Here is a 115,343-nt window from a genome sequence, read left to right as displayed (position 1 = left end):
TACTTTATAGATTTCCGGATTGGTTGCCAATATAGCGGTGGAAACATAGATTTCTGTAATGATCCTTGACGAAGTTTCAATGGATTTTGATTCTTCCAGCAGAGATAAAAAGGCCTGGTTCAAGTCAGCTTCAGCCTTGTGTGTCCAGATTATTTTTCTGCCCATTTTTTGATGTGCTCTCCCATTTCCTCATGAGAGTATAGCTCCCCCTTCTCTATTTGGGCAATGGATTCGTCCAATTCTTTGTTATATTGCTCCAAACTGATGCGTTCGTCGTCATCGTCATTGTAGTTGTCGGCCATGGCTTTCACGAGTCTCAAGAACCTATGGTCGGCCTTCTTGACGTATTCCAGTACACTTTGTCTTAAATCCAGGGTTGCCATACTGTTTTTGTATTTGTTATAGTAAAGGTACGATTTTCATTCCACAGCTATCGTGTTCATTGCATAGTGGCAGATTCCTAAGAAGTAAACAGCGCCTTGAGTTCCGTGGCGTTTTCGGGCTTCATTTTTCCCGCAAGCACCAAACTCAACTGTTTTCTGCGAAGAGCAGCGGCATAACGCTCCTTTTCTAAATTGGTTTCAGGCTCCAGCGGCGGTACTTCCGTGGGTTTTCCGGTATCATCTACAGCAACAAAGGTATAAATGGCCTCATTGGCCTTGGTACGCTCCCCGGTAAAGCGGTCCTCTATCCAAACATCGATAAATATTTCCATCGAAGTATTAAAAGCCCTAGAAACCGCTGCTTCCACGGTTACAACACTACCAAGCGGTACGGCACTATTAAAAGCTACGTGGTTTACCGAAGCGGTCACCGTAATTCTTCGGCTGTGTCTACGTGCAGCAATGCTGGCGGCTCGGTCCATACGAGCCAATAGTTCCCCACCAAAAAGATTGTTGAGGGGGTTGGTTTCACTGGGCAACACCAAATCGGTCATTACCGTGCGGGATTCACTAGGAGTTTTAGCGCGCATACCTTAAATTTTGCGCAAAGATATTGAAGTGTGGAATGCTTTTAAAGGAAAGCGGAACTATTATTTCTCGGAAAGCATCCACGCATCCCTTGAATCTTCGACTTTTACCTTTCTCAAAAAGGCAAGTGCTTCCTTGGGGTCGTCAAAACTATCGTAGGCCACTTGGTGCAGCCCATATTTGTTTACACCCAGGTAAAATGCATTATACCCCTTGTCTTGGAGTTGGGTCACTTTCTTGTCGGCGTTTTCCTCTTCACGGAAAGCACCTGCGATCACGTGGTGCTTGCCCAATTGTTTTTTGGTCACCTTAATGTTGATGGCAGGCAATTCCAATGGAGCGCTTTCAAAAAAAGTAGCTTCTTGGATTAAGCGCGAAACCTCTTGCTGGGCATCTTGCCGGGCTGCCACCTCCTTTTGTTGAAGGTCACCATAGGTACGATAAGAAGTTACTCCTAAAGAAACGGCCAATAAAAAAACAGCGGCATACTTTAACCAAGGTCTAAACGAAGATTGCTCTCTTTTTTCAGGGGTGATGATAAACGGAATGCGTTCTTCCAGTTCTTCCACCTCTTCTTTGATTATCTCGCGCTGAATGGGCGTTGCAGCAAAGGAGGAAAGACCGAAGGATGATGTCAGAAAGTTGATTTTTTCTTCAGGTTGGAACTGTATACGTTGCTCGCTATTGTGCCAAAGTTTACCAATCCCATAAAGTTCGATACTTTCACCTTGAGCCAGTCTATCTTTCCAATTTTGGGCAATATTTTCAACTTCCTGAAGTATATCTTCATACCCCAAATTCTTTTCTTTGGAAATATGGGAAACCAATAAGCCGTCATTCTTGGAAAGCTGGGCATTAAAAGAAATTGCCTTGCTCGGTGGCAATAAAGTATTGGTGGCCCTATCAATTTCTGCGGATTTCCCATGTGCTAAAAAAGCACCAAAACCAGGCACTACGACACAGTTATAATCGAACAAGAGTTTTTCTATGTATGAATCAATCCGCATAAGCACAAATATTGCAAAAAAAGGGACAGTACAAAATATGCCGGATAACTTTTTATTAACATTTGAAAAGCTGTATTTTGTGGACAACTTTGACGCCCAAATCAAATGACTGAACCTGAAATTATTGCGGCTTTACGGCTGCAAAATATTCCCAATATCGGGGATGTGACGGCAAAAAATTAATTGCCCATTGCGGATGTCCAACAGCTGTTTTTGAGGACAAACTGCACCATCTTTTAAAAATTGACGGTATTGGTAAGATGACGTTGAAGGGCTTGTTCGACCCCGTTCATCTTGCCGAGGCCCAAAAAGAGTTTGAGTTTTTGTCCAAAGAGGACATTACCATCTCCTATTTTATGGATGATGACTATCCCTCCCGTTTAAAGCATTGCTTGGATGGCCCTATTTTATTGTTCCAGCGGGGCAACATCGACCTAGAACATCAAAAAATCATCAGTGTCGTCGGTACAAGGAACGTAACCAACTACGGAACTTCGTTTTGTAATCAATTTATAAAAGAATTGGCCCCATTAAACCCTGTTATAGTAAGTGGATTGGCCTACGGGGTAGATATTGCCATTCAAAAGGCCGCGATGGACCACGGATTGCAGACCATTGCCTGTATGGCACACGGGCTTAATCAAATTTATCCGAAGGTACACGAAAAATACCGACACAAAATAGAAGAGAACGGCGGTTTTATGACCGAGTTTTGGAGCACTAGCCAACCCAACCGCGAGAATTTCCTCAAACGCAACCGTATTATTGCTGGAATCAGTGAAGCGACCATCGTAATCGAGTCGGCAGAAAAAGGCGGCAGTCTGGTCACTGCAGATTTGGCCCACGGATATCATCGTGAAGTGTTTGCTGTTCCAGGTAGGGCTACTGATAAATGGAGCAAGGGCTGTAACGACCTCATCAAGTTTCAAAAGGCACATTTATTGATCTCCGCAGCAGAGCTGATTTACTTGTTGGGATGGGAGATTGAGGAGAAAAAGCGGGAAAAAACGGTACAAAAACAGCTGTTCGTCGAGTTGGATGAAACAGAACAGTCAATCTACTCGTACCTGCGGTTGAACGGCAAACAATTACTGGATACCGTGGCTTTAGAGTGTAATTTGCCAATTTTTAAGGCTTCTTCCACTTTGCTGAACATGGAAATGAAGGGCGTTATCCGTCCACTGCCCGGTAAAATGTTCGAGGCGGTGTAGGTTCAGTTGGCAGTGGTTCAATAGGCAGTAGGCAGTAAAGGCTTGTTGCGGCGTCATTTCGAACTGTCAGCCTGAGTGTCGCCCTGAGCTTGTCCAAGGGCAAGTCGAAGGCGATTTGGATTATTGGATTGTTCGATTCTTGGATGGTAAGGATAATGGGTAAAGGATATCTGGTCCCTGAGCGTAGCGAAGTATCTCAACAACACAATTAATCTAGGGATTCTTCATCTTCGTGTTACTCAGATTCAGAATGACACCCGTTGCACTGCATATGTTAAATGTCATACTGAGCGTAGCGAAGTATCTGGAATTAAATTAAATAAATGATGGATAAGTATTTTGTCTACATTTTGACGAATAAAAACAAAACCGTTTTATATACTGGTGTAACGAATAATTTGACCAAAAGATTAGTTGAGCATAATGACAACATTGAGCAAGGAAAGAAGACCTTTGCAGCAAAATATCGGTGCAAGCACTTGCTTTACAATGAAGAATATGACTGGATACAAGAAGCTATTGCACGTGAAATGGAAATTAAAGGCTGGGTTAGGGCTAAAAAACTAAACTTGACAAAGTCCGTTAACCCAAACTTGGATTTTTTAGAAGATGGATTTCTTTTTACATGAATTGTCATACTGAACGAAGTGAAGTATGTAAAGAAAATGGTCAAGGAAGATTCTTCGGTTCCGTAAACTCCACCTCAGAATGACAGCAGCGGTACTGTATAAGCGAAACGTCATACTGAGTATAGCGAAGTGTCCTGAATGTTGTCGTTAGTCCAGAGATTCTTCATTTTCGCTTTGCTCTGATTCAGAGTGACAAGATGTTACTTATCCATTAAATTGTACAACTAAACGAATTGAAGCATCTGAAAACCACCTTTCATCGAGACGGATGATAACAGAACAGTCACTCTGTTTTTGGGTGTAGTTTAACGGGAACTTGCCACAACAAATCGGGAGTTGGATAGTGTTTAACACAAAATCCAGCGTTTTTATTCACTGAGCTAATCTTAAGATAACAGGTTATTGCCCCCGATTTCCGATAAAAAGCTAGTAACCCAACTTTTCACGAACGCGCCCCAATACATTATCGGCCACTTTACGCGCTTTTTCTGCACCAAATGCCAAAGCTTCGTCCACTTCGTTTTTATGGTTCATATAGTATTCGAATTTTTCCCGAGGCTCTTCAAATTTTTTCAAAATGAGATCGTACAATGCTTGCTTGGCGTGCCCGTAACCGTAATTTCCTGCCAAGTAGTTGGCACTCATTTCTTCAATCTGTTCAGGAGAAGCCAAAAGTTTGTACAAGGCAAATACATTATCCTTGCTTGGGTCTTTCGGCTCTTCCATCGGTGTGCTGTCCGTAACAATACCCATGATCTGTTTGCGCAGTTTTTTATCCGTTTGGAACAAATTGATGAGGTTGCCACGGCTTTTGCTCATTTTTTCACCATCGGTTCCTGGTACGTACATGGTTTGCTCGTGCACTTTGGCTTCGGGCATCACAAAAGTTTCGCCCATTTGGTTGTGAAAGCGGGAGGCTACATCACGCGTCATTTCCAAATGCTGTAGCTGATCTTTTCCCACGGGAACAATATCCGCATCATACAACAATATATCGGCGGCCATAAGCATAGGATAGCTGAACAAGCCTGCGTTAACATCTTCCAGCCTATCGGCCTTATCCTTAAAGGAGTGGGCCAATGTAAGTCGTTGGTAAGGAAAAAAGCAGCTCAGGTACCAGGCCAATTCTGCGGTCTGTGGAATGTCGCTCTGTCTATAAAAAACGGTTTTTTCAATATCAAGGCCAAAGGCGAGCCAAGCGGCTGCAATGGCGTAAGTATTGTTCCGTAGCAGCTCCCCATTTTTGATTTGGGTAAGCGAGTGCATATCGGCAATAAAGAGAAAGGAATCGTTCTTTGGGTCCTCTGCCATTTCTATGGCAGGTGCAATTGCTCCCAATATATTTCCCAAGTGTGGGGTTCCTGTACTTTGTATTCCGGTCAGAATTCGGGCCATGCTAAATTTTTGCTCGTAAAAGTAAGCATCCCGCACTTATAAAAAAAGAGACTTGTTTTCTTAAAGAAAAGATGTCTTCAAAGTGTAAAATATGGAAATACTTTACTTTTGACACATGCTCGGACTAATCAAAAATGTGGGACATGTATTATATAGGGTTTGGTTCTATATTTTGGTTACCGTTCCCATTCTTTTGTTTTTTCCGTTTTTGCTCATTCTCACTATTTCTGAAAAAACCTATCCCCAATTTTTCTGGCTCGCTCGAAATTTTTGGGCTCGCCCCATTTTGTATGGAATGGGCTGCTTCCCTAAAGTTATTCGTGAACAGCCTATGCAGAAAGAAAAGAGTTACATGCTGGTGGCCAACCATACCAGTATGCTGGATATTATGTTGATGCTTCATATAAGTAGAAACCCTTTTGTATTTGTGGGGAAAATGGAGTTGACCAGTATCCCCATTTTTGGTTTTTTTTACAAAAGAGTGTGCATTTTGGTGGACCGGGACAGTGTTAAAAGCAGAACGGGTGTTTATCGAAGGGCCAAAAGAAGGTTGGATCAAGGCTTGAGTATTTGTATTTTTCCCGAAGGGGGCGTTCCCGAAGAGGACATTGTTTTGGACAAGTTCAAGGATGGGGCCTTTAAAATGGCCATTGCCCATAAGATTCCTGTGGTTCCGATGACTTTTTTAGACAATAAAAAACGCTTTTCCTTTACTTTTTTCAGTGGCGGGCCTGGACGAATCAGGGCCAAGGTGCACGAGTTTTTTGAGACGGGTATTTTAAGCGCATCGGACACTTCTACTTTAAGGGAAGAAGTCAGGGAAGTTATTCTGAAGGATTTGGTTTGAATTGTTGAAAACACCTTTCTAGGCAAGATTTGGAAGCTCTAGAAGTATACTTTTAGTATGCATCCCGTTGTTAGAGCTACCGATGGTATTATGCACAATGTTGTATCCTTTTACGGTATTGAGCAATTCCACTTGGTCTTCCCATTTCATAATTTCATTGCGATAATCATTTTTAGGATGATCGGTGTGGTCTCCACTTTTAGATTGATATTGGATTTCTAGAACCACATTCTTTTCAGTTGTTTTGATGTCAACATTGAAGTGTTGGTCAACCACTTTGTTGATGCTGGATTGCTCCACGATGTTTTCGAAAACAAGAAGTATCACAAACGAGGGGATTACAATTTCTTTGAGGCTACCGTCTTTCTTTTCTATGGAAATGGAATATTCAAAAGAATCATCGTACCTCAACTTTTGAAGTTTAAGATACCAATGCAACATATCTATTTCGTTGTATAGCGAAACAGTGTCTTTTCCCAGCAGCTTTAAGTAGAAGCGTACAAGCCTGCTGAAGGTGGAAAAATAATCCAAGGCGAACTTGGTGTTCTGAGTGGTTATAAAATATTGTATCGCATTTAAAGAATTGAACACAAAATGGGGATTGAGCTGAGAGTTCAGGGTTTTTAATTTTAGCTCCAACATCTCCTCTTTTAGTTGAAATAGCTTGTGCTGTTTTTCAAGAAGTGCAGTATTGGCCCTGACACTTTTAACTTTTATAGCGCAAATGGACGCTATGGCCAAGAGCATTTTAAGATGACGTTCTGTAAAAAAACCCTTTTTCGGGTGTTCGCAATCAATTACCCCATAAAGTTGCTCTTCATAAGCAATGGGCACACAGATTTCCGAAAGTCTGGTGTCATCATCAATTATATAACGGGAATCTTGCGAGGTGTCCATTACCAACTCCGGCTTCCCTGTTTTTGCTACGGTTCCGGTTATACCTTCGCCAATAGTTATTTCCACAGGATTATAGATGGTTCGGTCTTTTGGGCTTTTTGGTCCGTATGCGGCTTTTTGCACCAGTATGCTTTGATTGTCGTCCACCAAATAGATTACACAATCCACAAAACCCAATTTGGAGATGCAATTTTTCGCTACATCCCAAAGGATATCCTCTTCGTTTTCCTTTCCCATAAGTGATTTGGAAAAGTAGACAAGGATGTCTTCGAACTTCTCAGTTTTCACAGAATCAATAAGTTGGTTAGCGTTAAGTCCTAAAGTAAGAAAAATTTTAGAATACTTTTTAATGTAAAAAAGCGCTCCATTTTAATAGAGCGCTCAATTGATTGCTTAAAGGAGCAATCTTCCTAACCAACTTCTTTATACTAGAACCTAAAGCTAAATCCACTATAAACGCCAATGGAATAAGGCTGAAAACTACCGGAAACATTTGAGAAAGTGTTCAGCTGGTATTTGAAAACAGGTTCTATATTGACTCTTATCTTGGGACTGAACCGATAATTTAGCCCCATGCCCAAATTGGCACTAAAGTTTAATGAATTAATGTTGTTTGCCTCGCCCATTTCAGTAATCAGTTCGTTGGACTCCAATAGTACAGCATTGTCCACCAGGAACAATGAACTTACACCTCCAATAAGTTCAACACCGAACTTTTTATCCAAAACAGCATAATTTAACTCCAAGGGAATTTCAATATAGCCCAATTGCTGAACCATTCTTCCATCTAAAGAAGGTGCATCGGCTAAGGCGATTTCCTTGGAGTTGAAAGCAGCAGTATTTTTTGGGCTGTCTTTACTTTCCACTACAATGGTCGAGGCGTTTGAGTTGTAATCAATATTGGCCAGCTTATCCGTGGAAGCGGCGCGCAGAACTGAAGAAAAAACAACATTATCGGTATTGTACCCATAATTCACGCGGTGCACTCCAGAACGGATTTTCAGCTTTTTACCAACGTCATAAGCTACTGTAAGCCCATAGCTTAAATTCACCGTTCCTGACTTTGAGTTGGAAGCAAAATCCGAACTAACAGGAGAACCATCGCCGGCGGCATTAAAATACACAGGGGCCAAGGATGGGCCTATCGACCATTTTTCGCTACCGCTTGTTGCAACAGCTTCCTCTAGTTCATCTTGTTCGATAATTGCATCATAAATGGATTTTTTCTCAACTTCCCCATCTTGCTCCTCGGCATTTTGAGCAATCTGATCGTTTTCCACTGATTTTTTTGCAACGGACTGCTTCTGATCGGATTTGTTTTCACCATCATTCATCGCAATGGCACTGCTTTTTTCTGCGCCAACTTTTTCCGAAGGATGCATTTCGGAATCCCTCAAAGCGCTATTATTTGCTTGCCGATTTTCAACAGAGCCATTCCTCTGCGAAGTAGAAGTAGTGTTTTCGGCAACTGCTGACATAACAACGTCTTCTGAGGTGTTTTTCGATTTTTGATTGTTGTTCTGTACAGCGTTCTTATTCTTTTTGGAACTGTTCACCAAACTTTCTTCCTTATCCAAAGTGATTGAAGGGTCGGTAAAATCCTCGCTCTTCTCTTCTTTTGAATTGTAAGGTTCTTCGGGAACGTCAATGCTCTCCCTATCGGTGATGATTTGTTCTTCTGGTTCTGCGGCAAATGGATTGATGATCATCATCAAAATGACCAATGCGGCAGCAACACTGCCCAAGCTCCACCAAATAGGTAAGGCGCGTTTTTTCTGTTTCTTTTTGTCCAAAGAAGCTTCAATGGAGTTCCAGACGCTTTCATCCGGAACTTCCTGAAAGTCTCGAAAGCTTTCCTTGAACAATTGCTCTAAATTCTTTTTCCCCATCGTTGATCTAATTAAGCAATGTTTATTTTGGCTTTTTCTATTCTATCCCTCAAAATGGCCTTGGCCCTTGCCAAATTGGATTTTGAGGTTCCAGTGGATGTCCCCAACATCTCACTGATTTCCTTATGACTATAACCATCCAATACATACAAGTTGAACGTCAACCTGTATTTATGCGGCAGCTCTTGAATATACCTCAGCAGCGTGGACAGACTAATGTCCGAATCATCTGTTTCCACCTCAATTTCATCTTCGTGGTTTTCCGAAATCACGTTGAGGTATTGGTCCTTCCTATATTTCTGAAGTACTGTATTTACGGTTATGCGTTTGATCCAACCTTCAAAAGAACCCTTGAAGCCAAACTGATCGATTTTATCGAAAATGGTCATAAAACTGTCGTGCAGATTATCTTCCGCCTCCGTTTTATTTTGGGAATACTTGAGGCACATACCGAAAAGAATACCGGAATATCTCCGGTACAGTTCGGCTTGGGCCTGTCGGTTTCCCTTTTTACATTTATGTATCAGTTCATCAAGATCCAAATGTTGGTCAATTCTGGATTGTTGCTATCTAATTTGTGGATGCCTCCTCCGCTATCGGAACAGAATATTCCAGATAAGTGGCATTCCCTTCATCATCATCACCTGCATAAAATCGAAAGACATAGTCTTTTGTGTAAATCACATTAAATTTGAGTGTGGCCACAACTTCTTCCACCGCTTCTGTGCAGGCACGGTCTTCGTCGGTTAGGACAGAACCCACTACTACCACATCGCGGTCGGTCTCCGCAGTTTGCGATACATCAAAACCTTCAAAAAAGGTACAACCATTAGGTCTTTGGTAAGTTACTTCAATATCGTAAGTTTTTCCAACTTCGAACGATTCTGGCATCTTGGCCTCAACAGTATTTAAGGCAGTAAAGTAAAAATTTGGGGAATCATCGTCCACTTCACAAGAAACGAACAACGAGCATGCCATAATCAAAATAAATGGCATCAGCACTTTTTTCATAATAATCCTTTTTATTCCCTAGATGTGCAGCACAGACAAGGGTTGCGTAGGATTTTCACAACTAAAAGTTAATCTCCCTAAAAAATCGATGAAAGGGTTATTCGCTTAAGGCCGAAATGGCTTCCCTGATTTTCCCTTCCAATTCATCGGATAGTTCTGGATTATCCATCAGCAGTGATTTTACCGCATCTCTTCCTTGGCCCAATTTGGTGTCACCATAACTGAACCAAGATCCACTTTTCTTGACAATTTCGTAGGCAACCCCCAAATCTAGAATCTCTCCGATTTTGGATATTCCTTCGCCATACATAATGTCGAACTCCGCTGTTTTGAAAGGAGGGGCTACTTTGTTCTTCACCACTTTCACCCTTGTTTTGTTACCCTGCACATCCCCCTCGGTACTTTTGATCTGAGTGGAACGCCTAATATCCAATCGCACGGATGCATAGAACTTAAGGGCGTTACCACCGGTGGTTGTCTCTGGATTTCCGAACATTACCCCGATCTTTTCCCTTAATTGGTTGATGAAGATTACGGTACATTTTGTTTTACTGATGGTTGAAGTCAGTTTTCTTAGCGCTTGAGACATCAATCGAGCGTGCAAACCCATTTTGGAGTCGCCCATTTCTCCTTCAATCTCACTTTTGGGTGTAAGGGCCGCAACAGAATCCACGATCACAATATCAATGGCACCTGAACGAATCAGGTTTTCCGTAATTTCCAAGGCCTGTTCCCCGTGATCGGGCTGGGATATGATCAAGTTGTCGATATCAACCCCAAGCTTTTTGGCATAAAAACGATCAAAGGCGTGTTCCGCGTCAATAAAAGCTGCAATGCCGCCTGCCTTTTGCGCTTCGGCAATGGCGTGCAGGGTCAATGTGGTTTTACCTGAAGACTCCGGACCGTAGATTTCGATCACCCGTCCTCTTGGGTAACCTCCTACGCCGAGTGCAATATCCAATCCCAATGAGCCAGAAGGAATTGCCTCCACATCTTCAACAACACTGTCGCCCATTTTCATAACAGCACCTTTGCCGTAGGTTTTGTCCAGTTTGTCCAGTGTTAGTTTTAGGGCTTTTAATTTTGCTTCTTTCTCTTTGCTCATGGTAAAATTATTAGGAAAGCTAAAATACCATTTCTTTCAACATGCCACAAAGCCCACGCAACCTTTTTAATAACAATGCATCTTAAGTGTACTAACTCATCTATATAGAGCTAATTATAGCTCGCAGTTGCTAGGAGAAAGAAAATCAGCTATGAAAAAGCAGTAATGGATCAAGGGGCCTTTTCAAACAGGCCCTTTTGATTTTCTTTCCTTATTATTTCTATCTTTGCATTTAATTTTTTTAAGAACCATTCTTTAACTTAATAAAGGTATAGCATGCAACTGTACAACACATTAAGTGCAAAAGAAAGGGAAGCCCTTATTGAGGAGGCCGGTAAAGAACGGCTTACCATCTCTTTCTATAAATACGCACACATCGGGAACCCTCAAATTCTGAGGAACCATCTTTTCTTAGCTTGGAACGATATGGAAGTTCTGGGACGTATATACGTGGCCCACGAAGGAATAAATGCACAACTTTCGGTACCTGCGGAAAACTTCGATATTTTTAAGGAGCATTTGGACAGCATCACGTTTTTGGAAAATGTTCGATTGAACATTGCCATTGAGCAGGACAATAAATCCTTTTTAAAATTAAAAGTGAAGGTGCGCAAGAAGATTGTAGCCGATGGCTTGAACGACAACACTTTTGATGTTACCAATAAAGGAATCCATGTTGGTGCCCAACAGTTCAATGAACTCATTGAAGACGAGAATACCATTTTGGTAGATATGCGCAACCATTACGAAAGCGAGATAGGGCATTTTAAAAACGCCATCACACCCGATGTAGATACTTTTCGTGATTCTTTGGACATTATTGAACAAGACCTTGCCGAGCATAAAGAAGACAAAAAATTGGTCATGTACTGCACCGGAGGTATCCGCTGCGAAAAAGCCAGTGCCTATTACAAACACAAGGGCTTTAAAAATGTGTACCAGCTGGAAGGCGGGATTATTGAGTACACCCGACAAGTGAACGATAGAAACTTGGAAAATAAATTTATGGGCAAAAACTTTGTTTTTGACCACAGAAGGGGGGAACGCATTTCCGATGAGGTGATAGCGCATTGCCATCAATGTGGCAAAGCTTGCGACACCCATGTAAATTGTGCCAACGAAGCCTGTCACCTGCTTTTTATCCAATGCGATGAATGTGCCGAGGCAATGAACAATTGCTGTTCTGCGGATTGCAAGGAAATACACGCATTGCCTTACGAGGAACAAAAACGTTTGCGCAAAGGCAAGGGAGCCAGCAACAAAATATTCAAAAAAGGACGTTCTCCCGTGTTGAAATACAAGAAGTAGCATTTCACTACTGCCACAAATTGTACTATATTTACAACAAGTAATTTTTATGAACCCTATTGAGGTAGTTTAAACGGGTAGGAAGAAATTTCATGTCACATCGAGCGCAGTCGAGATGAGTTTTTTATTTCTCAATGCATGAAGGAGTTTGTGACTGTAATCCAACTGACAACGTTTTGTTGACACCTCAATCAAGATATTAAATATGGCGTGTAGCAGTTGTTCAACCGGCAAGGATGGACAACCGCGTGGTTGCAAGAACAATGGAACTTGCGGCACTGATGGTTGTAACAAGCTAACAGTCTTTGACTGGCTTTCCAATATGTCGTTGCCCAACGGTCAAAAACCTTTTGATTGTGTTGAGGTACGTTTTAAAAACAGTAGAAAGGAATTTTTCAGGAATACGGAGAATCTCACATTGTCCATTGGAGATGTGGTGGCCACCCAAGCCAAATCCGGTCACGATGTCGGTATGGTAACCTTGACAGGGGAACTGGTGCGGATTCAAATGAAACGCAAAAAAGTTTCTCCAGACGATAAAACCATTCCCAAAATCTATAGAAAAGCTTCCCAAAGAGATATTGATATTTGGCAGAAATGCAGGGACAGGGAAGAAGAAATAAAGAAACGTTCCCGAGAAATAGCCATCTCGTTAAGGCTAGAAATGAAATTGAGCGACGTGGAATTCCAAGGAGACGGTTCCAAAGCTACATTTTACTACACCGCGGAAGACCGGGTGGATTTTAGGCAATTGATCAAGGATATGGCCAAAGCCTTCGGTATTCGTATTGAAATGCGACAAATCGGCTACCGACAAGAAGCCCAGCGTTTGGGAGGCATTGGTTCATGCGGACGTGAACTTTGCTGTTCCACGTGGTTGACAGATTTTAGGTCCGTCAGCACCGCATCCGCCCGTTACCAGCAATTGGCCTTGAACCCTCAAAAATTGGCGGGTCAATGCGGTAAATTGAAGTGTTGCCTCAATTACGAGCTTGATATGTATTTGGAAGCACTCAAGAATTTCCCACCCTCCGATTGTAAGCTCAAAACCCAAAAAGGGATAGCTTTTTGCCAAAAAGCGGATATTTTTAAAGAGACCCTATGGTTCTCTTACAAAGATGAACCTGCTACATGGCATACGCTTTCCAAAGATCAAGTACTGGAGATTTTGGAGCGGAACAAGAAAAATGAAAAAGTGGCCAGTTTAGAGGAATATGCCGCAGATAATGTGGAGGAGGATAAAACGACTTTTGAAAATGTTGTGGGCCAGGACAGCCTTACCCGTTTTGATAGACCGAACAAGAAAAAGCGAAGAAAGAAAAAGCGAAGAAAACCAAAATCCAAAGCACCCAATGCAAAGTAAATTTTTGTTTCTACTGATTGCAGTTCTTTCCCTATCATCCTGCAATGAGTTGTTGGTGTACTCCGACTATGAGCCCATCAAAGAAGGAAAATGGGAAATAGATCAAAAACTTGAATTCCAGTTTTCCGAACTCGATTCCACAGCAACCTACAACATGTTCATCAACATCAGAAATGAAGATACTTATGCCTTTAGCAATTTATTTTTGATTACCGAGTTAGAATATCCGAGCGGCAATACCGTTAAGGATACGTTGGAATATAAAATGGCCGAACCCAGTGGTGAATGGCTCGGAAAAGGAATGGGAAGCGTCAAGGAAAACAAGCTTTGGTACAAGGAAAAGATCGATTTTCCGAATTCTGGCGTATATAAAGTAAATATCTCCCACGCCATGCGAAAAAATGGCGATGTGGAAGGCCTTCATATTTTAGAAGGAGTAACAGATGTTGGTTTGGAAATAGAAAAAGCACCCAAATTATAATGGCAAAGAAGCGTCAAAAAAAACAACAGCAGAATTTTTTTCCTTTCATTAAATGGTTTTGGATTTTATTCGGGGCAGGAGTACTTTCCATTGTCCTGATTTTTCAATTGGCCTCTTGGGGAGTCTTCGGGGAAATGCCCACCTTTGAACGTTTGGAGAATCCCGAAACCAATTTGGCAACAGAATTTATCTCATCAGACGGCGAAACCCTTGGTAAACTCTATTTGGATGACAACAGAACATGGGTAGATTACGAGACCCTGCCACAAAACCTAGTAAATGCCTTGGTGGCCACCGAAGATGCAAGGTACTATGACCACTCCGGAATTGATGCCAGGGGATTTGCAAGGGCTTTGGCCTATTTGGGGACCAAAGGCGGTGCAAGTACCATTTCCCAACAATTGGCACGGCAACTTTTTGTAGGGGTAAGATCTAGAAACTTATTTGAGGCCGTAACACAAAAAATCAAGGAATGGGTCATTGCTACGCGATTGGAGCGTAACTACACCAAGCAAGAAATTATAGCCATGTACCTTAACATTTATGATTTTGGGTACAATGCAGATGGTATTCGTTCCGCATCCAGAATTTATTTCGGAAAGGAACCCGCAGATTTAAAAACGGAAGAATCTGCCGTTTTGGTGGGGATGCTCAAAAATTCATCGCTTTACAATCCCATGCGACGTGAAGAATTGGTCTTCAACAGGCGTAATACCGTTCTCGGACAAATGGCGAAATACGGATACATCTCCGAAGAGATGAAGGATTCGTTGCAAGGAAGGAAAATGAAAATCAATTTTAACCCAGAATCCCACAGAGAAGGATTGGCCACTTATTTTAGAATGTACATGCAGCGCTATTTGAACAATTGGGTGCGTGAAAACCCAAAACCAGATGGCGAAAAATATAATATTTATCTAGATGGGTTAAAGGTCTACACCACAATAGATTCCAGAATGCAGCAAAATGCAGAAGAAGCGGTTCAGGAACACATGATGAATTTGCAGGCCGAATTCTTTCATCAAAATACGCCCGACCGGAACCCGACCGCACCCTTTTTGGATTTGAGCAAAGGAGCCATAGATACCATTATGGAGCGAGCAATGAAACGATCGCCCAGATGGCGTCATCTTAAACGTGAAGGGTTATCGGAAAAAGACATCGAAGCTACTTTTCATGAAAAGGCGGAAATGACTGTTTTTGATTGGAACAGCGATTCCTACGAAAAAGACACCATCATGACACCGATGGACTCCATAAAGTATTACAAAACCTTCCTCCGTACCGCTATGATGTCCATGGAGCCGCAAACTGGCCACGTAAAAGCTTGGGTGGGCGGTGTAGATTACAAGCACTTTCAATATGACAATGTAATCCAAGGGTCCAGACAGGCCGGTTCCTTGTTCAAGCCATTTGTGTATGCAGCAGCTATTGACCAATTGCGTTACTCGCCGTGTTACACTTTGCCAGATAACCAATACTGCATTGAGCCGGGCAAGCATGGAAATATGGCCGCATGGTGCCCAAAGAATTCAGATGGAACTTACTCTGGAGATGATATGTCTTTAAAAAGCGCCTTGGCCAATTCCGTAAATACCATTACCGCACAGCTAATTGATAGGGTGGGCCCTGGTTCGGTAGCCTCCATAGCCAAAAGTATGGGAATCACAAAAGAAATCCCGGAAGTGCCATCCATTGCATTGGGTACACCAGATGTAAGTGTATATGAAATGGTGGGAGCCTTTGGAACCTTTGCCAACCAAGGAGTATACGTAAAACCTGTAATGGTTACCCGTATAGAGGATAAAAACGGCACCGTACTTTATGAATACGCACCAGAAACAAAGGATGTACTCAGTAAAGATGTGGCTTATGCCATGGTCAATCTACTCGAAGGTGTTACACAATACGGATCAGGGGGAAGGCTTAGACATACCTATGGCAAGAACCAAACCGTTTATAAAGAAATAATAACGGGATATCCTTATGAATTGACCAACCCAATTGCTGGTAAAACAGGAACTACACAAAACCAAAGTGACGGTTGGTTTATGGGTATGGTACCCAACTTGGTTACAGGCGTATGGGTAGGAGGTGAAGATAGGTCAATCCATTTTAACCGTTTGTTATATGGACAAGGTGCGGCGATGGCATTGCCCATCTGGGCCCTGTACATGAAAAAGAATTATGCCAATGAGGAAATAGGTGTTTCCAAGGAAGCCTTTGAAGTGCCCGAGGAAATATCCATTAATATTGATTGCTCTAAAACGGAAGAAGAACAAGAAGAACAAAGGATTGATACCGAAGACGACTTGGACGACTTGGATTTCTAGAACAAATCTATTTTATAGAATAAAGCCCCAAGCATATCTTAATTTGCTTGGGGCTTTTTTATTTAAATCGTAATTTCAGGGCATATAAATACGAATCATATGATCAAGAAAACAGTTGCCAATGTTACAGAGGCTTTAAAGGGTGTGGAAGACGGTATGACCTTTATGCTGGGTGGATTTGGACTATGTGGAATACCTGAGAAGGCCATTGACGAATTGGTGCGCTTGGGCATCAAGGACATTACCTGCATATCCAATAATGCAGGGGTAGATGATTTTGGCTTAGGACTCCTTTTACAGAAGCATCAGATCAAAAAAATGATATCATCCTACGTGGGAGAAAATGATGAGTTTGAACGTCAAATGTTGAGTGGTGAACTCGAAGTGGAGTTGACCCCACAAGGTACTTTGGCAGAGAAATGCAGGGCGGCCCAGGCTGGTTTCCCTGCCTTTTATACCCCTGCAGGTTATGGAACCGAAGTGGCAGAAGGCAAAGAGACGCGAGAATTTGATGGGAAAATGTATGTGTTGGAACCTGCATTTAAGGCCGATTTTGCTTTTGTGAAGGCATGGAAAGGAGACGAAGCAGGCAACCTAATTTTTAGGGGGACAGCACGGAATTTCAACCCTGCTATGTGCGGAGCAGCGACCATTACCGTAGCTGAGGTGGAAGAATTATTGCCAGCCGGAAGTTTGGACCCCAACGAAATCCATATTCCGGGCATATTTGTACAGCGTATTTTTCAAGGGGAAAAGTATGAGAAAAGAATTGAGCAGCGAACGGTGAGAATGAGACAATAAGCCGATGTGCCAATGTATCAATTCGTTTGAATTAACCCGTTGTGCATTTTGATTGAAACTTGTCAGTTCGAGTGATTTTTCTTTTGAAAAGTCGTATCGAGAACCAGAATTTCAAGCCCAAAAACGATTCTCGATACAAAATTCCTCTGGAATTTCACTCGAATTGACGTTTTTGGTACAAGAAACCTTCAAAATGCACAACAAGTTTGAATTAATTGTAGTCTATACGAAAAACAACATGATAATTTTTAGTGAAAAGTATAGTGACAACACTATTTTGGTAAAATCCTTTGAATTTGCCAAAAACATTGTTGAGTATGGTGAAAAACTTGAAAGTATTCGAAAGTTCGTAGTAGCAAACCAAGTTTTAAAGTCAGGCACATCCATAGGGGCAAATATTAAGGATGCCCAAAATGCGGAGAGTAAGGCTGATTTGTGCATAAGATGAAAATTGCTAAGAAGGAAGCTGAAGAAACTGAGTTTTGGCTTTTCTTGTGCAACGAACTGAAAAATTATCCAAATGCTGAAAAGTTATTGACGGAATTGTTTAACATCATCAAAATTTTGAACAAAATAATTTCGACCTCAATAAGAAATATATAACTAGAAGTAATTGGCATATTGTCCAATTACTCAATTGACACATTAATATATGTTAGATAAAAACGGAATAGCAAAACGCATCGCAAAAGAGGTCAAGGACGGATATTATGTTAATCTGGGTATTGGGATACCTACCTTGGTGGCCAATTTTGTACGGGACGATATCAGTGTGGAGTTCCAGAGCGAGAACGGAGTATTGGGCATGGGGCCTTTTCCTTTTGAAGGGGAGGAGGATGCCGACATTATAAATGCAGGAAAGCAGACCATTACCACATTGCCAGGGGCCTCATTTTTTGATTCTGCAATGAGTTTTGGAATGATTAGGGGTCAACACGTGGACCTGACCATATTGGGGGCAATGGAGGTTGCCGAAAATGGGGATATCGCCAATTGGAAGATACCTGGAAAGATGGTAAAAGGCATGGGAGGCGCCATGGACTTGGTAGCCTCCGCAGAAAATATTATTGTGGCGATGATGCATACCAACCGGGCTGGAAAATCAAAATTGTTAAAGCGATGTACTTTGCCTTTGACAGGCGTGGGTTGCGTAACCAAAATAGTGACCAACCTTGCTGTATTGGAGGTTACGGAAGAGGGCTTTAAATTGTTGGAAAGAGCACCAGGTGTTTCCGTAGAAGAGATAAAGAGCGCTACGGAAGGAAGGCTGGTTGTGGAAGGCGAGATTCCCGAAATGAATATTTAATAAATATCCTTGGCATTTTTACAACATATTAAGGCTATTACACAACAATAGTTTTAAATTACCGTTCATCGAGTATATATTTGGTTATATCGAAATTTTTACCCAAATTAACACCACAAACCGAATAAACCATGGCACTAAAATCAAACACCACGATGGAAGAAAATGTTCAAGTTTACAGAAACGATTTTTTCACAGGTTTTATGCTTTTGATCAAGAAGCTTTTTATGCTATAGATCAATAGTTTCCCCCTGAAAAATATGGAGCCAACATTTTGTTAGGCTCTTTTTTTTGCGATAATTTTAAGCAAAACCTATTTTGATGCCCCTTTACCTTCGGGAATGTGATAATGCTGATTTGGAAACCTTGGTCAAAATATCCAAGAGTACCTTTGCCGCTGCTTTTGAAAAGGACAATGACCCAGAGGATTTTCAATCGTATATCGAGGAAGCTTTCCATCCAAATAAATTGTCAGAAGAACTTGCCAATGAAAATTGTCTTTTCCATTTTGTCTATGATGATGAAGCTCTGATAGGATATTTCAAGCTAAATATTGAAGCCGCCCAAACCGATGTACACGACCCAAATGCTTTGGAAATTGAGCGTATTTATGTACTGGGAGATCATCAAGGCAAAAAGGTCGGCACGTGGATGCTACAGCAAATTATAGCAAAGGCCAGAGACTTAGGGAAGGAATATATTTGGTTGGGGGTATGGGAACACAACCCCAAAGCCATCAGTTTTTATCAAAGGCATGGCTTCATCAAGTTCGGCGAACATCCTTACTATATTGGGACGGATAAACAAACCGATTGGCTATTGCGGCTAGAGCTTAAGTAGATTATCCAAATACATAATATCACCTTCAGCTTGCAGCTTGTAGGCAAAGGAGTTTTCAAAAGCGGCATGGATCAATAAAGAGATGGCCTTGGCGTTTAATTTGGTCAAACTATTGGTGCGGTAGACTACATCTCTGATCGTGGAAAAACTTACATTGCTCTGTATGGCGATATTGGCAAAATCGTTTTTGGAGGTGTTTCTTCGCAGTACTTCGGATAGCGTTTCATTGATCGGCTTTCCATAATCTTCCTCTTTAAAGATTATTTCTTTTTTTATGATTGGCCCGAGGCCTTTAATAGAACCCATATATAACTTTGGTTTAAATAATTATATGCCGGGGTCAAATCCTATTTTCTATATTTGACTTGTAACCCAATTACAGAAAACTAGATAAATTGCTGCGCTGAGCATGTGTTGCGTAAAAATATTACACAATATAGAAATAAATGTATATAATAAAGCAGTTAAGAAGAAAAAATAATCTCAGCCAATCACAATTGGGCGAAGAAATTGGGGTTAGTCTGCGTACCATTCAGCTCTACGAACGCAAGGATGCCAATATTCCCATTAAAAACCTCACCAAGATTGCCGAGTATTTTGGACTCACCATTGCCGAACTCTATATGCACGAGGTCAACGATATGGGAGAGGCCTACACCAAACGGCAACCGTTTACCAAGCACGGCAGTGTTTTTTACCCCTTGGAACACGGGAAGTACTTGGTAATGGCGCCATTGGTATGGGTGGAGTGGCATCAAAAATACATTGAGGGCATACAACAGGAAAATCTTAGCAATCCGTTTCAAGGAGGTTTTATTATTGATTTCTTGACCGATGAACCCCATCGCATATTTGAGGTTTCGGGGGATTCCATGGATGATGGTACGTCCGACGCCATTCCGAACAAGGCTTACGTGCTTGGATTGGAAATCAAAAAAGAATCATTGACGCGCAATAACGATACCTATTGGAATCAACCTTATGTATTGGTTTGTGCGGATAGAATAATCTGTAAACAGCTTACAGGGTACAATAGGGAAAACAAGGCGTTTTTATGCCATAATTTGAATACCTCGCCGGAATTTCAGGATTTTGAATTGCCTTTGGATGATGTGTTGCAAGTTTTCAAGATTGTGAAAAAGCAACTTTGACTTTGTCCAGATGGTCTAGTACTTCTTCCAGACATTCATCTAAGTTTTTCTTAACCTCCGTTTCCCAAAAGCGGAATACTTTGTATCCTTTTTCTTTTAAAGCTTTATTCACCTCTTCGTCCCGTTGCATGTTGCGTTCAATCTTTGGAATCCAGAAATCACGATTGGTCTTTATTTTTTCTTTGCGTTCTTCCCAATTGTAGCCGTGCCAGTACTCGCCATCAATAAATATGACGGTCTTGTACTTTTTTAGGGCGATATCAGGCTTTCCTATGAGCTTTTTGTAGTCGATACGGTAGCGGTAACCATATTGCCACAACGCCTTTCTGAAGGCAAGTTCTGGCTTGGTGTTCTTGCCCCGGATTTTTCCCATAATCTTGGAACGCTGTGGTGTAGTGTAAAAACCCGATTCTTCATTGAATCGCGGTACTTTAATGCGTTCTTTTGGGTATTGTTCGGACATAACTGGGGAAAAGTATGGAAGAAAAATACCAATCCATACAATTTTGAAATTTAAACTTTTGGAATTGATTACCTTTTAAAGGTATTAATTAAAAACTGGAAACCAATTTTCCTGCAAGACCTGTGATCATATCCAATTAAGCAATAAACTATTCTCAAAGACCAACACCATTCTGAGGTAATGAAAAATCTAATGTGAATTAAAGCCGCTCTAGTTTTTATAAAACTTTGTGCTTTTTATGCCAGCGTAATCCTGAACTACCAAAACGTACAATCCGTCTGATAGGGAGGACACGTTGATGGAGCCTTGGGTCTTCCCTTTTTTAATCACGTTTCCAGCGGTAGTCACGATAGAGAACTCGGCATCCTTTGACAACTCCGCATTCACGTTTAAATAATCAACAGTAGGGTTTGGATAAACAGATATATTCAACTCTTCGGGAATAAACATCGGAGCGTTTTCAATCAACGCTGTTTCTTCTCCGTTGAATTCAAACTGAATGGTTTCCGAAAACTCGGACAACACGCTCTCCGTACAAATGGAGCGAACACGGGCTTCGTACACTTTCCCGACTTCCAAATTGGCAATCTCAAAACTGTTTTCCCAAATCAATTCAGTGCTCCAGTTGTTCAGGTCAACACTTTTATACTGGACTTCGAACAAAGTTTCTTCAGCCTCTTTCCAGGAAATTGTAGCGTTTTTGTTGGATGAACTTTGCAAATCAATATGTGATGGGGTCTCAATGGAACAATTCGAAACCTGCGCTCCCGTAACGATCAAAGAAAAATCTTGGAGACCATTCTTCAATCCCCCTTTGTGTAAAACGGTTATGGTATAGCTACCCTTTGCATTTTCCACCTCAACGCGCTCAAAAGGATCTACTTTATTGTCCCCTTTGGTGGCGGGGTCGTTCGCCTTGGCAGGGTTCAATTTCCAAGGCAAATAAGTTTCATCACCTTTGGTGATTCTAATATCCAAATCGTTCACCAAAGCAGCTGACGTACTGTTAAGGTCTCCTCTGTTTATATTTTCTGATTCAGGGTCGGTCCAAGAAATGGAAGCCATCAAAGGTTCGTTTTCCATCGCCAATACAGTAATGGAGTAGGTTTCTCCTTCTGGCAAGGTTTCTTCATTAACCAAAGTGGTGTATTCTTTATTCTGAAGTACTTCTGCCGCAGATTTGGCATTTATTATTCCCCAGCCCATTTTATAATCCGGTCCTTTGGCATCCACATCGTCGGCAGTATGAAGCGCAAGTCCCTTTAAGGTTGATGCTTTCATGTAGCTGCCAAAAAGCTCTTCGTGATATTGCTGCAACAACAAAAGTGAACCTGTAACTCCTGGTGCTGCCATTGAAGTTCCTGCAGAAACCTGATAACTGCTATTGGTAACAGAACTTGTGGAAAGAATGTTTCCACCGTCACCGGCAAGGTCCGGTTTTACACGGCCATCATCAACAGGGCCAAAACTGCTATAACCGGTAACCGAAGCCTTTTTTAAATCTCCATTGACATCGATTTCCGTATTGGCTCCTGCTACCGTCAATCCATTTTTTGTTGTGGTAAAGCCTAACAAAAGGTCAAAACCATCAGCGGTTTTACCAAAGTTTGGTGCTTCGTTATCGTAAGATTTCTGTGCATTGCCAGCGGCAGTAACCATTAAATAGTAAGGTGCATTGTACATAATCTTGTCCCAGTCTTGGGTAACCTTTATGTAGGCTCCAAAATACCAATCGGGCACCCGGTCGGACAAAATTCCGTAGGAATGGTTGCTCAATAAAAGTCCATTGGCAGCGGCTTCTGCCACTTCAATTTTGTCGCGGCTCCAATCGTGGGACAAGGCTTGGGCTCCATAAGCAACGCCTTTCGCATTGGGCTCTACTCCCGCAGAGATAAGGTTTCCGGTCACCAAAGTGGCATGTAGACTTACCTCATCGGCATTGTCGGCGTTTTTGGCACGGCTATCGAATTCTTGGTGAGAAGATAGGGCCACACCCGAATCCCAAACACCAACTTGCATATTTGTTCCTGTAAGTCCTAAATTTAGCAGCCCCTTGTCGTATAGTGTGTGTGCTCTGGAAGTCTGTGTAGTTGGGTCATTAAGTGTAGTATAATAAAGTGGTGTGCCATCTGTACCTATATCTTTAAGGGAAATATCGGTTCCATCCGCTCTTTTCTCTGTAGTTGTAATACTTTTGGACTTAATCAACTCATCTATTCGCTTGAGCTTGGCCTGATAGTCCATTTCCATTTCTGAAATAAAAGAGGACATATTTCCTTGGCCGTAGGAAAAATTCTCTTGTTCTTTGGTATCCCTGGATTGCCCAACTATGGAACCCACGCCCAAAAGCGAAAATAAAATGGAGAAGATCGCTCCCTTAGCCGAAAAAGGAAATCTGTAGTCCATAGGAGTTTAAGTTTAGGTAAGATTTGGACTACGAATATATAAGTATATGTAGGATTCATCGATAAAATTCCTACTTTATTCGACGAAATGCACAGTATTTTACCTCTATATGTTGTGAAAATTAACTTTTTAGTTGTGTAATTATAATCCTACATATTCTATTCTTTAAAAATGCATATACTGGAAAATGATTGCTATAGCCTACCAAATATTTTTGTCTAGCAAAGGTTCTAAAAGGTTTTCCTTATATCTGCCCTTCCATTCCCTTAAGAACCATGGCGAAAATATTCCCGCTTTCAAAAAGCTTAGCGTAACCCTTTCATGATTGTTTTTATACTTTCCGAGCTGGGTCGTCATAAAGTCGCCCATAATAATCATAATCCTTGTCCTTAAGGGGTTTAGCCTTCAAAAGCAATTTGATGACCCCTTTGTTTTCCAATTTCGTCAACACGACCAAAATAGCTGGGTCGCAACTTTCCTTCAATCCAATGCTGGAAATAGCCCTCGAAATCCTATTGGCCTTATCCAAAATTTTGATTTGCTCCACCGTTTACACCCATTTAGAGTAAAATCATCATCCAACAGATAGGGGCCGTCAATGGTATCTAAAAAATTTTCGGGCTATTGTAAATCTGTTATCGTGTTTCTGCAATGGAAAATATACAATGATTGATGAATACAAAGACAAATTAAAAATAGCTTCCAAAACATTGTGTAGATTTGTATTCTAAATCCTTTGAATGCTAGAAAAGAAGTCAATAGAATATGAAAAGGCGGTACTCATTGGTGTAATGAATCAACACCAAGACGAAGAAAAAGTCAAGGAGTACTTGGATGAGCTTGAATTTTTGACCTATACGGCCGGTGGTGAAGTTGAAAGCCGTTTTGTTCAACGAATTGATGTGCCCAATCCTAAAACCTACATCGGTAGTGGGAAAATGGAAGAGGTACGCCAATTTGTAAAGGAAAATGAAATTGGTTCTGTTATTTTTGATGATGAACTGTCGCCTGCCCAACAAAACAATATTGAAAAAATACTGCGCTGTAAAGTACTCGATAGAACGAGTCTGATTTTGGACATTTTTGCCCAAAGGGCGAAGACCAGTTATGCCAGAACACAGGTGGAGTTGGCGCAATACGAATATTTGTTGCCCAGATTGACGGGTTTATGGACACACTTGGAACGGCAGCGTGGAGGTATTGGAATGCGCGGTCCCGGTGAAACGGAAATTGAGACGGATAGACGTATTGTTCGTGATCGTATTGCATTGCTCAAAAAGAAGCTTGCAAAGATAGACCGCCAAATGGAGACTCAAAGAGGTAACCGGGGTTCGTTGGTGCGGGTTGCTTTGGTAGGGTACACCAATGTGGGCAAGTCCACTTTAATGAACGTAATCAGCAAAAGTGATGTGTTTGCCGAAAACAAACTCTTTGCCACATTGGACACTACAGTTCGTAAAGTGGTACTGGGGAACCTTCCTTTTTTGTTGAGTGATACGGTAGGATTCATCAGAAAGCTGCCCACCCAATTAGTGGAGAGTTTTAAAAGTACCTTGGACGAGGTTCGCGAAGCCGACCTTTTGCTCCACGTCGTAGATATTTCCCATCCCAATTTTGAAGAGCACATTGATTCGGTGAATCAAATTTTGGATGAAATAGACAGTTCGGATAAGACCTGTATTATGGTATTCAATAAAATAGACCAATACACTCCCGAAACCATTGATGAAGATGATTTGGTTACCGAACGTACCACAGCCCATTTTACATTGGAGGAATGGAAAAAAACCTATTTCAACAAGCTTGGTGACAAGGCGTTGTTTATCTCTGCCTTGAACAAGGAAAATATGGATGAATTCCGAAAAAGAGTCTATGATGCGGTTCGGGATATCCATGTAACCCGTTTCCCGTACAACAATTTTTTGTATCCGGAACATTTGGATGAGTACTAGGTCCAATTATTTAAGGGCAAACTTTCTCGATGAACGGTAAACCACCGATCGGTTCACAACAATTTTTGACCTGTTCACAACAAAAGTTTAGGTAGTGACCACGTAAAACATACTTTCACATTGTTTTTAAGTCATTTTAGTGTCACGCACAGATCTTACGGATCTTAACCTACTTAGACCATGGTCTTAAAAACTTGAAAAACATTTTTCACCCCACAAAAAAGCCTCCAATTGGAGGCTTTTTTTGATTGTATAACTACCCGTATTAAAACTTATAGCTCAGTCCCAAGGTCCAATAGGTCTGTAGTTCATTATCTATGGAATCAAATGTAGCGCCAGGATTTGGAGTGGGAGCGTTGTTTACAATATAATTAAGCGTTTCCTGCTTATTGTTTCTCAAACCAAAATCAAATCCAACCCCGATCATTTTCCATAACGTGTAACTAAAGGAGTTGGTCCAAGTCCAGTTGCTCAGATTGCTGCTCTTATAACTTTGGAATATGGATAGATTGCTTTTAAAGTTAATAGCCCCGATTTCCTTTGTATAATCTGCTACTATTTTAGCACCTGTCGAAGATTCAAAAATAGTATCATCGCTACTGAAAACAAAGTTATAGTTGAGCGGATGCATCACAACGATCAAGTCTGGGATGGGCGTCCAGGTGGCACCGATACCAAGGTCAAGATAACCGGGATCATTAAAGTTGCTCATTATAGTGGTTCTGTATTCTGCCAAAGCAGAAATAGCAAATTTTTCACTCAATTTTCTTCCATAAAGCGATGAAATATTAAATACGTCCGTTGCCTCTCTAAAGCCATCATCATCCGTCGGGTCATCCTTATCGTCCAACTTTACCCAGGAAAGGTTGAGGTTAGCAGAGTTTCGCCAAAAAAACTTTTCTTGCTGTAGGTTGGCAAAAGCGTTTAAAACAAATCCAATATTGCCCGAGGAGTTGTTCGGGATTCCCTGAGCAAACCAATTGTTGAATTCTGAAATGCTGCCGCCAATAGTTCCGAAAGCACCAATTTTCCAACCGGGCAGGGCATCAATTTTCGCCTGTAGATCGTCCACTCTTTTTTGAATGGCTTTGATGGAATCTTTTTTAGGGGTAATCTGGGCTTTGAGTTCTTCCTTGGTCTGAGCATTGGCTGAAACCATGAAAAGGAAGCCCATGGCTACTAAAAGTAGTTTTTTCATAGTATGGAGTTTAATGTTTAGATGGCTAAAATAAGAAATATAGTGCCTTTTTCATTTAACGGAACACAATAAACAATGTACAATGAACAGTTGGCAGTGAGCAGTTGACAATTTACAATAACTGCGTATTTTCACCCTTAACCGATAATGGATTTTTTGCTCCACTCAGAGTAACAGGGAACGGGCATCAAACATCAGAGGAGTAAAAACTACTTTTTCCTTTTAAACAAGGGCACTGAAGAACAGGCTTCGCCGTACATGACGCTTTTGGCCACTTCTTGAATTTTGGTGACAGCCATAAGGTAGGCGTTTTCTGGAACAGGTTTATTGGAACACCCTTTTATGATTACGGGTTTATCTGTAAATTCAGTAACATCCAATTGGTCCAATACAGTTTGATAGAGTGCGGTTTCCAGGTTTTCCAAGCTTCCTTGAATCACCTTTTTGGCATAAGGCTGGAGTTTGGACGCAATCAGCATAAAGGCCCAACCCGGTACAATGGCATCCGAGGAACATTGCAAAGCTACATAAGCATCTTGGTAGTTAGACCAATCGTGTTCTTCCACATGTGCACGAAACTCCTTTTCACGTAAAATAAAGCCTTCATACAACCAATCTTTAATGTCCAATACCTTTCGCTCTCCTTTGGGATAATAATCCTCCAGGTTGAAGGTAATCAACTTGCTTTGGGCTACTCTATTTATGATTTCCTTTTCCATAATATTCAGAAGTCTGAGGTCATATATATTTTTGTTCCAAGTGCTTGACCAAGTCAAGATTGCTACTACCAAAATAAGAATATTCATTTATGGATTCCTGCTTTCGCAGGAATGACAAAATTCTTGATAAAATACGTTTAGAGTGTCATTCCGCAAGGATGCTGAGCGTAGTCGAAGCACAATGCGGAATCCATATTTAACTACAGAGATTCAGAAACCTGCCTTTGCCGGAAGCCAGGCAAGTTCAGAACGACCGATTTTTACAAGAGGCCTAGTTCCAATTTCGCCTCTTCGCTCATCAGTTCTTGGGTCCAAGGGGGATCAAAAGTGATTTCCACCTCCACATCCTTCAACACATCAATGGATTTTACCTTTTCTTCAACCTCAACGGGCAGGGTTTCGGCCACGGGACAGTTGGGCGAGGTAAGGGTCATCAAGATCTTTACTTCGTATTCCTCGTTCACGAACACATCGTAGATCAAGCCCAGTTCATATATATCCACAGGAATCTCCGGATCGTATATGGTTTTAAGAACCTTTACGATTTTTTCGCCCAGTTCTTGTGTATCTATTGTGGTTTCTTCGCTCATCTTATGCTATTTTAAAATGGGTTCCGTAAAATTTAATCAACAAAAAAGCCGATTATTAAACAGAGGGTTGTTAATGTCAGGTCGAGTCTTTCGACTCCGCTCAAGATAAACTTAAGTCGATACCTTATTGAAATTCTGAATTTTAACTACCTCTCGACTGCGCTCGAGGTGACAGGTTCCGTTTTTGTGGAACCAAAATTATTTTAACTGTGTTTGATAGGCAACTGCATATAATTTCAATTGCTTGATCATACTTACCAATCCGTTTGCACGAGTTGGTGATAAATGCTCCTTAAGTCCAATTTCATCAATAAACTCAACATCGGCATCAATGATATCCTGTGGTTTTTGGTTGCTGAACGCCCTAACCAATATGGCAATGATACCTTTGGTGATAATGGCGTCACTATCCGCAGTAAAAACCAATTTGTCTTCATCCAATTCGGCATGTACCCAAACCTTGCTTTGACAACCTTTGATCAAGTTATCATCCGTCTTGTACTGTTCCTCTATCAATGGAAGGGCCTTTCCGAGTTCAATCATATATTCGTAACGCTGCATCCAGTCGTCGAACATGGAGAACTCGTCTATTATCTCTTCCTGTATCTCTTTTATGGTCATGCTGTGGTTTTGTTCAAAAATACAACTCGGTGGGCTGCAATTCAAGTCTTTAAGATAAAGATAACTGTTGGGCTACAGCAACATATTTCTGGCCCGTTTTACGCCTTCGACCAACTTGTCCACTTCTTCCTTGGTATTGTAAAAGCTAAAACTGGCCCTAACTGTGCCCGGAATCTTATAAAAATCCATAATAGGTTGTGCGCAATGGTGCCCTGTACGGACGGCGATGCCCAATTTATCCACAATGGAACCAATATCGTAGGGGTGGACTCCTTCTATATTAAAGGATATCACCGAAGTTTTGTTTACTGCAGTTCCATAGATTTTCAATCCATCGATGGTGAGCAATTGTTCGGTGGCATATTCGACCAACTCCTCTTCGTATTGGGTGATGGCATCAAAACCTATGCTGTTCATATAATCCAAAGCAGCACCAAAGGCTATTCCTCCGCAGATGTTCGGAGTCCCGGCTTCAAACTTATGGGGCAGGTCGGCGTAGGTGGTCTTTTCAAACGTAACCTCGGCAATCATTTCGCCTCCTCCTTGGTAGGGGGGTAATTTTTTGAGCCACTCCTCTTTGCCATACAACATCCCAACTCCAGTTGGCCCACACATTTTATGAGCGGAAACGGTATAAAAATCTACGCCCAAAGCTTGCAGGTCGGCTTTGATATGTGCCGCTGCCTGTGCGCCATCCACCAGAACGGCCGCTCCCACATGGTGTGCGGCATCGATAATTTCTTTTATTGGATTGATGGTTCCCAAGGCATTGGAAACGTGGTTGCAGAATACCAATTTGGTCTTGTTGGACAGCAAATTGTGATACTCATCCATCATCAACTCGCCTTCCAGATTCATTGGAATTACTTTGAGGACTGCACCTGTTCGTTCGCACAGCATTTGCCAAGGCACAATATTGGAATGATGCTCCATAGCTGAAACCAAAATCTCATCGCCCTCTTTCAAAAATGAAGTGAATCCGTTGGCAACCAAATTGATACTGTCCGTGGTTCCCGAAGTCATAATCACCTCGTAAGGGTGGGCAATATTAAAGTGTTTTTGAATTTTTTGGCGCGCTGCTTCGTAAGCATCAGTGGCCTCTTGTGATAAGGTATGTACCCCACGGTGGATATTGGCATTATAGCCTTGGTAATAATCGACAATGGCATCAATGACCTGCTGTGGTGTCTGCGAGGTAGCGGCATTGTCCAAATATACCAAGGGCTTCCCATTGACCTCTCTTTGGAGGATGGGAAAATCCTTTCTAATGGCCTGTATGTCCAAAGTGGTCTCTATCATTATAAAGTCGAGGTAAAATAATTTAGCTTACAGGTCAAAACCCATACGAACTCCCAATTTATCGGCGATAATCTTGTTGATTCGTGCCTTAAGTTCCGGAATACGAACACTTTCCAATACGTTGTTGGCAAAGGCGTACATCAACAAAGCTTTGGCTTCTTTTTTGGGGATTCCTCTTGATCTTAGGTAAAAGAGTGCTTCTTCATCCAACTGACCAATGGTACATCCGTGCGAACATTTTACATCATCTGCAAAAATCTCCAACTGGGGTTTTGAGTTGATGGTCGATTTATCGCTCAACAAAATATTGTTGTTCTGCTGAAAGGCATCCGTTTTTTGGGCAATCTTGTCCACAACAATCTTACCGTTAAAAACCCCTGTGGAACTGTCACCAAATATTCCTTTGTAATCTTGATGGCTCTCACAATTGGGTTGTGCGTGGTGCACCAAAGTATGATGGTCCACGTGTTGTTTATCTCCCAAAATGGTAACTCCTTTCAAGGTAGAATCGATGCGCTCCCCATTTTGATAAAAATTCAGGTTGTTTCGAATCAGTTTTCCGCCTAAAGAGAAGGTATGTACCCTAACCACACTGCTATCCTTTTGAGATATATACGTATTGTCCACCAAAGAAGCGGTAGGCTCATCGTTCTGAACTTTGTAATAGTCCACAATGGCGTCCTTGCCTGCAAAAATCTCCGTTACGGAATTGGTAAAGACTTCGTTGCTGGTCAAACTTTGGTGGCGTTCTATAATTTGCACCTCAGCATTGTCCTCCGCAACGATCAGGTTACGGGGCTGTAGCATCAAAGCTGCCTCGTTGCCCGTGGCCAAATGCAGGATTTGGATAGGCTTCTTGGGCATTTTGTTCTTTGGAATGTAGATGTATGCCCCTTCTTTACAAAATGCAGTATTCAACGAGGTCAAAGACTCATCCTTGGACGCCGCTTTGTTGAAATATACTTCTATCACCTGCTGAAACATTGGCTTGCTGAACGCAGAGCTCATCAAACAGACATCCACACCATCGTGCGTTGTTTCGGATAGGTACGAGCTATAAACGCCATCCACAAAAACGATTTTGTAGGTGTCGATTTCGTGCAGGAAGTACTTTTTGACATCTTTATATTCCAATGTGGTCTCGTGCTTTGGAAAGATGCTAAAATCTACCTTTTGTAACCCTCTCAACGAGGTATATTTCCAAGCTTCGTCCTTTTTGGTGGGAAAGCCCTTTGTCTCAAAGTTCTTAATGGCATTATTGCGTTCTTCATGTACTGGATGATCTAAATCCAAGCCATCTTCAAAAGCCAAAAAAGAGGAGACTAATTTTTCCTTTAAATCCATTCGTTTTTAATTGTCATTCCTGCACTTCGTTTAACTCAGCATAAACTCCGACAGGAATCTAATTAATGATTCTTTTTCATTTGGATTCCCATTTTCATGGGAATGACAAAAACTGTTTATACCGCGGCTTCTTCTTTTAGCCAATCGTACCCCTTCTCTTCGAGTTCCAAAGCCAATTCCTTGGTTCCAGATTTTACGATTTTACCATCGTGCAATACGTGAACAAAATCGGGAACGATGTATTCCAACAATCGTTGGTAGTGGGTAATCACGATAATGGCGTTGTCCTTGCTGCGCAATTTGTTGACACCATTGGCCACGATGCGAAGTGCATCGATATCCAAACCTGAATCGGTTTCGTCCAAAATGGCCAATTTGGGTTCCATCATCGCCATTTGAAAGATTTCGTTACGCTTCTTTTCACCTCCGGAGAAACCTTCGTTCAAGGAGCGGGATAGAAATTTCCTATCGATTTCCAACATTTCGGACTTCTCACGAATCTTTTTTAGCATTTCATTGGCTGGCATATCTTCCAAACCTTGTGCTTTTCTGGATTCGTTGATGGCGGTCCTCATAAAGTTGGTTACCGAAACCCCTGGAATTTCAACAGGATATTGAAATGAAAGGAAAACACCGTTCTGCGCTCTTTCTTCCGGGGATTGCTCTTGGAGATCTTCCCCTTCCAAAAAAATACTTCCTTCACCAACTTCGAATTCTTCCTTTCCGGCAATTACTTCGGCCAAGGTACTTTTACCTGAACCGTTTGGCCCCATGATAGCGTGTACCTCCCCTGCATTCACCTTTAGGTCGATTCCCTTAAGGATTTCTTTATCGTCTACGCTTGCGTGTAAATTTTTGATTTCTAGCATTTTGTAAAATTGTATTCTTACTTAATAATTGTGATTTCTACTTCGCTCAATCACCAACTTAAATGAGGTAGCTGAGTGTAGTCGAAGCTATCCTACGGAACCTTCCAAACTGATTTCCAATAGTTTTTGTGCCTCAACAGCAAACTCCATAGGCAGCTTGTTCAATACTTCCTTGCTAAATCCATTTACAATCAATGCAATGGCCTTTTCCGTATCGATACCTCTTTGGTTACAGTAGAAAATTTGGTCCTCCCCAATTTTACTGGTGGTGGCTTCGTGTTCTATCTGTGCTGTTTTGTTCTTAACCTCAATGTAGGGAAATGTATGCGCTCCGCAATCGTTGCCCATCAACAGGGAATCACATTGTGAGAAGTTCCTGGCGTTTTCCGCCCTGCTGTTCACCTGTACCAATCCTCGGTAGCTGTTTTGCGACTTACCTGCAGATATACCTTTGGAAATAATGGTACTCTTGGTGTTTTTCCCCAAGTGAACCATTTTGGTCCCGGTATCCGCTTGCTGATAATTGTTGGTTACCGCAATGGAATAGAATTCGCCGATGGAGTAATCTCCCTTCAAGATACATGATGGATATTTCCAGGTTATCGCCGAGCCTGTTTCCACTTGCGTCCAAGAAATTTTAGCATGGTTCTCACAAAGTCCACGTTTGGTCACAAAGTTGTAAACCCCGCCTTTTCCTTCGTTGTTACCAGGGTACCAGTTCTGAACTGTAGAGTATTTTATTTCTGCATTGTCCAAAGCAATCAACTCCACAACTGCTGCGTGCAATTGGTTTTCATCACGCATTGGTGCAGTACATCCTTCCAAATAACTCACATAACTGCCTTCTTCGGCAACTACCAAGGTTCTTTCGAACTGTCCGGTTCCTGCTTGATTGATTCGGAAGTAGGTAGAAAGTTCCATCGGACATCTCACTCCTTTGGGAATGTAGCAGAAAGAACCATCAGAAAAAACTGCGGAGTTCAATGCTGCATAAAAATTGTCTTTTTTGGGCACTACGGTCCCCAGATACTTCTTCACCAATTCCGGATGTTCCTTAATGGCTTCTGAAATGGAACAGAAAATAATTCCTTTTTCAGCCAATGTCTTTTTGAAGGTTGTGGCCACCGAAACGGAGTCCATAACAATATCCACCGCGACACCTGCTAATTTTTTTTGCTCATCTACGGAGATGCCCAACTTTTTGAAGGTTTCCAATAATTCTGGATCTACTTCATCCAAGCTATCGTACTTTGGCTTTTTGTTGGGTGCAGAATAATAGGAAATATCCTGAAAGTCTGGTTTCTTGTAAGTTACGTTTGCCCACTCGGGTTCTTCCATTTCCTTCCAAGCACGAAAAGCTTCCAATCGCCACTCTGTCATCCAATCCGGTTCTTCCTTCTTTTTGGAAATGGCAATAACAATATCCTCGTTCAACCCTTTGGGAAGTGTGTCCGATTCAATATCCGTGTAGAAACCGTACTCGTACTCTTTGGTTTCCAGTTCTTTTTTTAATTCTTCCTCTGTATAAGCCATATATCTTTAAATTAGCCAATTACAGGCTTTTATTCAACTTTATAACGAAAAACTTTCTCCACATCCGCAGGTTCTCTGGGCGTTGGGATTGTTGAACACAAAACCTTTACCGTTCAAGCCTCCAGAATATTCCAATGTGGTGCCAACCAAATACAAAAAGCTTTTTTTGTCCACGATGATTCTCACATCATTATCTTCAAAAACCTTATCTGTATCTGCTGCGGAATTATCAAATGTCAACTCATAAGACAATCCGCTGCACCCACCGCTCTTTACACCAACACGCACATAAGCCGTGGTCGCATCAAAACCTTCTTCGGTCATGAGCGAAACTACTTTGTGCCTTGCTGTTTCTGAAACCTTAATCATCTTACTTGAATTTATTCTAAATAGCTTACAAATATACTGTATATGTAGGGTTTTACCATAGCAACTAACATTATTATAACGAATGATTCCATAGACATCCCTTATGGAAAAGCTGTCAATTCTGCTACAAGTCCTTTCTAGCAAGTAACGGCCTCGGTTTTATTCTCTTTTTGCCTTCTTTTGATGTGAAAAATTTTAAGTTCCGTACAACACAGGATTTTACGATTATCCTCATTATTTTTGCAAAATGCTAGAAGACAAGAATCAGGAACGTACATCTTTGGAAGAGTTAGGCGAATTTGGCCTTATCGACCATCTCACCAAAAACTTTGAACTCAATCAACCATCCTCGCTCGTTGGGGTCGGGGACGATGCTGCCGTATTGGACTACAAAGGCAAAAAAACCATTGTTTCCACCGATATGTTGGTAGAGGGTGTTCATTTTGATTTGAGCTATATGCCCCTAAAGCATTTGGGCTACAAATCGGTGATGGTAAACCTTTCCGATATCTACGCAATGAATGCCGTGGCTACCCAAGTTACAGTTTCTTTGGCCATTTCCAATAGGTTTCCTTTGGAAGCGCTCGAAGAATTTTATGAAGGTGTGGCCTTGGCCTGCAAATTGTACAATGTTGATTTGGTAGGTGGAGACACAACCTCCTCCACCAGGGGAATGATTGTTAGCGTTACTGCTCTTGGGGCAGCTGATGAAAACGAAGTTGTTTACCGAAAAGGCAGCAAGCCTAATGATTTGTTAGTAGTTACCGGTGATTTGGGCGGCGCTTATTTGGGGCTACAAGTACTGGAACGCGAAAAAGAAGTCTTTAAAGTTAACCCCAACAGTCAACCCGACCTAGAGCCTTACTCTTACATCGTGGAGCGTCAATTAAAGCCGGAGGCCCGGAAAGATATTGTGGATTTGCTCAAAAAACTGGAAGTAAAACCAACTTCTATGATAGATATCAGTGATGGGCTTTCTTCCGAAGTGATGCACCTGTGCAAGCACAGTGACATTGGCTGTAATGTTTTTGAGGAAAAAATTCCGTTGGATCCCACTGTGATTTCCGCGTCCGAAGAGTTTAAAATGGATAGCACCATGATTGCCTTGAGCGGTGGTGAGGATTATGAATTGTTGTTCACCGTCGACCAGGCAGATTTTCCAAAAATAAAAGGGAACCCGAACCTAACGGTAATTGGGCATATGACGGAGAAAAGCGAAGGTATTCATTTAATAACTCGTGCAGAGACCAAAATTCCGATTACGGCGCAGGGTTGGAATTCCTTCCATGAACCAAAATAAAGCACATTACTAGAAAATTGTTGGTTTTCAATAAACGGATTGTCATTCCTGCGAAAGCAGGAATCCATCAGACGCAGATAAATTTTTATGGTTTCCGCATCGTACTTCGACTACCCTCAGCATACGTACGGAATGACAATACGGTCTCAAAAATTTCGGAAACTGGATAAAAAAAATCCCGAAAATCAAGGGCATCCCTACATCATGGCATTGGGGCACGCAACCATTAGCAGTAGGCAATTACTTAAGTTTCCGGGATAAGATTTGGGCCTTTCCTAAAATAAAAAAGGGCTATGCTACTTGGTGCACTACCCTACTTTTTCGTTTTCTGTACATATCTTCCAATGTACTGTTGATCTCTTGCATTTGCGGAGTCAATGCGGAAAGTTTGCCGCTGACATCCGTGGTGACTTCTTTTTGGCAATGAATACATTTGTACTCTTTAATGTGTTGCGTTACTTTTTTGGAAACCGTGTAATGGTGCCCGAACAGACTGCAAAAGAAAGAAGAGAATTTGTTGCCATGTTGTGTAGTAGTTGTTTTCATAAGCTGGTGTTGTTTGGAGAAAAGCAATGATTTTACGAAATGGGGCTTCGAAAAATGCTTACATTGTTGAATAGTAATTTTTTGTTATACAAATATTTTTTAGAGGTTCATCTTTTAATAGGAACGGATGTTGATAACTTTTTATTTCATGCTTGCTCGCATAAAATATTTTTTTCGATGAAATACCATAAAATCGACAAAAAGATATCTTTTTCCGCTCAAAAGCGCTTTTGTAATATACCATATTGAAAACAAATTATCAACAAGCTATCAGAAAAAAATCATTAACGGTAACTGCATTTGCACTATTTTCTCTTTTTTTTGGTGCCGGAAACCTTGTTTTACCCCCCTTGTTAGGGTTTAAATCAGGAGATTTATGGTGGTTGGTCACTTTGGGGTTTTGTATTTCAGGCGTCCTTATTCCAATTTTGGGAATTATGGCCCATGCCAAACTGCAGGGAACTCTCTTCGATTTTGCAAAAAAAGTCTCTCCTTTATTTAGCGTGGTCTATTGCTATCTAATCTATGTAATTGCCATTGCATTGCCATCACCCCGAACGGCATCCGTTACTCATGAAATGGCCATACAACCTTTTTGGGATTCTTCATCGTTGCTAACCAGCCTCATCTATTTTATATTGGTGTTTGTGTTTGCCATCAACCGCTCCAAGGTTTTGGACCTTTTAGGAAAGCTTTTGACTCCTGGTATCCTTATTATCCTATTAATAATGATAGCAACAGCGGTTTTTACCTTGGACTTTGATTTTGCAACATCAGCAATGAGCAAACCTTTTAGTTCGGGAATTTTGGAAGGTTACCAAACTTTTGATGCCATCGGTGCGGTGGTGGTCGGTGCAGTGATCATTATATCCATCAACATTAAAGAAAAGTCCGCTTCGTTTGAAGAGAAGAAGAAGCTCATCGCGAGAGCTGGACTTTGGGCGGGAATCGGGTTATTTTTGGTGTACGGAGGGTTGATTCTTACCGGAGCTTTGTATGCCGACAGTTTTGATGGTGAAGTCTCTAGAACAGCACTTTTGCGGGGAATCAGCACAAAAACCATGGGGCCAACAGCCAACTTATTGCTCAGTGTTTTGGTGAGCTTAGCCTGTTTTACTACTGCAGTTGGAATTGTAACGGGAACATCGGATTTTATTAAAGGACGTTTCAACAATTCTATGTTTGCGTATGGAATTACTGCTTTTTTAGGTTGTTTATTAGGAGTTTTGGTCGGCCAGTTTGATGTTGGTTACATCATCACCGTCGCTGTTCCGTCACTTATGTTTATTTACCCCATCACCATTATTTTGATTTTACTCAACGTAGTCCCTGAAAAATGGGGTTCGCCGAAAGTGTTTAAAAGTGTTGTTGGAACTACAATTTTATTCAGTATCCCCGATTTTTTGGGAAGCATTGGGCTTAACGAACAAATTTCTCCCTATGTTGATTGGATTCCACTGAGTCAACACCAAATGGGATGGGTGCTGCCCGCTATGGTTGCCTTTGTCATTACGAATATCATCAACAGTAAAGAAACAGTTGCTTCCAGCTAATATTGTTTTCTTTTAAAACTGCAAAAAATAAAATGCTGTGTAGTACCAAATGGAGTGGTATGGTCTTCTGTTTTGCATTCGATTTTATCGAAACCATTGAATGTAGCTTCCATTTGCGTTTCATTGTACTGTTTGATATCGAGACCACTGCATTTTTTTGGCCCATTTTCCGAGAAAGTTCCCAATACCATATATCCTTTAACAGCTTTTATGGTTAAGGCTTTGTATTTTTCAATCTGGTTCGATGATGTCAGGAAGTGAAACGCTGCCCTATCGTGCCATATATCATAAGTTTCTTTGGGTTCAAATTCGGTAATGTCACATTCAATCCATTTGATTTTTTTAGCGCTTCCGCCCAACCTTTTTTTGGCTCGTTCAATAGCTTTGCCCGATATATCGAGCACGGTAATGTTTTCAAAACCCGCTTCCAGAAGAAAATCCACCAGTTTGCTATCACCGCCACCCACATCAATAATCTTGGCACTTTTATCCAATTTAAAAGAATGAATAAAATCCAACGAGGTCTGCGGAATAGATTGCGTCCAACTTACCTCATTTGGATTTTTAGTTTCGTAAACGGTTTCCCAATGATTTTTACTGTCCAATGCTAAGGTTTGCTTATGGTTTTCTAAAGTAAGTACATTTTCTTAATCACAACAACAATGTTTATTGCTCCTTGCCTTTTCAAAGCATTCCCTGCCTTCGGAAAAAGCAAAATAGGCCAACCCCAATGTTCCGATACTATCAATATAGGGTATTTTGAAAAGCTCGTAGATTCCACTGCTCACCAACAGGATGATGGACATGTACACACAGACCATTGTACAATTGGCATCTGCTAAAATAGGAGCGGAATTGAGCTCGTGCCCGACTTTTCGTTTCCACCGGACCAAAATCCACATAATGAGAATGGATATTCCCGAAATGATCACGCCCCAAAAGGTGGTCAATGGTTTATGGCCTGTGTAAATATTATAAACGCTTGAAACTACCAACCCAAGGACCAACAGATAAAATGCCACACCGGTAATCCTAAGGGCCGTACGTTCAAAATTGTCACGGTTGCTATCGGGGTTTCTTTGGATGCGAAGAATCATGTGGGCAATGCCCAAACCTGAGATCACTTCTATAAAACTGTCCGTCCCAAAACCAAAAAGGGCAAGACTTTCATCCTCAAATCCAAGATAGGTGGAGATGATTCCTTCGGCCACGTTATAAATAATCGTAAACAGGGCAAGCGAGAACGCGGTTCTGTAAAGTCTGTCTTGTTTTTCCAAAATTGTGGCGGTTGTCCTAGTAAAGATCGTTGATTTACAAATGAAAATCAAACTAGGCGATGTAAAATGGTTTACTCTGAATTCCGCTTCTTTTTATTGTAGTAATAAATGGCATAAGCGATGCAGGCCAACGCTACAAAGGGGAGATAGCTCCCGATCACAACGCCTATTTCGTAGGCGCTATCGGGAGCTTCTTCCATCTTTTTTTCAATGTTTGATTGTTGAATCAACCAAATTAAGTTCATATGCGTTCTGTTTTTATTCTTAGCGCCCCAATAAACATAAAAATTAGCATGCTTATCTCGATGGTGCCCTATATGACAATTTACTTATTCATCAACTCCTCAATCTCCTCGATTTCAATAGGGATATTGCGCATCAAATTAAAGGGTTCCCCTTTTTCTTGGATGACCACATCATCTTCCAAACGGATTCCCATTCCTTCGGCTGGAATATAAATTCCAGGTTCCACAGTAAATACCATATTGGCCTTCATCGCCTTTTTCAATTCTCCATAGTCATGGGTGTTTAACCCAATATGGTGGCTGGTTCCGTGCATAAAGTATTTCTTGTATGCGGGCCAATCTGGTTTTTCATTTTGTACATCGGCTTTATCCAGCAAGCCCAAACCGATCAGCTCAGAAGTCATCAATTTACCCACTTCTTTATGGTATTCCGCCCAAATGGTTCCAGGAACCAACATTTTAGTGGCTTCATCCTTCACTCGAAGCACTGCACTATAAACTTCTTTTTGTCTGGCCGTAAATTTTCCGTTTGCAGGAATGGTGCGGGTCATATCGCTGGAATAGTTGGCGTACTCGGCGGCAAGATCCATCAAGATCATATCACCATCTTTCACTTGTTGGTTGTTTTCCACATAGTGCAGCACATTGGCATTGCTCCCAGAGGCAATAATTGGACTATAAGCAAAACCCTTGGAACGGTTACGGATAAATTCGTGCAAAAACTCCGCTTCCATCTCGTGCTCCCAAACACCAGGCTTTACAAACTTCAAAATTCTCCTAAAACCTTTTTCGGTGATGTCGCAAGCGGTTTGCATCAACTCGATTTCCTCAGGTTCTTTTACCCCACGAATATTTTGCAAAATGGGGTTGCTCTTGGCCCATTGGTGCGCCGGATATTCTTTTTTGCATTTTTCGATAAACCGGTCTTCCCTTGTTTGGGTTTCCACAGCTTGGCGGTAGTGCTCATTGGTGTTGAAGTAAATCGTGTCCGCCTCGGTCATCAAATCAAAGAAGATTTTATCAAAATCGGTCAACCAATAAACGGTTTCGATGCCCGATACTTTCGTCGCTTTTTCTTTGGTCAGTTTGGCCCCTTCCCAAACGGCAATATGGTCGTTGGTTTCCCTCACAAAAAGGATTTCCCGGTGCTTTGGATCTATGGCATCGGGGAACAACAATAAAATGGTTTCCTCTTGATCCGCCCCGCTCAAGTAAAAAAGATCACGATCCTGCTCAAATGGCAAGGTACTGTCCGCTCCTATCGGGTACACATCATTGGAATTGAAAACTGCAATGCTTTTAGGTCTCATTTGAGCCATAAATTTCTTGCGGTTTTTCACAAAAAGATTACTGTCTATCTGGAAGTATTTCATATCTGTATTTTGATTTCTTCAAATTTAGGTAATTGCGTTACCGAAGACAAATTCTTACCTTCCCTATCAAATTGATGACATGCAACTCAACCTAAGCATTCCAGCCCTACTTTTTCCCGCTATTTCTTTGACGATGTTGGCCTACAATGCAAGGTATTTGGCCATTGCGGCATTGATTCGGCAATTGCACAAACAATTCGAGGAAACTTCTGCCCCGCCCTTAAAACAACAGATCAACCAATTGCGCACCCGCTTGGGCATCATTAAAAACATGCAGGCCTCTGCGATCATCAGTTTTTTGTTGGCCGCTGTGACCATGTTTTTGATTTATGTGGAAATGAGCGTTTGGGCCAATGTTATTTTTGGCATCAGTTTAGTGTTTTTGATGATTTCGCTGATTCTCTCTCTTTTGGAAGTGCAACTCTCCACCAAAGCACTTGGTATCCAATTAAAGAATATGGAGAAATAATCAGGTATTAAAACATTCTCTGTAAGAATACTTCTTTGTTGCTGGGATTGACAAAAATCGCCGTCAATTGAAAAGGCCTTTGCACCAATTCTAAAGGGCCATTGGTAAAGTCAACCCAAATAGAACAGTCCCTTGCTGCTACTTTTGATGAACACAAATCATTCATCATATAGGAAATAGAGATATGCAGCGCGTTCAGGATTTAGAGTTTTTTAAAAATATTCGTGAGATACGGGAGTACGAATTTGGTATTTTCTATTTTTTTGAAGGATTGATCATATCCGAAATGAATGAAGGTGAGATTTTTGATTGGTCCGTCGCCGAAAAAATAATCAAGGTGGCCTACGAAGTTTTGGGAAAGGATAAGCCCATAGCCTACATTAGCCATCGCATTCATAACTATTCCGTAGTGCCCACGGATTGGTTAAAATTTTACAAGCATCGTCATCAATTGGAATTTTATTCCATTGTGGCCTACAACAACAGTGGTTTGGCCAGTGTGGTTTTGGAACGAATGTTCTTTAGGAACAAAATAAGGCAGTTCTCTTGTATGGAGAATGCTATAAAGTGGAGTATGGCCAAGGTCACCGAAAAAAAACTCGGCCTCTCCGCCTAAATCAATCACATCTGTTTTCTATTTCTTCGGGCATTCTTTTCCACATAGTGGACAATGCATTGGGCTACATTGACACCAGTTGCCGCCTCAATACCCTTTAATCCTGGTGATGCATTTACCTCAATCAACAGAGGGCCGTTTTTGGACCGGATCAAATCCACTCCGGCCACACCAAGACCCAAACGTTTGGTTGCATTAATGGCCATGAATTTTTCCCGTGGTGTTAGTTTCACCATTTGGGTTTCCGCTCCTCGATGCACATTGGACCTAAAATCGTCCAATGCACTGCTCCGCTTCATACTGGCCACGATTTTGTTGCCCACCACTACAATCCTAAGGTCTTCACCATTGGCCTCTTCTATATATTCTTGTAGTAAAATACTGGTGTTCATATTGTATAAAGTGTCTATCACAGACTTTGCGGACTTTTTGCTTTCTGCCAAAATAACCCCTTTCCCTTGGGTTCCTTCTTGCAGTTTGATGATAACCGGAGCTCCGCCCAAAAGTTCTATCTGATCTTCCACATTATTCGGGTTGATGGAGAATACTGTTTTTGGTACCGAAATGCCCTTTTTGGACATCATTTGCAAGGTGGCCACTTTATTCCTTGCCCTAATTATTCCCATCGATTTCGCGGTGCTGAAAATATGGTTCATTTCAAACTGCTTTACAATGGCCGCCCCATGTCTGGTGACCGTATTGCCAATTCTTGGGACAACCGCATCAAACTCATTGGTTATGTCCTCCGTTCCATAAAAAATTTGCGGTTTGTCCCCGCCCAATTGCACCGAGCATTTGGTATGGTCTATATGCTCCACATAATGCCCTGCCTTCTCAAATTCCTCCGCAATCCTAGCTGTGGAATACACATTGAGGCTCACGGAAAGTAGGGCAACATCCATATTTAATGCATTGGTTTTAAAATCAACCGTAATATCGGGTAAAATTCGCAAAATAGAATCCTGAAGGATTAAATCCCAGTAGCTTAAAATGAGTCTAAATAACCTGCTTTACAATGTTGAAAGCTTGTTAAAAACTCATCCGTAACGTAAATTTGTGTAAAAACTAACTTCTAATGAGTTTGATAAAATCTTCGTTGGCCCGAAAATATGTTATGGCCCTATCGGGTCTTTTTTTGGTCACATTTTTGATTCTTCACGTGACCATCAATTTGGCCTCGGTATTTTCTCCCGATTTTTTTAATGAAGCATCCCATTTTATGGGCTACAATCCGATAGTCCAATTTTTGATGCAGCCCATTTTGATCATTGGTGTAATCGTACACTTTGTTATGGGCTTTGTTTTGGAAATCCAGAACAAGAAAGCTAGGGATGTAAGCTATGTTAAGTACAAGGGCAGCGCAAATGCACCTTGGGTATCCAGAAATATGATCTACTCAGGTCTGGTCATCCTTGCTTTCTTGGCTTTGCACTTCTACGACTTTTGGGTACACGAGATGACCTACAAGTACATCGAGTCGAACCCAGAGGACCCAACACGTTACTACGCGGAAACCGTTGAAAAGTTCGCTCCGTTTTGGAGAACCATTCTTTACGTAGTTTCCTTTGTGTTGTTGAGCTTACACTTGTGGCATGGCTTTGCTTCATCGTTCCAATCCATGGGTGCTAACAACAAATACACCGCTGGATTCACAAAATTTGCTAAAATATTCGCGGTAGTGGTACCCTTGGCATTTGCATTTATCGCCATATACCACCACCTTAACCCAATAACACATTAAGTATGGGCATATTGGATTCTAAAATTCCATCTGGGCCATTGGCCGACAAATGGACCAAACATAAAAACGACATCAACCTGGTCAATCCTGCCAACAAAAGGAACATCGATATCATTGTAGTGGGTACAGGGCTTGCTGGTGGTTCCGCTGCAGCTACCCTTGCCGAACTGGGTTACAATGTAAAAACATTCTGCTATCAAGATTCACCTCGTAGGGCGCACTCCATTGCTGCCCAAGGTGGAATCAACGCTGCAAAAAACTATCAAGGGGATGGCGACAGTAACTACCGTCTTTTTTACGACACCGTAAAAGGGGGAGACTACCGTTCCCGTGAAGCCAATGTTTACCGATTGGCCGAGGTTTCTGGAAACATTATCGACCAATGCGTGGCCCAGGGAGTTCCCTTTGCCCGTGAATATGGTGGTATGTTGGACAACCGTTCTTTTGGAGGGGTATTGGTTTCGAGAACCTTTTATGCCAAAGGACAAACTGGACAGCAATTGTTACTGGGTGCCTATGCCGCGATGAACCGCCAGATCAACCGAGGAAAGATTCAAGCCTTTAACCGTCACGAAATGATGGACTTGGTTTTAGTGGATGGCAAAGCAAGGGGCATCATTGCCAGAAACTTGGTGACCGGAGAAATTGAAAGACACAGTGCACACGCCGTTGTGTTGGCCACTGGAGGGTATGGAAACGTATTTTTCCTTTCAACCAATGCCATGGGAAGCAACGTAATGGCCGCTTGGAGAGCCCACCGTAAAGGAGCTTACTTTGCCAATCCTTGCTTTACACAGATTCATCCAACTTGTATTCCTGTTTCCGGTGACCATCAATCCAAATTGACATTGATGTCCGAGTCGCTTAGAAACGATGGGCGTATTTGGGTACCCGCAAAAAAAGAAGATGCCGCCGCCGTTCGTGAAGGTAGATTAAAGCCCACGGAGATAGCTGAAGAGGATAGGGATTACTATTTGGAAAGAAGGTATCCTGCCTTCGGTAATCTAGTGCCCCGTGATGTGGCATCTAGAGCTGCCAAGGAACGTTGCGATGCTGGTTTTGGAGTAAACAAAACCGGTGAAGCCGTATTCTTGGATTTCGCTGCTGCCATTGAGCGTTATGGGAAAGAAAAGGCGTTGACCTCTGGAATTAAAAATCCTGATAAAGCTACTATAACCAAACTAGGTGAAGAGGTTGTGGAGGCCAAGTACGGTAACCTGTTCCAGATGTACGAAAAAATCGTAGATCAAAATCCTTATAAAACCCCAATGATGATTTATCCTGCGGTACACTATACCATGGGAGGACTTTGGGTAGATTATAACTTGCAGACCACCATCCCGGGTTGCTATGCGGCAGGAGAGGCTAATTTTAGCGACCACGGTGCCAACCGTTTGGGAGCTTCCGCCTTAATGCAAGGTTTGGCCGATGGATATTTTGTGCTTCCTTACACTATAGGGGATTATCTGTCCGACGATATCAGAACGGGTGCCATTTCGACCGATACCAAAGAATTCGAGGAAGCCGAACAACAGGTGCGTGAAAGAATGGAGAAATTGACCAGCGGTTCGGGAATCCATTCTGTGGATTACTACCATAAGAAGCTTGGCAAGATCATGTGGAACAAATGTGGTATGGCCAGGAACGAAAAAGAACTCAAAGAAGCCATCAAGGAAATTTCCGAACTTAGAAAAGATTTCTGGGAGAACGTAAAAGTTCCCGGAAGTATCGATTCTAAAAACCAAGAGTTGGAAAAAGCAGGTCGCGTTGCCGATTTTTTGGAGTTAGGAGAGTTATTCGCGAAGGATGCATTGCACAGAAACGAATCGTGCGGCGGACACTTCCGCGAAGAGTACCAAACCCCGGAAGGCGAAGCTCTGCGAGATGACGAAAACTTTAAATATGTGGCCGCTTGGGAATATAAGGGTGAGCCCAAAGATGCCGAATTGCACAAAGAAGATTTGGTATACGAAAATATTGAACTGAAGACACGATCCTACAAATAAGAAGCTATGAAATTATATTTAAAAATATGGCGTCAAAAAGATGCATCCTCACCTGGAAAAATAGTTGATTATACCCTTGACGGTGTAGAAGGTGATATGTCTTTCTTGGAGATGTTGGATATCTTGAATGAAGATTTGATATCTAAAGGAGAAGAACCTGTGGAGTTCGATCACGATTGTAGGGAAGGTATCTGTGGTATGTGTTCCTTGCAAATCAATGGAGAGCCGCACGGACCGGATAGACTGGTGACGACTTGCCAATTGCACATGCGTAAATTTAACGATGGCGATACCATTGTAATTGAACCCTTCCGTGCCAAAGCATTTCCTGTAATCAAGGATTTGATTGTGGACAGGAGCTCATTTGACCGCATACAGCAAGCCGGTGGATACATCTCTGTAAACACATCCGGGAACACCATTGATGCCAATTCGATTCCAATCAACAAATACGATGCTGACGAATCCATGGACGCTGCCACCTGTATTGGTTGTGGTGCTTGTGTGGCCGCTTGTAAAAATGCAAGTGCCATGTTGTTCACCTCTGCCAAAGTTTCTCAATTTGCCTTGTTGCCTCAAGGTCAGATAGAAGCTACGGAGCGTGTGCAGAACATGGTTCGCCAAATGGATTTGGAAGGATTTGGTAACTGTACCAACACCGGAGCATGTGAAGTGGAATGTCCCAAAGGTATTTCCTTGACCAATATTGCCCGTATGAACCGCGAGTACTTATCCGCTACGTTAAAGGGATAAACAACGAAACAATGCAATATACAAAACCCAAATTCCAATAGGAGTTTGGGTTTTTTAACGGCTCATCATTTTTATAATGGTAACACTAGTGGGCGCTGAAATATAAATTAAGTACTTTGAAGTTCTTTGTGTATTGTGGTTACGGTGTTTTTTGACAAGTTGACGATTTGAATTGGAATGAGGAATCTTGCTTTTACAAAAGCTTCATCCAATGGCTCAGGGTAAATAACATTTTTGCTCAGCTAACTGAGTTTTGCCCTGCCACGTGTTTGATTGTATTGTCAAGAAGCCCAACGGGGACCAAATGTGTCAGAACCTTTCGAAAAACCAACAAACACTAAGTTCTTAATCCGAGAGCACCTGATAGTCATCGGGACGGGATGTCCAGAATAACACTGCTTATAGCTTGGGTGTGACTGTCAGTTCGAGCGCAACCGAGAATTTTTTCGTCACTTTTACCTTTGACCAGTACCCTTTACCCAATAAAAATCAAACCCTTTTAATCTCATCATCATTCAATAATTCTTCATTCCGCAATCGCAAAAAAACTTGGGCTGTGGTCACCACATCCAATTCGCAATAGGTTACGATTCGATCAATATCGTTTTCCTTGTAAAAAACATCTTTTACCATACTACCGTCCATATCTTCCTTTGGAGAGGGAATTCCGAGCACATACGACAATAGTTTTAAAGAAGAGTAATGTTTGTAATCGCCAAACTTCCAAAGTTCCATAGTGTCCAGATGAGGCACTTCCCAAGGCTTTTTACCAAATAGGTCTAGCTTATAAGGTAAGTTGATGCCGTTTATCACCATTCTGCGGGCGATATAGGGGAAATCGAACTCTTTGCCATTATGGGCGCACAAAAGATGCTTAACTTGACTAAAATGATCTTGTAGCAGTTGTTTGAACTGTTTTAGGATTTGGGTTTCATCGCCGTGAAAAGAAGTGACCCTAAAATTTCGATGCTCTCCTTTGTGGGCAAAATACCCAACGGATATACAGACAATTTTACCGAATTCGGCCCAAATACCGGCTCGGTCATAAAATTCTTCGGGGGTGAATTCATCTTTGCGCTGGTATTGTGTTTTCTGCTCCCATAAAAGTTGGGCGGTTCCATCCAATTCGGAGAACTCTTGATGTTGGGGTACGGTCTCAATATCCAAAAAAAGGATATGTTCCAGGTTAAGTTTATAAAGCATTGTAGCCAATTAAAATAGAGTCGTCTGTTTTGCAGGACTCTCGTGTTCCAATAACCATTTTTTTCTATGCAGTCCACCTGCATATCCTGTGAGGTCTCCGTTGGTTCCGATTACACGATGACAGGGAACCACAATCCAAAGTGGATTTTTGCCATTGGCCGAGGCTACTGCACGAATGGCCTTTACGTCACCGAGTTGTTTGGAAAGTTCCAAATAAGAAATGGTTTTTCCAAAAGGTATTTTTAAAAGAGCATTCCAAACTTTCTTTTGAAAGTCCGTGCCCGAAGGGTTCAATTCAAGGTTGAATACCGTTCGGTCTCCGTTAAAATATTCTTGAAACTGCTTTGCAGCATCTACTAAAACATCAGGTAATGTACCATTTGGTTTTTTATTGTCCAAAACAGTGATGGAAGCAAGACCATTTTCATCACCTTTTAATTCTGCTGTTCCAATAGGAGTCTGTATATAAGCAACTTCCATTATTCTATGTCATCTTCACCTTCAATAATTCCCAATCGCTTTGCTCGGGCATGCCAGTTCTTTCTGGCAAGCTTTTGAAGGTCTTCTACATTATCACTTTCATCCATAATCTCGAATCCGAGCAAGGTTTCGATTACATCTTCCATAGTGACCAATCCACTTACGGAACCATACTCATCCACCACCAAAGAAATGTGCTCCCTTTGCTGAACAAATTTTTTGAACAGGTCGTTAATGGATTTACTGCGGTTCGTCACCAATAGTTCCCTCCTAATGGTGGCCAAGGTTTCATTTCCCTTTTTGTTGACAATTGCTTCCAACAATTCATCTTTTAAAAAAAAGCCCGTAATGTTATCCATACGATCTTTGTACAATGGAATCCTTGAAAAGCGTAAGGGTCTGTTTTTTTCAAAAAACTCTTTTATCGGGGTATCTTCAGATGCCACCTTCATTACCGTTCGAGGCGTCATTACATCTCTAGCCAGGATTTCATCAAAATAAAGTAGGTTTTTGATCATTTTCGATTCCGATTTTTTGAACACCCCTTCTTCTTCGGCGATTTCCGTCATTGCACTAAAATCCTCCCGGCTCAACACACTTCCGTGCTCTCCCTTGGCACCGACAAGTTTGGTAAAAAGTTGAAGCAGCCATAACAGTCCTGTCCATTTTAGAATGAATACCATTATGTTTAGCGCTTTACTGGTAAAGTTGGCCAGTTGTTTCCAAAAAGTGGCCCCAATGGTCTTAGGAATGATCTCAGACGCAACCAAGATCAATATCGTCATAAGGGTGGACACGATTCCTACCATAAGATCTTCGGTAAGCGAAAACCCAAAAATGGTGCGCTCTGTGCTTCCATACATTTCTGCATAGGCAACTTTTGCTTGTACCCCCACCAAAATGGCACCAACCGTATGTGCAATGGTATTTAGCGTCAAAATGGCGATGAGCGGTTTGTCCACATCTTTTTTAAGGGCTTCCAACGTGGCCGCATACTCTTTTCCCTCCTGTTTTTTTAAATTGATGAAGGTGGGTGTTATGCTCAACAATACCGCCTCCAAAATGGAGCATAGGAATGAAAAGAAGATGGAAATAAGGGCATAAAATAGTAGTAGTCCCATATAGTGGTAGAATCTTTAGTACCAAGATAGGGAATAGGAATTAATTTTGAATGTTTAATCCCTCCGCTTTATAAAAAACATCCTGAAGGGCGGTCCGAATATTCAAATTATACAATTCTCGATGGTCCCTGGACGGGTAAACTCGGTTGGATAGAAAAATAAAAGTCAACTTGTTTTCGGGATCGGACCAGACAAAGGTTCCCGTAAAACCGGAGTGGCCAAAACTTTTGGGGCTTGCCGAAGGGGAGGGGTAGGCCTCTTCCAAAGGAAGTTCTGCGTTATTGAGCAAAGGTTTGTCGAAACCCAATCCCCGGCGGTTTTCGTTTTCTGGGTACTGCACTTCGGTAAACTCTTTTACGGTTTTGGTTGAAATGAGCTGCTTGCCGCCCACCTTACCATAATTTTGATAAAAGAGCATCAATTTGGCCAAGTCATCTGCTGTGCCGAACAATCCCGCATTGCCCGAAACGCCACCTTTGAGCGACGCATTTTCGTCGTGCACCCAACCTGTTACCAAGGTTTTTCGGAAAATCGAATCCACTTCGGTGGGCACAATGGTGTTCACGTAGTTATTTTCTTTGGGCAGATATCCCAAGGTATGACACCCCAAAGGTTGATAGAAATTTTCATCCAAATAGGTTTGATAGTCGGTTCCTGTGAGTTGCGCTATCAAACTTGGAAAAATAAGAAAGGTAAGCCCGGAATACACGTATTTCTTCTCATCAGTAACTTTAGACCGATTGATGATACGATTCATTTTTCGCTCGAACCGATTATTGATGTAGAGCCCATCATACACTTGTCCTTGAAATCTTTTATGGGATGAATTCCGAACAAAGCGCCTTTTGACCTTTCCATTTTTTCGAAGCACCTTTTGCAAAAACACGATATAGGGCACCAAACCAGCCTGATGTGCCAAAATCTCCCGAAGCGTAAGGTCTTTCTTGTCTTTTCGGTGTCTCCAAGGCTTCCAATAGTTGCTAAAAGGCTTGTCCAAATCGAGTTTGCCCTCGTCCACTAACTTCATTAAGGCGGGCAAGGGCCCAAAAATCTTGGTAACCGAGGCCAAATCGTATAGATCATTCAAAGCTACGGGTTGAATGCTATCGTAGGTATGGAAGCCGTAGGCTTTGTGAAAAATAACGGTATCGTTCTTGGCGACCAAAAGTTGGGCGCCCGGGAAAGCCAAGCTATCGATGCCCATTTCCATAATGGAATCCACCTTTTGATTGATGAAAGCTTCATCGAACCCCAATTTGGAGGGAAAGGCGTGGATGAGTTCGCGTTGGGCAAACCCAAGAGGCATCACTAAAGTGATGAAGAGCAACGAAGCCGCAAATTTTTTCATTTTGGTCGGGGTTTAGCCCAAAGTTCGGATAAAATCCTTTGCAACCCTTCGACTGCGCTCAGGGCGACGAAAAAGGATTAACATATCAATTTTACTACATCTTTAGCAAAATACGAAGCGATGATATCTGCCCCGGCACGTTTTATAGCCGTCAATTGCTCCAATACCACAGCATCATGGTCCAACCAGCCTTTCTCGGCGGCGGCTTTTACCATGGCATATTCCCCTGAAACTTGATATACGGCAACGGGAACTTCTACTTCATTTTTGATTTCCCGAACAATATCTAAATAGCACAAACCGGGTTTAACCATGACGATATCTGCCCCTTCGTCAATGTCCATTTGGGTTTCCTTGACAGCTTCATACCGATTGGCATAATCCATCTGATAGGTTTTTTTGTCCTTGGGCACATTGGCGATATCCACAGGTGCAGAGTCCAGGGCATCGCGGAAGGGGCCATAAAAGGCGCTTGCATATTTAGCGGAATAGGCCATGATTCCCGTATTTATGTAACCTTCGTCCTCCAACGCTTCGCGGATAGTCAAAATTCTGCCGTCCATCATGTCGCTGGGCGCTACAAAATCGGTCCCAGCTTTGGCGTGGGATACGCTCATTTCGGCCAGAACCTCAGCGGTTTCATCATTCAGGATTTGCCCTTCGGCAACAATACCATCGTGCCCGTAAGATGAAAAGGGATCCAGCGCAACGTCCGTCATCACCAACATTTGTGGACAGGCATTTTTTACGGTTTTTATGGCACGTTGCATCAGACCGTTCGGGTTTAGGGCTTCGGTTCCTTTGTTATCTTTGAGTTTATCATCAACCTTCACAAAAAGAAGGACAGAGCAAAGTCCCATTTTCCTGAGTTCCTTTACTTCTTTTTCAAGATTGTCCAAACTCAACCTAAAATAGTTGGGCATTGAAGCAATCTCTTCTTTCACTCCTTTGCCTTCCACTATGAAAAGAGGCACCAGAAAGTCATCTGGGGTCAAGGTGGTTTCCCGAACCAATCTTCTAACGGATTCGGATGCGCGGAGTCTTCGGTTTCTTATGAGTGGGTACATATTTTTCTAGTTTTAGCTGATATTAAATATCAATTTCTCCTGTTAAATAAAGCGCGGCCTTTCCTGAAATCTTCACTCGTTTGCCCAAATATTCGCATACCAAATCACCACCTCTTTTGGAAAGTTGTTTGGCGGTCATTTTGGATTTGCCCAAAACGTCTGACCAATAGGGGCTAGGTGAAGTGTGCGCCGAACCTGTAACGGGGTCTTCGGGAATGCCACAAGCGGGAGCAAAAAAGCGGGATACAAAATCCACCTCGTCCCCCGGAGCGGTTACGATAACCCCCCGAACATCCAATTGCGCCAACAGATGGTGGTTGGGTTCAAGGGCTTCAATTTCCTTTTGGGATTGGTAGACCATCATGTAATCCGTTTTGCCCTTCAGGGTTTTAATCGGGCTTTGTCCAATGGCATTGTCCAACGCTTCCATATTTTGAATGGCTACCAGGTTGTCTGTCGGGAAGTCCATAGTCAACCAGCCATTATCTGCCTTGCTGACAATAAGCTCTCCGCTTCGGGGCGAATAAAACTGAATGGTATCTTTTTTAAGGTCATAAAAATGGAACAATACATAGGCCGTGGCCAAAGTCGCATGTCCACAGAGGTCGACCTCCACTTCTGGCGTGAACCATCGCAATTCGTAATGATCATCTTTTTTGACGGCAAAAGCGGTCTCTGCCAAATTGTTCTCTTGGGCAATTTTTTGCATCAATTCTGGGCTCAACCATGAATCCAAAATGCAGACCGCAGCCGGATTTCCGCCAAAGGTCTGGCTGGTAAATGCGTCTATTTGGTAAATTTTCTGTCTCATAGGCTTGGTTTCAAGGCAAAACTACGCATTAAACCCAATCTTTCGGGTTTTGCAGTACTTCTATCAATTGCTCTTCCTTACTTTCTTTTTGGGGATGATGGTCGTATCGCCATTGAACGTGTGGCGGTAAGCTCATCAATATACTTTCAATACGTCCATTCGTTTTTAATCCAAAAAGGGTGCCTTTGTCGTGTACCAAATTGAACTCCACATAACGTCCACGTCTAATTTCTTGCCAATCGCGATGTTCTTGAGAGTAGGGTAGGTCTTTCCTTTTTTTAACGATGGGAGCGTAAGCCTCCAAAAAACTATCCCCGACCTCGGTTACAAAATTGTACCAATCTTCCATACTGGTTTCTTCGGTTGCTTTGCAATAATCGAAGAACAATCCACCAACTCCACGGGCTTCGTTTCGATGTGAGTTCCAAAAATAGTTGTCGCATTTCTTTTTGTAGTTCCGATAAAATTCTGGGTTGTGGGCATCGCAGGCTTTTTTGCAAACCGCGTGAAAATGGGTTGCATCTTCATCGAACAAATAATACGGGGTAAGGTCCTGTCCGCCACCAAACCATTGGTCCACGATGTTACCCTCCTTGTCGTACATCTCAAAATAGCGCCAGTTGGCATGCACGGTGGGCACCATCGGACTTTTGGGGTGAATCACCAAACTGAGGCCACAGGCAAAGAAATCTACATCGTCAACTCCAAAATAGTTTTGCATACTTTTTGGCAATGGACCGTGCACTTTGGAAATATTTACGCCCCCTTTTTCAAAAACAGCTCCGTTTTCAATGACACGGGTTCTACCGCCACCGCCTTCTTCACGTTCCCAAAGGTCTTGCTGAAACGTAGCGATGCCATCCAGTACTTCCAGTTTGGAGGTAATAGCGTCCTGTAATTGTTGAATGTATGTGTAAAATTTATCCTTCATTGTTCTAAAATATGTACCATTCGGTTTTTATGGTCAGAAAGGGTTGAATTTTCATCAATTTTGGTGGATTCCAAAGTCATTTGCTTTAATAACGCGATGACCTCTTGTTCTGATTTCTCTCTGTTTTGCTGAAAAAAGAAACGTCCCACTTCGTTGTTGTGCAAATCCATGGCCTTGGGCAATTTTTTATTGGGAAATGAAGCCTCATGCCAATCCGTTACTTTTTTGGTCCAAGCTAATACGACTTCCTCATTTTCTTGCCATTTAAAACACCGTTTTGCAATCAGATAATTCCAAAAAGCGTGTCTAAACGCATTGGCAGGGCCATTTTTATGATGGAGCTTGCCGTAGTTTTTGGTCGATATGGATATGCAATCCTTGGTAGCTTTTAGGGTTGGCCAAATAAAATGGGGACGGCTTAGTCCAATACCTATAACTTTCAGTATATTTTTAAAATTTACCCGTTTTAGTACTGCAAAAAGGTTCACTCCTTGTATTCTTTTACGGCATCAATAAATGCTTTTGCATTCTCCACAGGAATATGCGGCAAAATTCCGTGACCCAAGTTTACGATGTACTTGTCCTTGCCAAAATCTCGGATCATTTGTGTTACCATTTCCTTGATTTTTTCTGGTGGTGAAAGCAAGCGCGCTGGATCAAAATTACCTTGCAGCGTGACCTTTCCTCCGGTTAAATATCTTGCATTTTGAGGGGAACATGTCCAATCAACTCCAACGGCCGAAGCCCCTGAATTTGCCATTTCTTTTAAAGCGAACCAGCATCCTTTCCCAAATACGATTACGGGCGCTTCTTCCTTTAGGGCATCCACAATCTGCTGCATATATTTCCAAGAAAATTCTTGATAATCCTGCGGTGAAAGCATTCCGCCCCAAGAATCAAAAACCTGAACAGTATTTACACCAGCTTTGACCTTTGCTTTAAGGTAGGCGATGGTGGTGTCCGTTATTTTTTGAAGCAATTCATGCGCAGCTTCGGGCTGGGTAAAACAAAATCCCCTGGCTTTGTCAAAACTTTTGCTACCCTGACCTTCCACGCAATAGCAAAGAATGGTCCACGGTGAACCCGCAAATCCAATCAAGGGAACTTCATCATCTAACTTTTCCTTGGTCATGGCTATCGCATCCATCACATAACCCAGCGTGTCCTGAATATCGGGAACAATCACCTTGTCCAAATCGGCTTGGGAGCGGATAGGGTTAGGTAAATAAGGCCCAAAATTGGGCTTCATCTGCACCTCGATGTCCATGGCCTGCGGAATCACCAAAATGTCACTGAACAAAATGGCGGCATCCATGCCGTATCGGCGAATGGGCTGTACTGTGATTTCGGAAGCCAGTTCTGGAGTCTGACAACGGGTAAAGAAATCGTATTTTTTACGGAGTTCCATAAACTCGGGCAAATAGCGTCCTGCCTGTCGCATCATCCACACGGGTGGACGTTCAACGGTTTCACCTTTTAAAGCTTTTAGGAACAAGTCGTTTTTTATCATAAGTGTCTGAAATGATTTATCGCCTGCACCAACACATTTTCCACGGTTGGTTTGTTGGCTATAATGATATGGTTTGAGTGTTTTTGGGCTTCAGCAGCTGTGGTCTCTCCGATACAGAACAAGGTGCTATTTCCTATGGTGTTTTCCAAAAGATAGCTTCGAATCCCACTGGGACTAAAGAACAAAATGCCATCAAAATCCCTTTGAAATGCCTTTGGATTTAGATGGTTATGATACACCTCCACCTCTTTATACTGAACGTTATGTTTTGTGAGCACATCGGGAAGTTCATCTCTCCTCTTGTTTCCACAAAGGAATACAAATGTCTCGTTTTGATTTCGTTTTACAATGTTTTTGGCCAATTCTGATGCATATTCGGCCATTGCTACAACTTTTAGCCCATTTTCTACCAAGATAGACTTTGTCTTTTCACCAACACAAAAAGCGTTTAATTTAGTTTTATTTAAGTCTTTTGTTTGATTTAAAAAGGCCTTTACCGCATTTTTGCTCGTGAAAATGTAGTTGACGCAGTCCAAAGGAATTTTTACGTTCAGAAATTCAATTTTCAGGGCATCGTACTCCACCAATCCCAAACCGGAATTTAGAAAAAGCTCCTTTTGTGAAGGGGTCAGTATTTTAGTGGAGAGCACTGTTTTCATTTCTGATTTCCTGCATCAATTTATCGCCTCCTTTTTGTAAAACCTCTTCGGCAGAAGTTTTCCCAATGCCTTTGGCATCGGACAATTTCACTTCTTTTTTGATGTCGATTTTCTGTTTTCCATCCAACGAGAAAACAACCCCTTCAAAATAAACGGTTTCGTCTTTTATGTGAGCCAAAGCACCTATCGGGGCAGTGCACCCGCCTTCCAAGGTGCGTAAAAATTCACGCTCAATCGCTGTGGCCATTTCAGTTTCGGCATGATTCAATTTGCCCAATGCTTCTCTGGTAAAATCATCTTCTTCTTTGGCAACGACCAACATAGCTCCTTGGGCTGGTGCTGGAATCATCCAGTCCAATTGAATGGCATCCTTGGGCAAAAGTTTGATGCGTTCCAATCCGGCCTGTGCAAAAATGGCACCCTGCCAATCGTTTTCAATGAGTTTTAGGAGCCTGGTGTTGACATTTCCCCTGAGATCAACGACTTTGTGGTTGGGATATTTGTTCAACCATTGAGCTTTTCGCCGCAAACTTCCGGTCGCGATGGTTGCGGGCTGGTCATTTTCCAAAAAGGCTGATCCTTTGTGCACCAAAATATCGTAGGTCATCGCGCGCTCCAAAACAGCCACTTGTACTATTCCTTTCGGCAGTTGTGTGGGTACATCCTTCATAGAGTGTACCGCAATGTCAATGTCTCCTTTGAGCAGAGCAACATCCAAAGTTTTGGTGAAAATCCCTGTAACGCCGAGCTCATACAAAGGCTTGTCCAATACTTGGTCTCCCAAAGATTTGGTTGGCACCAAAATGGTGTCGTACCCAAGTGCTTCCAGCTTTTGTTGCACGGTGGTTGCTTGCCACAGCGCGAGTTCGCTGTCGCGGGTGCCAATGCGGATGATTTTGCTCATTTGGAGTGAAGTTCTAGCTGAAATACTTTCTGGATCAGTTCCAGACTATCATCCGTGTCCACCTCGTTGCTCTTTAAGTGGTTGGCAAACTGCTTGGTGATTTTTTGGATGATCCGGTCTGAGATGATTTCTGCCTGAAGTTGGTCAAAACCTTCAATTTTTTTGGTCTGAAAATCGATTTCCTCGGTTTTCATCGTGTTCAGTTTGTCCTTGAGTGCATTGATTACTGGAGCAAACTTGCGGGTTTCCAACCATTTCAGGAAATCCTTTTTTACTTTTTCTATGATAGCTTCCGCTTTAGGAACATATTCCTTTCTTTTGGCCAAGTTCTCATCCGTAATCTGTGATAGTTGGTCTAAATGCACCAAAGTTACATTGTCCAATTCCTTCACATCATCGGATACATTTTTGGGGACGGATAAATCCAAGACCAATAATGGTTTTTTGGGATAGATCAAGGCTTTGGAAACAGTGGGCAATTGTGCTCCCGTAGCCACGACAAGAATATCGGTTTTGCGGATTTCGGTTTGTAGATCGCCATAATCCTTCACGGTCAATTGAAATTTGCCTGCAATGTCTTCCGCTTTTTCACGAGTTCGGTTAATCAAGGTAATGTGGGAGTTGTTGGAATGCTTCACTAAATTCTCGCAGGTGTTTCTTCCAATTTTTCCTGTTCCGAACAAGAGTATGTTCTTGCTGGAAATGTTGTCCACATTGTCCAAAATATATTTTACCGATGCAAATGCTACCGAAGTAGCTCCCGATGAAAGTTCCGTTTCGTTTTTGATGCGCTTGCTGGCCTGAATCACAGCATTGCACAAGCGCTCTAGGAACGGATTGGCCATTTCTTGTTTTTTGGAGCGATAAAAACCTTGTTTGATTTGGCTAATGATTTCAAAATCGCCTAAAATTTGACTGTCTAAACCAGTTCCCACTTTGAACATGTGCGAAATGGCATCGTGATTTTTGTACACATAGGCCACCTCTTGGAATTCTTCAACGGTACCATTGGTTTCGTCGCAAAGAAGTTTGATGAGCTGGTAAGGGTGTTGTGCAAAACCGTAAAGTTCGGTCCTGTTACAGGTGGAAATGGCCAAAAGACCATCAATTCCGATTTCCTTGGCCTTGCCCAAAATATGGTCAATGGCAGGAACATCCAGACTGAACTTTCCTCTAACCTCTGCATCTGCCTTCTTGTAACTCAACCCAATGGCATAGAAGGAATTATGTTTTGAAATATGGTAGTTCCTCATAAAGGATATAAATCGCAAGACAAAAGTAATAGGGTTATAGGTCAAAAAATAACGCTAGCGGAACTATAAATTACTGCTGGTATTATTTTATGTTTTATTTTCGATGATCATGGTTGTAAGCATTGTTATTATTGATATATTTGATAATACAAAACACAATTTAGAGCGATTCTAAATTAATTAAAAGCAAAAATATATTGAAAACTAACATTAAAAATATCGCTAGAGGTTCATATGATGAAATTTTGGTCGAAGATGGGATTTATATCCTTAAAATTCAAAATGATGCCAAGGAACCAAAACTCATTGAACGTGATATCGACAGCTCTTACATTCAATTCCACTTTTGTTTAAAAGGAAAATCCAAGTTCAATTTTAACGAAGGGAACTATTATTTGGAGGTAAACGAGGAAAACTCCTTACTCTTATACAATACCCAAAAGGATTTGCCCCTTGATCTTGTGGTTTCACCAGGTTCTTGGTTGGTGTCCGTAGTGATGACTATCAGGAAGTTTCATTCCCTGTTTTCGGATGAAGCGGATTATATACCTTTTTTAAGTGAAGAGAACAAGGAAAAGAAATATTACTCACAGGAAATAGTATCACCGGCAACTGCCGTGGTATTGAGTCAGTTAATGAATTTTAACCTGCACCCATCCATTAAAAAACTATATTTAAAGGGCAAGGTCTACGAACTGATTTCTCTTTATTTCAACAAAACCGAAGATGCCGATTTGGAACAATGTCCATATTTAGCCGATGAGGACAACGTGCGCCGTATTCGAATGGCAAAGGAAATTATGATATCCCGAATGTCCGAGCCACCAACATTGGCAGAACTATCGCAAGAAGTAGGGTTGAGCCTTAAAAAGCTGAAAGAAGGGTTTAAACAGATTTATGGTGACTCCGTCTTTGGGTTTTTGTTCGATTATAAAATGGAATATGCCCGTAAAATGTTGGAAACTGGGAAGTATAACGTAAATGAAGTTGGGTTAAAAGTGGGATACAGCACCGCTAGTCATTTTATTGCTTCCTTTAAAAAGAAGTTCGGCACCACACCCAAAAAATACTTAACTTCAAACGTGTAAAATTATACCTATGAAATTTACTGTTCTGTTATTGACTTTTTGCTGTGTAATTGGTGCATGTGCACAAGAAGAACCTGCAAAGGAAACTGAAAACCCAAAAATGCCCGAATTGATTTTGATATTTACCAAAACCGAGGGTTGGAGGCATAAATCCATCGAGAAAGGAGTGCAAACCTTGAGGGAATTGGGACGTCAAAACGGGTTCATTGCCTTGCAGACAGAGTCGGGGGGAGACTTTACTTCCCAAAACCTTCAAAACTATAAATTGGTGGTGTTTTTGAACACCACATTGGATGTGTTAAACGATGCACAGCAAAGGGCATTTGAATCCTACATTAAAGAAGGTGGCGCATTCTTGGGCGTCCACGCTGCCGCTGACACAGAATATGACTGGCCTTGGTACGGAAAATTAGTTGGAGGCTATTTTGATTCTCATCCCAGCGACCCGAATGTTCGTGATGCAACAATAGATGTAGTAAGCAAAGCCCACCCATCAACCGAACACCTCTCAGATTCGTGGCCAAGGACCGATGAATGGTACAACTACAAAAACCTAAGTTCCAATACTACTATTTTGCTTAATTTGGATGAGAGCAGCTATGAAGGAGGTACCAATGGTTCCAACCACCCTATTGCTTGGTATCACGAGTTTGATGGTGGAAGGGCTTTTTATACCGGGGGAGGCCATACCGAAGATTCTTATGACGAACCTATGTTCCGTCAACACCTTTTGGGAGCGATTGAATGGTGTTTAAAACGAAATTAAGTTTGGTCTCGCCACAATAATCCCAATATTACTTTTGATGTTTTTGAGATAATCTGCCAAAGGTAATTCAGAGATTTCCACTTCACCATTTTTGCTCGATGCGTGCAATAAATGCAGTCTTCCATCAGGTTGATGGATGGCAATTCCCGTATGGGTAACATCCAATCCTTTTATGGAGGTGGCCAAAGCAAGAATGTCTCCCGACTTAATCAGGTGTTCCTTGCTTTCAATTTGGTCCTGTGGCAAATAACAAAGTTCTTCCTTGGCAAGTTCCTTTTCTACCGTCAACATCGCTTCAAAATTCTCGTCGCTGGCCAAAAATGGGTACAGATTGCGGTGCGTTCCCATAAAATTGATGGGTTTTTCCAGCTCCACACCACCCAGTTCAGCAGTGATATCTTTTACCAATCCCTTTTTCTCGTTGTTGCGAATCCATTCGGTAAAGTAGTGGAGACGAGAAGGATACCCATCCAACTTCCCATTTCTATACCGAACGGTCTCTAAATTTTCAGTAAAACTTTCAAAAGTTGTCTGTTGGTTTTGAAGCATCAAGCTGAAGGCCAGCACATTTTCTACAAAGGTGGTACAATCCAGCCCGCCAAAATTCACCACCAAGGTTTCCGTATCGCCAACCTCAAGGGTTTTCTCCACATAAGGTGTTCCCAGAAAGGATTGCCCTACCAAAGCTATGGTATCGCCTAAGTTTGATGCTTTTGTTTGCTCCAAATCGGAGATTTTGGTTTCAAAAAGGGACTTGTCCTCAGAGGAACATGTGATTTTTTGTGCATTGACAAAAACTCCTAAAATAAAAAAAAGAGTAACTAATTTATGTTTCATCATTGTTTCCATTCTTTTGTTCAACCGTCAATCGCGTAGTTCTCGCAATGCTCTCGGGATAATTTTCTTGTAAATATTCAATAAGTTTCTCGCGGACATGAACCCGTAAATCCCAACCCGTCGGGGAATCTTTGGAGCTTACCAAGGTTCGTATCTCCACATAATTGGGCTTGGTGTCGGTGACTTGAACCACATTCACCTTGCCGTCCCAGAGATCGGTATTGTTCAAAATTTCGGTTTGCGCTTCCCTGATTTTATCGAACGGAACATTGTAGTCCACATATAAAAATATCGTACCCAGTAGTTCAGAGGAGGTCTTGGTCCAGTTTTGGAACGGTTGGTTGATAAAATAGGGCGTGGGCACGATCAAACGTCTTTTGTCCCAAATACTCACCACAACATAAGTAAGCGTAATTTCCTCGATGCGGCCCCATTCGCCTTCCACGATTACCACATCATCCAGTTTTATGGGTTGGGCAATGGCAATTTGGATACCCGCCAAAATAGTCCCAATAAACTGCTGTGCCGAAAATCCGATGATGATTCCGGCTACACCCGCAGAGGCAAAAATACTGATGCCCACTTCGCGGATTTCTTCAAAGCTCATCAGCATAAAGCCCGTGGCCAACAGAATTATGATGAAAATAAAAATACGTTCTAGAATAGTGAACTGCGTGTATACCTTTCGTGCCTTCAGGTTGTCCACCTCTCCAATGTCATAATTTTGAATAACTGCCTTTTTAATGATTTTTAGCAAAGCGATCATCACCCAGGCCATAGCAAAAATGAAGAGAATTGTACTGGCTTTTTTAAACCAATAGGCTGCGTCTTCCAGGTTGAGAATGTCCCGTAGCGCTTTCATTCGAAGCAGAACGGAGACAAAAATCAAAATTAATGGAAATGCCAATCGTTTAAAGGCACTTTTGGGCAGCAAGTATTTGGGATTCTTTCCCAAACGTTTCATTATGATTGAAGTGACCCAATAAAGGATAACGAGCACAAGCAGGGCCATGCCCAAATAAATGAGAGATTCTTTGGAAACATTATCGTAAAAGGACTCCATATCTCAAAAATAAGGCAGAAATGCACAAGGGCAACAGAAAGCTTAAACAAAATCGAGAATCATTATTTCATCATAAGAAAGTATTTTGATGAGGAAAAGGTGATGTCCACTTCGTGTTGTATTTTAGCGCTCTAAACTAAAAAGCCGTGAAAAAAGGAGTTTTATTGGTCAATTTGGGGTCGCCAGATAGCCCAACCGCCAAAGATGTTAAGCCGTATTTGGATGAATTTTTGATGGACGAACGCGTTATCGATGTAAACCCTGTGCTCAGAAACATTATAGTTCGAGGCATTATCTTGAACACCCGTCCCAAGAAATCCGCAGAGGCCTATTCCAAAATTTGGTGGGATGAAGGTTCTCCGTTGATTATAATTTCCAAAAGATTCGCGGAAAAAGTACAAAAGCATATCGACCTCCCAATTGCATTGGGTATGCGCTACGGCTCTATGTCCATCAAGGAAGGATTGCAGGAATTGAAGGGCAAAGGTGTAGATGAGGTTTTTTTGGTGCCCTTGTACCCGCATTATGCCATGTCATCCTACGAAACGGTTGTGGTAAAAGCACTGGAAGTGCAACAGCAAGATTTTCCTGAAATGCACTTGACCACGTTGCCCGCTTTTTACAGCAATCCGGATTACATCAAAATTTTATCAAAAAGTATTGCTCAAGGATTAAAGGGATTTGATTACGATCATATCCTTTTTTCCTATCACGGAATCCCTGAAAGACATATCAGAAAATCGGACCCTACGAAATTCCATTGCCAATTGAATGGCGAGTGCTGCAAAACAAACTCTGTGGCGCACCACACCTGCTACCGTCATCAGTGCTACGATACCACCGAATTGGTCAAAAAAGAATTGGGCTTGCCAGAGGATAAGGTAAGCACTTCGTTCCAATCAAGGTTAGGAAGCGATCCATGGTTGCAACCCTTCACCGATAAAGAATTCGAACGATTGGGGTACGAAGGCATCAAAAAATTGGCCGTTATTACCCCGGCCTTTGTAAGTGATTGTTTGGAGACCTTGGAGGAAATCGCCATGGAAGGAAAAGAGCAGTTCGAAGAAGCAGGTGGCGGCGATTACATCCACGTACCTTGTTTGAACGATCGTGATGACTGGGCCGAATTGATGGCCAAATGGATCAAGGAATGGGAAGAAAAAGATGCTTTGCCCGAAACTCATATTCGATAAATTTCATTAAAAAAAAGAACAGTAGAAAGATAGTTTGGTCAATGCATTGTAGCTTTGAAATAGATTTACCTTTCACCTTAACCTAAAACCGAAGAATACCGCTGGTATGGCCAAAATAACCTCCGAAGAACTTGGGCAGGAACCCATTGGGAAATTACTGGTCAAACAGGCCGTACCCGCTTCCATTGGTATTTTGGTGATGTCGCTAAACGTATTGGTGGACTCCATTTTTGTGGGAAACTGGATTGGTTCCATTGCCATTGCTGCGATTAACGTAGTGCTACCGGTATCCTTTTTTATTGCGGCCTTGGGAATGGCCATTGGTATCGGTGGTTCCAGTATAATTTCGAGGGCACTGGGTGCCAATAATCGGGAAAAGGCCCTTAAAACCTTTGGGAATCAGATTACATTGACTTTGGTGGTCACCATATCCATGGTAGCCCTTGGACTTTACTTTGTAGACAGCCTGATTCCTGCTTTTGGCGGTAAAGGCTCCATTTTTGAACCCGCCAAAATCTATTACACCATCATTTTGTACGGAGTTCCCTTTTTGGCGCTCTGTATGATGGGAAACTCAGTAATCCGCGCTGAGGGCAAACCTCGATTTGCTATGATTGCCATGATCATTCCATCTGTGGGAAACCTATTGATGGATTATATTTTTATTTATGTATTCGATTGGGGTATGCACGGAGCCGCATGGGCCACTACGGTAGGCTATCTGCTCTGTTTTTTCTATGTGTTTTATTTCTTTTTATCAGACAACTCCGAACTAAAGATCGATGTTTCCCATTTTGGGCTGGACCGTCCTATTCTTCGAGAGATCGGTTCCTTGGGATTTGTTACCTTGGCCCGACAAGCGGTAACCAGCATTACGTATTTATTGATGAACAATATATTGTTCAATTTGGGCGGAGAGGCCATGGTAGCTGTGTATGCTATTATCGGCCGAATGCTGATGTTTGCCCTATTCCCCGTTTTTGGGGTCACACAAGGCTTTTTGCCGATTGCCGGCTATAATTATGGTGCGCTAAAATACGACCGGGTAAAGCAATCCATCTACACGGCCATTAAATATGCCGCCTTGATGGCAACCATTGTTTTTGTGGTGCTTATGGTTTTTCCTTCGGAAATTGCCTCCTTGTTTTTAAGTGATCGACCAGAATTATCCGCAGAAGAACTCGAAGCCAATAATTTTGTGTTGCAGCACATACCCTTGGCTATGCGACTGGTTTTTGCCGCAACACCGATCATTGCCATACAATTGATCGGGGCAGCCTATTTTCAGGCCATTGGAAAAGCGATTCCAGCACTATTGCTAACATTGACCCGTCAAGGGTTCTTTTTTATCCCTTTGATTTTAATCTTACCCAATTTTATGGGCGAAATAGGCGTGTGGCTCTCATTTTGTATTGCTGATGTGCTTTCTACCATTGTCACGGGAATTTTTCTTCAAAAAGAAATCAGGAGCGAACTGTCCTAAACAGCTCGATTTTGATTTAGAATGTTTAATTTGGGCGACCTAACTAAACAACCATGAAAAAAATTATTCTAGCGGGCGTGGCTGCTGCTTTAGCAATCGCTTGCGCTGAAAAACCTGAAGAAAAATCTATGCACACCCTATTTGTTGGAACTTATACCGATGGCGATAGCGAGGGCATTTACACCTATACTTTTGATGCAAACACAGGTGAATTATCCAATCAAAAACTTGCAGCCAAATTGACAAACCCATCTTATTTGGCCATTTCTGATGATAAAAAGAATCTCTACGCTGTTCAAGAAACGGCTGATTTTGATAGCTTGGGAGGTGGTGTTACTGCCTTTAGTTTAAAGAAGGACGTTTTGAAGCTTCAAAATAGTATGGGAACCCAAGGAGCACACCCTTGTCATGTTTCCCTTTCAGGGGATGGATATTTGGCCGTTGCAAATTACACAGGGGGCAATGTGGCCTTATTTTCATTAAATACTGATGGTTCGTTGGCAGATGAACCACAAATCATTGATCATAAAAAATTGGACTCCGTGAAAACTTCGCATGCGCATATGGCACAGTTCAATGTTGATGGACTTATGGTAACGGATTTGGGATTGGATGCCATAAAGCGGTATACTCAACAAGGGGATAGCTTTGTGCCCACGGAACAAGCATCAATACCGTTTGAAGATGGAGCAGGCCCCCGCCATTTTACCTTTGGTAAAGGTGGACAATTGTTATATGTCATCAACGAGTTGAACAGTACTATTTCTGTTTTGGAAAAAGATGTTGACGGCAAATACGACGAAATTCAGGTAGTTTCAACTTTGGCTGCGGATTTTGACGGGGAAAGCTTTTGTGCCGACATTCATCTCTCACCTGACGGCAAATTTTTGTATGGATCCAACCGTGGGGAAAACACCATCGTAATTTTTGAAGTTGACGGGAATTCAGGTCAATTGGAATTGGTGGGAAGAGAATCAGTTCACGGTGATTGGCCCCGGAATTTTTCCATGGACCCAACGGGTGAATTTTTACTGGTGGCCAACAAAAAAACGAGCAACATTGCCATCTTCAAAAGAGATGGGCAACAAGGAAAATTGACATTTTTAAATGAAGTAGAACACCCTAATCCGGTTTGTTTGGTGTTCTTGGATTGAGGTAAAGATTACCTGCCGTGGGGCTCCATATCAGGAAGTGGGTGCTCATCCTTAAGGTAAAGGTCAAAATGTCGCTTCATTTCATAGAATACATCGTCACGAAATTCTCGAATACCGTGATCTGCACCCTCAAATAGTATAAATCTTGTTGGGTGCTTGTACTTATACAATTTACTCACTAGATTTAGAGATTCTTCAGAAGAAACCCGCCAATCAGCACTACCGTGCATAATTAGAAGCGGTGTTGTCTTGCACATTTCATCAGCCCATAGTACGGCGGACCTCTGATTTAACTGGTTTTCTTTATCCGTTAAATAATTGGGAACCAATTCAGAAAATACATGTTCTTCCATTTCGGGTCTGTTTTTAATATTGAGATGGGCATCGGCCAATCCTGCAACAACGACGGCAGCTTTAAATTCACATGACTTTTTTATGGCCAAATAGGTCATCATTCCACCTCGACTACCACCTTCAATACCCACTCGAGTTGTATCTGCCTTTGGCAGTTGATTCAAAACAGGAACTAAATTCAATACATCGTTTACATCATCGCCACCAAACTGTTCCAATCCTTCACCACCATCATTGCCCCGATATTGACTGGCAATCACTACATATCCCCAGCCGGCCATTTTACCCATAAAAAAACCAATACTCAAAGGTGTCCACTTCCCAAAATCTCTATTGCCGCCACGATTTGAGATGATACAGGGATAAACACCTTCTTTTTTTGGCTCGGCAATGTATCCGGTAACCTTTAAACCATCCGATAGATAGGTTATTTCGGAGAATTGAATGGAATCTAGATGAGGTACTCCTTTGGCTAACCGTATTTTTATGGAATCGGAAAGGACAAGAGGTTCCTTCGAAATAATTTTTCCGTTTTGTGCACAAGAAGAAATGGATATTAGAAGTAAAAGTAATAGAAGCTTTTTCATTATTGATTTTTATTTTTTTGAAAGAAAAACAATAACCCCAATAACCACAAGTGCTACTAGAACAGTAAAGAAGATTTTCCAAAAACTATAAGGTCGTGTGCCCGAAATTTGGCCATTCTCTCCATTAATAAAAAAATTGTATTCCTTCCCATTGTAGCGATAGGCACTTACGTAAACAGGCAACAAAATATGTTTAAAGGTTTCTTCGGACAATTTCATATCCATAGAAAGTACACGCTGGGTGTCGCCGCCAATATCGCGTCTGCACCAAGAATCTGCAATGCCCTTTGCCACCTCTTTGGAGTGTAAATGACCATCTTTTAAAGGGATGGTATATTTTTCGGTAACAAATCCAGATAAAAATCCACTGTTGAACGGTTGAAGCTTTTTCAAATCCCAAAATGCAATTTTACTTGGAATTCTTCCAGTTTTTTGGTGCGAAGCTTTGATCAATGTATCGTCCACAAATCCCGAAACCTGTCCCGATGCGGGATACCACCTGGTTTTCCTGACCCTTTGGGTCACCATTTTTCCGTTGGCATTTCGAACTCTTTTGGTTTCATAATAATATTCGCCACGCTGACCGGTGTAGGAGGCGTAGAGCTGCGCATCAAAAGTCCAATAGGGCAGATAAAGACCTTTGGTAAATTGAGGGTCTAAAGAGGCTTTTTTTAAGTTGTTCGGTGCAAACCATAAACCCTTTACCCACTTCTTAAAAATGATAAAGGATTGTTTTTTATCAATTTGAAAAGGGAGTACTGCACCGGGCAAGATCCAATTTTCTTTGTAGGCGTCTTCTATTACCAAAGGCTGACCGCAATACACGCAGTGGAGGGATTTGTAGTTTTCTTCCACATGTTGGTCGGCACCGCAATTTTTGCAATGCAACATTGAGATTTCCTCACTGTGCTTTTGTGCGCCCATTTCCTGTAAAAAAGGGTGTAGCTCTAATTCTTCAAACCCACTTTCGTCCACGGCAATGGTCTCTTGGTGGCCACAATACTCACAACTGATACTTGTGGTGCCAGGCTTGTACTTGAGTTCTGCCCCACAATTGGTGCAGGCCTTTTTCAGTTCGGTCTTTTGGATTTTTTGTTCTTCCAATTGCTTATTTGTCATTCTGAGTGAAACGAAGAATCTCACTCATATACGATTAAAAAGTGAAATTAACAGATATACTTCACTGGTTTCTCGACTATGCTCGAAACAACAGTTCAGTATGACAGTTTAAAACTATTCTGTTGGCAGTGGAGGCGGAGTATTGCCCCCCAAGAATGATTTTAATTCTCCCACTTCTTTCAATGCCATCCATGTGGACATTCCCTGCTTCCATACCAAACTATCGCGGTTAATGGTTCGTGAAGCAAACAGGGATTGCATTTGCTCAAAGCTCACAGGGCCGTGTTGTGTCCCGTTGGAAGCGTAAAAATACATCGTTTGTGCAGGCATTGGTGGAGGTACTGCTCCACCCGAAGGTTGCCCAGCTTGTTGTGGGGCTGCTTGAGCGTTTCCGCCCATCATGCCGCCCATTTGTTGGGCCAGTACAAAGCCCATTCCCATTCCCATTCCGGCACCAGCGGTTCCTCCTTCGTTTTGTGCGGCAGCCTCGATGGCCTTGGCCGTTTTGAATTTGGTCAATTTCTCCAAATCAAGCTTATCGATGCGGCTGTACTCAAAGATTTCTTTTTTGAGATCTTCCGGCATGGAGACATTCTCGATATAGAATTTTTCCAAGGAAATACCCACGCTTTCGAACTCGGGTGACATTACCTCGCGGCAGGTATCCGAAAGCTCGGTTGTATTGGCAGCGTATAGTTCAATAGGCAAATTGGCTTGCCCAACGGTATTCGTGAATCGCGTGGCAATCAAACTTTTTAAGTGCTCGTTGATTTCAAAATTGGTAAAGTTGCTATCAGTCCCAACAATATCTTTTATAAACTTTCCAGCATCGGAAATTTTAAAAGCATAGGTTCCGAAAGCTCGGATTTCCACTAGACCAAAACGGTCATCACTTAAAGTAATAGGACTTTTTGTTCCCCATTTTTCATCGGTAAAGAGATGGGTGTTCACAAAATACACCTCGGCTTTGAAAGGAGAGTTGAAACCATATTTCCAACCTTTTAAGGTTGAAAGTATAGGTAAGTTTTGTGTGGTGAGGTCGTAAGTTCCGGGCCCAAACACATCGGCCAGTTGCCCTTCGTTGATGAAAACGGCGGTCTGCCCCTCGCGAACAATTAGTTTGGCACCGTTCTTTATTTCATTTTGATAGCGCTCAAAACGATACGCAATGGTATCGTCCGTATAATCCAGCCACTCAACAATATCGATAAACTCATTGCTGAGTTTTTCCTTTATTTTTCCAAAAATATCCATGGGTATAGTGTTTAATTGTTATCTGCTTAAAGCTATAAAAAATGATGAATGCTTGTATTTCATTTGTAGAAAAAGTGATAATAATGTTACAAACTGCTCAGCTTAAATTATTTTTAAGGTACTATGGATAAAAATGTACTTGGATCACCACTTCAGTCCTGCTGTCTAACGCCAAAAACGGGCTATTATAGAGATGGTTTCTGTAAGACCGGTACTGATGACACGGGAAAACATGTGGTATGTGCTATAATGACGGAAGAGTTTTTGCAATTCTCCAAAAGTAAAGGGAACGACCTGATAACCCCTATACCGTACTTTCAATTTCCCGGGTTGAAGGCTGGGGATAAATGGTGTCTTTGTGTTTCGCGTTGGAGAGAAGCCTATTTGGAGGGTGTGGCCCCACCTGTGATATTGGAAGCTACACACGAGAAAGCGTTGCAATATGTCTCGTTTGAGTCTTTGTTGGAGCTTAAAGTGTAAGTCAAAGAATGGCGCTTAAGCAATCTGTAACAAGAGGCTAATTTGAATTGACCCTGTAGGTTATTTTCCTGTTAGTGATTATTGTGGCAAGAACACTGAGGGTTACATCTGCTTCGTCACAAAGTATGCTGTTGTCCACAAACTCCATACTACAGATTGAAGGCGATGAAGAGCCCGAACCATCCATACGCTCACCAATTACGATATCTGTGGCCGAACTACTGTCCAAAGGAGAATTTGGGGGAGCTACAGCATAAACCGTTGAACTTCCGTTTGCCGTGTAAGTGACTTCCCCGGTAGTTTCATCATATGCCACGGTGTAAGGATTGTTTCCACTCAAAAAATTTCCAAAATCTTGGGTAAAGGTCTCGGTAAGACCGGTCACGGAGTTAATTACGTCAATTTCCAATCCCATCTCATTGGGTCTAAAATGATAGATTCTGAAATTGCCCGCGGTAACAATATCGGCTTGACTTTCTTGGTCCTGGTATTCGAAAGAAACTGCAAAGCTGGTAAAATCAAAAATACCTGAAGAATTGGGCACTACGATATCAAAACCTGTGGAGCCGCCCGATCCTGTGGGAAAATGAATCCCACAACCTGTTTGTGCTGCATTTGGATTGACCGATGTGGCATCTGGACCAATTGTTGCCGTTGTAATTGTTGGGGTGTCAAAATCAAAACGGGAAACTACCTCACTAGGGGAGCCGTTGTCGCATACGCGATAGGTAAAGCTGTCACTTCCAACGAATCCTGGATTTGGGGTGTAGTCAAAACTACCATCGCTGTTTAGATTCAGAACTCCTGAAGAGACATCTACTATAGGGGTGGTTTGCACACTCATGGTGCCATTTCCATTGGCATCGGAATCATTATTGAGCAAACCGGTTGAAGCCAGAATGTTTAGTGTACTGTTCAAACCTGCGTTATAGGTGTCATCCATAGCTACAGGGGGCTGCTTTTTGGGCATTTATACCTACAGGAGTTATTAACATCCCCCCAAATAGGCTTAGAACAATTGACAAATGACTGATTTCTATCTTTTTCATGATCTTTCGAAACTAATCCATGGAAAAGAAGTTGTGAAATTAATGTTGTGACTGTTAAAAAATTGGGGGTGATAGCACACTTTTATAACATTAATCAGCTGGAAGCCCGCTATTTTCGTGGGTAAACGCTGTAAGAGAAGACTGTCAAAACCTCATTGCTTTTGAAGTTAAAGCATCGCTTTTCATCTCACTTTGAAGGTTTTGTTGGGGCTTCCAACAAGTCCGGTTCCCATCTACTTCGTGACCAAATTTACCAGGATAGCTGCGACAACCCAATTATTGACCTTTTAAAACGCTAACCGTCACTAACAACTGTCCCACATGGCGTTGACTGTGTTCGGCCGCATGAAAAAGTAATCCAATCACTGTGGTGGGCAGCTTTTTTCTTCCTACAAAACGTTCATCCGTAAGTGTAGTTTCGGGGATGTTTTTAAAATATGCCAATGCTTCATCCACTTTGTGCTCAAAATCCAAAATCAACTTTTGGGATGATGGTACATCTTCCCCATTAGCCTCGTTTTTTAGGTATTGGAATTGTTCATCCATTAGGCTTTCTTCCTTGGCATAGGTCAGTAACCTGTCTAACACGCCCGTCAAATGTTTTAGGTGGAACCCAACCGAAGCCCTGTCATATGGTTTTTCCCAAAGTTTATCCTCGGGAAAATCCAACGCATACTGTTTTACCTCCCGCACGGATTGCAACAGTGCATGTGCGGCAGGTTGTAACAGGGCGGGTACATCTGGTATGGGACCACTAAGCCAATATTCTTGTTTGGAGGGCATAAAAAACGTTTATTTTTTTTAAAAATCACGATAATCCCCCGCCAAATATTTATTGGCCTTTTCTTCTTTGAATTGGGCGGTTTCTGCATCCCAATGCAAGGTTTCACCAGGGAAACGACCTGCAATGGTGCCTAACAAAATGGTTTCCGTCAATCTTGCCGCATAATCAAAAGGCGCGGTAGTGGTGTCCTTGCCCAAACATGCATCCACAAATTGGTGATAGTGCTTAGGACCTTCCGTGCCATAATTTCGGATGGGTTCTCCCAAATTATGCTCTTCAGAAACCTTGGCGATCTCTTTGGAGATGTCCACGTATTTCCCTTTTCGTATTTTCTTTGGCAATTGCATAAAGTGAGGCAAGAGCAAACGCCCTTTTTCACCAACGAACATCGCACCCTGTTCCGGCAATTCGTTTTCACCCGCTACTCCTGCATCCAAGGAAATACTATTTTTATCAGCCTTGTCGGCAGATTTATTGTCTTTTTTCATTTCCATGCCCGGCAACATAAGGTCTTCGTGCATGTCTGGGACGCCTGGCCCATCGTACCAAATCCATTTTAGGGATTTGCCCGTGTGTTTTGTACCGGGGAACTCATAAGTAACAGTGTTGTTTTCTGGAAAACCGAAGCCGTTGCTGGGTCGACATTGCGTCATAATGGTTCTGGGTACATCCAGCTCCAATGCGTTATATGGAGTATCAAAAATATGAACGCCCATATCGCCCAAGGTACCGCAGCCGTAATCCATCAATTTTCTCCAATTTCCAGGGTGATACATTCCATCTTTATAAGGCCTTTTTTTGGAGGTGCCCAACCAAAGGTTCCAATCCAATTGATCTGGAACTGGGTCTTCACCTTCGGGCAAGGGCCCATCATATCCCCAGTTTTTAGGGGACCATGCATGTACGGTATGTACTTTTCCTATAATGCCGGATTGAATCAAAAGAGTGGCCAGTTTATAATCATAAAAGGAATGTACTTGAATACCCATTTGAGTAATCAATCCTTTTTCGGCCGCTACTTTTTTCATCTCTCTGGATTCGGACACATAGTGGGTCAATGGTTTTTGACAATATACGGGCTTGTCCATATTCATGGCCATCAACGAAGCTGGCGCATGGGTATGGTCTGGTGTGGAAACGATAACGGCGTCAATCTCGTCCCCCATTTCTTCCAACATGGCACGGTAATCAAAAAAGATACGCGCTCCCGGGTGCATTTTATGGGCAGTGGATAGGTTAATGGCATCTACATCGCAAAGAGCGATTACTTCTACAGCTTCGTGGGATGAGACCGCCTTTAAATCCTCCATTCCCATATTACCGACCCCAATGTGGGCCGTTCTTAGTTTTTCTTTTGGGAAGCCCGCCTTTAATATTGATGGGGCAAACATAATTCCGAGTGCTCCCACACTACTTTTCTTGATAAATTCTCTTTTGTTCATGGTCTGGAGGTTATAGTTTTTTAATTTTTATGTTTCTGAACCAAATTGGGCTTGCATGGTCCTGCAAAGCAATGTAGCCCGTTTTATATTTTCCGTAGTCGGGTGTATTGTCCCATTTTCCTGAATTCTTTTTGGCTTTCCAATCTTCTGACCACGGTACAAATTCCAATAATTTTTTACCGTTGAGCCAGTGCTCCACCTTTTCGGGCGTGAACACGATTTTGGAGGAGTTCCATTCCCCTACGGGATTCAGTTGTTTCTGTGATTCGTCCGCCGTATGCATGGCATAATCGGCTCCTGTTTTCTGCCAGTCTTGAAGCAGTTCAGGGTGCTTGGCACCAAATTGCGAGTTGTACCCGGTGAGGTCGTGGATGTCGGCATAGTTTTCATCATCTATTATTTGATATTCGGGTGACACCTCGGGAGGCCCATCATATCCTTCTTTTACATGATAAAAAATCCCGCTATTGGCTCCTTCGGGTATTTTCCACTCCAGATAGAGTTCAAAATTATCGAACTCTTCGGCGCCGTAAATAATGTCTTCCCCACCGGTGTAATCTTGTTCAAGTCCCAGTTCGGTATCAAAAGTGAGGACGCTGTCTTTTATTGTCCATCCGGGAGGGAGGGAGTCCATATTATAGCCCCGCCAGCCTTCTAAACTGGTGCCATCAAAAAGGTAGGTCCATTCGGATATTTTCTCTGCGGTTTCGGTGGCTGCTGTTTTTTCTTTTTTGTTTGATTGGTTTTTACAAGCTGTTATCGCCAAAATAAGGATGGCGAACCTTAAAAATTTGAGCATGGGTTAGTTTTTGATTTTTTATATGCCGGGTTAAAGTACAAAATATTGGATAACTTTTTTGTTGCTTTTTCACTACTTTTAAGGCTGACTAACTCAACACTTTAAAAAATGAAGATTTGCTTTTTCAAAATTGGTATGCTCTTGCTTACCGCCACATTGTTTATTACCCCCATGCATTCCCAGCGCAGGAACAAAAAACAGAGTACACCGGAATACCCCGAAGAACTGTACTCAAGTTTGGAATACCGATTGATCGGTCCTTTTCGTGGAGGCCGTTCCGGAACTGTTGCCGGAGTGCCGGGAGAACCTAATTTATATTATTTTGGAGCTACGGGCGGTGGTGTATGGAGAACTACCGATGGAGGCCGTACCTGGGAAAATATTTCCGACGGTTACTTTGGAGGCAGTATCGGTGCCGTTGAGGTGGCACAAAGTGACCACAATGTGATTTACGTAGGTGGAGGAGAACAAACCGTTCGCGGCAATGTTTCATCGGGCTATGGCGTTTGGAAAACAGAGGATGCTGGAAAAACCTGGAAATCTTTGGGCTTGGACAAAAGCCGTCATATTTCCCGAATGAGAGTTCACCCCGAAAATGCCGATATTGTTTATGCGGCTGTAATGGGCAATTTATACAAGCCCACCGAAGAAAGAGGTGTTTATAAAAGTACGGATGGTGGTGAGTCATGGAAAAAAGTGCTTTTTGCCAACGATATGGCTGGAGCGGTTGATTTAACTTTTGACCCGAACAATCCAAGAATTTTATATGCATCTACATGGAGAATTGAACGAACTCCCTATAGTTTGAACAGTGGTGGAGAAGGTTCTGCGCTATGGAAAAGTACCGATAGCGGAGAAACATGGACAGAGATTTCCAACAACGAAGGTTTCGCGACCGATACGTTAGGAATTATCGGTGTGGCCGTTTCGCCCCAAAACAGCAATAGGGTCTGGGCCATGGTAGAAAACAAAGAAGAAGGAGGCTTGTACCGCTCGGAAGATGCAGGAAAAACTTGGTCTCTTGTAAATAGTGACAGAAGTTTAAGACAGCGCGCTTGGTACTATACCCGAGTGTATGCTGACACCAATGATGAAGATGTAGTTTATGTACTGAATGTGAGTTATCATAAAAGTACGGATGGAGGAAAAACTTTTGAATCTTCCAATGCACCGCACGGTGATCACCACGACCTTTGGATCGCTCCAGAAGATTCCGATCGCATGATCATGGCCGATGATGGGGGTGCCCAAGTAAGTTATGATGGTGGCGAAACCTGGAGTACCTACCACAACCAACCCACAGCACAGTTTTATAGGGTTACTACAGATAATGCCTTCCCATACAGAATTTATGTGGCACAGCAAGATAACTCCACCCTAAGAATCAATTACAGAAGCGATGATGGTTCCATAGGAGAGGATGATTGGGAAGAAACTGCCGGTGGTGAATCCGCTCATATTGCCGTGGACCCAACCAATGACGATATTGTTTATGGAGGTAGCTACGGTGGATTATTGACCAGGGTAAACCATGCTAAAAATACAGCCAGAGCGGTGAATGTTTGGCCAGATAACCCCATGGGCCACGGGGCCGAAGGGATGAAGTACCGTTTTCAGTGGAACTTCCCAATCATGTTCAGTAAACACGACCCCAATAAGTTGTACACCTTTTCCAACCACGTGCATATGAGCACCAACGAAGGTCAGAGCTGGGAGTTGTTGAGTGGAGATTTAACTAGAAATGATCCTACAAAATTGGTGTCCAGTGGCGGACCCATTACACAGGATAATACCAGTGTGGAATATTATTGTACCATATTCGCAGCGAACGAAAGTCCTTTAAAAGAAGGATTATTGTGGGTGGGCAGTGATGATGGATTGATTCATGTGACCAAAGACGGTGGTCAAACTTGGGAAAATGTTACACCACCAAATATGCCCGAATGGAACATGATCAACAGCATTGAACCTTCCGCTTTTGATGAAGGGACTTGCTACGTAGCTGCTACGCGTTATAAGTTGGGGGATTTTGCTCCATACCTTTACAAAACCACCGATTACGGTCAAACTTGGACCAAAATCACCGATGGGATCGAAGATGAACACTTTACGCGTGTCCTAAGGGAAGACCCGAAAAGAAAAGGGCTGTTGTATGCAGGTACGGAAACCGGTATGTACATCTCTTTTAATGATGGAGCCAATTGGGAGAAGTTTCAGTTGAACTTGCCCATTGTTCCCATTACAGATTTGACCATTAAAGACGATAACTTGATCGTAGCCACCCAAGGTAGAAGTGTTTGGGTGATTGATGACCTTACCGTGTTGCACCAATTGGATGATGCCACAAAATCTGCGGATGCTATTTTGTACAAACCAAGGGACAGTTACCGTACCAAAGGTAGAGCTGCGAGGAAACCATCAAAAACAGAAGGTGAAAACTTGGCCAACGGAGTGATAACCCATTTTTACCTGAAAGATTTCTCCGAAAAGGACAGCATTGCCTTGACCTATACCAAAATGAACGGGGATACTTTGGCCACTTACAGCACCTACGCCAAGGAAAAAGACAAAAAACTGGAGGCCAAAAAAGGAGGGAACACCTATGTTTGGGACACCCGCGGTAAAGGAGCTGAAAGATTGGACGGCATGATTTTGTGGTGGGCCAACCTAAGCGGCCCCAAAGCAGTTCCCGGAACTTACAAAGTCAGTTTGAACGTGAACGGGACCGATCAAACGGAGAACTTTACCATTCTTCCCGATCCAAGGGCAGAAGTTACGGTGTCCGATATGCAAAAACAGTACGATTTCATCACCGAGGTGAACGAAACCGTGGACAGGGCGCATCAGTCCATCAAAAAAATCAGGGCCATCAATGGCAAGTTGGATGAATTCATCAAAAAGTACAAGGATGATGAATCAACAAAAGCTTTGGTGGAGAAGGCCAAAAAGATGAAGGAAGAATTCAGTTCAATTGAAAAAGAACTGTATCAGACCAAAAACAGAAGTCGTCAAGACCCTTTGAACTTCCCCATAAAGTTGACCAACAAGTTGGCACATTTGAACAGCCTGGTCTCCATTGACGATTTTCCTCCAACGGAACAGGATATTGCTGTTAAAAATGAAATGTCGGGCAAAATAAATGAGCAATTGGAAGCTTTTGACACCTTGGTCGACGAGGAAATTTCAGCTTTCAACGAAGAGTTCAACCAACTCAAATTAAATTATTTGAGCATAGAAGAATAAACAGAATGAGGGTGTATAAAAAGCAACAAAAGTTTGAATTTGTCAGGTTGAGCGCAGTCGAAACCTATTGATTATCAACCTGCTTTAGGTTCTCGACTGCGCTCGAACTGACAGATAACGAGCTTTTTAAACACTCTCTTTTCATTGCATTCAGTACATATTCCATAATATAAATCAGCCATCACCATGAAAAAAGGACTGCTTCTATTGCTAAGTGCCCTATTCGGCACGCTCTCATTTGCACAGACGGCCAACGATTATTTTGAACCCATGAAATTTAGGAACATCGGACCGTTTAGGGGCGGACGTTCCGTAACGGCAAGTGGTGTTGTGGGCGACCCGCTTACCTATTATATGGGAACTACAGGTGGCGGACTTTGGAAGACCACCAATGCCGGAGGAAAATGGGAAAACATTTCGGACGGTTTTTTTGACATGGGTTCCGTAGGTGCTGTCGCTGTGTCTCAGTCCAATCCTCATATTGTGTATTGCGGTATGGGGGAGCATGCACCAAGAGGTGTCATGACCTCTTATGGAGATGGTATGTACAAATCCAACGATGCAGGGAAAACATGGATCAAATTGGGCTTGGAAAAAACGCAACATATTTCCCGAATCATTATCCACCCGACCAACCCTGATATTGTTTACGTAGCCGCTCAAGGTGCTTTGTACGCTCCCAATGAAGAAAGAGGGGTGTACCGCTCCATGGATGGCGGAAAAACTTGGGAGAAGATCCTATATGTGGATAAAGGTACGGGTGCAGCAGAATTGTCCATGGATGCCAACAACCCTTTGGTGTTGTATGCTGCCATGTGGGAACATCAGCGCAAGCCCAATAAGGTAATCAGTGGTGGACCTGGAAGCGGACTGTACAAATCTACTGATGGTGGGAACACTTGGGAAGAACTGACCAAAGGTCTCCCAGAAGAAAAAGGGAAAATGGCCATTGCTGTAAGCCCTGCCAATTCCGATAAAGTCTATGCCGTAATCGAAAGTGATTCCAATCAGGATAAAGGAGGTTTGTTCGTTTCCAATGATGCTGGTGATAGCTGGCAGATGGTAAGTGGAGATAACCGATTGGTGCAACGTGCCTGGTATTATATTGAAGTGTTTGCAGACCCCAATGATGAAGACACCGTGTATGTGTTGAGTGCATCAATGTTCCGTTCTGAAGATGGGGGTAAAACATGGGAAACCATTTCCGTACCGCATGGGGATACGCACGATTTGTGGATCAATCCAGATAACTCCAAAAACATTTTGTTGGCGGACGATGGTGGGGCAACCATTTCTTTTGATTATGGTGAAAATTGGACGTTACAGGACAATATGCCCACAGCTCAATTTTACAGAATCAGTACGGATAACCTGTTTCCTTACAATATCTACGGAGGGCAGCAGGACAACACTTCCGTAAAAATTGCAAGTCTTTCTGTGGGCAGATGGAGCATCAACCAAGAGGATTGGCACTATGCTGCAGGAGGGGAAAGTGCCTTTTTGGCCTTTGACCCGGATAATCCCCGCTATATGATGGGTGGAAGTTATTTGGGAACCATTGAGTTGTTGGATATGGAATCCAAAATGTCCAGCAATGTGATGGCAGCACCCATTCAATATTTGGGACGGGATGCCCGGGACATGAAATACCTTTACAATTGGAACGCGCCCATAATTTGGTCGCAACACGAGCCTGGAACATTTTATCACGGAGCACAATTGGTACTTCGAACGCGGGACAATGGAGTGACTTGGGAAGAAATTTCACCCGACCTTACCCGAGACCAAGATGAACTGCAAGGCAAAGGAGGTGGTCCCTACACCAACGAAGCTGTAGGTGCCGAAAATTATGGCACCTTGGCCTACATCATCGAATCACCTCATGAAGCAGGGGTTTTGATCACAGGCAGTGATGACGGTTTGGTGCACATTACCAAAAACGGCGGAGAATCATGGGAGGATATCACCCCAAAGGGGTTAAAGGAATGTTTGGTGAACGCCATTGAGGTGTCTCCACACGATTCAAGTACTATTTACATTGCCACAACGCGTTACAAGTTCAACGATTATACCCCTGGATTGTACAAGAGTACCGATTACGGGAAAAGTTGGACGAACATAAGTGATGGGATTCCATACGGAGCCTTTACACGGGTAGTGCGTGAAGACCTGGAGCAAAAAGGACTGCTGTATGCGGGTACCGAGAAGGGGCTTTATGTTTCTTGGAACGATGGTAAAAAATGGGAGCCCTTGCAATTGAATTTGCCCAAAACCCCGATTACGGATTTAAAAGTACATCAAGGAGATTTAATCGTCGCCACATCCGGAAGAAGTTTCTGGATTTTGGACAACATTACCACACTTGCTCAGTACGAAGGAAGCAACAAAGCATTACAAATTTACAAGCCAGAAGAAGCCATTCACGGGTATTGGGGAAGTCAGATGAACAGTTCTTCCAAAAGTGTGACCGGAACCAATTCATTTGAAGGGGTCAACCCTGCCAATGGCATGGTGATTTACTATGATCTTCCCGAAAAAATGGATTCCACCGAAGTGACGATGGAAATTTTGAACGAGCAGGGCAAAGTCGTCCGCAGCTTTACTTCCAAAAAAGATGAAAGCTACATACCGCACAATGGCGGTGGTGCCCCACCAAAACCTGTTTTGGGAAAAGACAAAGGACTGAACCGTTTTGTTTGGGATTTAAAAACCGCAATTATGCCCAGTATCCCAGGCGTCTATATCGAAGCCGATTTCACAGGTCATAAAGTCCCACCGGGAGAATATACCATCAGTTTAAAAGCTGGAGGGCAGACTGTTTCCACAAAAGGAACCATTGTTCCCACCCCGAATACAGCTATCACGCAAGAACGTTTTGAGGAACACGATGCCATTATGACGGATTTCGAGACCAAACTCGCCGACATGCACAACAAAGTGAACAAGTTGAAAGAAGTGCAAGGTCAATTGGAGCAGCTTTTGAAGGATTTGGATAATGAGGAGCTGAAGAAAGAAGGCCAAACTTTGCTCGATAAATTAAAAACATGGGATGGCGAAATGGTACAGCGCAAATCACAGGCGTATGACGATGTGGAGAACTTCCCCAACAAGTTTACCGCAGAATATCTTTTTGTGATGAACCATAGCAACAGTGCTTTGCCACAGATCAATCAACCATCAAAAGATAGAAAGGCGGAACTGGATGCGCAATGGGTTGGTTTAAAACAGCGCGCAGAAGCTTTAATGAAAACAGAAATACCTAATTTTAATGCCAAACTTTGGGAGAATGGCATTGGTGCCATTCGGATGTAAAATATAAAACGGGCAAGTGCTATATCCTTATATAAAATCGTTGCACCTCATATTTGTGGTGACTTGGTTCGCGGGTTTGTTCTACATCCCCAGGCTCTTTATTTATCATATCGAAGCTTGGCACAAACCATCGCCCGATAAGGAGATACTTTCCGATCAACTAAAGTTGATGACAAAACGATTGTGGTATATCATTACATGGCCATCTGCAATTTTGTGTACGCTTACGGCCATTGGGCTATTGATTTTGATGCCTGCTTGGTTGCAGCAACCTTGGATGCATGTTAAGCTTGGCTTTGTGGCCCTACTTTTTGTGTATCATTTTAAATGCCATCAAATTTTTAAGCAACTGCAGCGGGACGAGGTAAAATACACCTCAAAATTTATGCGAATATGGAATGAGGTGGCCACCATCATCCTTTTTGCCGTCGTTTTTTTAGTGGTTCTAAAAAGTGCCTTTAATTGGATTTATGGCATTATTGGGATGTTTGCCTTGATGATTTTGTTGATGCTCGGTATCCGATGGTACAAAAAAGTTCGGGACAAAAACCCGAATGCATAGAAAACTCAAATTCAAACTCAAATTCAAGCCCAAGTACCAAAAGCAATATGCCAAACCCTTTGTACTTGAAATTGATTCTTGCTCTTGAACTTTATTTGGCTCGATAATTGCTTAAATTTAACGTTAAATCAAGCAAACTTGCTAAGAAAACTTTCCTTACGATCCCGCATATTTGTTGCCATGATTACCCTGGTAGTGCTAGCTTCTATTTTGATTGCAGGCGTTACGGTCTACCAATACAAGGAGCAGGGCAATGATTACCATAACGAACGCTTGGAACGCAAGGAGGAACAATTGATCAAAAGCATCAACTACACCTTAAAAGAGACCACCTATCCGGTTACCACCGAGAACCTACATCTTATTTTTAGTGAGGAAATCTATGAAATTGCCAACATTCAGAATGTAAACTTCAATATCTATGATCTTGAGGGGAATTTGATCAAAAATTCAAGGCCCAGTTTTGAATCGAATATGATAGCGACCTGTTTGGATGCCGAAGTGCTCAATTTTTTGCGTGAAAGCGGCGAAACTCGGTTTGTGGAGGAAAAACGGGCTGCAGGAGACAGCTATCAGTCAACGTACACCTATATCTACGATCTAAAGTTCAAGCCCATCGGTATATTGCACTTGCCCTATTTTGAAGACAATACCTTCAATAATATGGAGCTGCGGGAATTTCTGTTCCGGTTGGCCATGGTGTATGTTTTAATGCTGATAGTGGCCATCATTTTGGCCTATTTCATTTCAAAATACATTACAAGGTCACTGCAAACCATATCGGACAAGATCAACCGTACCAACTTGACCCATCAAAACGAAAAAATATATTTGGAAAGCCCGGGCGAGGAGATTGCCAAACTAGTGGATTCGTACAACCGCATGATCGACGAGTTGCAGGAAAGCGCCGTAAAATTGGCCAAAAGCGAGCGGGAGCAAGCCTGGCGGGAAATGGCGAAACAGGTAGCGCATGAGATAAAGAATCCGCTCACCCCTCTACGCCTATCCGTGCAGAGTTTTGAGCGCAAGTTTGACCCGGACGATCCGGAAATTGAGAAAAAGGTAAATGAGTTCTCCAAGACTTTGATCCAACAGATTGATACCATGAGCAACATTGCCACGGCATTTTCCAGTTTTGCCGATATGCCCGCGCAGCAAAACGAGACCTTGAATGTGGTGAAAGTGGTGAAGTTGGCACTGGAAATTTTTCAAGAGGATTACATTCACTTTATTGCCGACGAAGAGGAGATTGTTGCAAAACTGGACCGTACGCAGTTGATACGGGTAATCACTAACTTGGTGAAGAACGCGATACAGGCCGTGCCCGATGTGGAATCGCCCAGGATTTTGGTGACCGTGGCCACTGTGGGCGACTATGTGAAAATTTCCATTGCGGACAATGGCCTAGGCATTGCCGATGAATATAAGCATCGTATTTTTGAACCTAAGTTCACTACCAAATCCAGCGGAACCGGTTTAGGCTTGGGAATGGTAAAGAACATTGTGGAAAACTACGGAGGAACCATTAACTTTACTTCTCAAGTTGGTAAGGGAACCGTTTTTACCATAGAGTTTCCAAAAGAGCATAAATAATAATGGCGGATATCGTTTAGGCCGTCTCAAACATCAGTATACATGGATTTCGAAAACATTTACATTGAAGAAGAGAACAATTTGGCCACCATTACCATAAACAGACCCAAAAAATTGAATGCGCTCAACAAAAGGACCATTGAAGAGCTGCATGTTGCGTTTAAAGAATTGGATGAAGATAACGAGATTAGCGTAATCATTCTAACGGGAAGTGGTGAAAAAGCGTTTGTTGCGGGTGCCGATATTTCCGAATTCTCCAACTATTCCGTTAAAGAAGGCCGTCAGTTGGCGGCAGCAGGGCAGCGAAGCCTTTTTGATTTTATCGAAAACCTATCCACCCCTGTTATTGCGGCAATCAACGGTTTTGCCTTGGGCGGTGGTTTGGAACTGGCCATGGCTTGCCACTTTAGAGTGGCCAGCAGCAATGCCAGGATGGGCTTGCCCGAAGTATCGTTGGGGGTAATACCGGGATATGGTGGAACCCAGCGTCTACCTCAGTTGGTGGGCAAGGGACGAGCCATGGAAATGATCATGACCGCAGGCATGATCGATTCGGACAAAGCCTTTGGCTACGGGTTGGTAAACCACGTAGTGTCATCCGAGGAATTGTTGCCTCTTTGTATGAAAATTGCGAGCAGGATATCGAATAATTCCACAGTTGCCATAAAGCATGCAATAAAAGCGGTAAATGCTGGTTTTAAGTATGACGCTGATGGCTATTCGGTGGAAATTGATGCTTTTGGCAATTGCTTTGGTACGGACGATTTTAAAGAAGGTACCTCCGCATTCTTGGAAAAACGCAAAGCAGATTTCCCCGGGTCCTGACCATTGGCTTAACCAAGCCAGACCATGAAAAAGAACCTCTTTCTACTAATTTGTTTTGTGCTAGCAGGCATGGCCGTGAATGCACAAAAAATGCCCGTTTCCTACGATTTTGGTGAAAAATACCGAGATAGGTACCGTTATTCCAATCTCGTTGCCATTGATGAAGACGATTCCGGCGGCTACATTTTGGTGCGTGCCTATTACCAAGGGCTTATCCTAAAACCCAAAGGGTATCTTATAGAAAAATACAATAGTGATTTGGAACTGGTATCCGAATACAACTATAAACTCAAGGGGCTGGATTTTGTCAACGGCTTCCTCAAGAATGGTCAATTGAACTTGTTGTTCCTAAATTATAACGAAAGTAGGGGGACATACGAATATTGGGTGCATACCAGTCCTATAATTGATTTTAATTTTAAGGAGAAAAGGTTGCTTTCCATTGGTTCTGAAGAAGTAAGCGACCCCGTAGGGAAGAACTACTACAACCGTGACTTTTCACACGGTTTCACTACTGCCATCCTTTTTAATGAGGACAAAACGGGCTTTGTGATCAGTACACATCACAAAAAAGGGAAGAACAATAAGCATATGATTCATTTGTTCGATACCGCTCTCAACAAAAAGTTTGAATACGATTTTTCCGATGAAATCGAAGAGAAAAACTATGCCTTCGAAAACGTAGCCTTTTCACCGGACTTGCAAACGGCCTACATTGTGGGTAAAGCCTACTTTAAAAAGAGACGTTTTCGGGTTGATGAAAGAAAGTTTCAATACGAACTCATCAAGGTTTCGCAATATGGAAGCCAAACACAGTCGTTTGTAGATCCCGGGAAATATCCTGAAGCCTTGTACCCGGTGCTTATCAAAGATAAACTGGTATGCGTTGGCTTTTATGCGGACAGAAAAGATAACCGATACAATGGCATTGCTTATTTTGATGTAAATCCGAACTCATTGGATATCAGATCACAGAAATACAATCCATTCTCACAACAGTTTATGGAAGATAAATTTGGGCGTGAAGAGGATAAGGATATCAAAAACCTTGTTTTTAAGGGAGTAGAGGTGACCGATAAAGGAGAGATTTTTTTTAATGCTGAAGAATACTTTGTTTCTTCCGGTTTGGAAACAACGGGAGCAGGGCAGCGCGTTAAAATTGAACGTTACCACCATAATGACATTGTCAGCGTAAAACTGGACTCCAACGGAACTATGGAATGGGCACGGAACATTAACAAGACAGAAGTGACCCAAGGTGATGGGGCCTATGCCTCCTACAGTTCCTATTGTAAAGATGGCAATACTTATTTCTTTATCTGCACTGCTGCCGAAAACCCGCAATTGATCAATAACGAACGCTTGATTTTTAAACAAGGTTTTAGTAGAAACCGAAACGTTTTCCTTATTTCTTTGGACGAAAATGGGACTATGGACTATGAGAAAATAATTGACCAAGAAGAAGCTCGATTACCTCTTATGGTCTCCAAACCTCTTAAAGACGAAAGTCAGGACAAAATGCTCTTCTACGCCAAAAGAGGGAGTAGAAAACAGTTGGTAAAAATCGACTTTAAATAAGAATCATAAGAATCAAGAGACAAGACGTTTGACAATTGGCTATTGTAAATTGTTTATTGCTAATTGAAAAGTGCTTGTCATTCTGAGGGAGCACAACGACCGAAGAATCTCCTTTGGCAAGAACTGTAGCATAGTTGTTTGTGATTGTATATAGCATTCATGTCAATACCTTTGCAATTTTCAACCAATCCGCCTTCTAGTATTTCAATACTCAACAATCCAACCTTTCACCTTTCATCCCTTCACCCATAGCTGTTAGCCCTATAATTGTCGATAAAAAAGAAAGAATAATCTTACAGTTTATTTTTGTCATCAATTGAAATGGGTCATTCATCAAACAGTAATACCGCTACATTAGTTAGTGCTGAATTGAACCATCTATCCATCCTATTTTTGATGCATCAATAAATCTAAATAAAAAAACAGAAAATTATGAAAACATTGAAATTAGTAAGCATGGCCATGGTTTGTATGGCCATGGTTTTGGTATCTTGCTCTGGTGAAGATGGAGAAAAAGGGATGCAAGGAGAACAGGGAATACCTGGCGTTGATGGTATCGATGGAACCGATGGCGCAGATGGAATAAACTGTTGGGATCTTAATGGTAACGGTGTTCCAGATATTACCATTGATGAAACTAATGAGGACATCAATTTAGATGGTGTCGTGGACGCACTTGATTGCCAAGGAACAGATGGGCAAAATGGAGTGGATGGCAATGCCAATGTACAAGAGCATAAATTTAATCTTGAACTCTTTGGTAATTACAGTCAGCTGAATTTTGACCTAAATGATGTTGTTGATAACCCTAACAACTATGCCTACCTTTATTATATTGATCACACTAGTGGTCTTAGGTATTCCATACCAGGGCATTTGTTTAATAACAACTATTACGCAAGAGTATTTACCAACCTCGACAATGGAACTCTAACTATTAATTTTTATGATTTAAGTGATGTCGCATTCCAGGTCCCAGGTGGGGAGTATACAAATCTAGTGGTTGTGGCCATAGAATTGTCAAATACGGGTAAAACCAGCGAAAATGTAATGAGCGAACTAAAAGCCGCTGGTGTGGACACTAGCGATTACAATGCTGTGGCCGAATATTTTGGTTTAGAGTAGTAAAGGATATTTCCCCCCTTGGGGCACCTGACCAAAGCGGAGAAGCCGGGCGAAAGCTCGGCTTTTTTATGCTGTTTGGTTGCTGAGCGTAGCCGAAGCACAACACGGAATCTCATCCAATTTATCTTAAATTTTTCATTTTTCACCCTTAACAAAAACAAGAGATGCTACGCACCACTCAGAATGGAAAGCAAGGTTTGGTGTCATTTCGAGCTGTCACCCTGAGCGTAGTCGAAGGGGTAGTCGAGAAATCTATCAGGGCTTCAGATTTCTCACACTCTTGTTGTTTGGTTCAAAATGAGGAAATGTTTTTCTCTTAGTCTGAGTTAATTAGCACAATTCGTGTCAAACCATCAACCTAAGCATTTAAAAACAGGAAAAAATCCATATATTTGGATTAAATCCAAAAAAATGTCATCCAAAGATTATTTAAAGGGGAGAGGAGCACAGAAAAATACAAGCAATCGGTTTTTGGAGCATACTTTGGAAATGCGTAATGACTTTTTGGAGTTTTGTAGTTTGGAAGGAGAAGAAGCCGAATGCAACAAAACCAAATACATTCCCATTTTTCCCAAAACCATCGTAAACAAAGTGGACAGCCCGGATGTGGGAATGGGATACTCCATGAATCCCTACCAAGGTTGTGAACATGGCTGTATTTATTGTTATGCTCGAAACACGCACGAGTATTGGGGCTATAGTGCCGGCTTGGATTTTGAACGGAGAATTCTTGTCAAAAAATCGGCTCCTGAACTTTTGGAAGCTAAAATCAAGCATAAAAAATGGAGGGCACAGACCATTGTGCTGTCAGGAAACACCGATTGTTACCAACCTGCCGAGCAAAAGTTCGAGATTACGCGAAAATGCCTCAAAGTGTTTTTAAAATATCGCCATCCTGTGGGCATCATTACAAAAAATGCTTTAGTCTTACGAGACCTGGATATTTTAAGGGAGTTGAACAAGCACCAGTTGATAGGTGTTAACGTATCTGTGACCTCATTATCGGAAAAAACAAGGAGAAAACTGGAACCCAGAACGGCATCTATCCAAAAACGGTTAAAAACCATTCAAGTATTATCGGAAAACAACATTCCGGTAAACGCGATGCTGGCCCCTATGATTCCTGGTATTAATTCACATGAACTGTTGCCTTTGGCCAAGGCCGTGGCCGACCACGGAGCTCGCTCTTTTGGGTTGACTGTGGTTCGACTCAATGGAGCTATAGGGCAAATATTTTCGGACTGGATAAAAAAGGCAATGCCTGATAGGGCGGAAAAAGTGCTGCATCAGATTCAGGATTGCCATGGAGGAACGGTTAACGATAGTAGGTTTGGTACCAGAACCAGAGGAGAGGGAAAAATTGCCGAGCAAATACATGAAATGGCCCAAATTGCTAAGAAACGATACTTTAAAGATAGAGGCTTTCCCCCTTTGAACACTGAGATGCATGAGCAATACAAAGATGGACAGATGAAATTGTTTTGATTTTAATTGAGCAATGAAAAAATAAACGGTTATCCATATTCAATGAGATTCCGAAACAAGTTAGGAATGACTGCTGAGGTAAAATAAAAATGGTTTCCAGAAAATTCGTGAAATTCGTGTCAGCTTTTTTACTAAAAGAGATTCTTCGTTTCGCTTAGAATGACATAAAACAAAGAACGTGTCTAAAACCCAGTTTTTCGTCAACCTGAACTTGTTTCAGGTTCTCATAGAGATTTGTTTGTTAACCATGATGGGATTCTGAAATAATCCCAATAGTTATCGGGACAGAATGACAAATTGTTTCCATCTTAATTTGAGTTAATTAGTGAAATTCGTGTCAGTGCGATGAACAATTATCAATAAACAATTAACCAATAACGAATAACCAAATCCCCTAACACTCCACCCTTCAGCAGCTCCTTAGACTACGCTCAGGATGACAGCTCAGGGTGCTTGTTTCCAACAATCTAATAATCCAGAAATCAGTGGGCAGTCTTATTTTAGTTCCCAGCCTTCTCGGTAATCACGGGTTACCCATTCGTTGGCTTTCTCATAATTGGTAATTTTCATATTGTCCCCATCCCAGAAAAGCTTTCTTCTCCCCGGTGAGTTGTACGGATTCCAATCACGCGGAGTTTTGCCTTCTTGTAATTCTTTGTATTGGTAAGCCTTAACGGCCAAGTTGCCCATAAGTACAGTTTCTGTAAGTCTTCCTGCTTTATCAAAGTTGGAAGAAGTGGGTGTACCGTTCTGGCAACCATCCACAAAATTCGCGATGTGTCCATCGGTTCCTCCGGGCACCCTGTCGTACTTTGGCGCTGGGGATTTGTATAGGTCCATCATTTCCGAAGGAAGCAATCTCGCATTTCGTGAATAGGTGTCACATACCAAAATACCTTTATCGCCATAAATAACACTACCGCCGCCAGAATCACCGATGGTCTCATCATCTTTAAGTTCGTCCGGTAGGTCTGGTTTTATTCCACCATCATACCAATTTAAGGCAATATCGCCGTGCTCTTCGTGCTCAAACTTCAAATGAATTTTGGAAGAAGGTGGACAGGAATGGCTATAATCCGCCTCCACAAAATCATCTACCCATACGGTAGTACAGCTTGCCTCCGCCTCGGTAGGATAACCCAAGTCAAGTACACTAAAAGGCGTTTCCATTATATGGCAACCCATATCTCCCAAAGCTCCAGTTCCAAAATCCCAGAAACCTCTCCATTTAAATGGAAGGTAGGCATCGTTGTAATCCCTCATTTTCGCCGGGCCCAGCCAAAGGTCCCAATCCAATCCCCTTGGAATACGGTCTTTTTCAGTGGGCAAAGGAACACCTTGTGGCCATACGGGGCGGTTGGTCCAACAATCAATGGTATGTACCTTTCCAATAATGCCGGATTCCACCCATTCCCGGGCTATTCGGCTACCATCGCTAGAGGCTCCCTGATTTCCCATTTGGGTAACGATTCCTTGTTCTTTTGCCACCTGCGTCATTAAACGGGCCTCGTGAATATTGTGGGTCAATGGTTTTTCCACGTAGGCGTGTTTTTTTTCGCGCATAAATGGTAAAGAAATAGTAGCGTGTGTATGGTCAGGAGTTGCCACGGCAATGGCATCAATATCGTTTATATGTGCATCAAAAACCTTTCTAAAATCTTTAAAACGCTTTACATCGGGGAATTGCTCATAGGTTTGTTGGGCGCGACGGTCATCCACGTCGCAAAACGCCACAAATTTTACCCTTCCTGTATCGTGTAGGCCATTGATTACGGAATTTCCCCTTCCACCAACACCAAAACCTGCGACATACAAGGTATCGCTTGGGGGAATATGGGTTTTGCCCATTACATGACTGGGAACAATGGAAAATGCAGCTGAAGCGGCTGCCGTATTTTTGATGAACTTTCTTCTTTGCATCTTGTTTAGTTTGATTTTATGTGAGACAACAAGATACAAAAAAGGGCCAGAGAAATCCTAGAAATTACTCCGTCCCGTTCCACTCTTTGTAAAACTGATTGAGGTAGTCCAACATAAATTGATGGCGTTCCTCGGCCAGTTTTTTTCCGCTTGCCGTGTTCATTTTATCCTTGAGAAGCAACAACTTTTCATAAAAATGGTTGATGGTGGGTGCTTTTGATTTTTTGTACTCCTCCTTCGTCATATTGAGGTTGGGCGGAATTGCTGGATTGTGAAGTTCCCTATTTTTAAAACCTCCGTAATTGAAAGCTCTGGCAATTCCAATGGCACCAATGGCATCCAAACGGTCCGCATCCTGCACAATTTGAAGCTCTTTTGATGTAAATTTTTCTGTTTCTTTAGCCAAACTGTTCTTAAAGGACATATGCTTGATGATGTTTACCACATGATCAATGGTCTCCCCATCGACGGATTCAGATTCAAGGAATGTTTTAGCAGTTTTTGGACCAATGCTCTCATCCCCACCGTGGAATTTGGGATCGGCAATGTCATGAAGCAATGCCGCCAGTTGAACAACCAAAGCATCTCCCTGCTCGTGTTTCAATAGCAATTTTGAGGTGTTAAAAACACGTTCAATATGGAACCAATCGTGACCGCCTTCGGCATTTTGGAGCTCTTCTTTTACAAAATCAATGGTATTTTGGATCAAATGGTATTCCTTCATCATTTGTTTTTAACACCCGATACGATCTGGTTTTCTACTTGAGCAATAATTTCATCGGCGTTGCCCTGGTTTGCTATTGGAGGATGCACCTCAAAAGTTACATGGGAACCCAATCCCATCGGAAATTTACCGTACTGTAATAATTTCCACGAGTTGTTTATACTTATGGGCACGATCAAGGCGGAAGGCGCTTTTTTCATCATCACTTTAAGCCCCGTGGTCCTAAAAGGTTTGGGTACTCCATTTCTACTTCGCGTACCTTCAGGAAAAATTACAGCACTTCGGTTGTTAGCTTCAATGTAGCTTCCCAATTTCTGCAGTTCGGCAATGGACTGTTTCGGATCTTTTCTGTCTATTAAAGCCGATCCACTATGCCTTAAGTTATAGGAAACGCTTGGTATTCCTTTTCCCAACTCAATTTTGCTGACAAATTTGGGGTGGTACTTGCGCATATACCAAATAATAGGGGGTATATCGTACATGCTTTGGTGGTTGGTCACTATGATCAGTGGTCGGTCGGTCGGAATATTTTGTTTGTTCCGGAAACTGTATCGTGTCCCCAGCACATTGGTACACCGCATAATGAACCAATTTAATATGGATACACTTTTTTTGTGTGCATTGTACCCAAACCCATTAAGGCATATCCATTGTATGGGATGAAAAATCACCAAAACCAATCCAAATAGCAGGAAGAAAATAACGGTGAGGAGATACGAAAGCAGTTTTAGCACGGGTACATTTTTATTGGTTGCCGTAAAAATAAAAAAACCACCCTTTAGGGTGGCCATTCAATATTTTATTTCCTTGATTTTAGCAATGCTCGTTGTAAGCTTCCATCAAGTTTTCTGCAATAAGTTCGGCAGGTCTACCTTCAATGTGGTGCCTTTCTATCATGTGCACCAACTCACCATCCTTGAACAAGGCCATGCTTGGTGAAGAGGGAGGAAAGGGAACCATGTGGTTTCTGGCTGTGGCAACAGCTTCCATATCCACACCGGCAAAAACGGTAACCAAGTTGTTTGGTGTTTTGCTGTTTTGCAGGCTCAATTTAGCAGCTGGTCTTGCATTGGCCGCGGCACAACCGCAAACCGAATTTACCACTACCAAGGTGGTTCCATCCTTTTTTAAGGCTTCATTTACAGCTTCACTTGTATGTAGTTCTTCGAACCCGGCACTGGCCAAGTCTTCGCGCATAGGTTTAACCAATTCTTCTGGATACATAGACTTCTTTTTGATTATAGTACAAAGATACGGTATTGTTAGCGTTTTTTCATCACCCTTAACATTGCTTAAAGCTTTGTTTCTCTATCAAACCGTTATCTTTGCCGTTTAAATTTTGAAACATGATCAAGTGGATAGCCGCCTTTATCGGTTATTATTTATTTCGATTTCCGGGTGCGATTTTAGGATTTATCGTCGGGACCTTTTTGGATAATTTAGGAGGTTCTGGCAGCAGATCTAGGTCCGTATTCGAAAATGTTACCCGACAATCAGTTTCTCCGGCCGATTTTGAGTTGAACCTACTCTCGCTCTGTTCCATAATTATTAAGGCCGATGGGCAGGTAAACCAAAGGGAATTGGATTATGTGCGACAGTATTTTTTGAGCACTTATGGCAAGGAAAAAGCGAACGCGATTTTCAGGACGTTTAACGAGGTAATCAAAAAAAGGGAGATATCTACCCAGCGAATTTGCAATTTTATGGTGCAGCGAACAAGGTACGAAGTTCGGTTGCAAATGCTTCATTTTTTATTTGGGATTGCCCAGTCCGATGGACAGGTAAGCAAGGCGGAGATTCAAAAGCTAAGAGAAATCGCCGGCTATTTTCGAGTGAACCAGCACGATTTTGAAAGTATTATGGCGATGTTCATCAAGTCCACGGATAACTCGTACAAGATTTTGGAGATTGAAAAGTCCGCCACGGATGATGAGGTGAAAAAGGCTTACAGAACAATGGCCAAAAAGTACCATCCCGATCGTGTGGTTACGGAAAATGAAGCCATACGAAAAGGTGCCGAAGAAAAATTCAAAGAGGTCCAAAAGGCCTATGAGTCCATTCAAAAAGAAAGGGGAATCTCCTAAACGGCAACAGTGGGGCGTTAAAATTTGATTAGCGTTTTAAATCATCACAAAATGTGTTTTATTGGTTAAATTTGAAGGCAAAAGCTTATGCAGGAATTTTTGTTCTATATAAAACTTGGACTTGACCACGTATTGGACTTTGGTGCCTACGATCATATTTTGTTCCTATCGGCCTTGGCGGTCCCATTTACTTTTAAGCATTGGAAACGCGTGCTGATTTTGGCTACCATTTTCACCCTTGCGCACTGCACCTCCTTGGCTTTGTCGGTTTACGAAGTTGCCACGGTAGATGTAGGTTTGATAGAATTTTTGATTCCCGTAACCATTTTACTCACCGCTTTGTTCAATTTTGCCTACGTATATAAGGAGGCTTTGGAAGTGGGTCTTTTTCTGCACATTTTGGCAACCGCTTTCTTTGGGTTGATCCATGGCTTTGGTTTTTCTAACTACTTTAAGATGTTAATGGCCGAAGAGGAAGATAAAATCACACCCTTGTTGGGTTTTGCAACGGGGATTGAGCTGTCTCAAATAACTGTAATTTTGGTTGTTTTGATTGTTTCCTATGTGATTTTGGACCTCTTAAAGGTGAAACAATCCATTTTTATTGCAGTTGCATCAATTTTGATCATTGCAATCACAATACCCCTGCTTATTGCTACGTTCCCAATGTAGGCCTACGTTAAAATTTATCGAATAAGGTTGTAAGGGTCTGCCAAAGCAGGTATATTTAATTAATTATCAGCGTTTTTGGATTTATGAAGGCGAGCAAACAAGAAAAATATGACAAGGCCTATTTGAGGATGGCCCAAGAATGGGGCAAATTGTCGTATTGTAAAAGAAGGCAAGTCGGTGCCATAATTGTAAAGGATAGAATGATTATTTCCGATGGATACAACGGAACGCCCACCGGTTTTGAGAACTTTTGCGAGGATGAAGAAGGGTACACCAAGTGGTACGTGCTCCACGCAGAAGCAAATGCAATTCTTAAAGTGGCTTCGTCCACCCAGTCTTGCGAGGGTGCTACGCTGTACATTACCCTATCGCCTTGCAGGGAGTGCAGCAAGCTTGTTCACCAAGCTGGCATAAAACGTGTGGTATACCAGAGTGCATACAAAGACGACTCTGGAATCAAATTTCTGGAAAGGGCAGGAGTTGAAATCGTCCATTTGCCCGTTTTGGAAGAAATGGTTTAAAACCATAATTGCTATATGAAAAAGATCAAAGGATATATTTGGCCAACCTTACTAGCTTTAGCGGTGGCCCTCGGTATTTTTATAGGGGGAAAGCTCCATTTTAACGATTCCCCGGAGAAACTTTTCTCCACCAACTCCAAAAAAGATAAACTCAACCGACTTATTGACTATATCGACTACGAGTATGTAGATGATGTGGACACCGATAGTATTGTGGATGTTACCGTGAACAATATTTTGGGCAAATTGGACCCACACTCCGTATATATTCCCAGAGATGAGATGAAGGATGTGGCCGAAAGCATGAAAGGTGATTTTGCGGGCATTGGCGTAAGTTTCTATATGTACAGGGATACCATTACCGTGATACGCACCATAAAGAACGGTCCGAGCTACATCAGTGGGATAAAACCAGGCGACCGTATTTTGATGGCCGACAAGGACACGCTTTATGGCAGAAGAATTGCCAATGACGATGTGGTATCTACCTTAAAAGGTAAGGTGGGGACCAAGGTCAATTTGAAGGTTTTTAGAAAAACGGAGAACAAAATGATGAACCTTGATGTGGTTCGTGACCGTGTCCCTATCAGAAGCGTGGAAGCCTATTATATGCTTACCAAAGATATGGGATACATCAAAATAAACCGTTTTGCGGAATCCACTTTTGATGAGTTCAAGGATGCCCTCAGAAAACTCAAATTAAGAGGCGCAGAAAAACTGACCCTAGACCTTCGGGACAACCCTGGAGGATATTTGGGCATTGCCGAAAAGTTGGCCGATGAGTTTTTGGGTGATGAGAAGTTGATTCTTTTCACAAAAAACAAAAAAGGGAACATTAAAAAAGCGTATGCCACCAAAAAAGGCGATTTTGAGGATAGACCGGTTTATGTATTGATCAATGAGCGATCTGCATCTGCCAGCGAGATAATTGCAGGGGCATTGCAAGATAACGATGTAGGCACCATTGTTGGTAGACGTTCCTTTGGAAAAGGTTTGGTACAGCGAGAAATGGATTTGGGTGATGGCTCTGCGGTAAGGCTTACCGTTTCCAGATATTACACCCCAACGGGCCGATCTATTCAAAAATCCTATAAGGATGGCAACCACGATTACTATAAAAGGTTTATGGAGCGCTATGCCAGTGGAGAACTTACCACTGCGGACAGCATTAAGGTGGCAGATTCTTTAAGGTTTGTTACACCCAAGGGCAAAGTAGTCTACGGAGGTGGAGGCATTATCCCGGATGTTTTTGTTCCGATCGGGAGCAATCAGGAAGAGGCCATTGAAAGCATGGACGACACCTATCAGTTTTTCGCGCGTTTTGTTTTTGAGCATTTGGAAGATGATCGAACCATGTACGATGATTATGCCCAAAACGAATTTTTGGACGAGTTCCATGTGGATGACATCCTTTTTGATAAATTCATACAGTTTGTTTTGGATCGTAAGGTGAAACTGGATTTCTATGCCTACGAGGACAAGATAAAGGCCTATTTAAAAGCCAATATTGCCGAGCAACTGTTCTCACCAAACCTATCGGCACAGATCAAGGGAGATTTTGATTCCATGCTCAACAAGGTAAAAGCCTTGGAGAACGCCGAGATAGACCATTCACAATTGGGAGCAGTGGGTATAAAGCCCTAGCCTATTTCTTAAGTTTTTTATCAATCTTTTTGGAAGTCATAAAGATCAACATTAACACTATGGCGCACAAAGAGGCCAATATCCCTATCAAAGCAATGGTACTATCACCTTGAAGCGGGTTTTGAAAATCTACCAAGGTCACATTATAGGCAATTAGAGCCAATGCTAGTATAATTAAAATTATCGCTAAGGTTTTGTTCATATCAATGTTTTAAATACCGTGCGTAAGCAATTCGTTGATGTTGGTTGCAAAAAGCTTTACAGCAATGGCCATAAGAATCACACCGAACACTTTTCGGATAATGTTGAGTCCGTTTTTACCTAAAATACCTTCAATTTTAGCACTGGATTTTAGCACGATATACACAAAGATAACGTTTATAATTATCGCGACGATAATGTTCTCCACATGATATTCTGCCCTTAGAGACAAAATGGAAGTCAACGTACCTGCGCCTGCAATAAGCGGAAATGCGATGGGCACAATGGAAGCTGTTTCCGGTTCATCATCTTTGTAGAGAGAGATACCCAGAATCATTTCAATGGCAAGGAAAAATATAATAAAAGCACCCGCAACGGCAAAAGAATTTACATCGATTCCAATCAATGAAAGAATACTTTCACCCACAAACAAAAAGGCGATCATAATACAAGTAGCCACAATCGAAGCCTTTTCGGATTGAACATGCCCAACCTTTTTACGTAACGATAGAATTATTGGAATGCTTCCCAAAATATCGATTACAGCAAACAATATCATTCCAGCCGTCGCTATTTCCTTAAAGTTAAAATTCATCGCTTTATTTTTTTTCAGCCGGCAAATTTACGTGTAAAAAATACTTTTGGACCATATTAAATGTTTATAAATCATCAATTTTTTGGTTTTGAAGTACCTTTGCCCAAAAAGTAAGCTTTAGTATGTTCCAGATAGGAAAAACCATAGTGTCCGAAGAGATATTGAAAAATGATTTTGTATGCAATTTAAATGCCTGTAAGGGAGCGTGTTGCGTAGGTGGGGAGTATGGAGCTCCCTTGGAAGATTCCGAGACCGACAAGTTGGTCAATATCTACGAAGATGTAAAACCCTTTTTACGTCCCGAAGGCATTGCCGCAATTGAAGAGCACGGAGCATTTGTGAAGGGCGAGGATGGCGAATGGGAAACCCCCTTGGTAAACAACAACGAATGTGCTTACGTTGTTTTTTCGGATAATGGCATAGCCAAATGCGGTCTTGAAGCCGCTTACGAAGCCGGTGCGACCCAATGGAAAAAGCCTATATCTTGTTATTTGTATCCGGTCAGGACCAAGGAATATTCCGAATTTACCGCGGTAAACTATCACAAATGGGAAATTTGTGACCCTGCTTGCGCCTTGGGGGAGGAGCTAAAAGTTCCCATATACAAGTTTGTAAAGGATGCGTTGATCAAAAAATTTGGTGAAGATTGGTACAAAGAGTTGGAACAGGTAGCTACGGAAAACGTTAAATCGTAGGAATGTCCAAAACTACTTTGGTCCCGTTAGGATCTCCATTTTCGTCAAAAAGATCCAAGATATCTACATCGAATTTATTTTGATAGTCCTTGGCAAAGTTGGCCAATCGTTCTTTGGTAATGCTTATGCCCAAAGACTTTCTCTTTAAAACTCTATTTTCTTTGTTTACCTCGGCCATGGTCCTGCCTATGCCATTGTCCATAATTTCTATGGTTACGTGCCCTTTGTCCTTGTGCTTTACATTGATCTGTATTTTTTTCTCACCATCCTTAGGGGACAGACCGTGCCACAAAGAGTTTTCCAAGAAGGGTTGCAGCGTTAACGAAGGAATCTTGATGTTGTCTATATTGATGCCTTCCTCGACCTCAATTTTAAAATCTATTTCATTGGAGAACCTTATGTTTTCAATATTCATGTAGAGCTCCATGGTTCCCAATTCTTCCGATAATGGGATTTCCTTTTGTGATGATGCTTCCAGGATTTTCCGGACCAATTTGGAAAACTTGTTGAGGTAATGGACGGCATTTTTTTGCTCGTTGTTTATAATGTAAAGCTTTATGGAGTTCAATGAATTGAACAAAAAATGCGGGTTCATTTGACTGCGAAGCATTTGCTGCTCAAGGGTAAGCACCCTTTTTTCGTTTTTGCTCTGGTATTGTCGGTAAAGGATGTAAAGTATGGAAGAAATAAGTCCTACGATCAGCGCACTGACCAAAAGTGTGGTCTGGTTCTTCTTTAACCTTAAACGCACAATCTCATTTTCCTTGGCAAGCACGGCGATTTGATTGTTCTTTTTTTCATTTTCGTATTTTACGATAATGTCGTTCATGTACCTCAAATTGGTGGCACTGGAGATTTGTTTGTCGTACTCATCAGCCTTTTTGTAAAACTCATAGGCTTTTTTGTAGTCACCTCTGGTGTTTTCCAAATCCGACATTTTCTCATACGCATACAGGATATTGCTGGGAATATTTCGGTTCTGGGCCATTTTGAGACCTTCTTGAATGAAATCCTCAGCCTCATCATAATTGGCCAACTTGGTATGGGCCCAACCTGTGTTTATAAAAACCAAGGAAGTAATGGAATAGTCACCTATGCTTTTGGACTCTTCGTGCAGTGGCTCCAAAAGTACCAATGCCAAGTAGGGCATATCTTGTTTAAGGTATATCTGAGCCAGGCTGTTCTTACAGATTAAACGGCCAATATCCGAATCAATTTCTTCATTGTATGCCAGCGACTTTCTGTAGTTTTCCAAGGCTGCTTCCAAATCACCTTTTAATTCCATACAATGCCCAATATTTTGATGGTTGATGGCCAACCCCAATTTATTGCCAAGCTCCTCTTCTAATTTTAGCGCCCTTTCGAACTGTAAAATTGCCAAATCGTACTGCTCCAAGGTTTGGTACAGGTTACCGATTCCGTTAAGGGCGACATTGATGCTTCTTTTAATATGATTTGAAGGGTTTTCTATACTTTCTGCCAATTCCAACGCTTTTTGGTTATAGTCCAAGGCAGTTTTAATGGCATCTGTACGCCGATACACCACACCAAGCATATTGAGGCTAAGAATTTTAAAATCTATGTTGTTGGCTTCTTCAGAAGCGGAAAGTGCTTGCTTGTGCAGCGTTGCCGCTTTTTCATAATGAGAGATGTTCCTATATTTCATGCCCAGCTGGTTAAGGGCATAGGCCTGACCTTCCAAATAACCATTTGCTTTGCTAAAAGAGATAAAATATCTAAGCAGAGTGGTATCTCTTTTTTCGGAATAAAGCTCTTTGTCGAGTGCTTCGTAGGTTTTGGGCTGAAGTTTAATGAGCGTTTCCACTTTTTCCCTAAATTTCTCCGGAACTTCCTGGGCAATCAAGGATCCAAAAAACAAAAGCAGCAAAAAAAACAGCGAAGTACTTCTTCGCAGTTGATGTAGGTTGTCGATTTGTTGGAACTTTACAATTGGCACGGGAACATTAAGGTATTAAAGCATATCCAAAAAGTCGGATTTTTTTTGCCGGGAAACGGGGATTTTATGATTCGATTCCAAAACCACATAACCATCGGTTTTCAGAAACTCCTTTATTTTATTAAGATTGATAATATAGGAATTGTGTATTCTAAAGAAGCTGGTCTCTGGTAAGATTGCATTGACTTCTTTCAGTTTTTTGGTAAGAAGAATTTTTTGTCCATCGGCAAGGAAAATGGTACTGTAATTACCATCCGATTCTGCGTACAATATATCCTCACTGTTCAAAAAAACCAACTTGCCATCGGTATTGATGGTTATTTTTTTGTTGTGGGATTCCGCATTGAAATTGAGCATAATCTTTTCCAAACGTTCAACGGTCAAATGTTTTGAATTGAACTTTTTTATTTTGGCAATGGTTTCCTCAAGATCATCTGAATCAATAGGCTTTAACAGGTAGTCGATGGCCTCATTCTTTAAAGCCTGCAAAGCGTACTGGTTATAAGCAGTAGTGATAACAACTGGAAAATTCTTGTTCTTTAGTTTTTTTATAAACTGAAAACCATCCATGGCAGGCATTTCAATATCCAAGAACAAACAATCTGGAGTGTTCTGCTCTAAATAATTCAAGGCTTCGCCAGCATCTGTAAAAGACGCAATTATGTCAACCTCGTCACTCAAGTTGGTAAGTTCCCAACTTAAACTTTGAAGGGCCTTGATTTCGTCATCAACAATTACAGCTTCCAGCATAAAAGAATATAGATACTATCAAATTTAGAATTATTCTTTACATACGACCAATATTATGTGTTAATGGATATTTAGCACGTATAATTGGTAGAAAAAAGCAAATCAAGGGAAAAATCTTTCCCTTTTAAGAGTTAGAATAGAAAATAATAAGAGAAAACTTACGAGCACAAAAAATATTCAAAACCAATTATACATAAAAAGAAACCATTTACACATCGTGGTCTTAACTGTGGATTTTTGTTCTCTATATTCGGCTTGTCAAAAATTTGATGACTTTAAAAATTATTGAAATGAGGAAATGTGCAATATTATTTCTGATTTTAATTGTGACATTGATTATTGCGGTAGCGTCAGAAAAGAATAACACCGAACTAAATTCGGATTGGAATGGTGTTGTTGCAAGGAAGTGATCGTGTAACCAACGTTTGTTCTTATAAATTTTGTATTACCAGATAATTGTACGGCCACAGCAACCAATCTAGAGATTGTTTAAACCGCTTGCAAAATTAATCTTCGGTCTTGCCACGGTCTAGATTTGATTTTAGGTTTCGGGGGAACTACCTAGGGCAAAATAGATTCGATGGGCTCGATTGAAGAGGCCGTACTTTTGGTAATAATTTGGCCTAGGGCCGGTTCATCATAAAAGAAAAGAAGAGACCAATCAAAGTATAATAATGCTTTATTGGTCTTTTTTATTAAGGGACTTTTCTATGGATTCTTACCTTTTTCTTCATTATATCTAGATGTCAACATTTTATGTTAAAAACTTTATGCCCGTTTTACCTAGAATCCCTTTAAAAAATCATCCTGTTTTTAAATCTTTGCTATTGCAACTTCAAATTTGAAAGAAGCAAATTGTTACTGCACAAAACCCCAAAGTAAGTATTTTATTTGTGCAGATTTGTACTGAAAACGCAGTACATGTGATAGTGTTTATTGATTTAATACCTCGGACAGTTCACCCCACATTGGAACAATCCGAGGTGTTTTTTTATATAAAGCGCATAAAAAAGCCTCCAATTTAGGAGGCTTTTGAATTTTAAAGTAAGCGCTTTACAAAGACCATGCTTTTCCACCGGTAAGGGTTTCCATATCTCCACATGGAATATACTCACCTGGAATTGGCAAATAGGCCAAAACTTCTTCACCTATGTATTCTGAAGACTTGTAGGCCCATGTGGCCAGGTCCCTTAAATCGTTTGCGAAGGAGAAACGTGCGATATCGTCATCCAGGCTACCTTCGCCACCTTCCAAGATGGCTTCCATATAGTTCATGATCGCCTCCGAATGCGCTTCTTCTTCATCATCGGTACGTTTTTTCAGATAGGTCCGCAATGCGGGCTCTATATCTGCCGGCTCAATATCCATTAGACTTTCTTTGCCGGAGTCTGCAAGGATCTTATCGTAGAATTTGCTCATTTTCAAAACAACAAAATCTCTTTGTTCCAATGGCATTACCTCATCCAAATAAGCATCTATAAATACATGTACGTTCATTTCCGTTGCAGATGGCGTATCTGTTTTGGGAAGAATAACGTCCAAAGTCTGTGCCATGGCATATCCCTGTTCTTTATCAAGGAAACTTGGCGTCCATTCGGCGTAATCAGGTTTGCTCTTGCAGCTCTGCAGCAAAGAGAACAAAGTTGGAGTGGCCACGGCGTAACCGAAGGCCATTCCCATATTTTTGAGTGCTGATCTTCTTTCCATTATATATTTCCTTTTTTAAGTTCTTGGGCGGCGTGGTTCGCTGCCCTTGCAGTAAATGCCATATATGTCAAGGATGGGTTTACGCAACTTGCGGAGGTCATAAACGCTCCATCGGTTACATATACATTTTTACATCCGTGTACTTGGTTGTGTACATTTACAACAGAGGTTTTAGGGTCGCTACCCATACGTGCGGTACCCATTTCGTGGATTCCCAGTCCTAGGGCGTAAGGTCTGTCGTAAGGAGTAATGTCTTTGGCTCCTGCCTTTTCCAACATTTGAACCGCTTGATCCTGCATGTCCTTACGCATATTAAGCTCATTTTGTCTGATTTCCGCATCAAAAGTGATGGTAGGCAGACCCCATTTATCTTTTTTATCGTAATCCAGTGTCATCTTGTTGTCGTGATATGGAAGGATCTCTCCAAAGGCGAGCATGTTCATGGTCCATCCGCCCGGGGTAAGAACTGCATCCTTGTAATCTTTACCAAAAGAAGCTTCTGCGATCATTTCATCATAATTGCCTCTGCTTCCGCCTCCCTGGTAACCATATCCACGGACGAAATCTTTCATATTGGAATCTCCACCTAAATTTCTGAATCTTGGAACGTAAATGCCATTGGGTTTTCTACCCTTATAATATTTGTCTTCGTAACCTTCAAACTTTCCGGATGCACCGACCAAGAAATGGTGGTCCATAATATTGTGTCCCAGTTCACCGGAATCATTGCCCAATCCGTTGGGGAACCTATCCGACTTGGATTGCATCAATATGGAAGTGGAAGCAAGGGCGGAAGCGCAAAGGAAGACCACTTTGGCCTTAAATTCGAATTCCTCGTTGGTCTCTCTATCAATAACTTTTACACCTGTGGCCTTTTTTGTATCCGGATCGTATAGTACCTCATGAACTATGGAATCTGGTCTTAGCGTCATGTTTCCTGTTGCCTCGGCCGCTGGCAAGGTGGAAGAAACACTGCTAAAGTAAGCGCCAAAAGGACATCCCCTGATACATCTATTTCTAAATTGGCAACGAACACGACCATCGCCGTCAAATTGCTTGTCGCTATTAATGTGCGCAACCCTTCCGGCTGTAATTACACGGCCGTTAAAATGTTCTGCAACTTTTCCTCTAACATGGTCTTCTACACAATTAAGTTCCATCATGGGCTCGAATTTCCCATCTGGAAGTTGCGGTAGACCTAAATTTTCACCGGATACACCAATATAACTTTCCACTTTATCGTACCAAGGAGCTATATCCTTGTACCTTACTGGCCAATCTACTGCAATACCTTCGTTTTTATTGGCAGAAAAATCAATGTCGCTCCAACGGTAGCTGTGACGACCCCACATAATGGAACGTCCGCCTACATGGTATCCTCTCATCCAATCAAACCGCTTGGTCTCATTGTAAGGATGTTCCAAATCATTTACAAACCAATGCTTGGAAGCGGCTCCGGTAGTATAACCTGTTCTGGATTGTTTCTCTTGTTGTTTAATGTCTTCTCGGGTTGCTTGTCCCGCATGAGGAAAATCCCAAGGATCCATATTGGCTGTTGGATAATCTTCACGGTGTTTCACCATAGGCCCACGCTCCAAAACCAAGGTCTTGAGGCCGTTTTCGCACAATTCTTTGGCAGCCCAACCACCACTGATGCCCGTACCTACCACGATGGCATCATAGGATTCCTGCTCCTGATTGTAATAAAATTTACTCATTTATTCGGATTGTTTATTTGCTAAATGTATTAATTATTAAATTAATTTTCTACATTTAAACCCTATGTTTATTGAGAATTCAGCACTATAACGTTGTAGTTTTTGGATTCCACAAGAAATTAACTAACGTAAAAATATGAACAAAAGTAGTTTAGCACAAAAAAGTATTGTCACCGTGATCGCAGTGGCTTTTTTAGGATTTTATTCCTGTAAACAAAATCCAAAGAAGGATTCGGCAGAGGAAACCGCAACAGAAGTGGTTGCCGTTGAAGAGTCAAAACCGGATATCAAACTCTCTTTGGCACAATGGTCCATCCACAAAATGATTTTAGAAGAGGGCGTAGATCCCTACACCTTTGCAGAGAAAGCAAGCGAATGGGGTTTTGAAGGACTTGAATATGTAAGCGCCCTTTATTATAAGGAGCTCCAGGCCGCTAATTTCTCTGAAGAAGCCATGAGCAACTGGGTAGAAAAGAGCAAGGCAGAAAGCGAAAAATATGGTCTTACCAACCTATTGATCATGGTAGATGGCCAAGGAGACCTTGCCGTTCCCGATGAAGCCGAAAGAACTAAAGCCGTAGAAAACCATTACAAGTGGGTAGATGCCGCCGCAGCTTTGGGTTGCCACTCTATACGTGTAAATTTGAACGGGAGCATGGAACCAGAAGTTTGGATGCCGGCATCCGTTGCAGGTCTTACGCAATTGGCCACCTATGCCAAGGACAAGAACATCAACATTATTGTGGAAAACCACGGAGGTCCATCATCCAATGCACAACTATTGGCAGAAGTTATGGAAAAAGTGGGTATGGACAATTGTGGAACCTTGCCCGATTTTGGCAATTTCTGCATCAAAAGAGAAGCAGGCGACTACTATTCATCCGAATGTTTGGAAGAATATGACCGCTATAAAGGTACAAAGGAGCTAATGCCATATGCCAAAGGAGTAAGTGCCAAGTCCTATAGTTTTGATGAAGAGGGATATGAGACCAGAGTGGATTACCCTAGGATTATGGACATAGTATTGGATTCGGGATACGAAGGTTTTGTAGGTGTCGAGTATGAAGGTTCCGAACTGAGCGAAGAAGAAGGAATTTTGGCAACCAAGGAGCTTTTGGAAAAAGTATTGGAGTAGACCAAATTAATAGAAAGGGTTAGATGAAGGCATTTTTGCAACAACTCTTCGATTACAATTTTTTTTGTAATAAAAAAACAATTGAGCAATGCAGTGGTCTGGACCAAGTTCCGGACAACTGCATTAGACTTTTTAGTCATATACTCAATGCCCATCATATCTGGAACCATCGCATATTGGGAACCCCTACCGAATTTGGTGTCTGGGACGAACATCAGTTAAATGCATGGGAAGATATCCATTACAACAACCAGCGGACTTCTTTTGAAATTGTCTCCAACACGGATACTTTTGAAAAAAGAGTGGAATATATGAATAGCACAGGCAAGACTTTTTCAAATGAATTAAAGGACATCCTCTTTCATATTATTAACCATTCCACACACCATCGTGGACAAATTATGATGGAGTTGCGAAACTCTGGAGTCGTTCCCGAACCTTTGGACTACATACATTACAAGAGATAACATACAACTAACTAACCCCTCAAATGACTATTAAAACCAAAATTCAACTGTCCTTTATGATGTTCCTGGAATTTTTTATCTGGGGAGGATGGTTCGTTACCCTGGGCACTTTTTTGGGGAACAATTTGGAAGCAACGGCTGGGCAATCTTCAATGGCTTTTTCCACGCAGTCGTGGGGCGCTATTATTGCTCCTTTTATTATTGGATTGATAGCTGACAGATACTTTAATGCCGAACGAATTTTAGGAGTGTTGCACCTTATTGGCGCATTTTTGATGTACCAAATGTATCAATCAACCGATTTTGTTGCTTTCTACCCCTATGTGTTGGGGTATATGATTTTGTATATGCCTACACTGGCCTTGGTAAATTCCATTTCATTCAACCAAATGAAAGACCCGGCAAAAGAGTTTTCGAATATCCGCGTGTTCGGTACGATCGGTTGGATTATTGCCGGACTGGTGATCAGCTACGTTTTTGTATGGGACTCACCAGAGGCATTGGGAGCGGGAATGCTCAAAAATACTTTTTTAATGGCAGGAATCGCTTCTGCTGTCTTGGGCCTTTTTAGCTTTACATTGCCCAAGACCCCTCCAAAAGTGGACAAGAACGAAAAAGTGACGATTTCCGATATGCTAGGGTTGGACGCACTTAAACTTTTAAAGGACAAAAACTTTTTGGTGTTCTTTATATCATCGGTATTGATTTGTATCCCATTGGCTTTTTATTATCAAAATGCCAATCCTTTCTTGGCGGAAATAGGTCTCCCCAATCCAACAGGAAAAATGGCGATAGGTCAAGTCTCCGAAGCACTCTTTATTCTTGCACTGCCTTTTTTCTTTACCAAGTTCGGATTTAAAAAGACCATTTTGATTGGTATGTTGGCCTGGACCGTTCGTTATTTGCTGTTCGCCTACGGAAATGCCGATGAACTATCGTTTATGCTGATCATTGGAATTGCGTTGCACGGAATCTGTTATGACTTTTTCTTTGTCTCCGGACAGATTTATACCGACACCAAGGCAGGGGAAAAGTATAAAAGTGCCGCACAAGGGTTGATAACCTTGGCCACCTACGGGGTGGGAATGTTGATCGGTTTCTGGATTGCAGGACAAATCACCGATTCGCTCACTATGGAGGATGGAGCACATGCTTGGGACAGCATTTGGATTTATCCGGCAGCATTTGCCGCAATCGTTTTTGTATTGTTTGCACTGATATTCAAAAACGAGAAAGTGGAGTACAAATCGTAATATGTGGAATCCCTAAAACACATATTAGGGCAATATTTACATAACTTAGGATTTAAACACATAAAAATTATAAAGACAACCAAATATTAACTGATACAAACATGGAAAACGTTAACAAGAATAGACTTTTTATTGGATCCTGCGTAGCCTTATTGGTAACAGCAATGACTTTTGCCATAAGGGCACGTCTGGAAACTGTTTTTGGGCCCGAAGGCGTGGGACTTACTTTGGAACAAATAGGGTATGCCTTTACCCCGGCCTTTTGGGGCTTTACCTTGGCCATGCTTTTTGGCGGGCCCTTGGTTGATTTTTTAGGAATCAAGAAAATCACTTGGATAGCATTCATTACCCACGCCATTGGTATTGTCTGGACCATTTTGGCAAAAGACATGACTTCGCTTTTTGTTGCCACCCTGTTCGTGGGGATTGGAAATGGTTTTGTTGAGGCGGCATTAAACCCTATGATTGCATCAATGTACCCTAAGAGCAAGACCAAGATGCTGAACCGTTTTCACGTATGGTTTCCCGGGGGTATTGCGATTGGAGGTGTTGTAGGATGGTTGGTCATGGATGTCATGGGCTTCAGCTGGCAGATAATGGTGGGTACCCTATTTATTCCGTTGGTTGTATATGCGGTATTGTTTTTTGGACAAAAATTTCCGGTTACCGAACGTGTTGCCCTCGGGGTCACCAATAATAAAATGCTTTCCAGTATTGGTAAGCCCCTGTTCATTTTTATGGTAATTTGTATGATGCTTACGGCCGCATCGGAATTGGGTACCACACAACGTATAGAGTCTTTGTTAAAGGAATCAGGTACCATACCACTATTGGTGCTGGTATTTATCAACGGAATTATGGCCTTGGGAAGAGCTTTTGCAGGTCAGGTCATTCATAAATTACAACCATCCGGTATGCTTCTCTTTTCAGCAATATTTACATTTATAGGCCTTTGGTTGTTGACGATAACAAGTGGTTCTACGACATTTTTAGCGGCAGGCGTTTTTGCAATAGGGGTCACTTTTTTCTGGCCGACCATGCTCGGTTTTGTTGCGGAATATCTTCCTGAAACCGGCGCTTTGGGCTTGTCCATTATGGGGGCGGCCGGAATGCTTTCGGTCTCCATAGTGCTGCCAATTATGGGAAATCTTATGGATAATGCAAGTCCCCAGGAAGCACTTCGTACCATGTCAATCTTGCCAGCCATATTGATTGTGGCCTTTATTGGATTATATATATTTATGCGAGGAAAAAAAGTACAGACAGAAGATTAAGTTTCAAAATCAGATTAAAAATTAAGATTTATGCCTAAAAAGATTAGACTTGGGATTCTTGGAGGAGGCGGGGATTCCCTTATCGGAGTATTGCACAGAGTAGCCTCTTTCATTAATGACAATTACGAAATTGTTGGTGCCGTATTCAATCCAAATTTGGAGGATAGTATTGCTTTTGCCAAGGAAATAGACATTCCTACAAACCGTATTTACAAGGATTTTGACACTTTGGTGGAGGAAGAAATGAAGCTTCCCGAAGACGAGCGTATTCAAGTGTGCTCCATTCTTACGCCGAACTTTTTGCACTTCCCAATGGCAAAGAAATTATTGGACCACGGTTTTCATGTCATTTGCGAAAAACCAATGACCACTACCTACGAGGAAGCCAAAATTCTACAGGAAACCCTCAAAAAGGCAGGAACCGTATTTGCCGTGACCCACACCTATACCGGTTACCCTATGGTGCGCCAAATGCGAGAAATGATCAAAGAAGGTGCCATTGGAAAAGTGCACAAAGTGGACGCTCAGTATTACCAAGGGTGGATGAACCCCATCATTCACGACAAAGAAAAACGTGGAACGGTTTGGAGACTTGACCCGAAAAAGGCTGGAATCAGTTCTTGTATGGGAGATATTGGCGTACATGCATTTAATATGATAGAGTTCACAACCGGCTTGCAAGTACAATCATTGCTGTGCGATTTCAATTATATGTACGATGACAACGTGATGGATATGGACGGTACGGCCCTCATCAGAATGGATAAAAACGTAAAAGGAGTCATCCGGGCAAGTCAAGTGGCCACAGGAGAGGAAAACAACCTCACCATTGCCATTTATGGTCAAAAAGGAGGATTGAAGTGGGAGCAGGAAAACCCAAATTACCTTTACAGATTGAACGATCCAGAGCCAATGCAGGTATACAAACCAGGACACGAATATAATTCCGACCTGTCTTTGGACGGAACAAAGTTGCCTCCGGGGCACCCCGAAGGTATTTTTGATGCCATGGCCAATATTTATTTGGGAGCGGCCAAGGCCATTCGCGGAGAAGAATACAATAGCGGAGAGTTCCCGACCATGATGGATGGAGTCCGTGGCCTCAACTTTATCGAGAACACCGTAGCTTCACACAAACAAGGAAACATTTGGGTGGATATGGATTGATCCATCAACCTTAAGTAATATTAGTGGTTGCTTAAAAAGGTATTAGTCAACCTGAACTGGTTTCAGCTTCTCATCAAACTTGTTGCTCAACAAGTGAGATTCTGAAATAAATTCAGAATGACGGTTTTGTGCCCTTTTTAAGCAACCATTATTTTTTGAAATTTCGCATCCTTTTAAAGAAGGATTCTGAAAAAACTTGTTGGGTAATTTTCTCTGAAATTAAGTCTTGAAGTACGTTTGAATCATCGATTCTTCTATAGGAAACCTCAGATTCTTTATTTTTTAAGGAGAATGTAACTTTCTCATTTTTCAAACTAACTTTACCTAAATTTTTGAAACCAGCGCCCAATGTGGATGTGAATAAAGAATCATTTTTAATAAAAAACTTGTTCTTGGGATTATATCCAACATTCTCATCATAAACATAGAGGTGCTTTGAGTCAATAAAAATCTCCTGATATAGTAAAGGCGATTGATGACTTTTCATTATTTGCCAATTACCATATAAATCATATGGGTCTAGTTGTTTTGAAGAACAGGCAAGATTTACAATGAATAGAAGTATTAAATAATATGTTCTCAAATCTAATTATTTTTTATAGCGCATCTCAAACTCCTCGAAAACCACGATCATACTTTCCTTTGGAGTCTTATCAAACTTGGCAAGTTCACGGGTGTAGTGATCCCAATGTGTTTTTTTCCAGTGTTCAAGACTTTTGTCGCCTTCACCTTCCAAACGTGCATGCTCTTCCCGAACACTAAAGTAGGGGAGCAGTTTCACCGCAGTGGTACGTATGACGCATTTGGCATGGCCTTCCCAATCAGTAACAACGGAAAAATTCCCGATTTTCGGCAGGGGTTGGCCACTCAATTGCAAAACTTGTAAGGAATGGGACGTAGCTCTTTTGGTCTCTTTGCAGACCAAATCTGCAAATAGGTTGGCATCTTTTTCGTTGTCACCAAAATGAATGACTTTTGGGGCATCTTCAGATGCAAACTCCAAATGTGCATCCAAAAAGTCGCCCCACAGATTTCGGGCAGAAGCATTTTCCATAAGTAGTGTTTAAAAAAAAACTCTAAGCTGTTTTAATTGTTAACGAATCCCTATATTTATGTCTTACTACATGAGACGTAAAAATAGCATAGTTTTTTTCTTAAATATAGAAGATAAATCCCAATTAAGTTGGGATTTCCAAATTTCTTAAAATTCAATTCAATGAAGACAATCAAAGGACCTGCAGTGTTCTTAGCACAATTTGTGGACAGTAAAGCACCGTTCAATACCTTGGATGGAATGTGTAAATGGGCCTCGGATTTGGGGTACAAAGGAATTCAAATACCAACTTGGGAATCTTTCCTGATAGACATGGACAAAGCGGCCGAAAGCCAAGATTATTGCGACGAGTTAAAAGGAAAAGTCAATTCCTATGGCTTGGAGATCACAGAACTATCCACCCACTTGCAAGGACAATTGGTGGCGGTGCACCCCGCATACGATATCATGTTCGACAACTTTGCGCCCGAAGCATTGCACGGAAAACCCAAAGAACGTACCAAGTGGGCGGTTGAAACCGTAAAGAAAGCTGCAACCGCTAGTCGTAGATTGGGGCTAGACGTACACGCTACATTTTCTGGCTCATTGCTTTGGCATACTGCGCATCCATGGCCTCAAAGACCTGCTGGTTTGGTAGAGATGGGTTTTGAAGAGTTGGCGAACCGTTGGATGCCAATCCTAAACCATTTTGATGAAGAAGGAGTGGATGTTTGTTACGAAATCCACCCAGGCGAAGACCTTCACGATGGAGATACCTTCGAACGCTTTTTGGAAGCAACGGGCAATCATAAAAGAGTGAATATTTTGTACGATCCAAGTCACTTTGTGTTACAGCAATTGGATTACATTGAGTACATAGACCATTATCATGAGTTCATCAAATCATTCCACGTAAAAGATTCTGAGTTCAACCCAACAGGGAAAAAAGGAGCCTTTGGCGGTTATAACGATTGGGGAGATAGAGCTGGGAGATACCGTTCCTTGGGCGATGGTCAAATAGACTTTAAGACCATTTTCTCCAAACTGACACAATATGGATGTGATGTTTGGGCCGTAATGGAATGGGAATGCTGCATCAAGAGCCCTGAACAAGGAGCTCGCGAAGGAGCCAAATTTATTCAAGACCATATCATTGAGGCCACAACCAAAACGTTTGATGATTTTGCGGGTGCCGACATTGATAAAGAAAAACTGAAAAATATATTGGGATTATGAGAAAACCATTGCTATTTGTAGCCCTTGCCTTTGCTTTTGCATGTAAGGACAAACCAAAAGAAAACAAACAAGAAGCTGAAGAAGTAATAGAGACCGTTGAAGAAAAACAACCCGAATGGACGAACTTGTTCGACGGAACAAGCTTTGATGGTTGGCACATGTACAACGGTGACGAAGTGACCGAACCTTGGAAACTGGAAGACGGCGCCATGGTTTTTTATCCACCGGAAAATCGACCCGATGGTGCATACTATAATTTGGTAACCGATACACGGTACACCGATTTTGTACTAACAATGGACTGGAAGATTGCCGAGGGAGGCAACAGTGGAATTTTTTGGGGAGTTATGGAAGATGAACAGTTTGGGCAACCCTATCTGACGGGCCCGGAAATACAGGTGCTCGACAACGAAAGACATCCAGATGCGCAAAATGGAGATGACCGTTTGGCGGGAGCTTTATATGATATGGTCTCTCCATCTAAAAATGTAGTAAAGCCTGCAGGGGAATGGAACAACTTTGAGTTAATGATCAACCATAAAACCAATGAAGGCCATGTTGTTTTGAATGGCACCAAGATCGTGGAGTTTCCGGTACAAGGCCCAGAGTGGGAAGAACTAGTGGCCAATTCCAAATTTGCCGATTGGGAAGATTTTGCAGCTTTCGAAACTGGCAAAATTGGACTTCAGGACCATGGAGATAAGGTAGCTTTCAGAAATATTAAAATAAAAGAACTTTAGGATGTCAAAATTAACAAACAAACTATTGGCTTTATCCCTACTTGCCGTCGGATTTATTTCCGCGCAAGAAGTAGAGCCAACAACTCCGGAAGAAACGGAATTTTATGAACCGGTACCACCAAAAGTGACCCCCGGGGAAGACGGAGCCCCCCCGAGTGATGCCATTGTACTTTTTGATGGAACATCGCTGGACAAATGGATCAGTTCTGTGGACAGCACAGCCGCCAAATGGATTTTGAACGACGATGGCAGTATGACCGTGAAAGATAGAACAGGAGATATTCAGACCAAGCAAAACTTTGGAAGTGTTCAACTCCATATTGAATGGAAATCACCTGCAGAAGTACAACGGGATGGTCAAAACAGGGGAAATAGCGGAGTTTTTTTAAATGGTCTGTACGAAGTTCAAGTATTGGACAATAACGATAACGACACCTATGTGAACGGTCAAGTCGGGTCCATTTACAAACAGCACGTGCCCTTGGCCATGGCTTCGGTGCCAACTGGGGAATGGAATACCTACGATATAATTTACCACGCCCCCGAATTTGAAAAAGGACAAAAAGTAAAATCGGGAACACTTACGGTAATCCATAATGGGGTACTTATTCAGGATCATGTGGAGATAAAGGGTACCACTCCCTACATTGGTTGGCCCAAAAACCCACCACATGGAAAGGGACCTTTAAGACTCCAGGACCATGGCGATAACAGCCGTGTCAGTTATAGAAATATTTGGGTGAGGGAGCTGGATTAGCTCCCTTATATTATTTTAGTGATATAGAATCCGTGGTGCATTTTGTATGAAAGATTCGTCATTTCGAGTGGTTTTTTAAGCCAGAGGTTAAAAAATTGTATCGAGAAAAGAATTTTCTTGAACATAAACCTTGTTCTCGATACTTTTTCCTTTAGAAAAAACTCGAACTGACTGTTTTTAACCACAATAGTATTAAAATGCGTTATGGGTTGATATAAAATCCCCAAGAGCCAAAACCTATTTTGGTTACCTTTGGCAAAATTTAGCATATACATGATTCAATCCATGACAGGCTTTGGGAAGCACGTAGTACAGCTCCCTTCCAAGAAAATTACCATTGAGCTCAAATCGCTCAACAGCAAAAGTTTGGATATCAATGCCAGAATCCCCCAATTCTACAGGGAAAAGGAACTGGAATTGCGTAAAATGATAGCCAGTGCGCTGGACAGGGGCAAGGTGGACTTTAGCCTTTATGTTGAAATTACCGGGGAGGAAACAACAGCAGAGATCAACAAAGGTGTGGTAAGGAATTATATGGGGCAATTGGCGGATATTGCCAAGGGCAACGACATAAAACTATTGGAGATGGCCCTGCGTATGCCCGATACCCTCAAAACGGATAAAGATGAGATTGATGAAGAAGAATACAAGGCCATAAAGGAAGCCATGGATGAGGCCCTTACCAAAATTGTTGAGTTCCGAAATGAAGAAGGAAAGGTGCTGGAAGAGGATTTTGTGGCGAGGCTAAAGAGTTTGAACCAATTGTTGGAAGCCGTGAAAGCGATGGACCCAGAACGTTTGGGAACGGTGAGGGAACGATTGGAGAAGGCAGTTGCAGACCTCAAAGTGGAACTGGATTCCAATAGGTTTGAGCAAGAACTCATCTATTACCTGGAAAAATATGACATTACCGAAGAGAAGGTCCGTTTGGCCAATCACTTAAAATATTTTGAAACCACTTTGAATTCCGATGACTCCAACGGTAAAAAGCTAGGGTTCATTTCCCAAGAAATCGGAAGAGAGATCAACACCATAGGTTCCAAGGCCAACTATGCGCCAATGCAACAGTTGGTGGTACAGATGAAGGATGAATTGGAGAAAATTAAAGAACAAATGCTCAATGTGCTATGACAGAGACAGCAGGCGGCAAGCTTATCATTTTTTCGGCACCCTCGGGCAGTGGTAAAACCACGATTGTCAAACATTTGTTGAATCAGCCCGAGCTGAATTTGGCTTTTTCCATATCGGCAACTTCCCGCCCACGCAGGGGAAAGGAAAAAAACGGAATCAACTACTATTTTATGTCCGTTTCCCAATTTAAAAGACATATCAAGGATGGTGATTTTTTGGAGTGGGAGGAAGTGTACCGGGATAACTTTTACGGCACCCTAAAAAGTGAAGTGGAACGTTTGTGGGCTGAAGGCAAAAATGTGATTTTTGATATCGATGTTTCGGGTGGATTACGTATAAAGAAGAAGTTTCCCGAAAAAACATTGGCCGTTTTTGTAAAACCGCCCAGTGTGGATGAGCTAAAAATCAGGCTGAAGAAGCGAAGCACAGAGAGCGACGATAAAATAAACATGCGTATCGCCAAAGCATCGGTAGAGTTGGCAACTGCCCCCCAGTTTGATAAGATCATCAAGAACTACGATCTCGATGTAGCGCTTAATGAAGCCCATAGATTGGTCGCCGATTTTGTTGGGGCACAGATACCTCCAAAAGAAAACTAAAGCATGAAAAAGGTAGGGCTCTTTTTTGGAACCTTTAACCCGATACATATAGGCCATTTGGTGCTAGCGAACCATATGGTGGAGTTTTCCGGTCTGGATGAGGTTTGGTTTGTTATCACCCCGCAAAGCCCTTTTAAGGTAAAGCAATCGCTGCTGGACAACAACCATAGGTATCAAATGGTGTTCGAAGCGGTACAGGATTATCCCAAGCTAAAACCCAGTAAAATAGAGTTTGATCTTCCCCAGCCCAATTATACCACTAATACCCTGGCCCATTTGGATGATAAATATGGAAAGGACCATCAATTTTCTCTGATTATGGGAGAGGACAATCTAAAAAATTTCCATAAATGGAAAAACTACGAAACCATTTTGGAACATTACTCCATCCATGTGTACCCCCGAATTTCGCACGGTGAGATAGCACACCAATTTAAAGGACATCCAAAAATTACCAAAGTGGATGCGCCTATTATGGAAATATCGTCCACCTTTATTCGCAAAGCGCACAAATCCGGTAAAAATATCCGTCCTATGCTCCCGTATTCTGTTTGGAAATATATGGACGAGATGAATTTTTATAGATAGTCTTACTTTTTTGCAGTTACAACCCCAACCATACTATCTGCCGTTCCATAATACAGATACCAAACATTTTTGAAGCGTACCAAGCCCTCCAGAAAGGTGGTACCGTCTTTATATTGGCCTGATTTTTCAAAAGACAGTTCAGGTTTTATAAAAGACTTATCGGTACGGTCCAATAACTTCCAAGGTTCGCTGCCATCAAAGAGCGCCTGTCCCCCTGTATAAATTCTATTTCCAAGTTCCTTTACTCCAATATTTTGCGAATTCCCTGCATTGTAGAGCACCACAATACCATGTTCCGTTAATAATGGGGGTGGACCTGCCTCAACCAACCAAGAATCAAAATAACCAGGTCGTGGGCTTAAAACAGGCGCTAATTTGCCTTCGTAGGTCTCTACGGGTTCCCAGTCGACCAAGTTGTTGGAAGACGCCAGCCAAATATGCGGAACTCCGTAGTACATCCAATATTTACCATCAATCTTTGCGGCAACCAATTTACCATCCTTAAGTGTTGTTACAATGGCTCCCGATTTGGTTTCTTTCTCGTGATAAACACCATTTTTATAGTGCTGAAAAACCGGACCATGTTTGTCCCAATGTTTTAAATCTTTTGATGTGGCAACTGCAAGTTTGGGTGTTTTTCGGTTCCATTGGGTATAGGTAAGCACGTAAAGGCCTTCTTCGGTCTCAACGATTCTTGGGTCTTCGATACCACCTGGCCATTCGTTGACTTTTTGACCATCTTCACCAGGATAAAAAACAGGTTCTGGCCATTTGTTATAGGTAGATCCATTAGTAGAAGTAGCCATTCCAATTCGGGAACGATGTCCGCCAATTTCCTTTTCCCCTAATTTTTCTTCAGCACGGTAGAGTACATAAATGGAATCTTCCTTTACAATCGCTGCAGGATTAAAAGTCGCCATGGATTCCCAATGCACAATTTTTTGCGTTATGGGATCCTTAAACGTTGATGCACTATCTTTCTGTAAAATAGGTTGGGCATTTTTTGGACGTTCAAAAGGTCCTAACATCCAATCCTTTTCTTTCGTTTGTGAAAAAATAGTAGTCTGGGAAAGTAAAAGAATGAATAGGGATAGAATTGCAGTTCTCATCAAATTTAAATTTTTTCCAAGGTATCCGTTCCCAAGTATTTATTATCCTTGTTCATGTACCAAGCCCTTGTTTTGGGCATTTTTATCCCGCTGATTTCTTCCAATCCTTTCAAAAGGATGTATTCTCCATCATTTTTACTCTCATCATGGTAAAATTGATACACTTCCATGGCGTAGGTGGTTGGGTCAAAATAAAAATACCATGTATCGGTGCCTACTTCGGCATCGTAGGTAACTTTTAAGACCACATACTTTTTACCCTTGAAGGTCTTATTGTAAACCTTTGGGTCTAAATGTGTGCCCGGATCGTTCAACTTCATCGGAAGCCCGTAGAGGTAGGTGTAGTAATCTTTCATAAAGTTGCCCCGTTCACAATTCAGTTGGAATTCTTCGGCCTCTTCTTCGGAAAAGTCTTCGCTTCCGTTCAAGGTGATTTCACAGGAACCTTTATCCATCTCATAGGCATAGGAATTGCCTTTTTTCTCAACATTCAAGGTAAACTTTTGTTGGGGAAAATCCACGCCAATGATGCTTGTGCGTTTTGGACGGCTCGGGGTTTCCATCACCACTTTAAAAGTAGTGTTCAAGTTTTCCCAATTGCCGTTGGGGTCGTGAAACGCAATGGCTTTTTCCAGAACTTCATCTGCCGAAAGTGATTGTGCCGAAAGTGAAGAGACAGATAGAACCCCCAACATAAGTAGAGCAAAAAAGTACTTTTTCATATCATTCTATTTGATGATAGGAAAGATACTGTTTTATTTTATCTCAATGGTAGCAGGCTCAACAGAACTATCGTGCTCACGATAATATTGCTCCAAAAGATTCATCATTGCAGTAATCAAATCTCTGGTTTCGAGTAAAATAGAGAAGTAAAGCGTGGTGTTCTTTGGGCTGGATTCTTCGGTTCTTGTTCTTGAAACTTGGATATCGATTTTTTGTGAAACCAGATCGTAGAGATCTTGTTTGGAATCCAAGATAACCCCAATTTGCTCAAAAGACTTTTCCTCGAATGCTTTTTGGGTGCCGTTGAAGATTTCTTCCAATTTGTGGTCAATTTCCTTGAGTTCCTTGATCTGGTTGTACTTTAACTTTTTGTGATTATTGTTTACATGATTATGGCTAACCTTACCAATATATTCCAAGGACTGGGATATATCCGTTAAGTGCCCCATAATATTGATATAGAAATTACTGGCACCAATATGGGCTTCCTCCAAATTCTTGATGAAATAAAAGGTATGTTCTCTTAAATCTTCAATTTCTGATGCTAGTTTTTTGCCCTGTTTCTTGTTCTTTTTTAAAGAGTCCAGATCCTGTTTGGCCAGCCCATTGATAGAGTTGGTGTAGATTTTATTGCTTCGCTTTATTACATTGGCAATATTGGCGGCACTTTCTTCGATAACCCCTTGTATGGAAC

General features: G+C 42.0%; 114 protein-coding genes and 2 pseudogenes (2 of these 116 cut by a window edge). 50 read left to right on the top strand and 66 right to left on the bottom strand.

Going from position 1 to position 115,343, the window contains the following annotated elements:
• From J4E06_RS07945 to J4E06_RS07930, 4 genes are all read right to left on the bottom strand, one after another.
• Positions 1 to 165: the 5' portion of a type II toxin-antitoxin system RelE/ParE family toxin gene (locus tag J4E06_RS07945; protein ID WP_349523498.1), read on the bottom strand. Its footprint begins 138 nt before the window's first position; 165 of the gene's 303 nt are visible here — the first part of the coding sequence; its start codon is at positions 163 to 165; its stop codon lies beyond the left edge, outside the window.
• The gene (locus J4E06_RS07940) at positions 150 to 383 is read right to left on the bottom strand and encodes a hypothetical protein (RefSeq protein ID WP_349523497.1); all 234 of its coding nucleotides are present in this window, start codon (positions 381 to 383) and stop codon (positions 150 to 152) included. Before J4E06_RS07940 ends, J4E06_RS07945 begins: the two co-directional genes overlap by 16 nt.
• Before the next feature lie 77 nt (positions 384 to 460).
• Positions 461 to 973, bottom strand: a complete 513-nt coding sequence (locus J4E06_RS07935) for an acyl-CoA thioesterase (protein WP_349523496.1) — start codon at positions 971 to 973, stop codon at positions 461 to 463.
• Between the two features lie 60 nt (positions 974 to 1,033).
• Positions 1,034 to 1,978, bottom strand: a complete 945-nt coding sequence (locus J4E06_RS07930; RefSeq protein WP_349523495.1) for an HU domain-containing protein — start codon at positions 1,976 to 1,978, stop codon at positions 1,034 to 1,036.
• Between the two features lie 105 nt (positions 1,979 to 2,083).
• Between J4E06_RS07930 and dprA the strand changes: the two are divergent.
• Both dprA and J4E06_RS07920 read left to right on the top strand, forming a co-directional pair.
• Positions 2,084 to 3,189: pseudogene (dprA, locus tag J4E06_RS07925) on the top strand (DNA-processing protein DprA).
• Positions 3,190 to 3,512: 323 nt separating this feature from the next.
• Positions 3,513 to 3,818: a GIY-YIG nuclease family protein gene (locus tag J4E06_RS07920; RefSeq protein WP_349523494.1), complete on the top strand. Its 306-nt coding sequence runs from the start codon at positions 3,513 to 3,515 to the stop codon at positions 3,816 to 3,818.
• A gap of 426 nt (positions 3,819 to 4,244) precedes the next feature.
• Here the strand turns inward: J4E06_RS07920 and trpS are convergent, their stop codons facing one another.
• Entirely contained in the window at positions 4,245 to 5,213 is a 969-nt protein-coding gene (gene trpS / locus J4E06_RS07915; protein WP_349523493.1) for a tryptophan--tRNA ligase, read from the bottom strand.
• Between the two features lie 115 nt (positions 5,214 to 5,328).
• On the opposite strand from trpS, the gene J4E06_RS07910 reads away from it, so the two are divergent.
• Positions 5,329 to 6,060 carry a lysophospholipid acyltransferase family protein gene (locus J4E06_RS07910; RefSeq protein WP_349523492.1) on the top strand — a complete coding sequence of 244 codons (732 nt, stop codon included), beginning with the start codon at positions 5,329 to 5,331 and terminating at the stop codon, positions 6,058 to 6,060.
• An 18-nt stretch (positions 6,061 to 6,078) separates the two neighbouring features.
• Here J4E06_RS07910 and J4E06_RS07905 read toward each other — a convergent pair whose 3' ends face one another.
• From J4E06_RS07905 to recA, 5 genes are all read right to left on the bottom strand, one after another.
• Complete coding sequence (locus tag J4E06_RS07905) at positions 6,079 to 7,245, bottom strand: histidine kinase (protein ID WP_349523491.1); 1,167 nt, start codon at positions 7,243 to 7,245, stop codon at positions 6,079 to 6,081.
• A 140-nt stretch (positions 7,246 to 7,385) separates the two neighbouring features.
• A complete protein-coding gene (locus J4E06_RS07900; RefSeq protein ID WP_349523490.1) occupies positions 7,386 to 8,846 on the bottom strand; it encodes an outer membrane beta-barrel protein in 1,461 nt (486 codons plus the stop codon).
• An 11-nt stretch (positions 8,847 to 8,857) separates the two neighbouring features.
• A complete protein-coding gene (locus J4E06_RS07895) occupies positions 8,858 to 9,388 on the bottom strand; it encodes an RNA polymerase sigma factor (RefSeq protein ID WP_349523489.1) in 531 nt (176 codons plus the stop codon).
• Positions 9,389 to 9,416: 28 nt separating this feature from the next.
• The gene (locus tag J4E06_RS07890; RefSeq protein WP_349523488.1) at positions 9,417 to 9,857 is read right to left on the bottom strand and encodes a hypothetical protein; all 441 of its coding nucleotides are present in this window, start codon (positions 9,855 to 9,857) and stop codon (positions 9,417 to 9,419) included.
• A gap of 97 nt (positions 9,858 to 9,954) precedes the next feature.
• Positions 9,955 to 10,962, bottom strand: a complete 1,008-nt coding sequence (gene recA / locus J4E06_RS07885; protein ID WP_349523487.1) for a recombinase RecA — start codon at positions 10,960 to 10,962, stop codon at positions 9,955 to 9,957.
• A 276-nt stretch (positions 10,963 to 11,238) separates the two neighbouring features.
• On the opposite strand from recA, the gene trhO reads away from it, so the two are divergent.
• The 8 genes and pseudogenes from trhO to J4E06_RS07845 all read left to right on the top strand — a co-directional run bounded on the left by trhO (position 11,239) and on the right by J4E06_RS07845 (position 19,394).
• A complete protein-coding gene (gene trhO / locus J4E06_RS07880) occupies positions 11,239 to 12,270 on the top strand; it encodes an oxygen-dependent tRNA uridine(34) hydroxylase TrhO (RefSeq protein WP_349523486.1) in 1,032 nt (343 codons plus the stop codon).
• Between the two features lie 205 nt (positions 12,271 to 12,475).
• Positions 12,476 to 13,633, top strand: a complete 1,158-nt coding sequence (locus tag J4E06_RS07875; protein WP_349523485.1) for a PSP1 domain-containing protein — start codon at positions 12,476 to 12,478, stop codon at positions 13,631 to 13,633.
• On the top strand, positions 13,623 to 14,114 hold the full coding sequence (locus J4E06_RS07870; RefSeq protein ID WP_349523484.1) for a gliding motility lipoprotein GldH: 492 nt from the start codon (positions 13,623 to 13,625) through the stop codon (positions 14,112 to 14,114). The genes J4E06_RS07875 and J4E06_RS07870 overlap by 11 nt, the downstream gene beginning before the upstream one ends.
• Positions 14,114 to 16,447 (top strand): penicillin-binding protein 1A, encoded by a 2,334-nt coding sequence (locus J4E06_RS07865; RefSeq protein WP_349523483.1) that lies wholly within the window; start codon positions 14,114 to 14,116, stop codon positions 16,445 to 16,447. The genes J4E06_RS07870 and J4E06_RS07865 overlap by 1 nt, the downstream gene beginning before the upstream one ends.
• Before the next feature lie 99 nt (positions 16,448 to 16,546).
• A complete protein-coding gene (locus tag J4E06_RS07860; protein ID WP_349523482.1) occupies positions 16,547 to 17,248 on the top strand; it encodes a CoA transferase subunit A in 702 nt (233 codons plus the stop codon).
• A 193-nt stretch (positions 17,249 to 17,441) separates the two neighbouring features.
• A pseudogene (locus tag J4E06_RS07855) lies at positions 17,442 to 17,851 on the top strand (four helix bundle protein).
• Between the two features lie 49 nt (positions 17,852 to 17,900).
• Complete coding sequence (locus J4E06_RS07850) at positions 17,901 to 18,554, top strand: CoA transferase subunit B (protein ID WP_349523481.1); 654 nt, start codon at positions 17,901 to 17,903, stop codon at positions 18,552 to 18,554.
• 321 nt (positions 18,555 to 18,875) lie between these two features.
• Positions 18,876 to 19,394: a GNAT family N-acetyltransferase gene (locus tag J4E06_RS07845; RefSeq protein ID WP_349523480.1), complete on the top strand. Its 519-nt coding sequence runs from the start codon at positions 18,876 to 18,878 to the stop codon at positions 19,392 to 19,394.
• On the opposite strand, the gene J4E06_RS07840 is transcribed toward J4E06_RS07845, so the two are convergent.
• Positions 19,380 to 19,700: a hypothetical protein gene (locus tag J4E06_RS07840; RefSeq protein ID WP_349523479.1), complete on the bottom strand. Its 321-nt coding sequence runs from the start codon at positions 19,698 to 19,700 to the stop codon at positions 19,380 to 19,382. The genes J4E06_RS07845 and J4E06_RS07840 overlap by 15 nt on opposite strands.
• A 140-nt stretch (positions 19,701 to 19,840) precedes the next feature.
• On the opposite strand from J4E06_RS07840, the gene J4E06_RS07835 reads away from it, so the two are divergent.
• Positions 19,841 to 20,545, top strand: a complete 705-nt coding sequence (locus tag J4E06_RS07835) for a helix-turn-helix domain-containing protein (protein ID WP_349523478.1) — start codon at positions 19,841 to 19,843, stop codon at positions 20,543 to 20,545.
• Here the strand turns inward: J4E06_RS07835 and J4E06_RS07830 are convergent.
• From J4E06_RS07830 to J4E06_RS07815, 4 genes are all read right to left on the bottom strand, one after another.
• Positions 20,520 to 21,008, bottom strand: coding sequence for a very short patch repair endonuclease (locus tag J4E06_RS07830; RefSeq protein WP_349523477.1), 489 nt, complete (start codon positions 21,006 to 21,008; stop codon positions 20,520 to 20,522). The genes J4E06_RS07835 and J4E06_RS07830 overlap by 26 nt on opposite strands.
• Before the next feature lie 210 nt (positions 21,009 to 21,218).
• Positions 21,219 to 23,414, bottom strand: coding sequence for a S8 family serine peptidase (locus J4E06_RS07825; RefSeq protein WP_349523476.1), 2,196 nt, complete (start codon positions 23,412 to 23,414; stop codon positions 21,219 to 21,221).
• Between the two features lie 121 nt (positions 23,415 to 23,535).
• Complete coding sequence (locus tag J4E06_RS07820; RefSeq protein WP_349523635.1) at positions 23,536 to 23,622, bottom strand: hypothetical protein; 87 nt, start codon at positions 23,620 to 23,622, stop codon at positions 23,536 to 23,538.
• A gap of 123 nt (positions 23,623 to 23,745) precedes the next feature.
• Positions 23,746 to 23,961, bottom strand: coding sequence for a hypothetical protein (locus J4E06_RS07815; protein ID WP_349523475.1), 216 nt, complete (start codon positions 23,959 to 23,961; stop codon positions 23,746 to 23,748).
• Positions 23,962 to 24,154: 193 nt separating this feature from the next.
• Here J4E06_RS07815 and hflX point away from each other — a divergent pair, with 193 nt between their 5' ends.
• Complete coding sequence (gene hflX, locus J4E06_RS07810) at positions 24,155 to 25,366, top strand: GTPase HflX (protein ID WP_349523474.1); 1,212 nt, start codon at positions 24,155 to 24,157, stop codon at positions 25,364 to 25,366.
• A 265-nt stretch (positions 25,367 to 25,631) separates the two neighbouring features.
• Here the strand turns inward: hflX and J4E06_RS07805 are convergent, their stop codons facing one another.
• From J4E06_RS07805 to J4E06_RS07765, 9 genes are all read right to left on the bottom strand, one after another.
• Positions 25,632 to 26,564, bottom strand: a complete 933-nt coding sequence (locus tag J4E06_RS07805; RefSeq protein WP_349523473.1) for a DUF3078 domain-containing protein — start codon at positions 26,562 to 26,564, stop codon at positions 25,632 to 25,634.
• 209 nt (positions 26,565 to 26,773) lie between these two features.
• Positions 26,774 to 27,283, bottom strand: a complete 510-nt coding sequence (locus tag J4E06_RS07800) for a DUF2480 family protein (protein WP_349523472.1) — start codon at positions 27,281 to 27,283, stop codon at positions 26,774 to 26,776.
• A 260-nt stretch (positions 27,284 to 27,543) separates the two neighbouring features.
• Positions 27,544 to 27,873 (bottom strand): iron-sulfur cluster assembly protein, encoded by a 330-nt coding sequence (locus J4E06_RS07795; protein ID WP_100816841.1) that lies wholly within the window; start codon positions 27,871 to 27,873, stop codon positions 27,544 to 27,546.
• Positions 27,874 to 28,071: 198 nt separating this feature from the next.
• Positions 28,072 to 28,494 carry a SufE family protein gene (locus tag J4E06_RS07790; protein WP_349523471.1) on the bottom strand — a complete coding sequence of 141 codons (423 nt, stop codon included), beginning with the start codon at positions 28,492 to 28,494 and terminating at the stop codon, positions 28,072 to 28,074.
• 72 nt (positions 28,495 to 28,566) lie between these two features.
• Positions 28,567 to 29,793 (bottom strand): aminotransferase class V-fold PLP-dependent enzyme, encoded by a 1,227-nt coding sequence (locus J4E06_RS07785; RefSeq protein WP_349523470.1) that lies wholly within the window; start codon positions 29,791 to 29,793, stop codon positions 28,567 to 28,569.
• 27 nt (positions 29,794 to 29,820) lie between these two features.
• A complete protein-coding gene (gene sufD, locus J4E06_RS07780; RefSeq protein ID WP_349523469.1) occupies positions 29,821 to 31,137 on the bottom strand; it encodes a Fe-S cluster assembly protein SufD in 1,317 nt (438 codons plus the stop codon).
• 116 nt (positions 31,138 to 31,253) lie between these two features.
• Positions 31,254 to 32,006: a Fe-S cluster assembly ATPase SufC gene (sufC, locus tag J4E06_RS07775; RefSeq protein ID WP_349523468.1), complete on the bottom strand. Its 753-nt coding sequence runs from the start codon at positions 32,004 to 32,006 to the stop codon at positions 31,254 to 31,256.
• Positions 32,007 to 32,093: 87 nt separating this feature from the next.
• Positions 32,094 to 33,539, bottom strand: a complete 1,446-nt coding sequence (gene sufB, locus J4E06_RS07770; RefSeq protein WP_349523467.1) for a Fe-S cluster assembly protein SufB — start codon at positions 33,537 to 33,539, stop codon at positions 32,094 to 32,096.
• Positions 33,540 to 33,578: 39 nt separating this feature from the next.
• The gene (locus J4E06_RS07765; protein WP_349523466.1) at positions 33,579 to 33,908 is read right to left on the bottom strand and encodes a HesB/IscA family protein; all 330 of its coding nucleotides are present in this window, start codon (positions 33,906 to 33,908) and stop codon (positions 33,579 to 33,581) included.
• A gap of 247 nt (positions 33,909 to 34,155) precedes the next feature.
• Between J4E06_RS07765 and thiL the strand changes: the two genes are divergently transcribed.
• Entirely contained in the window at positions 34,156 to 35,208 is a 1,053-nt protein-coding gene (gene thiL, locus J4E06_RS07760; protein ID WP_349523465.1) for a thiamine-phosphate kinase, read from the top strand.
• Positions 35,209 to 35,499: 291 nt separating this feature from the next.
• On the opposite strand, the gene J4E06_RS07755 is transcribed toward thiL, so the two are convergent.
• Positions 35,500 to 35,754 carry a DUF1660 family phage protein gene (locus J4E06_RS07755; RefSeq protein WP_127136140.1) on the bottom strand — a complete coding sequence of 85 codons (255 nt, stop codon included), beginning with the start codon at positions 35,752 to 35,754 and terminating at the stop codon, positions 35,500 to 35,502.
• 245 nt (positions 35,755 to 35,999) lie between these two features.
• Here J4E06_RS07755 and brnQ point away from each other — a divergent pair, with 245 nt between their 5' ends.
• Positions 36,000 to 37,307, top strand: a complete 1,308-nt coding sequence (brnQ, locus tag J4E06_RS07750; protein ID WP_349523464.1) for a branched-chain amino acid transport system II carrier protein — start codon at positions 36,000 to 36,002, stop codon at positions 37,305 to 37,307.
• Here the strand turns inward: brnQ and J4E06_RS07745 are convergent.
• The 4 genes from J4E06_RS07745 to J4E06_RS07730 all read right to left on the bottom strand — a co-directional run bounded on the left by J4E06_RS07745 (position 37,304) and on the right by J4E06_RS07730 (position 40,202).
• On the bottom strand, positions 37,304 to 37,912 hold the full coding sequence (locus J4E06_RS07745; protein ID WP_349523463.1) for a class I SAM-dependent methyltransferase: 609 nt from the start codon (positions 37,910 to 37,912) through the stop codon (positions 37,304 to 37,306). The genes brnQ and J4E06_RS07745 overlap by 4 nt on opposite strands.
• Before the next feature lie 42 nt (positions 37,913 to 37,954).
• Positions 37,955 to 38,584 (bottom strand): cation efflux transmembrane domain-containing protein, encoded by a 630-nt coding sequence (locus tag J4E06_RS07740; RefSeq protein WP_349523462.1) that lies wholly within the window; start codon positions 38,582 to 38,584, stop codon positions 37,955 to 37,957.
• A gap of 71 nt (positions 38,585 to 38,655) precedes the next feature.
• Positions 38,656 to 38,829, bottom strand: coding sequence for a hypothetical protein (locus J4E06_RS07735; RefSeq protein WP_349523461.1), 174 nt, complete (start codon positions 38,827 to 38,829; stop codon positions 38,656 to 38,658).
• Between the two features lie 80 nt (positions 38,830 to 38,909).
• Entirely contained in the window at positions 38,910 to 40,202 is a 1,293-nt protein-coding gene (locus J4E06_RS07730) for an aminopeptidase P family protein (RefSeq protein WP_349523460.1), read from the bottom strand.
• Between the two features lie 79 nt (positions 40,203 to 40,281).
• Here J4E06_RS07730 and J4E06_RS07725 point away from each other — a divergent pair, with 79 nt between their 5' ends.
• Together J4E06_RS07725 and J4E06_RS07720 are read left to right on the top strand one after the other, a co-directional pair.
• A complete protein-coding gene (locus J4E06_RS07725) occupies positions 40,282 to 40,671 on the top strand; it encodes a DUF2721 domain-containing protein (RefSeq protein WP_349523459.1) in 390 nt (129 codons plus the stop codon).
• 184 nt (positions 40,672 to 40,855) lie between these two features.
• Positions 40,856 to 41,287 carry a hypothetical protein gene (locus J4E06_RS07720; protein WP_349523458.1) on the top strand — a complete coding sequence of 144 codons (432 nt, stop codon included), beginning with the start codon at positions 40,856 to 40,858 and terminating at the stop codon, positions 41,285 to 41,287.
• A gap of 5 nt (positions 41,288 to 41,292) precedes the next feature.
• Here the strand turns inward: J4E06_RS07720 and J4E06_RS07715 are convergent, their stop codons facing one another.
• Positions 41,293 to 42,240, bottom strand: a complete 948-nt coding sequence (locus tag J4E06_RS07715) for a RimK family alpha-L-glutamate ligase (protein WP_349523457.1) — start codon at positions 42,238 to 42,240, stop codon at positions 41,293 to 41,295.
• A 122-nt stretch (positions 42,241 to 42,362) separates the two neighbouring features.
• Here J4E06_RS07715 and J4E06_RS07710 point away from each other — a divergent pair, with 122 nt between their 5' ends.
• The 3 genes from J4E06_RS07710 to J4E06_RS07700 are packed head-to-tail and all read left to right on the top strand — an operon-like array spanning position 42,363 to position 45,787.
• Positions 42,363 to 43,028, top strand: a complete 666-nt coding sequence (locus tag J4E06_RS07710; RefSeq protein WP_349523456.1) for a succinate dehydrogenase cytochrome b subunit — start codon at positions 42,363 to 42,365, stop codon at positions 43,026 to 43,028.
• A 2-nt stretch (positions 43,029 to 43,030) separates the two neighbouring features.
• Positions 43,031 to 45,034: a fumarate reductase/succinate dehydrogenase flavoprotein subunit gene (locus J4E06_RS07705; protein ID WP_349523455.1), complete on the top strand. Its 2,004-nt coding sequence runs from the start codon at positions 43,031 to 43,033 to the stop codon at positions 45,032 to 45,034.
• 6 nt (positions 45,035 to 45,040) lie between these two features.
• Positions 45,041 to 45,787: a succinate dehydrogenase/fumarate reductase iron-sulfur subunit gene (locus tag J4E06_RS07700; protein ID WP_349523454.1), complete on the top strand. Its 747-nt coding sequence runs from the start codon at positions 45,041 to 45,043 to the stop codon at positions 45,785 to 45,787.
• 489 nt (positions 45,788 to 46,276) lie between these two features.
• On the opposite strand, the gene J4E06_RS07695 is transcribed toward J4E06_RS07700, so the two are convergent.
• From J4E06_RS07695 to hemA, 12 genes are all read right to left on the bottom strand, one after another.
• Entirely contained in the window at positions 46,277 to 46,990 is a 714-nt protein-coding gene (locus J4E06_RS07695) for a 3'-5' exonuclease (protein ID WP_349523453.1), read from the bottom strand.
• A 9-nt stretch (positions 46,991 to 46,999) separates the two neighbouring features.
• Positions 47,000 to 47,470, bottom strand: coding sequence for a methylated-DNA--[protein]-cysteine S-methyltransferase (locus J4E06_RS07690; protein ID WP_349523452.1), 471 nt, complete (start codon positions 47,468 to 47,470; stop codon positions 47,000 to 47,002).
• Positions 47,470 to 48,591, bottom strand: coding sequence for a CNNM domain-containing protein (locus J4E06_RS07685; protein WP_349523451.1), 1,122 nt, complete (start codon positions 48,589 to 48,591; stop codon positions 47,470 to 47,472). Before J4E06_RS07685 ends, J4E06_RS07690 begins: the two co-directional genes overlap by 1 nt.
• Positions 48,592 to 48,631: 40 nt before the next feature.
• Positions 48,632 to 49,939 (bottom strand): serine hydrolase domain-containing protein, encoded by a 1,308-nt coding sequence (locus J4E06_RS07680; RefSeq protein WP_349523450.1) that lies wholly within the window; start codon positions 49,937 to 49,939, stop codon positions 48,632 to 48,634.
• A gap of 77 nt (positions 49,940 to 50,016) precedes the next feature.
• The gene (gene hemB, locus J4E06_RS07675) at positions 50,017 to 51,006 is read right to left on the bottom strand and encodes a porphobilinogen synthase (protein ID WP_349523449.1); all 990 of its coding nucleotides are present in this window, start codon (positions 51,004 to 51,006) and stop codon (positions 50,017 to 50,019) included.
• A 22-nt stretch (positions 51,007 to 51,028) separates the two neighbouring features.
• Positions 51,029 to 51,817: a PhzF family phenazine biosynthesis protein gene (locus J4E06_RS07670; RefSeq protein WP_349523448.1), complete on the bottom strand. Its 789-nt coding sequence runs from the start codon at positions 51,815 to 51,817 to the stop codon at positions 51,029 to 51,031.
• Positions 51,818 to 51,845: 28 nt separating this feature from the next.
• Positions 51,846 to 52,748: an oxygen-dependent coproporphyrinogen oxidase gene (hemF, locus tag J4E06_RS07665; RefSeq protein WP_349523447.1), complete on the bottom strand. Its 903-nt coding sequence runs from the start codon at positions 52,746 to 52,748 to the stop codon at positions 51,846 to 51,848.
• On the bottom strand, positions 52,745 to 53,236 hold the full coding sequence (locus J4E06_RS07660) for a DUF6973 domain-containing protein (protein WP_349523446.1): 492 nt from the start codon (positions 53,234 to 53,236) through the stop codon (positions 52,745 to 52,747). Before J4E06_RS07660 ends, hemF begins: the two co-directional genes overlap by 4 nt.
• A complete protein-coding gene (gene hemE / locus J4E06_RS07655; protein ID WP_349523445.1) occupies positions 53,233 to 54,258 on the bottom strand; it encodes a uroporphyrinogen decarboxylase in 1,026 nt (341 codons plus the stop codon). Before hemE ends, J4E06_RS07660 begins: the two co-directional genes overlap by 4 nt.
• On the bottom strand, positions 54,255 to 54,917 hold the full coding sequence (locus J4E06_RS07650; RefSeq protein ID WP_349523444.1) for a uroporphyrinogen-III synthase: 663 nt from the start codon (positions 54,915 to 54,917) through the stop codon (positions 54,255 to 54,257). Before J4E06_RS07650 ends, hemE begins: the two co-directional genes overlap by 4 nt.
• The gene (gene hemC / locus J4E06_RS07645) at positions 54,895 to 55,821 is read right to left on the bottom strand and encodes a hydroxymethylbilane synthase (protein WP_349523443.1); all 927 of its coding nucleotides are present in this window, start codon (positions 55,819 to 55,821) and stop codon (positions 54,895 to 54,897) included. Before hemC ends, J4E06_RS07650 begins: the two co-directional genes overlap by 23 nt.
• Positions 55,818 to 57,074, bottom strand: a complete 1,257-nt coding sequence (gene hemA, locus J4E06_RS07640; RefSeq protein ID WP_349523442.1) for a glutamyl-tRNA reductase — start codon at positions 57,072 to 57,074, stop codon at positions 55,818 to 55,820. Before hemA ends, hemC begins: the two co-directional genes overlap by 4 nt.
• Before the next feature lie 197 nt (positions 57,075 to 57,271).
• Here hemA and J4E06_RS07635 point away from each other — a divergent pair, with 197 nt between their 5' ends.
• Both J4E06_RS07635 and J4E06_RS07630 read left to right on the top strand, forming a co-directional pair.
• Entirely contained in the window at positions 57,272 to 58,162 is an 891-nt protein-coding gene (locus J4E06_RS07635; protein WP_349523441.1) for a helix-turn-helix transcriptional regulator, read from the top strand.
• Positions 58,163 to 58,172: 10 nt separating this feature from the next.
• Entirely contained in the window at positions 58,173 to 58,928 is a 756-nt protein-coding gene (locus tag J4E06_RS07630) for a ThuA domain-containing protein (protein ID WP_349523440.1), read from the top strand.
• On the opposite strand, the gene J4E06_RS07625 is transcribed toward J4E06_RS07630, so the two are convergent.
• Positions 58,914 to 59,768, bottom strand: coding sequence for an N-acetylmuramoyl-L-alanine amidase-like domain-containing protein (locus J4E06_RS07625; protein WP_349523439.1), 855 nt, complete (start codon positions 59,766 to 59,768; stop codon positions 58,914 to 58,916). The genes J4E06_RS07630 and J4E06_RS07625 overlap by 15 nt on opposite strands.
• Positions 59,755 to 60,828 (bottom strand): mechanosensitive ion channel family protein, encoded by a 1,074-nt coding sequence (locus tag J4E06_RS07620; RefSeq protein ID WP_349523438.1) that lies wholly within the window; start codon positions 60,826 to 60,828, stop codon positions 59,755 to 59,757. Before J4E06_RS07620 ends, J4E06_RS07625 begins: the two co-directional genes overlap by 14 nt.
• Before the next feature lie 146 nt (positions 60,829 to 60,974).
• Here J4E06_RS07620 and hemH point away from each other — a divergent pair, with 146 nt between their 5' ends.
• The 3 genes from hemH (at position 60,975) to J4E06_RS07605 (ending at position 64,658) form a co-directional block, all read left to right on the top strand.
• Positions 60,975 to 62,021: a ferrochelatase gene (gene hemH / locus J4E06_RS07615; protein WP_349523437.1), complete on the top strand. Its 1,047-nt coding sequence runs from the start codon at positions 60,975 to 60,977 to the stop codon at positions 62,019 to 62,021.
• A 106-nt stretch (positions 62,022 to 62,127) separates the two neighbouring features.
• Positions 62,128 to 63,504, top strand: a complete 1,377-nt coding sequence (locus tag J4E06_RS07610; protein WP_349523436.1) for an MATE family efflux transporter — start codon at positions 62,128 to 62,130, stop codon at positions 63,502 to 63,504.
• A gap of 53 nt (positions 63,505 to 63,557) precedes the next feature.
• On the top strand, positions 63,558 to 64,658 hold the full coding sequence (locus tag J4E06_RS07605; RefSeq protein ID WP_349523435.1) for a lactonase family protein: 1,101 nt from the start codon (positions 63,558 to 63,560) through the stop codon (positions 64,656 to 64,658).
• Positions 64,659 to 64,666: 8 nt separating this feature from the next.
• On the opposite strand, the gene J4E06_RS07600 is transcribed toward J4E06_RS07605, so the two are convergent.
• The 3 genes from J4E06_RS07600 to J4E06_RS07590 all read right to left on the bottom strand — a co-directional run bounded on the left by J4E06_RS07600 (position 64,667) and on the right by J4E06_RS07590 (position 67,972).
• Complete coding sequence (locus J4E06_RS07600) at positions 64,667 to 65,599, bottom strand: alpha/beta hydrolase family protein (RefSeq protein ID WP_349523434.1); 933 nt, start codon at positions 65,597 to 65,599, stop codon at positions 64,667 to 64,669.
• Between the two features lie 9 nt (positions 65,600 to 65,608).
• Positions 65,609 to 66,718: a TFIIB-type zinc ribbon-containing protein gene (locus J4E06_RS07595; protein WP_502877342.1), complete on the bottom strand. Its 1,110-nt coding sequence runs from the start codon at positions 66,716 to 66,718 to the stop codon at positions 65,609 to 65,611.
• Between the two features lie 114 nt (positions 66,719 to 66,832).
• Entirely contained in the window at positions 66,833 to 67,972 is a 1,140-nt protein-coding gene (locus J4E06_RS07590) for an SPFH domain-containing protein (protein WP_349523433.1), read from the bottom strand.
• 123 nt (positions 67,973 to 68,095) lie between these two features.
• On the opposite strand from J4E06_RS07590, the gene J4E06_RS07585 reads away from it, so the two are divergent.
• Positions 68,096 to 68,452, top strand: coding sequence for a DUF2237 family protein (locus J4E06_RS07585; protein WP_349523432.1), 357 nt, complete (start codon positions 68,096 to 68,098; stop codon positions 68,450 to 68,452).
• A 37-nt stretch (positions 68,453 to 68,489) separates the two neighbouring features.
• Here J4E06_RS07585 and J4E06_RS07580 read toward each other — a convergent pair whose 3' ends face one another.
• From J4E06_RS07580 to J4E06_RS07565, 4 genes are all read right to left on the bottom strand, one after another.
• Positions 68,490 to 69,422 carry an Ig-like domain-containing protein gene (locus J4E06_RS07580; protein WP_349523431.1) on the bottom strand — a complete coding sequence of 311 codons (933 nt, stop codon included), beginning with the start codon at positions 69,420 to 69,422 and terminating at the stop codon, positions 68,490 to 68,492.
• 355 nt (positions 69,423 to 69,777) lie between these two features.
• Positions 69,778 to 70,284, bottom strand: coding sequence for a DinB family protein (locus J4E06_RS07575; RefSeq protein WP_349523430.1), 507 nt, complete (start codon positions 70,282 to 70,284; stop codon positions 69,778 to 69,780).
• Positions 70,285 to 70,302: 18 nt separating this feature from the next.
• Complete coding sequence (locus tag J4E06_RS07570) at positions 70,303 to 71,727, bottom strand: Gfo/Idh/MocA family protein (protein ID WP_349523429.1); 1,425 nt, start codon at positions 71,725 to 71,727, stop codon at positions 70,303 to 70,305.
• A 10-nt stretch (positions 71,728 to 71,737) separates the two neighbouring features.
• Entirely contained in the window at positions 71,738 to 72,526 is a 789-nt protein-coding gene (locus tag J4E06_RS07565) for a 3-keto-disaccharide hydrolase (RefSeq protein WP_349523428.1), read from the bottom strand.
• Positions 72,527 to 72,634: 108 nt separating this feature from the next.
• Here J4E06_RS07565 and J4E06_RS07560 point away from each other — a divergent pair, with 108 nt between their 5' ends.
• From J4E06_RS07560 to J4E06_RS07525, 8 genes are all read left to right on the top strand, one after another.
• A complete protein-coding gene (locus J4E06_RS07560) occupies positions 72,635 to 75,769 on the top strand; it encodes a VPS10 domain-containing protein (RefSeq protein WP_349523427.1) in 3,135 nt (1,044 codons plus the stop codon).
• 186 nt (positions 75,770 to 75,955) lie between these two features.
• The gene (locus J4E06_RS07555; protein ID WP_349523426.1) at positions 75,956 to 79,081 is read left to right on the top strand and encodes a VPS10 domain-containing protein; all 3,126 of its coding nucleotides are present in this window, start codon (positions 75,956 to 75,958) and stop codon (positions 79,079 to 79,081) included.
• Positions 79,082 to 79,097: 16 nt separating this feature from the next.
• Positions 79,098 to 79,643 carry a CopD family protein gene (locus J4E06_RS07550; RefSeq protein WP_349523425.1) on the top strand — a complete coding sequence of 182 codons (546 nt, stop codon included), beginning with the start codon at positions 79,098 to 79,100 and terminating at the stop codon, positions 79,641 to 79,643.
• A gap of 180 nt (positions 79,644 to 79,823) precedes the next feature.
• Entirely contained in the window at positions 79,824 to 81,236 is a 1,413-nt protein-coding gene (locus J4E06_RS07545) for a sensor histidine kinase (protein ID WP_349523424.1), read from the top strand.
• A 42-nt stretch (positions 81,237 to 81,278) separates the two neighbouring features.
• Positions 81,279 to 82,061, top strand: coding sequence for an enoyl-CoA hydratase/isomerase family protein (locus tag J4E06_RS07540; RefSeq protein WP_349523423.1), 783 nt, complete (start codon positions 81,279 to 81,281; stop codon positions 82,059 to 82,061).
• A gap of 24 nt (positions 82,062 to 82,085) precedes the next feature.
• Positions 82,086 to 83,639: a hypothetical protein gene (locus tag J4E06_RS07535; RefSeq protein WP_349523422.1), complete on the top strand. Its 1,554-nt coding sequence runs from the start codon at positions 82,086 to 82,088 to the stop codon at positions 83,637 to 83,639.
• Positions 83,640 to 84,071: 432 nt separating this feature from the next.
• Complete coding sequence (locus tag J4E06_RS07530) at positions 84,072 to 84,764, top strand: collagen-like protein (protein ID WP_349523421.1); 693 nt, start codon at positions 84,072 to 84,074, stop codon at positions 84,762 to 84,764.
• Between the two features lie 411 nt (positions 84,765 to 85,175).
• Positions 85,176 to 86,249 carry a PA0069 family radical SAM protein gene (locus tag J4E06_RS07525; protein ID WP_349523420.1) on the top strand — a complete coding sequence of 358 codons (1,074 nt, stop codon included), beginning with the start codon at positions 85,176 to 85,178 and terminating at the stop codon, positions 86,247 to 86,249.
• A gap of 495 nt (positions 86,250 to 86,744) precedes the next feature.
• On the opposite strand, the gene J4E06_RS07520 is transcribed toward J4E06_RS07525, so the two are convergent.
• From J4E06_RS07520 to J4E06_RS07505, 4 genes are all read right to left on the bottom strand, one after another.
• Complete coding sequence (locus J4E06_RS07520; protein ID WP_349523419.1) at positions 86,745 to 88,169, bottom strand: Gfo/Idh/MocA family protein; 1,425 nt, start codon at positions 88,167 to 88,169, stop codon at positions 86,745 to 86,747.
• Positions 88,170 to 88,233: 64 nt separating this feature from the next.
• A complete protein-coding gene (locus J4E06_RS07515; RefSeq protein WP_349523633.1) occupies positions 88,234 to 88,893 on the bottom strand; it encodes an HD domain-containing protein in 660 nt (219 codons plus the stop codon).
• Entirely contained in the window at positions 88,893 to 89,627 is a 735-nt protein-coding gene (locus J4E06_RS07510) for a lysophospholipid acyltransferase family protein (RefSeq protein ID WP_349523632.1), read from the bottom strand. Before J4E06_RS07510 ends, J4E06_RS07515 begins: the two co-directional genes overlap by 1 nt.
• A 79-nt stretch (positions 89,628 to 89,706) precedes the next feature.
• Positions 89,707 to 90,117 (bottom strand): BrxA/BrxB family bacilliredoxin, encoded by a 411-nt coding sequence (locus tag J4E06_RS07505; protein WP_014032829.1) that lies wholly within the window; start codon positions 90,115 to 90,117, stop codon positions 89,707 to 89,709.
• A gap of 122 nt (positions 90,118 to 90,239) precedes the next feature.
• Between J4E06_RS07505 and J4E06_RS07500 the strand changes: the two genes are divergently transcribed.
• The 4 genes from J4E06_RS07500 to J4E06_RS07485 all read left to right on the top strand — a co-directional run bounded on the left by J4E06_RS07500 (position 90,240) and on the right by J4E06_RS07485 (position 93,814).
• Complete coding sequence (locus J4E06_RS07500) at positions 90,240 to 90,977, top strand: tellurite resistance TerB family protein (protein ID WP_349523418.1); 738 nt, start codon at positions 90,240 to 90,242, stop codon at positions 90,975 to 90,977.
• 87 nt (positions 90,978 to 91,064) lie between these two features.
• Positions 91,065 to 91,649, top strand: a complete 585-nt coding sequence (locus tag J4E06_RS07495; RefSeq protein WP_349523417.1) for a HupE/UreJ family protein — start codon at positions 91,065 to 91,067, stop codon at positions 91,647 to 91,649.
• 83 nt (positions 91,650 to 91,732) lie between these two features.
• A complete protein-coding gene (locus tag J4E06_RS07490; protein ID WP_108245473.1) occupies positions 91,733 to 92,170 on the top strand; it encodes a deoxycytidylate deaminase in 438 nt (145 codons plus the stop codon).
• Between the two features lie 15 nt (positions 92,171 to 92,185).
• Positions 92,186 to 93,814 (top strand): S41 family peptidase, encoded by a 1,629-nt coding sequence (locus J4E06_RS07485; protein WP_349523416.1) that lies wholly within the window; start codon positions 92,186 to 92,188, stop codon positions 93,812 to 93,814.
• 1 nt (position 93,815) lies between these two features.
• On the opposite strand, the gene J4E06_RS07480 is transcribed toward J4E06_RS07485, so the two are convergent.
• Both J4E06_RS07480 and J4E06_RS07475 read right to left on the bottom strand, forming a co-directional pair.
• A complete protein-coding gene (locus J4E06_RS07480) occupies positions 93,816 to 94,016 on the bottom strand; it encodes a hypothetical protein (protein ID WP_062787515.1) in 201 nt (66 codons plus the stop codon).
• Positions 94,017 to 94,025: 9 nt separating this feature from the next.
• Positions 94,026 to 94,610 (bottom strand): MarC family protein, encoded by a 585-nt coding sequence (locus J4E06_RS07475; protein ID WP_349523415.1) that lies wholly within the window; start codon positions 94,608 to 94,610, stop codon positions 94,026 to 94,028.
• A gap of 122 nt (positions 94,611 to 94,732) precedes the next feature.
• Between J4E06_RS07475 and J4E06_RS07470 the strand changes: the two genes are divergently transcribed.
• Positions 94,733 to 95,305: a DUF3109 family protein gene (locus J4E06_RS07470; RefSeq protein ID WP_349523414.1), complete on the top strand. Its 573-nt coding sequence runs from the start codon at positions 94,733 to 94,735 to the stop codon at positions 95,303 to 95,305.
• Here the strand turns inward: J4E06_RS07470 and J4E06_RS07465 are convergent.
• The 4 genes from J4E06_RS07465 to J4E06_RS07450 form a co-directional block, all read right to left on the bottom strand.
• Positions 95,295 to 97,262: a tetratricopeptide repeat-containing sensor histidine kinase gene (locus tag J4E06_RS07465; protein WP_349523413.1), complete on the bottom strand. Its 1,968-nt coding sequence runs from the start codon at positions 97,260 to 97,262 to the stop codon at positions 95,295 to 95,297. The two genes, J4E06_RS07470 and J4E06_RS07465, sit on opposite strands and share 11 nt — an antisense overlap.
• Positions 97,263 to 97,277: 15 nt before the next feature.
• Entirely contained in the window at positions 97,278 to 98,012 is a 735-nt protein-coding gene (locus J4E06_RS07460) for a LytR/AlgR family response regulator transcription factor (protein ID WP_349523412.1), read from the bottom strand.
• 1,053 nt (positions 98,013 to 99,065) lie between these two features.
• A complete protein-coding gene (locus J4E06_RS07455) occupies positions 99,066 to 99,719 on the bottom strand; it encodes a gluconate 2-dehydrogenase subunit 3 family protein (RefSeq protein WP_349523411.1) in 654 nt (217 codons plus the stop codon).
• Positions 99,719 to 101,437 (bottom strand): GMC oxidoreductase, encoded by a 1,719-nt coding sequence (locus J4E06_RS07450; protein WP_349523410.1) that lies wholly within the window; start codon positions 101,435 to 101,437, stop codon positions 99,719 to 99,721. Before J4E06_RS07450 ends, J4E06_RS07455 begins: the two co-directional genes overlap by 1 nt.
• 136 nt (positions 101,438 to 101,573) lie before the next feature.
• Between J4E06_RS07450 and J4E06_RS07445 the strand changes: the two genes are divergently transcribed.
• The 5 genes from J4E06_RS07445 to J4E06_RS07425 all read left to right on the top strand — a co-directional run bounded on the left by J4E06_RS07445 (position 101,574) and on the right by J4E06_RS07425 (position 106,733).
• A complete protein-coding gene (locus tag J4E06_RS07445; RefSeq protein WP_349523409.1) occupies positions 101,574 to 102,572 on the top strand; it encodes a sugar phosphate isomerase/epimerase family protein in 999 nt (332 codons plus the stop codon).
• Between the two features lie 23 nt (positions 102,573 to 102,595).
• Positions 102,596 to 103,039, top strand: coding sequence for a DinB family protein (locus tag J4E06_RS07440; protein ID WP_349523408.1), 444 nt, complete (start codon positions 102,596 to 102,598; stop codon positions 103,037 to 103,039).
• 23 nt (positions 103,040 to 103,062) lie between these two features.
• Positions 103,063 to 104,292, top strand: a complete 1,230-nt coding sequence (locus tag J4E06_RS07435; protein WP_349523407.1) for a nucleoside permease — start codon at positions 103,063 to 103,065, stop codon at positions 104,290 to 104,292.
• Positions 104,293 to 104,393: 101 nt separating this feature from the next.
• On the top strand, positions 104,394 to 105,566 hold the full coding sequence (locus tag J4E06_RS07430) for an MFS transporter (protein ID WP_349523406.1): 1,173 nt from the start codon (positions 104,394 to 104,396) through the stop codon (positions 105,564 to 105,566).
• A gap of 30 nt (positions 105,567 to 105,596) precedes the next feature.
• Entirely contained in the window at positions 105,597 to 106,733 is a 1,137-nt protein-coding gene (locus tag J4E06_RS07425) for a Gfo/Idh/MocA family protein (protein ID WP_349523405.1), read from the top strand.
• 148 nt (positions 106,734 to 106,881) lie between these two features.
• Here the strand turns inward: J4E06_RS07425 and J4E06_RS07420 are convergent, their stop codons facing one another.
• Together J4E06_RS07420 and J4E06_RS07415 are read right to left on the bottom strand one after the other, a co-directional pair.
• Positions 106,882 to 107,316 (bottom strand): hypothetical protein, encoded by a 435-nt coding sequence (locus J4E06_RS07420; protein WP_349523404.1) that lies wholly within the window; start codon positions 107,314 to 107,316, stop codon positions 106,882 to 106,884.
• Positions 107,317 to 107,322: 6 nt separating this feature from the next.
• Positions 107,323 to 107,787 (bottom strand): ASCH domain-containing protein, encoded by a 465-nt coding sequence (locus tag J4E06_RS07415; protein ID WP_349523403.1) that lies wholly within the window; start codon positions 107,785 to 107,787, stop codon positions 107,323 to 107,325.
• A 162-nt stretch (positions 107,788 to 107,949) separates the two neighbouring features.
• Between J4E06_RS07415 and J4E06_RS07410 the strand changes: the two genes are divergently transcribed.
• The 6 genes from J4E06_RS07410 to nadD all read left to right on the top strand — a co-directional run bounded on the left by J4E06_RS07410 (position 107,950) and on the right by nadD (position 112,817).
• Positions 107,950 to 109,002 carry a sugar phosphate isomerase/epimerase family protein gene (locus J4E06_RS07410; RefSeq protein WP_349523402.1) on the top strand — a complete coding sequence of 351 codons (1,053 nt, stop codon included), beginning with the start codon at positions 107,950 to 107,952 and terminating at the stop codon, positions 109,000 to 109,002.
• Positions 108,999 to 109,742: a 3-keto-disaccharide hydrolase gene (locus J4E06_RS07405; protein WP_349523401.1), complete on the top strand. Its 744-nt coding sequence runs from the start codon at positions 108,999 to 109,001 to the stop codon at positions 109,740 to 109,742. The genes J4E06_RS07410 and J4E06_RS07405 overlap by 4 nt, the downstream gene beginning before the upstream one ends.
• A 1-nt stretch (position 109,743) precedes the next feature.
• Complete coding sequence (locus J4E06_RS07400) at positions 109,744 to 110,499, top strand: 3-keto-disaccharide hydrolase (RefSeq protein WP_349523400.1); 756 nt, start codon at positions 109,744 to 109,746, stop codon at positions 110,497 to 110,499.
• A gap of 273 nt (positions 110,500 to 110,772) precedes the next feature.
• The gene (locus J4E06_RS07395) at positions 110,773 to 111,630 is read left to right on the top strand and encodes a YicC/YloC family endoribonuclease (RefSeq protein WP_349523399.1); all 858 of its coding nucleotides are present in this window, start codon (positions 110,773 to 110,775) and stop codon (positions 111,628 to 111,630) included.
• Positions 111,627 to 112,229: a guanylate kinase gene (gene gmk, locus J4E06_RS07390; protein WP_349523398.1), complete on the top strand. Its 603-nt coding sequence runs from the start codon at positions 111,627 to 111,629 to the stop codon at positions 112,227 to 112,229. Before J4E06_RS07395 ends, gmk begins: the two co-directional genes overlap by 4 nt.
• 3 nt (positions 112,230 to 112,232) lie before the next feature.
• Complete coding sequence (gene nadD / locus J4E06_RS07385) at positions 112,233 to 112,817, top strand: nicotinate (nicotinamide) nucleotide adenylyltransferase (RefSeq protein WP_349523397.1); 585 nt, start codon at positions 112,233 to 112,235, stop codon at positions 112,815 to 112,817.
• A 2-nt stretch (positions 112,818 to 112,819) separates the two neighbouring features.
• Here the strand turns inward: nadD and J4E06_RS07380 are convergent, their stop codons facing one another.
• The 3 genes in view from J4E06_RS07380 to J4E06_RS07370 are tightly spaced (at most 33 nt apart) and all read right to left on the bottom strand, a layout consistent with a single transcriptional unit that may run on beyond the window.
• Complete coding sequence (locus J4E06_RS07380; protein ID WP_349523396.1) at positions 112,820 to 113,926, bottom strand: glycoside hydrolase family 130 protein; 1,107 nt, start codon at positions 113,924 to 113,926, stop codon at positions 112,820 to 112,822.
• Positions 113,927 to 113,931: 5 nt separating this feature from the next.
• Positions 113,932 to 114,648, bottom strand: coding sequence for a DUF6503 family protein (locus tag J4E06_RS07375; RefSeq protein ID WP_349523395.1), 717 nt, complete (start codon positions 114,646 to 114,648; stop codon positions 113,932 to 113,934).
• 33 nt (positions 114,649 to 114,681) lie between these two features.
• Positions 114,682 to 115,343, bottom strand: the 3' portion of a protein-coding gene (locus J4E06_RS07370) for an inorganic phosphate transporter (protein ID WP_349523394.1). Its footprint extends 1,633 nt past the window's final position; only the last 662 of its 2,295 coding nucleotides appear in the window; its start codon lies beyond the right edge, outside the window — the gene reads right to left on this strand; its stop codon occupies positions 114,682 to 114,684.

It is taken from the genome of Allomuricauda sp. NFXS6, assembly GCF_040148835.1.
Taxonomy (GTDB): domain Bacteria; phylum Bacteroidota; class Bacteroidia; order Flavobacteriales; family Flavobacteriaceae; genus Flagellimonas.
The sequence above is the reverse complement of the archived record's forward strand: the minus strand, read 5'-3'. Positions and strand labels throughout refer to the sequence as shown.

Coding starts and splice junctions, on each gene's coding strand:
- J4E06_RS07940 (WP_349523497.1), bottom strand. CDS start 383: ATGGCAACCCTGGATTTAAGACAAAGTGTACTGGAATACGTCAAGAAG.
- J4E06_RS07935 (WP_349523496.1), bottom strand. CDS start 973: ATGCGCGCTAAAACTCCTAGTGAATCCCGCACGGTAATGACCGATTTG.
- J4E06_RS07930 (WP_349523495.1), bottom strand. CDS start 1,978: ATGCGGATTGATTCATACATAGAAAAACTCTTGTTCGATTATAACTGT.
- J4E06_RS07920 (WP_349523494.1), top strand. CDS start 3,513: ATGATGGATAAGTATTTTGTCTACATTTTGACGAATAAAAACAAAACC.
- trpS (WP_349523493.1), bottom strand. CDS start 5,213: ATGGCCCGAATTCTGACCGGAATACAAAGTACAGGAACCCCACACTTG.
- J4E06_RS07910 (WP_349523492.1), top strand. CDS start 5,329: ATGCTCGGACTAATCAAAAATGTGGGACATGTATTATATAGGGTTTGG.
- J4E06_RS07900 (WP_349523490.1), bottom strand. CDS start 8,846: ATGGGGAAAAAGAATTTAGAGCAATTGTTCAAGGAAAGCTTTCGAGAC.
- J4E06_RS07890 (WP_349523488.1), bottom strand. CDS start 9,857: ATGAAAAAAGTGCTGATGCCATTTATTTTGATTATGGCATGCTCGTTG.
- recA (WP_349523487.1), bottom strand. CDS start 10,962: ATGAGCAAAGAGAAAGAAGCAAAATTAAAAGCCCTAAAACTAACACTG.
- trhO (WP_349523486.1), top strand. CDS start 11,239: ATGCAACTGTACAACACATTAAGTGCAAAAGAAAGGGAAGCCCTTATT.
- J4E06_RS07875 (WP_349523485.1), top strand. CDS start 12,476: ATGGCGTGTAGCAGTTGTTCAACCGGCAAGGATGGACAACCGCGTGGT.
- J4E06_RS07870 (WP_349523484.1), top strand. CDS start 13,623: ATGCAAAGTAAATTTTTGTTTCTACTGATTGCAGTTCTTTCCCTATCA.
- J4E06_RS07865 (WP_349523483.1), top strand. CDS start 14,114: ATGGCAAAGAAGCGTCAAAAAAAACAACAGCAGAATTTTTTTCCTTTC.
- J4E06_RS07860 (WP_349523482.1), top strand. CDS start 16,547: ATGATCAAGAAAACAGTTGCCAATGTTACAGAGGCTTTAAAGGGTGTG.
- J4E06_RS07850 (WP_349523481.1), top strand. CDS start 17,901: ATGTTAGATAAAAACGGAATAGCAAAACGCATCGCAAAAGAGGTCAAG.
- J4E06_RS07845 (WP_349523480.1), top strand. CDS start 18,876: ATGCCCCTTTACCTTCGGGAATGTGATAATGCTGATTTGGAAACCTTG.
- J4E06_RS07840 (WP_349523479.1), bottom strand. CDS start 19,700: ATGGGTTCTATTAAAGGCCTCGGGCCAATCATAAAAAAAGAAATAATC.
- J4E06_RS07835 (WP_349523478.1), top strand. CDS start 19,841: ATGTATATAATAAAGCAGTTAAGAAGAAAAAATAATCTCAGCCAATCA.
- J4E06_RS07830 (WP_349523477.1), bottom strand. CDS start 21,008: ATGTCCGAACAATACCCAAAAGAACGCATTAAAGTACCGCGATTCAAT.
- J4E06_RS07825 (WP_349523476.1), bottom strand. CDS start 23,414: ATGGACTACAGATTTCCTTTTTCGGCTAAGGGAGCGATCTTCTCCATT.
- hflX (WP_349523474.1), top strand. CDS start 24,155: ATGCTAGAAAAGAAGTCAATAGAATATGAAAAGGCGGTACTCATTGGT.
- J4E06_RS07805 (WP_349523473.1), bottom strand. CDS start 26,564: ATGAAAAAACTACTTTTAGTAGCCATGGGCTTCCTTTTCATGGTTTCA.
- J4E06_RS07800 (WP_349523472.1), bottom strand. CDS start 27,283: ATGGAAAAGGAAATCATAAATAGAGTAGCCCAAAGCAAGTTGATTACC.
- J4E06_RS07795 (WP_100816841.1), bottom strand. CDS start 27,873: ATGAGCGAAGAAACCACAATAGATACACAAGAACTGGGCGAAAAAATC.
- J4E06_RS07790 (WP_349523471.1), bottom strand. CDS start 28,494: ATGACCATAAAAGAGATACAGGAAGAGATAATAGACGAGTTCTCCATG.
- J4E06_RS07785 (WP_349523470.1), bottom strand. CDS start 29,793: ATGATAGAGACCACTTTGGACATACAGGCCATTAGAAAGGATTTTCCC.
- sufD (WP_349523469.1), bottom strand. CDS start 31,137: ATGGATTTAAAGGAAAAATTAGTCTCCTCTTTTTTGGCTTTTGAAGAT.
- sufC (WP_349523468.1), bottom strand. CDS start 32,006: ATGCTAGAAATCAAAAATTTACACGCAAGCGTAGACGATAAAGAAATC.
- sufB (WP_349523467.1), bottom strand. CDS start 33,539: ATGGCTTATACAGAGGAAGAATTAAAAAAAGAACTGGAAACCAAAGAG.
- J4E06_RS07765 (WP_349523466.1), bottom strand. CDS start 33,908: ATGATTAAGGTTTCAGAAACAGCAAGGCACAAAGTAGTTTCGCTCATG.
- thiL (WP_349523465.1), top strand. CDS start 34,156: ATGCTAGAAGACAAGAATCAGGAACGTACATCTTTGGAAGAGTTAGGC.
- J4E06_RS07755 (WP_127136140.1), bottom strand. CDS start 35,754: ATGAAAACAACTACTACACAACATGGCAACAAATTCTCTTCTTTCTTT.
- J4E06_RS07735 (WP_349523461.1), bottom strand. CDS start 38,829: ATGAACTTAATTTGGTTGATTCAACAATCAAACATTGAAAAAAAGATG.
- J4E06_RS07730 (WP_349523460.1), bottom strand. CDS start 40,202: ATGAAATACTTCCAGATAGACAGTAATCTTTTTGTGAAAAACCGCAAG.
- J4E06_RS07725 (WP_349523459.1), top strand. CDS start 40,282: ATGCAACTCAACCTAAGCATTCCAGCCCTACTTTTTCCCGCTATTTCT.
- J4E06_RS07720 (WP_349523458.1), top strand. CDS start 40,856: ATGCAGCGCGTTCAGGATTTAGAGTTTTTTAAAAATATTCGTGAGATA.
- J4E06_RS07710 (WP_349523456.1), top strand. CDS start 42,363: ATGAGTTTGATAAAATCTTCGTTGGCCCGAAAATATGTTATGGCCCTA.
- J4E06_RS07705 (WP_349523455.1), top strand. CDS start 43,031: ATGGGCATATTGGATTCTAAAATTCCATCTGGGCCATTGGCCGACAAA.
- J4E06_RS07700 (WP_349523454.1), top strand. CDS start 45,041: ATGAAATTATATTTAAAAATATGGCGTCAAAAAGATGCATCCTCACCT.
- J4E06_RS07695 (WP_349523453.1), bottom strand. CDS start 46,990: ATGCTTTATAAACTTAACCTGGAACATATCCTTTTTTTGGATATTGAG.
- J4E06_RS07690 (WP_349523452.1), bottom strand. CDS start 47,470: ATGGAAGTTGCTTATATACAGACTCCTATTGGAACAGCAGAATTAAAA.
- J4E06_RS07685 (WP_349523451.1), bottom strand. CDS start 48,591: ATGGGACTACTACTATTTTATGCCCTTATTTCCATCTTCTTTTCATTC.
- J4E06_RS07680 (WP_349523450.1), bottom strand. CDS start 49,939: ATGAAAAAATTTGCGGCTTCGTTGCTCTTCATCACTTTAGTGATGCCT.
- hemB (WP_349523449.1), bottom strand. CDS start 51,006: ATGTACCCACTCATAAGAAACCGAAGACTCCGCGCATCCGAATCCGTT.
- J4E06_RS07670 (WP_349523448.1), bottom strand. CDS start 51,817: ATGAGACAGAAAATTTACCAAATAGACGCATTTACCAGCCAGACCTTT.
- hemF (WP_349523447.1), bottom strand. CDS start 52,748: ATGAAGGATAAATTTTACACATACATTCAACAATTACAGGACGCTATT.
- hemE (WP_349523445.1), bottom strand. CDS start 54,258: ATGATAAAAAACGACTTGTTCCTAAAAGCTTTAAAAGGTGAAACCGTT.
- J4E06_RS07650 (WP_349523444.1), bottom strand. CDS start 54,917: ATGAAAACAGTGCTCTCCACTAAAATACTGACCCCTTCACAAAAGGAG.
- hemC (WP_349523443.1), bottom strand. CDS start 55,821: ATGAGCAAAATCATCCGCATTGGCACCCGCGACAGCGAACTCGCGCTG.
- hemA (WP_349523442.1), bottom strand. CDS start 57,074: ATGAGGAACTACCATATTTCAAAACATAATTCCTTCTATGCCATTGGG.
- J4E06_RS07630 (WP_349523440.1), top strand. CDS start 58,173: ATGAAATTTACTGTTCTGTTATTGACTTTTTGCTGTGTAATTGGTGCA.
- J4E06_RS07625 (WP_349523439.1), bottom strand. CDS start 59,768: ATGATGAAACATAAATTAGTTACTCTTTTTTTTATTTTAGGAGTTTTT.
- J4E06_RS07620 (WP_349523438.1), bottom strand. CDS start 60,828: ATGGAGTCCTTTTACGATAATGTTTCCAAAGAATCTCTCATTTATTTG.
- J4E06_RS07610 (WP_349523436.1), top strand. CDS start 62,128: ATGGCCAAAATAACCTCCGAAGAACTTGGGCAGGAACCCATTGGGAAA.
- J4E06_RS07605 (WP_349523435.1), top strand. CDS start 63,558: ATGAAAAAAATTATTCTAGCGGGCGTGGCTGCTGCTTTAGCAATCGCT.
- J4E06_RS07600 (WP_349523434.1), bottom strand. CDS start 65,599: ATGAAAAAGCTTCTATTACTTTTACTTCTAATATCCATTTCTTCTTGT.
- J4E06_RS07595 (WP_502877342.1), bottom strand. CDS start 66,718: ATGACAAATAAGCAATTGGAAGAACAAAAAATCCAAAAGACCGAACTG.
- J4E06_RS07590 (WP_349523433.1), bottom strand. CDS start 67,972: ATGGATATTTTTGGAAAAATAAAGGAAAAACTCAGCAATGAGTTTATC.
- J4E06_RS07585 (WP_349523432.1), top strand. CDS start 68,096: ATGGATAAAAATGTACTTGGATCACCACTTCAGTCCTGCTGTCTAACG.
- J4E06_RS07580 (WP_349523431.1), bottom strand. CDS start 69,422: ATGCCCAAAAAGCAGCCCCCTGTAGCTATGGATGACACCTATAACGCA.
- J4E06_RS07575 (WP_349523430.1), bottom strand. CDS start 70,284: ATGCCCTCCAAACAAGAATATTGGCTTAGTGGTCCCATACCAGATGTA.
- J4E06_RS07570 (WP_349523429.1), bottom strand. CDS start 71,727: ATGAACAAAAGAGAATTTATCAAGAAAAGTAGTGTGGGAGCACTCGGA.
- J4E06_RS07565 (WP_349523428.1), bottom strand. CDS start 72,526: ATGCTCAAATTTTTAAGGTTCGCCATCCTTATTTTGGCGATAACAGCT.
- J4E06_RS07560 (WP_349523427.1), top strand. CDS start 72,635: ATGAAGATTTGCTTTTTCAAAATTGGTATGCTCTTGCTTACCGCCACA.
- J4E06_RS07555 (WP_349523426.1), top strand. CDS start 75,956: ATGAAAAAAGGACTGCTTCTATTGCTAAGTGCCCTATTCGGCACGCTC.
- J4E06_RS07545 (WP_349523424.1), top strand. CDS start 79,824: ATGATTACCCTGGTAGTGCTAGCTTCTATTTTGATTGCAGGCGTTACG.
- J4E06_RS07540 (WP_349523423.1), top strand. CDS start 81,279: ATGGATTTCGAAAACATTTACATTGAAGAAGAGAACAATTTGGCCACC.
- J4E06_RS07535 (WP_349523422.1), top strand. CDS start 82,086: ATGAAAAAGAACCTCTTTCTACTAATTTGTTTTGTGCTAGCAGGCATG.
- J4E06_RS07530 (WP_349523421.1), top strand. CDS start 84,072: ATGAAAACATTGAAATTAGTAAGCATGGCCATGGTTTGTATGGCCATG.
- J4E06_RS07525 (WP_349523420.1), top strand. CDS start 85,176: ATGTCATCCAAAGATTATTTAAAGGGGAGAGGAGCACAGAAAAATACA.
- J4E06_RS07520 (WP_349523419.1), bottom strand. CDS start 88,169: ATGCAAAGAAGAAAGTTCATCAAAAATACGGCAGCCGCTTCAGCTGCA.
- J4E06_RS07515 (WP_349523633.1), bottom strand. CDS start 88,893: ATGAAGGAATACCATTTGATCCAAAATACCATTGATTTTGTAAAAGAA.
- J4E06_RS07505 (WP_014032829.1), bottom strand. CDS start 90,117: ATGTATCCAGAAGAATTGGTTAAACCTATGCGCGAAGACTTGGCCAGT.
- J4E06_RS07500 (WP_349523418.1), top strand. CDS start 90,240: ATGATCAAGTGGATAGCCGCCTTTATCGGTTATTATTTATTTCGATTT.
- J4E06_RS07495 (WP_349523417.1), top strand. CDS start 91,065: ATGCAGGAATTTTTGTTCTATATAAAACTTGGACTTGACCACGTATTG.
- J4E06_RS07490 (WP_108245473.1), top strand. CDS start 91,733: ATGAAGGCGAGCAAACAAGAAAAATATGACAAGGCCTATTTGAGGATG.
- J4E06_RS07485 (WP_349523416.1), top strand. CDS start 92,186: ATGAAAAAGATCAAAGGATATATTTGGCCAACCTTACTAGCTTTAGCG.
- J4E06_RS07480 (WP_062787515.1), bottom strand. CDS start 94,016: ATGAACAAAACCTTAGCGATAATTTTAATTATACTAGCATTGGCTCTA.
- J4E06_RS07475 (WP_349523415.1), bottom strand. CDS start 94,610: ATGAATTTTAACTTTAAGGAAATAGCGACGGCTGGAATGATATTGTTT.
- J4E06_RS07470 (WP_349523414.1), top strand. CDS start 94,733: ATGTTCCAGATAGGAAAAACCATAGTGTCCGAAGAGATATTGAAAAAT.
- J4E06_RS07460 (WP_349523412.1), bottom strand. CDS start 98,012: ATGCTGGAAGCTGTAATTGTTGATGACGAAATCAAGGCCCTTCAAAGT.
- J4E06_RS07455 (WP_349523411.1), bottom strand. CDS start 99,719: ATGGAAAGAAGATCAGCACTCAAAAATATGGGAATGGCCTTCGGTTAC.
- J4E06_RS07450 (WP_349523410.1), bottom strand. CDS start 101,437: ATGAGTAAATTTTATTACAATCAGGAGCAGGAATCCTATGATGCCATC.
- J4E06_RS07445 (WP_349523409.1), top strand. CDS start 101,574: ATGAACAAAAGTAGTTTAGCACAAAAAAGTATTGTCACCGTGATCGCA.
- J4E06_RS07440 (WP_349523408.1), top strand. CDS start 102,596: ATGAAGGCATTTTTGCAACAACTCTTCGATTACAATTTTTTTTGTAAT.
- J4E06_RS07435 (WP_349523407.1), top strand. CDS start 103,063: ATGACTATTAAAACCAAAATTCAACTGTCCTTTATGATGTTCCTGGAA.
- J4E06_RS07430 (WP_349523406.1), top strand. CDS start 104,394: ATGGAAAACGTTAACAAGAATAGACTTTTTATTGGATCCTGCGTAGCC.
- J4E06_RS07425 (WP_349523405.1), top strand. CDS start 105,597: ATGCCTAAAAAGATTAGACTTGGGATTCTTGGAGGAGGCGGGGATTCC.
- J4E06_RS07415 (WP_349523403.1), bottom strand. CDS start 107,787: ATGGAAAATGCTTCTGCCCGAAATCTGTGGGGCGACTTTTTGGATGCA.
- J4E06_RS07410 (WP_349523402.1), top strand. CDS start 107,950: ATGAAGACAATCAAAGGACCTGCAGTGTTCTTAGCACAATTTGTGGAC.
- J4E06_RS07405 (WP_349523401.1), top strand. CDS start 108,999: ATGAGAAAACCATTGCTATTTGTAGCCCTTGCCTTTGCTTTTGCATGT.
- J4E06_RS07400 (WP_349523400.1), top strand. CDS start 109,744: ATGTCAAAATTAACAAACAAACTATTGGCTTTATCCCTACTTGCCGTC.
- J4E06_RS07395 (WP_349523399.1), top strand. CDS start 110,773: ATGATTCAATCCATGACAGGCTTTGGGAAGCACGTAGTACAGCTCCCT.
- gmk (WP_349523398.1), top strand. CDS start 111,627: ATGACAGAGACAGCAGGCGGCAAGCTTATCATTTTTTCGGCACCCTCG.
- nadD (WP_349523397.1), top strand. CDS start 112,233: ATGAAAAAGGTAGGGCTCTTTTTTGGAACCTTTAACCCGATACATATA.
- J4E06_RS07380 (WP_349523396.1), bottom strand. CDS start 113,926: ATGAGAACTGCAATTCTATCCCTATTCATTCTTTTACTTTCCCAGACT.
- J4E06_RS07375 (WP_349523395.1), bottom strand. CDS start 114,648: ATGAAAAAGTACTTTTTTGCTCTACTTATGTTGGGGGTTCTATCTGTC.